A 111,109-nucleotide genomic window follows, 5' to 3' on the forward strand; every position below is an offset into this window, starting at 1 on the left:
GGTGCACCGTGGCTGTTGACGCGGCTAAGGTAGCGAGGAAGCCAGCCGTCGATAGACCCTTGGTACAAGGTACGCGCCGAGCCAGCCATCGACATGCTGACAGTCAGCAGCAATGCCAAAATCAGCATCACGACGAGGATTTTGTTTACAACTGTTCCTCCACCGATCATGCCAGCCATGGCGTCCGCAACGCCCATTCCGCTGTAGATGCCCGGATCGAGCATGCCATTGAGACCAAGCGATCCCTGGAATGCCAGCGGCACAAGCGAGAATACGAAAACGCAAAGCAAGCCGGCGGATATCAGAGCACGCGGCGTGTCGGTGCCAGGATTGCGAAACTCACGCGTGTAGCAGACAGCCGTTTCAAACGCGTAGGTCGACCAACCTGCGATAAACAGGGCGCCGGCAAAGACCGTCCAACCCGCCATATCCCAGGAGCCTGAAACCGGCGCACCGGCGGCATCGTGAGCGAGTGGAACGAACGGCAGATAATTTTCGAGAGAGATATTTCCGGAAAAGATCGGCAGGAGACCGATGAGGATAAGCGGCGCGAGCGCCGTTATGGCTAGTATCCGCTGCAAATTCGCGGCTTTTAGAACACCGCGATGTTGTACGCAGAATACGGCCAGCACCAGAACCCAACCCAGTACGAAAACCGAATTGATACGCAAGCTGAGGCCCTGCTTTAGAAAGTCGAGATTGAGCAGGGTTATTTGCCAAGTTTGAATCCAGTGATCGGCTGTAAAAAACAGATTGAGGATGTATCCGGCGCCGAGTCCCGTTCCGATGGCCAGCACTGGAGACCAGGAAAACCAATTCGACCACACGGAAATCGGGCCGAGCATCTTCCCATAGCGAACCCAGGCGAGTGCGCCATAGACCGATGCTCCGCCAGACTTGTGCGGGTACATTGATGAAATCTCGGCATACGTAAATGCCTGCACAAATCCGAACAGGATCGAAATCGTCCAGACGAGCGGTGAGACATTCCCGGCGGTCGCAGCGATTGCCCCCACCGAAAACAACACGAGTGCCGGTGTACCGGCCGCAAACCAAAATGCGTGCGTCCAATTCAAAGTGCGGACAAGCGAATGGGTGTTTTCAACACCCGCCGATCGGGCGGATGCAGGCGACAGTGTGGTGTCAGTCATCTAACCCCCTTGCGGATGGTACTTTGCGTACTCTCTCCGCTCGTTTGAAGCGTCTAACTTCCCTAGGGGTGGCAAGTTGACACGCGTTTATTGATCAGTCAATCAATTTTGACTGCACGATCAATCTATGCGCTTTTGAGCAGGATTTTTTGGTCTTCAGGGGGCAACGAATGGGCAACGAGGGATCGCATCAAGCGGGCGGTATTGCGCTATCCGCGGTATCCGACAAAGGCCCAGAAGGCTTTGCGAAAGGTATCTACCGCAGCGTCAATATCGAGCTTCGGCTGAATGATGGAGCGCACCATGATGCCGTCAAGATGCGTCGACGCGAACTCTGCGGCAGCTTGCGGAGATGTGTCGTTGAATAGCCCCGCGCGTTGTCCTCGGCGAATTGTCTTGCTCAAGATCTGAATCTCGACGTCGTAAAATTTTTTGACAACATCATCCAAGAGGCGGCTTTGCGACTGCGAACTCGAATAGTCCATAAGAATTTTCACGAGCCGGCGGATATCTTCCGCAAGCTCGACGTGCATCTGAAACCAGTCGTTGATCAAGTCGACCGGCTCGGAGTGCTTGCTCGCAACCTGCTCATAGTTTCGCATCGCAGTCGCGACTGCCTCTTCAAGAGCTGCGCGAAACAGGGCTTCTTTGTCCTCGAAATAATAATAGAGAAGAGACGTCGGAACCTCGGCCAGGCCCGCGATGTCCTTGATCGTAATTGCGGAATAATCCCGCTCCGAAAAAAGGTTCAGCGCCGCCGAGAGGATCTTCTGCCGCTTGGCCAATCCCTCTTTATGACCGGCATCCTTTTGTGTTGCCTTGGTCGCCCGCGTCCTAGTCGTCATCGTGTGCGTACGTCCCTAATTCCCGAATGCGACCGCGCCAATGCAACGAGATGCTCACAGAAACTAACGTTCATGGGATGCCACCGGACAGGCACGCCGATTCATGCCTAACCTACAGCAGCTTATTGAAAATATATACGCTGAGCTTCTGCCACAGCTGGGAGCCGGCAAGGTTGCGGATTACATCCCGGAGCTGGCCAAAGTCAATCCTCGCAAGTTTGGCATTGCCGTTGAGACGATCGACGGCGGTTCATATTTCGTCGGCGATGCAGAAGAATCGTTCTCGATTCAGAGCATTTCAAAGGTTTTCGGCCTGACGCTCGCGCTCGGCAAACACGGAGATGCTCTCTGGCGGCGCGTGGGGCGGGAACCATCGGGGAGCAGTTTCAATTCGATTGTGCAACTCGAGCACGAGAACGGCATTCCGCGAAACCCCTTTATCAATGCCGGCGCTATTGTGGTCTGCGATGCCATCCTGGCTGGCCACCGTCCCAAGGAAGCCATCGGTGAAATCCTCCGATTTGTTCGCCAAATTGCCGATGACGACACGATTGTCATCGATCCGGCAGTCGCGCAGTCGGAGCAGAAAACAGGATATCGCAACTTCGCTCTCGCGAACTATATGCGGTCGTTTGGAAATCTAGGGCACCCGCCTGATCTCGCACTCGGCGTCTATTTCCATCAATGCGCAATCTCGATGACTTGCCGGCAACTCGCTCGGGCAGGTTTTTTCCTCGGCAACGGAGGGCGCATGCAGAACGGTTTTGCTGTGATCCCGCGCGAACGTGCCCGGCGTATTTGTGCGTTGATGCTGACGTGCGGTCATTACGATGCGTCGGGCGATTTTGCGTTCCGCGTCGGACTGCCCGGCAAAAGTGGCGTGGGCGGCGGTATTCTTGCCGTTGCACCGGGCGAGGCCTCGGTTGCCGTTTGGTCTCCCGGCCTAAATCGTTACGGCAATTCCGAGCTCGGAACGCACGCGCTCCAATTGCTCGCGGAACGCACAGGGTGGTCGGTATTCGGCTAACACGGTTCAATACCGACTGGCCGGCTTTATTCGCCTAAAAATCAATTCTTAATTTTCGACCGGCATTCATCACGAAGGCCGGATTGCCGCGCTGCCGCGACGTATTCGTTTGACTATTCGAGGTGCCCGGCGTGACATCCGTCACGGACGACGGGCAGGTCACTACGCGTTACCAGCGACTGGTTATGCGTATTTATCATCTATTTTCGACGCCGAAGGCAAACATCCTCGCAGCCGGACATTGGGCCGGTCGCGCGCTCGGACGCCTCGATCATCGCCCAAGCCCAAGCGTTGTAACGAGAACAATGAGCGCTGTCGAAAGATTGGCTGCGCCTTCAAATACAGTAACCACGTTGAGCGTGCGCGCGGGCACCATCGTGGTGCCTGGCGGCCGATCCGCCGCGCGCCGCGACGAACTGTCAACACGTCAACCTTCAACGCCTGGGCTCGATGAAGCAAGCGAGCGCATTTCGAAGGCTAACGACCGCAGGAGGGAGTTTATGAAAACAGTATTGATGTCTTGGTTGGCGTTGCTTGCCCTTGCAATCAGCGGCCCCACACCTTTGCGAGCGGATGACCAAAAACTTTCCAAGCAGCAACTCGACCAGATGCTGGCGCCAATCGCGCTTTATCCGGACGATCTGCTCTCGAACGTTTTGATGGCGTCTACCTATCCGCTCGACGTCGTCGAGGCGGAAAGGTGGCGGAGCGCTCCAGAAAACGCCAATCTTCAAGGGAACGCGCTGGTCGACGCGCTCAAATCAAAAGATTGGGATCCGAGCATCAAGGCGCTCGCGCAGTTCCCCGATGTCCTGAAGATGATGAGTGATCAGCTCGATTGGACGCAAAAGCTCGGCGACGCATTCCTTGCCCAACAAGACGACATCATGAGCGAGATCCAGCTTCTGCGATCGAAAGCAGAGGCGAGCGGACATCTGAAAAGCAATTCACAGCAAACCGTCTCGCAAGACGACGGTGCGTATGTCATCCGGCCTGCCAATCCCGATACTGTATACGTCCCGGTCTATGAGCCGTCAGTCGTGTATGGTCCGTGGTGGTATCCCGATTATCCGCCCTATTACTGGGGCTATCCTGGTGCGGTGTTCACCGACGGATATTTCTGGGGCGCTGCCGGCATCGCGATCGCCGGCGGCATCTGGGGCTGGAACCACTGGGACTGGCACCACCGTCATATAAACATCGATGGGAATCGCTGGAATGCGATCAACGGCGACCGCCACCGCTTCACGAACAACGTTTGGAAGCACAATCCAAATCGCACCGGGCGCGTCCCGCGTGGGGACAAGAACTTCAATCGCGCCGATATCGAGCGACGTCTGCAGAACAACGGCCGCCCCGCGGTCAATAACAATACGCGCGATCGCGGCGCGCAGTTGAGAAACAACGGACAGCGCGTTTCAAAAGTGAGGGATGGTGGCGGCAAGTCGTTCAAGTCCCGCAGCAGTTCGGGTAGCCGGAACTTTGTCAAACAAAGGCAGCCTCAGTCCTTCCGCGGAGGCCAGCGTGTCCAGCGGCAGGCGTTTCAGGCCAATCGTGGTGGCGCGAGGCGTGGCGGCGGCAGAAGGCGGTGAGGCCGTCAGATACCCCGGGTGATGTGAACCAGTGCGGCGATGAAGGAAGGTCAGAAATTCCGTTGGAGCTATCGTCTTGGAATGATGGTGGAGCCAAGCAGCAGATCATCAACTTCGTCGGCAGGGTGACGAAGAGCGGCGGTGCGGACTTCGTGCCTCAAGCACAACGCATCGCCGTCTTTGACAATGACGGCACTCTCACGTGCGAGCTGCCGATTCATGTTCAGGCGCGGTTTCTCCGCGATCGCATCAAGGCACTCGCTCCCGAACATCCGGGATGGAAGGAAAAAGGATGGGCGGTTTTGCAGCCTGTCGACGAGCTGGTATTTGGGGACCTCCACCCAAACCCATGCGCTTCTGGATGCATTGTTGAGCGCTGAGTGGGATGCGTTGTCGGACGCTATGCAAGACGCATAACCGGGCGCCGACTAGGAATTGTTGCGCAAGCTGCTGCGCCGCTTTGAGCTTCTCTTGAAATTCAACGCGAAAATCGAATTTTTATATGTAAACCAATATGTTGTAGATGGCGCTCCCTAGGGGAATCGAACCCCTCTTTTCAGAATGAAAATCTGACGTCCTAACCGATAGACGAAGGGAGCGGCCGGTCGGCTTGAGGAGGCACCCTATAGTCGGCTTTGCCCGTCTTTGGCAAGCCGACCGCGCACGCATTTTTTGCGACAGGATGGGCATAATCGACGCGGGTCATATTTTACTGGCTGCGCGGGTCGGCGGCGTCCTCAATTTGCAGCTCGATGCGCTCGCGGCCGCCCCAGGTATCGCGCCGCAGGTGGCCGGCGACGTGAAGCGGCATACCGCTCGCCGACATCAAAAGATCGCCCAATGGTTGCCCGGCGGCCCGGAACGCGACGCCATCGAGTCGCGCGCCATCGCCGCCTTCGAGAATGACGCGGATGTGGGCTTCTGCGATGAGCTTGCCGAATTTGACGCGATGTGCCGGCAACGCGAAACGCGCTTCCGAGTTGCCCTGCCCGAACGGGCTGACGCGCTCAATCAGATCCATCAGCTCGCGAGTCGCTCCGGACGCAACGATCGAGGCGTCGATGTCGAGATGCGCGGTATCGCCCACGCCCTTTGCAGCCGAGCCGAGGTGGCCGAGCAGAAACTGCTCGAGCGCCGGGAGGCCGTCTCTACCGACCGTCAGGCCGGCTGCCATCGCGTGGCCGCCGCCCTTCGCCAGCAGGCCAGCAGTCACGGCCGCGCGAATTGCGGCTCCGAGATCGATGCCGGGGACGGATCTGAGCGAGCCCGTACCCATTGCCGAGGCTTCCCAGGCGATGACGCACGCCGGTCTGCGAAACCGTTCGACAAGGCGGCTGGCGACGAGACCGACGACGCCCTTATGCCACGTCTCCGAAGCAACGATGAGGATTGCACGCGAGGGATCATCGGCCACCTGACGATCGGCAATCGCAAGCGCTTCTTCCAGCACGAGCGTCTCGATGTCCTTGCGTTCCTTGTTGAGCCGATGGAGCAGCTCGGCGATGCGTTGTGCTTCGACCGGGTCCGATGTCGAGAGAAGCGTCGCCCCCAGCGCGGCATTGCCGATGCGGCCGCCTGCGTTGATGCGCGGCCCGAGAATGAAACCCAGATGATAGGGCGTCGGCGCGACCGTCAGTCCTGCAGCGTCTGCCAATGCGGTCAGGCCGACGTTCTCCCTCGCGCGCATCACGGCGAGGCCCTTTTTGACGTAGGCGCGATTGAGCCCGATCAACGGAACGACGTCTGCGACCGTTGCGAGCGCCACGAGATCGAGCGACGCCAACAGGTCGGGTTCGCGCGACGCGCCGTAGTAACCGCGCTTGCGCAATTCCCGCGCCGTCGCGACGAGCACGAGGAACACAACGCCGGCGGCACAGAGCATCCCCTGCCCTGAAATGTCATCCTGGCGGTTCGGATTGACGACCGCCTGGACCTCCGGCAGCCGCTCATCCGCCTGGTGATGGTCGATGATGACGACGTCGGCGCCGAGCTTGCGCGCGACCGCCAGCGGCTCGTGACTCGTCGTTCCGCAGTCGACAGTCACGATGAGCTTTGCGCCCTCGTTGACGAGCGTTTCGATGGCGGCCGCGTTCGGTCCGTAGCCTTCGAAAATGCGGTCGGGGATATAGATGCGCGCGGGGGTATCGTGATGCTCGAGAAAGCGCTTCATCAGAGCGGACGAACACGCGCCGTCGACATCGTAGTCGCCGAAGATCGCGACGTTCTGTTTCGCTTGGACAGCGTCGGCGAGGCGCGCTGCTGCCTTCTCCATGTCGCGCAGCGAACTCGGATCGGGCATCAGCGCTTTGAGCGATGGATCGAGAAAGGTCGCGACGTCATCGAGCGCCACGCCGCGCGCTGCGAGAACGCGGCCCATCAGGTCCGGCAGTCCGTGGCGCTGACTTATCGCCGTTCCGAGCGGCCTTAAGTTTTGCGGCAAACGCTCCCGCCAGGCGAACCCGCGTGCGCTTTTGCCGACGCCGAGAAACGCACGCTCTTCGGCGCCGCCGTCCAAATCAATCGCCGCGAGATTCGTGCGCAATCGAGTGCCCCTTTTATTTGCGCACGGCGACTCTCGTTCCGAGAGCCGGCCGCCGTGCGCGGCCTTCCTTGACTCACAGCGACACCGCTGCGCGGAGCGGGCTGCCGTGCGCATTTGATGAGGTTCAGGTTGTAGGTCGATTCGGTCGGGGCGGCGGCAGGCAGCTCGCGTTGTATCCACAAAATATGCGAGCCGCCGATGCCGGCGAAGCGTTACATGAACCGCGATCCGACGTTGCGGACGGTCGACTTGATGCGGCGGACGGTGCCCGTCTTCGAGCGCATCACGACCGTTTCGGTCTCGGCGAAATCGCCGCTGATCCTGACGCCCTTCAGCAGTGAGCCGTCGGTCACGCCGGTCGCCGAGAAGACGACGTCGGCCGATGCCATGTCCTCAAGCTTGAACTTCCGGTTGATGTCGGTGATGCCCATTTTCTCGGCGCGGATGCGTTCCTCGTCCTTCATCGGTACGAGGCGACCCTGGATCTGGCCGCCGATGCAGCGCAGTGCGGCGGCTGCGAGGACGCCTTCCGGAGCGCCGCCCGAACCCATGTAGATGTCGATCCCCGTCTCCTTGGGGTCCGTCGTCCAGATGACGCCTGCGATATCGCCGTCCGGAATGAGCTGCACGCCGGCGCCGGCTTCACGGACGGCGCGGATCAGTTCGGCGTGGCGCGGCCGGTCGAGAATGCAGGCCATAATCTCATGGATCGGCACGCCCTTCGCCTTGGCGAGGTTGGTGAGATTTTCTGCGGGGGATGCGTCGAGATCGACGACGCCTTCGGCATAGCCGGGGCCGATGGCGATCTTGTTCATGTACATGTCGGGCGCGTGGAGCAAGCCGCCCTTCTCGGCGATCGCGAGGACGGCCAGCGCGTTGGGCATCGATTTCGCGCAGATGGTCGTGCCTTCGAGCGGATCGACCGCGATATCGACTTCCGGCCCCTCGCCCGTTCCGACTTTCTCGCCGATGTAGAGCATCGGCGCTTCGTCCATTTCACCTTCGCCGATGACGACAGTGCCCCGGATCTCGACGCGGCCGAGTTCGCGGCGCATGGCATCGACCGCCGCCTTGTCGGCCGCCTTTTCGTTGCCGCGGCCACGCAGGTGCGCCGCCGCGATTGCTGCGGCTTCAGTGACGCGGGCGAGCTCGAGCACCAAAATCCGATCGAGACCCGGCCCGTGAGTGCCGTTCGATTGCTCAGCTCTGCTCATATTCTTGTCCTTCTCGCGGGGGCTAAATGTGAATCCTAAAGCTCTTCAATTCGTATCATCTGCGGACGCTCGGTGACGTTGCCGTCCTTCTCGATCGTTTCGAGAGCCAAGCGCATCGCTTCTTCGGTCGTCTCATGCGTGATGATGATGACCGGCTGATCCGCGCGGTTCTGGACCCGCGAGCTACCGCGCGGCGCATGCAGCGTCTGCGGGCGGTGTTGTACGATACTTTCGAGCGAAATTCCGCGGTCGCCCATGCTTTTCGCGACGTTAGCCATGGCGCCGGGCTTATCGTAAAGCGCCAGCCGGACGTAATAGGACCCGTAATGCTGGTCGAGCTTGGCGCGGCGGTGCGCTTTCAGCTGCGCGACGGGCGTGACGAACGGCGGCACGACGAGACCACGCGCTATATCGAGAATGTCTCCCGCGACGGCCGACGCGGTCGGCTTCGCGCCGGCGCCCGGGCCGACGAGCAGGATATTGCCGGAGAAATTACCGTCGATCGCAACGGCGTTCGTCACACCGGAAACTTCGGCGATGGCGGAATCCTTGTTGATCAAGACAGGCGAAACGCGGGCTTCGATGCCGCTTTCGGTCTCCATCGATACGCCAAGCAGCTTGATGCGATAGCCGAGACTGTCGGCCGCCTCGATGTCCGCCTGGGTGATCGACTGGATGCCCTCGACGTGGATCTGCTCGAAGGCGACCCTTGTTCCGAAGGCGAGGCTCGTCAAGAGTGCGAGCTTGTGAGCGGCGTCGAAGCCGCCGATGTCGAATGTCGGATCAGCCTCGGCATATCCCAGCGCCTGCGCTTCCTTCAGGACATCGTCGAAGGCACGATTTTCACTCTGCATCTGCGTCAGGATATAGTTGCAGGTGCCATTGAGGATGCCGTAGACGCGCTTGACGCGATTGGCGCCGAGAGCTTCGCGCAGCGTCTTGATGACCGGAATGCCGCCTGCGACCGCCGCCTCGAAATTCAATGCGACGCCGTTCGTCTCGGCGAGACGCGCAAGCTCGACGCCATGCTTTGCGAGCAGCGCCTTGTTGGCGGTGACGACATGCTTCTTGGCGCTGAGTGCCGCTTCAACCGCGGCCTTCGCGACACCGTCTTCGCCACCGATCAGCTCGACGAAAACGTCGTTCGAAGGATCGCGCGCGAGGGCGACGGGATCAGCGAACCATTCGACGCCATCGACCGCAATGCCGCGCTCCTTGGATTGGTTGCGCGCGGAGATGCCGGTGACGCGAATCTCACGACCGATAATGTTCGCGACGTGAGTGCCGTTGGCCTGAAGAAGCCCCAGCAGGCCACCGCCAACCGTGCCAAGTCCGGCTATACCAAGTTTGAGAGGTTTCATGGCTGATGATTATCGGCTTGCGGATTTTCTGGGATGAGACACGGGCTGCGTAGGTTCGGCTGATTCCGAAAAGAGCTTTTTGATCGATCGCGCAGCCTGACGAATGCGCTGCTCGTTTTCGACGAGAGCGATGCGAATGAACCCCTCTCCATATTCGCCGAAGCCGATACCGGGCGATACGGCGACATCGGCTTTTTCGATGAGCAGCTTCGAGAACTCGACCGAGCCCAGATCGCGATAGCGCTCAGGCACGGGGGCCCAGGCGAACATCGTGGCGGGCGGAGGCGGAACGGGGAAGCCTGCCTTGCCGAAGCTCTCGACGAGCACATCGCGGCGGCTCTTGTACATCGCGCGAATTTCGTCGACGCACTCCTGCGGACCGTTGAGAGCGGCCGTGGCCGCAACCTGGATGGGCGTGAAAGCGCCGTAGTCGAGATACGACTTCACCCGCGCGAGCGCGCCGATCAGCCGTTCGTTGCCGACTGCGAAGCCCATACGCCAGCCCGGCATGTTGTAGGTTTTCGACAGCGACGTGAATTCGACGGCGATGTCCTTGGCGCCCGGCACCTGCAAAATGGAGGGCGGCGGCACGCCGTCGTAATAGAGCTCGGCGTAGGCGATGTCCGACAGAATGATGATGCCGAGCTTCTTTGCGAGCGCGACGGCTTCTTTGTAGAAGTCGAGGCCCACAACCATCGCCGTCGGATTGGACGGGAACGAAATCACGACCGCCAGTGGCTTCGGAATCGAATGCTTTACCGCGTGCTCGATGGCGCGAAGAAAATCGTCGCCGTTGCTCGCCGGGAGATGGCGGACGGAGGCGCCTGCGATGATGAAGCCGAAGGTGTGGATCGGATAGGTCGGGTTGGGCACCAGAACGACGTCGCCCGGCGCGGCGATGGCCTGCGCGATATTGGCGAAGCCTTCCTTCGATCCGAGCGTCGCCACGATCTCGGTTTCAGGGTCGAGCTTCACGCCGAAACGCCGTTCATAGTAGGCGGCCTGCGCCTTGCGCAGTCCGGGTATGCCTTTCGACGCCGAATAGCGATGCGTGCGCGGCTTATTGATCGTTTCGATGAGCTTGTCGACGATATGCTGCGGCGTCGGCATATCCGGGTTGCCCATGCCGAGATCGACGATGTCAGCGCCGCGCGCGCGTGCCGCCGCCTTCAAACGGTTCACTTCCGCAAAGACGTAAGGGGGCAGGCGCTTGATGCGGTGGAACTCTTCGCTCAAAGATCTTTACCCCTCGGCGCCGCGGCACAGGCGGCAGTTAGTTTTGGCTCTCGCGCGAAGTTCGAAAGTCTCGGCTGGAAACAAATCCGACCGGGCGCTTCTTCGCGATAAGGCCCGGCGATTGCCTCTTTACGCTTGCGCCCTACGTCCCGTCCAGTCCGCAGCGCGCCGCAACATGCAACGGCCTCAAATCCCGACTCCCCCAATTATTTTTCGCATCGCGGGAGCAAACGTGCCGCGGCCACGGTAATGCCATCTCTGCTTACCTAATCGGAAACGCCGGCATGTCCGATTCGCCCTTGATTCGGCGTCTGCCTTGACTGCACTGTCGGTCAGGGTTTCGGCAGAAACGGGCCCTAGCCTGCGTCGACGGGTCAAGAATAGAAAGCCTCTGAAGTCGCCATGCCGCAAGACAGCCACGAGCAGCCGCCCCCCTTCTCTCCGTATCATATCTCGGACCCCGAAACGTTTGCGTCGAACCTGCTCAAGGCGTTCGAACGGGGAAGCGCGGCCTTTGCTCAGCTCGCCGAGCGCCCCGACTCGAAAATCGGGCCCTACACACCGGCGAGCGAGTTTTCCGCGGCCACCGAAACGATTTCGGCGCTGGTCAGGAAATGGCTTGCCGATCCGGTCAAGCTTTCCGAGGCGCAGGGGGAGTTCGTCAGGCAGTTCGCGGCGCTTTGGAACAACGTGCTTCAACGCATGATGGGGTTCGGCGTGCCGCCGCTCATTCAGCCAGCCGCCGGCGATAACCGTTTCAAAGATCCGGAATGGGACAACAACCCGTACTTCGACTTCTGTAAGCAGGCGTATCTCCTTGCCTGCAAGTGGGCAGAGGATCAATTGGCCGCGACTCCGGACCTCGAGCCTTACGAGCGCCACCGCGCCGAGTTCTATTTGCGGCAGCTGACGAGCGCCTACTCTCCGTCGAATTTTCCCGTGACCAATCCTGAAGTCTTACGGGAGACGATTGCGACCAATGCTCAGAACCTGCTCAACGGGGCGAACCTGCTGGCTGAGGATTTGAAGCGTTCGGGCGACCTGATGAAAATCAGCCAGACCGATCCCACCGCATTCGAACTCGGCCGCAACCTTGCGACGACACCTGGGAAGATCGTTTTTCAGAATGCGCTTTTGCAGCTCATTCAATACGCCCCCACTACGGAGCAGGTTCGTTTCCGGCCGTTGATCATGGTGCCGCCGTGGATCAACAAATACTACATCCTCGATCTGACGGCCTCGAAGAGCCTCATCAAGTATGTGGTGGATCAGGGCTTCACGGTTTTCGTCGTGTCGTGGGTCAATCCGGACGAGCACCTCGCCGATAAGACGTTCGAAGACTACGTGCTCGAAGGCATTCTGGAAGCGGTGCGCGCCGTTCAAGAGGAGACGGGCGTCGAGCAGATCAACGCGCTCGGCTATTGTGTCGGTGGCACGGCGCTTTCGACGGGACTCGCTTACCTCGCCCAGCGCGGCGAAGAGCCTTTCAAGTGCTGCTCGCTGTTGACGACCCAGGTCGACTTTTCGCTCGCCGGCGATCTGCTTCTCTTCACCGACGATTCGCAGCTCGAGGGCCTCGACGCGCTGATGAACGAGCGCGGCTTTCTCGACGGCTCGCGCATGGCCAACGTCTTCAACATGATGCGGCCGCGCGACCTCATCTGGCCTTACGTGGTCAACAACTATCTCCTCGGTAAGAAGCCGTTCCCGTTCGACCTCCTTTTCTGGAACCAGGACTCGACGCGGATGGCGGCCGCCAACCACAAATATTATCTGCGGGAGTTCTATAACGAGAACCGGCTCGCGAAAGGCGAGATGATGCTTGGCGGCATCAAGCTCGACCTCAAAAAGATCAAGCTGCCGATCTTCTCGGTCGCAACGCGCGAGGATCATATCGCGCCGGCCGCTTCCGTATTCCGTGGCATTCAAATGTTCGGCGGACCCGTCGAGTTCGTGCTCGCCGGTTCGGGGCATATCGCGGGCGTCGTCAATCCACCCGAAAAAGTGAAGTACCAGTACTGGACCGGCGGCAAGGCGATGACGAACGTCGCCAGTTGGGAAGCATCAGCCACGGAGCATCCCGGATCGTGGTGGCCGTACTGGATCGATTGGCTGTCGCAGCAGTCCGGCGGCTGGGTTCCAGCGCGCGTACCGGGAGCGAAGCTCGGCATCATCGAGGATGCGCCCGGTTCTTACGTCAAGGCTCGCTAGGCTTCGATTTTGGCGGCCTGCGGCGGCCTTTTCGCCGCAGGTTCGCCCAACAGGCGATCAAGCCAGTTCGAATTCGCCTTCGTAGTCGACGGGCCAGAGCACGGTAAACTCTTCGCTGTCGATCGCTCGGAACGCGACGGCGTTGACGTCGAGTTCGTCGGCCGCGTCTTCGACGATCGGCTCGATCTTTTCCCAGACCTTCGCTGCGTTCTTCGCGAGCAGGATGAGATTGATGACGCCGTCTCCCGGCTCGTGACCGTCGACTTCAGCCGAGGTCGAGTTGCCCAAGGCTTCGATCAGGCGATCCTCGAGCGCGATGACCCTCTCGAGAGTGTCGTCGTCGTCGCCCTGAAATTGGAGGACAAGCTGATGGTTCATGGTTCCTTTCCCTACCGGCGTCTAAACGGCATTGAGCGCCTGTTCGAGATCGCCGATAATGTCGTCTATATCCTCGATACCGATCGATAGCCTCACAACGTCCGGCCCCGCCCCGGCGGCTATCTGCTCGTCATCCTGTAGCTGCCGGTGCGTCGTCGATGCCGGATGAATGACAAGGCTTCGCGTATCCCCGATGTTGGCGAGAAGACTGAAGAGCTTCAACCCCGAAACCAGCTTCACGCCCGCTTCATATCCACCTTTGACGCCAAAGGTGAAGACGGCTCCCGCACCTTTTGGACAAATCTTTTTCTGGACTTCGTGGCTCGGGCTCCCCTCAAGCCCAGCGTAGCTGACCCAGGCAATTTTGGGATGGGCAGCGAGCCACTTCGCAACGGCCAGAGCGCTGTCCGACTGGCGTTGCATTCGCAGCGGCAATGTCTCGACGCCGGTCAGCAGGAGGAAGGCGTTGAAAGGTGAGATCGCGGGGCCGAGGTCGCGCAGTCCGAGGACGCGGGCTGCGATCGCAAAGGCCATCGGGCCGAAAGCTTCCGCCAGCTTCACGCCATTGTAGGAGGGGTTTGGGTCGACCAGCGATTTATAGCGATGGCGGCTTCCCAGCCAGTCGAAGGTTCCGCAATCAACGATGGCCCCGCCGATCGAGTTGCCATGGCCGCCGATGAACTTCGTGAGGCTATGGAGAACGATATCGGCGCCGAAATCCTTAGGCTTGCAGAGGTAGGGGGTCGCCAGCGTGTTGTCGACGATGAAGGGAACGCCTGCCTTTTTGGCGATCGCCGCAATGGCTGGAAGATCAACGACAATTCCGCCGGGATTGGCGATGCTCTCGCAGTAGATGGCCCGCGTGCGGGGCGTGATCGCGGCGGCGATGGATGCCGGATCCGTGGCATCGGCCCATGCGACCTGCCAGCCGAACTTCTTGAACGCGTGATTGAACTGATTGACCGAGCCGCCGTAGAGCTGCCGTCCCGCCACGAACTCGTCACCCGGCTCTAGAAGCGTGTGGAACGTCAGGAGCTGCGCTGCATGCCCGGACGCGACCGCGAGTGCCGCTGAACCGCCTTCAAGCGCTGCGAGGCGTGCCTCCAGCACCGATTGTGTGGGGTTCGTTATGCGGGTGTAGATGTTTCCGAACGCCTGCAGCCCGAACAGCGCCGCGGCGTGGTCGACATCGTTAAACACGTAGGATGTAGTCTGGTAGATCGGCGTTGCGCGCGCGCCGGTCGTCGGATCAGGTGTCGCCCCTGCGTGAACTGCAGCAGTCGCAAATTTCTGGGTTGGTGTGGACGACATAACCTTTGGCTCCTGGTCGCGAAGTTGCCGCGAAGGAGGAGCCGAGTCAGGCCTAGCCTGTCAACTGGTTAAGCTCGTCAACACCAAATCAAAGTTTTGCGAATTGCCCGGCAATCCCGCAGTGCCACTTCTGAATGGTCCAGTTGGGGTGTTCCCCGATCCACTTCGCCATCTCGATCTGGCCGGTCGACATGCACTGCTGCGCGCTGACGTTTTCGCCCTCGAAATTCAGGGTGACATCTCTGCAACGGGACGGCTGATCAACCATGCAGACGGCGACGACAAGCTCAATCATAGGACCTCCAGGTGTAGATCTCACGACCGCTCGTTAAAGCGGTCCGTTAAGCCCTGGGCGGTTTCCTCAAGTCTGCTTTTTGTTCATGCGCGGGAAGAATAGGCAAAGTATGAAGGAAATAATGCATTGCACAAGAACGCGGCTGTCGCAGTCCTTGCCTATTTCGACATCACGTTAAATTTGTCGCGGGAATGTTGCTAAAACACCCCGCATCGAGCAGCAAATCGTATCGCATGCGCCACACTTTTGCCTTGTCAGAATGGGCATCGCATTCGATAAGCAGCGCGAAGGCAACAATTGATTCGAATTTTGCCGGAACGACCACGACTGATCTTGTGCGAAGTCGGGGGTCGGGGCGATGTGACCGGGGTAAAGTCGCGGGGCGGACTTGTAAGGCGGCAGATCGGCATATGATTAATCAAGGGGCTGAGGCAGCCCAAAGTGCAGCGTTCGATGGCGTACGCGCATCTCAAACACCAACCGTCGGGTGGTTCGTCCGGCGTTCAGCGCTCTGGATGGGCATCATCATCGTCGCCGTCGTGCTTGCGTGCACGCTTTACGCGCTCGCAAGCCAAGTCGGAGCCGATGACATCCGCGACGCACCAAGGGACACCGCGGGGCCGACCCTGAAGGTTTAGCCTCAAGTTTTATCAGCTACTCCTGACTTGCCGGTCGACTCGCCGGTCGCCGGGCGTGCCGCGTGGTGCGGTCCGCTTGCGATCCCGCATGCCATTTTTCGCGGCGCGCGCTTTTTCATGCCGCGTTCAGCACGGGCTTGGTATGGTACAATCCAGTTCTGCGTCTTCCTGGATGGTACGGGGGCTTTTGCTTGCAATTAGTAGTGGGTTGTTCTCACCGCATTAGACCAACTTTTGAAATAACTAATCTTTTCTCGCGCAACCGGATAAATTTGCCTGCGGGTTCATTATTGTTGCTGCGGGGCTGTCACCGATACCTTGAATTTGGGCTCTCCTTACTCCAAACATCTGCGATCGGTTCGAGCCCGAGGGACGCGTCGGAATGACGGAGCAGCAAAAGAAGTTTCCAGAGTTCTATGTAACCGCTCCGCAGCCTTGTCCTTATTTGCCGGGCAGGCTCGAGCGAAAGCTCTTCACCCATTTGACTCACGACAAGCCGCCGGAGCTGGTCGACCGTCTTCTGACGACGGGTTTTCGGCGCAGCCAGAATATTGCGTACGTGCCCTATTGCGAAGGCTGCCAAGCCTGCATCTCGGTGCGCGTTCTCGTCAATGAATTCCAGCCGGACCGCTCGATGCGCAGGAGCTGGAACAGAAACTCTTCGCTGATCGCGCAGCGTACGGCGCCGACGCCGACGATGGAGCAGTTCAAGCTCTTCCGCGCATACATCGACGCACGGCACAGCGACGGCGGAATGGCGGACATGACGATCCTCGACTACCGGATGATGGTCGAAGATACGGTGATCGAGACTTTCCTTACCGAATACCGGCAGAAGCCGGCGGACGCGACGGATCTCGATTTCGACTCTTGGCCGTTGAAGGCCGTCGCGCTCTGCGACCGGCTCACGGACGGCATCTCGATGGTCTACAGCTTTTACGATCCCGCGGACGCCGACGCCGGCCTCGGCACCTACATGATCCTCGAGCACATCGCGTTCGCCCGCCGCATCGGGCTACCGCACGTGTATCTCGGCTATTGGATCGATGGTTCGCGTAAAATGGCCTACAAAACCCGCTTCAAACCGCAAGAGCGCCTCGGGCCAGACCGGTGGGAACGTGTCGGCGACGGCGAGGAAGACTGAAGCCGAAGTTCCTATTTCGCGATTTCGGCATCGAGTTTTTCGAACATGTAATTCCACTTGGCCGACTGCGTATCGACCAGCATCTTCATGCGTGCGCGAAGCTCGAGCAGCAATGCGCAGTCGGGTGCGGCGGCAGCGGCACCTTCTTGGCCCATCGACGCGATCGCGGATAGCAATTCGTCCGTCGTCTTATCGTAAACAGCGGTTTTTTCGTCTTTCACGAACGGCCTTGCCTGGACGATGAAGTCGTCGTGGGTCCAGTTGCGCTTTTCCTTGAGCTCGCGCAGTTTTTCCTGAAAGACCGGCCGGTTCTGGTTGTTCAAGTCACGCAGGCTGCCGGACGCCGTTTCGACGACAGACTCGAAATCTTCCTTGGCGCAGGTCGCCGACGTTTCGTCTGCCCGAAGACCGGAGCAGCACGAAACAATCGCCAGACCTATTCCAGCGGCGATGGCCGCCCGTCCTCTGAACCCACCCATGCCGGCAGTCGTAGCTTTGCGCAGGCAAAGCGACAAGCGCCGTCAATCAACACTCCGAGTTAAAAGCGCGGCCCGAATGAATTGGAGCGTGGGAAACCCTTCGGCGCCACCTTGCCCGCCTGCGCGCGCTCGCCCGCCCACTCCTTCAATTCACTCCACGACAGAGTAAATTCGCGGCCGGCACTGTCGAGCCAGGTCAAGCCGGCGGATTTCTTGAAGACGCGGGCATCGGACAGCGCACCGTCCTTGAAGCGCTGAAGGATGACGCCTTTACCGCGCGTCATTTCATTGACCTCGTCGAGCTTGAAGATCAGGAGCTTGCGGTTTTCGCCGATGGTCGCGACGTGATCGCCGTCGACCGGAACGCAGACGCGCGCCTCCTCAGGCTCGGTGACGTTGAGGATCTGCTTGCCCTTGCGCGTCGAGGCGATGACTTCTTCCTCGGGGACGATAAATCCATAGCCGCCCGTCGATGCCACGAGCAGCTTCCGCGATGGATCGTGGACGAAGATCTCCGCAACATCGTGATTTTCTTCGAGGTCGATCATGAGGCGCAAAGGCTCGCCGTGTCCGCGGCCGCCCGGAAGGGCGTTGGCTTCCAGAGTGAAGAACCGGCCGTTGGTCGCAAACAGGACGAGCTTATCCGTCGTGAAAGCTTTCAAGGCGCGCTTCAGCTCGTCGCCCTGCTTGAATTCGAGCTTCGACAGGTCGTCCTGATGGCCCTTCAGCGCCCGCACCCAGCCCTTTTCGGAGAGGATGACCGTTACCGGTTCCTTCTCGACGAGCGCTGCGGCGAGATCGACTTCAACCTCGGGTGCGTCATCGAACGTGGAACGGCGCTTACCGAGAGCCGTCTTCTTCGAATATTTCTCGCGCGTTTCCTTGACCTCGCCCGCGACGTGCTCCCACTGCAGCTCTTCAGATTTCAAAAGCTGTTTCAGCTCGCGGCGCTCTTTCGAAAGCTTATCGTGCTCGGCGCGGATCTCGAATTCCTCGAGCTTCGACAGCGAACGCAGCCGCAAGTTCAGGATCGCTTCCGCCTGCACTTCGCTGAGGCTGAACTTCGAGATCAGCTTCGCCTTCGGATCGTCCTCATGGCGGACGATGCGGATCACCTCGTCGATATTGAGGTAGGCGATCAAATAGCCGGCGAGAACTTCGAGACGGTGCTCGATCTTCTGCAAACGATGCGTCGAGCGGCGAACCAGAACCTCTATGCGATGCTCGAGCCACTGCCAGAGCACGTTGCGCAGATCGAGCACATTCGGGATCTGCCCGTTCGACAGCACGTTCATGTTGAGGCTGACGCGGACATCGAGCTCCGTCAGGCGGAAGAGGCTCTCCATCAGCAGAACGGGATCGACCGCGCGGGTCTTCGGCTCGAGGACGAGACGGATCTCTTCTGCGCTTTCGTCACGCACATCGCCGAGGAGCGGCAGCTTCTTCTCGCTCATCAGGTCGGCGATTTTCTCGACGAGCTTCGCCTTCTGCACGCCGTAGGGAATTTCGGTGACGACGACCTGATAGCCGCCACGCGTGGTTTCTTCCTTCGTCCACCGCGCCCTGACGCGGAAGCCGCCGCGGCCCGTCTTGTAGGCTTCGAGTATCTGCTCGCGCGGCTCGACGATGACGCCGCCCGTCGGGAAGTCGGGACCCGGAATCATTTCGACGAGCTTCTCGATCGTCGCGTTCGGGTGCTTGATCAGATGCAGGAGCGCTGCGCACAGCTCGTCGACGTTGTGCGGCGGGATGCTTGTCGCCATGCCGACGGCGATGCCGGTGGCGCCGTTGGCAAGCAGGTTCGGGAACGCCGCCGGCAGCACGACCGGCTCTTCGACGCGGCCATCGTAGTTCGGGCGAAAATCGACCGTGTCCTCGTCGATGCCTTCGAGGATCAGCGCCGCAGTCTCGGTCATGCGCGCTTCGGTGTATCGACCGGCGGCCGGGTTATCGCCATCGATATTGCCGAAGTTTCCCTGCCCGTCGACAAGCGGATAGCGTACGGCGAAATCCTGCGCGAGGCGCGCCAGCGCGTCGTAGATCGCCATATCGCCATGCGGATGGTAGTTACCCATCACGTCGCCGACGATCTTGGCGCACTTGATGTAGCCACCCTCGGGATTGAGGCGCAGTTCGCGCATCGCGTAGAGGATGCGGCGGTGGACAGGCTTCATGCCGTCGCGAACATCCGGCAGCGCGCGGTGCATAATCGTCGACAGAGCATAAGCCAGATAGCGCTCTTCGAGAGCGGTCCGGAGTTCGACAGGCTCGATCGGGCCGTCGCCCGGCAGAATCGGTTTTGTGGTCATGGCGCATCCCTACAGTGCCTCCGAGGCGCCCTCAAGCCTGGGCGACCTTCGGTCGTTACCGCCAACAGCTAAGACTTCAGGCGCCGCGCCATTTGGGCGCAAGCCGGCACTTGCCTCTGCCCGGTGCCTTGCGGCCACTCTTCCACAATGAGGGGATTTGCTTCTGGACGTGACCGATGGCGCCAAGGTATCCCCGCGGCTAGATTTTCGACGTTTGAAGCTCAGCAGGAACGCAATCGGTAATGGCAGCACTGGTGCCCGACCTGCCGCAGATCGAACAGCACATCGTCGAACTCACGAATAAGGCGCGGCAAGAACAGAAGCAGCCGGCTTTAAAAATCAACGCGTTGCTAGCGAAGGCCGCGCGTGCCTACGCCGAGCGGGTGGCGCGCAGCGGCACGTTCTCTCATAACGCCGATGGCCGCACGCCCGCTCAACGCGCGGAAAGCGCCGGCTATAAGCATTGCGATATTGCCGAAAATCTCGCGATGGATCAGGACAGCCGGGGCTTCGACACCGGCACTCTTGCTCTCCAAGCGGTTGCGGGCTGGATGAATTCACCACCGCACCGCGCCAACATCATGAGGGCTTCCGTCACCGAAATCGGCGTTGGCGTCGCGCGCGCTCCTGGGCCGAAGCCGAAGTTCATTGCCGTCGAACTCTTCGGACGGCCTGCGACAGAAATCTACAGCTTCAAACTGTTCAATTTATCGAACACGGGCGTCAGCTATTCGTTCGACGGTAAGACGCGCGACTTGAAGCCCAATACGTCGGTTTCCATCACCGCCTGCTCTCCGGGTGAACTCGTCCTATCGAAACAAGGCGGGTGGCTTTCGGACGCGACGGAAATCGGCCGTACGCGTCCTGAGAACAAGAAGGTTTACACGTTGAAATCGACCGCCGTCGGCGGGATGACGCTGGAAGTTTCCGCCCACGGGCAAACGCCTTAGCGGCCGCGGCATCTCTTCCGGCGAGGAACGTTTTCCGAGCCCAGGCGTTTCAATGAATTCCTCTGAAACAGGAATGAGAGACATCATGGAAGCACGCCACCTCATGATTTACCTGGGTCTCAGCACCCTGGCTGTCATTGCAGTCGTCGGCGGGGTTGCCGCGTATCAGCGCACTCAATCCGACGTCCTGGTCGATGTCCCTGCCGTTCGCGTCGAAACCAACAAAGCGACCGGCGAGACGACAGTCGATGCGCCCTTCGCGCATGTTGAAAAGGACAACCAGGGAACGCGCGTTGAGGCGCCCGGCGTAAAAATCGACGTTCCTAACCGGGGGCCTTCTACTAATCCGGATCCTTCCCATTAGGCATTCGGTCGAGCCACGCTCATGAGCCGCCCGTTCAGCAACGGGCGGCTTTTTCTTTCGACCTAGCCGATCGTTCTCAGAATACCGCCTTCGACACGTAGAGCCGCGCCGTTCGTGGCCGAGGCTTCTTTCGATGCGGCGTAGACGACCATATTCGCGACTTCCTCCACGGTTGCGAAGCGCTGGAGGAGCGATGCGGGCCGATGTGTCTGCACAAATGTTGCAGCCATCTCGTCGGGCGTTTTACCGGTAGCGGCGGCCATCTCGTTCAGAAATTGTTCGACGCCCTCGGATCGCGTCGGACCCGGCAGCACGGCGTTGACGGTGACATTCGTTCCGGCCGTCAGCTGAGCGAGGCCTTGCGTCAGCGAGAGTTGTGCCGTCTTCGTTAGTCCGTACTGGATCATCTCCGGCGGGATATTCACGGCAGACTCCGACGATATGAAAATGATGCGGCCCCAGTTTCGTTCGAGCATGCCGGGCAGGTAGGCACGCGACAGACGCACGCCCGACATCACATTCGTTTCGAAGTAGCGCGACCAGTCGGCGTCTGTGATTTCGAAAAACGGCTTGGGTTCGAAGATGCCGGCATTGTTGATCAGGATGTCGACGGACGGAACTGCCTTCGCAAGCGCGTCACAGCCTGCGGCTGTCGATACGTCGGCGGCTACACCGGTAACCGCTGCTGCGTTGACGCTGGCGTGGATGGCCGCGATGCCTTTATCGACCGTTTCCTGCTTCCGGCCGTTGACCACGACTTTCGCACCTGCTTGCGCCAAGCCCTTCGCGATTGCGAGGCCGATGCCGCCCGTGGAACCCGTAACAACCGCCGACTTATTCGTGAGATCTACCTTCATGGGATCAATCCAATTGTCATTGATGCTGCTTCTCGCCGGAATTTGAATAATTTCAAATGGCTGTCAGGCTTTCATGGCGACGTATACCCCCGTCTAGCACGGGCGAAGTTTCGGTATCATGCCGATTTACCATCACGGCGGATACGCAATCTTTGCATACATCCGCTACGGTGGACTTCGGCGATAGGCGCCCTACTTGTCTGGAGGCGTCAGCCATTTAACGCGCACGGCTGGCCGGAGATCGAATGGCAATCGAAATCGAGCGAAAATTTGTTGTACGCGACGACAGCTGGCGGCAATCGGAGATCGGCTCCGCGCCAATCGAGCAGGCCTATTTTGCGCGCACTCCGCAGGTCAAGTGCCGTATCCGCATTTTTGGCGACAACGCCTACATCACGTTGAAGAGCGCAGTGGGCGGACTGTCGCGCCACGAATTCGAATATAAAATACCGGAGGCCGACGCCGTCGAGATGATACGGGAGTTCAGCATCGAACCGCCCATCACAAAGGTTCGCTACGACGTTCCCTTCAAGGGCAACATCTGGACCGTCGACGTATTCGGGGGCGCGAACGATGGCTTGGTGCTTGCCGAGATCGAATTGGAGAGCGCCGATCAGGCGATCGCCTTTCCTCCGTGGATCGGTGAAGAGGTGACGAACAATCCGCGCTATGAAAATTCGAGCCTCGCCCGCACGCCATTCACGACCTGGACCAAAGGCGACTAGCCGCCGGATGGCGACTTCAGATGCGGAGCGCCGCCTGGCGATAGGCACTCGGCGATAGCCCCGTCCACCGGCGGAACGCGCGGGTGAAATGCGCGGGGTCGGAATAGCCGAGCCTCAGCGCGATATCGGTCACCGCAGTTTCGCTCTCCAGCAGCAACCGCTTCGCGTTGCGGCTCAGCAGATCGTCGACCAGTTCGATGAACGAGGTGCCGTGCGCGCTTAACCGGCGTTGAAGCGACCGGGACGTCGTCCCGAGTTTGGCGGCGACCCAATCGATGCGGGGATAACCCTCGTGCAACGCGAGTTCGGTCACCGCCGCCGTCGTCGCCAGAACGTCGCTTTGGCGGGGAACGGGGGGCTCGCTCCGAACATCGCATTCATCCGATACCGACCCTCCCGAATAGATCGTGTTCCCGAGGAGAGACGCATCGAACTCGATCGCCGGAACGGCGTGCCCGTGCGAGACGTTCGCTCCGAAAATGTCTTCAAGCGGAGCGCGGGGTGAGCCGAGAGGAAGCGCCGTCATCACCACGCTCGGCCGCCATCTCGGTCCCGCATATCCGCGCACGATATCGATGGCGTATCCCAAGGCGAGAAATTCGTTGTGGTGCCGCCCTTCCGTCTCCGGCTCGACGAACTCGATCGACCAGCGGATGCGCGATCCATGGCGCGAGACGGTGAGGACGGTGGACGTCTGCAGCATGACGTTCAGGCCGGCGTGTGCGCGCATCATCGCCTGGCCGAGTGTCTCTGCCTTGCATACCCAAGCTCCGAACGCGCTTAGATCCTGGCTCTTCACGGCCCGGCCGAGACGGGCGCCGAAAAAAGCGTCGCCGGTATCGCGGGCCGCCTTCTCGAGCAGGCGAAACTGTTCGCGGAGCGGCACAATCAATTCCCGCTGCTCGAGAATTGCGAACGGCAAATCGACTTTGCGAAGCACGCGTGCGATCGAGCCGCCCTGGCATTCCATGAACGTCGCGATCGGGCCAAGGGAACTCGCTCTTGTCACTCCTGAAAGACGAGGCGCCATGCACACTGCCCAATGTAAAATTCGGACGAATTTGGCGCAAAATGGCAAGCGGGCGAAGGGCCTTCAAGTCACGTTGGCGTTATGAGCGAGCATCATTGATGCGTGCATTCACGTCTAACAAGAAACCGGGGTGACCCATGACCACAGTCCTACAGGCAACACCCGCGATGACCGTTCCGTTCGAAGATCATATCGTTTGGTACACGCTCGACGGTTTTCCGCACCTCGCCTATCATATTTGCGCAGTCGATGAGCAAAAACGCATCGTCGATATTCTGTTCAAGTTCGACGCCAATGCCCAGATTGTGCTGCACCGGCACAGGGCCGACTACATTACGCTGACGCTCCGCGGAGAGCTGCGCATTTACAACGCCAACGGCCAATTGAAGGAGATCCGCCCGACCGGAGCTTATGTCGCCGGGGCGGCGAACGGCGAGCCGCATCGCGAAGGCGGCGGCGACGAGGACGTGATCGCGTTCTTCAGCAACCGCAACGTCGACGGTGTCGTCTACGAAATCCTGGATGACAACCTCAATACGATTGCGACGCTCGGCATGGAGGAGTTCAAAGCCCTCCACGCCGCGCAACGCGCTTAGTGCCAGCCGTTGTAGGGATCATAGTCGTCGGCAGGCTGCGTCGCGCCGCGAGCATACGTTCGCGGGCGCGACGCGGCTTTTGCTGTCGCGGCCCGAGGCGCCGAGGCTTTTGCATTTGACGCGATCTTGCCGCTGAGCGAGCGGACGACCGTCACTTCGGTTCCAACGCGCACGAGCGACGCGAGATGCAGAACATTCTCGTTCAGCATGCGGAAGCAGCCGGAGGATTCCGCCTTGCCGATCGACTTCGGGTCGTTGGTGCCGTGAATCCGGTAAAGCGTATTGCCGAGATAGATGGCTTTTGCGCCGAGCGGATTGCGAATGCCGCCGAGCATGCGCTCCGGCAGCTCAGGCTTTCGCCGCCGCATGTCGGCGGGCGGATACCAATCCGGCCAATCGGCAACGCGCGAGACCTTTTCCTTGCCGGTCCACGTGAAACCCTGGCGGCCGACGCCGATGGAATAGGCATAGGCCGACGTCGCACTCAGCACGTAGTAGAGCTTGCGCGCGCCGGTATCGATGACGATCGATCCCGGTGAATAGGGTCCGCTGAATGCCACCTGTGCCGGCGCGACGGCGCGGATGTAGGGTTTATCGCCGCCGGTCCTTCCAGGTGACTTGCTGAGACGGGCTTCTTCGTCAGCGGAGGGTGCAGCGTCCCAGGCGCCAAAATCATCGCGTTCGTCGTAGCGCGAAGCGGGATACCGCGGATCGTTGAAGTAATCCCGATCGGTCGGCCTCGGATCGCTGTAACGAGGACCGTCATAACGAGGACCATCTCGATCATCGCCGTAGTCAGGATCGCCGTTGTAACGCGGATCGTAGCGGCGCGGATCGTCGTTGCGACTTCCGGCACGATTGTCGGCACGGTTGTCGACACTGGGTGCGCCGCGACGATCGAAGTAGCGATCGTCGGCATCGCGATCGCTCTCCGCGGGATCGCTGTAGCGATCATCGTCCTCCGGCAAGACTTGCGCGGGCGGGCGGCGTGGACCATCCCATGGATCCCATTGCTGCGCCGATACATGACTTGCGCCGCCCGCTATGGCCGTCGCCGCAACGAACGCAAAAAACAAGGCTTTCATAGAACCCCCGCAACTTTGCTTACCCATTACCCGGGCATACCCGTTACTCAGCCAACATCGACGCCGTCTGTCCGGTTCCACAAGTCGAGACGATGATGCGTGATGTGGTCATTCGCGTGGCGAACCGATGGCAGCGAGCGCGATCGGATTACAAATCGCATTACGAAACCCGGAGTTCGGGAAAGATGTTAGGTCAACCGGTGCGCAAGAATTCACCGAGACAAGCTCGCGTTCTTCGTCGCCTTAATTGGGCTCGTTGCCGGTCAGCGCGACGTTCGCCCTAGAACGTCCATCAGCTCGGCAACCTTCCGGCGCTGATCGGCCGTATCGCCACTCTGAATGGCGTGTTCCACGCAATGGGCTACGTGATCGCGCAGCACCTCTTCCTCGACGCGGCGGAGAGCTGCGCGGACGGCTGAAATCTGCGTCACGACGTCGATGCAGTACCGCCCCTCCTCCACCATTTTGGCGAGGCCGCGAACCTGACCTTCGATGCGGTTCAGGCGTTTCAGACAGGCGGCTTTGGTTTCTTTCTCCATGCCTTGACGCATACCCCATGGGGGTATATCTGTCAATGACGACGATGGTCTCGGCGCCCGTGCACGCGCGCTTTGAGTTCAGCAAGGAATTACATCATGACCGCTGATGAGCCGAGGACAGGACCTGAGCAGAGTATTCCCGCAAAGAGCTGCTGCAGTTCGCACGATCACGCAGCGCCCACCCACGCCGGCATCGTGAAAGATCCGGTGTGCGGCATGACCGTCGATCCGAACACGGCGAAGCATCATGCGGATCATGATGGAAAGACCTATTACTTCTGCTCCGCCGGATGCCGGACCAAGTTCATCGCCGACCCAATCAAATATCTGAAACCTGAGGCGGCAAAAGCAGAGCCCGTTCCGGCTGGGGCCATTTACACCTGCCCGATGCATCCGGAAATCAGACAGGCGGGTCCCGGTTTCTGCCCTATCTGCGGTATGGCGCTCGAGCCAGAACTCGTTACCGCCGAAGCCCAGCCCAACGCCGAGCTTCAGGACATGACGCGGCGGCTGTGGATCGGCGCGGCGCTCGCCCTTCCCGTTTTTGTTCTCGAGATGGGCAGTCACCTTTTCAATTTGCATCACATCATCAGTCCAACCGTATCGAACTGGGTGCAGTTCGCGCTCGCGACACCCGTCGTGCTCTGGGCGGGATTTCCGTTCTTCGAGCGCGGCTGGAAATCGCTCGAGACGCGCAATCTCAACATGTTCACGCTGATCGCACTCGGCACGGGCGTCGCGTGGATCTATAGCGTCGTCGCCACGCTGTTCCCGGGCCTCTTTCCGCCGTCGCTTCGGGGAATGGACGGCGCCGTGCCGGTCTATTTCGAGGCCGCTGCCGTCATCACGGTGCTCGTTCTCGTCGGGCAGGTCTTGGAACTGCGGGCCCGCGAGCAAACGAGCGGGGCTATCCGTGCACTTCTCAATCTTGCTCCGAAAACGGCGCGGCTGCTGAAGCCCGATGGCTCGGACGAAGAGGTGCAGATCGAGGCGATTTCGGTCGGCGACCGGCTGCGCGTTCGTCCTGGTGAGCGCATCGCCGTCGACGGCAGCGTCGTCGATGGCAAGAGCAACGTCGATGAATCGATGGTGACGGGCGAGCCGCTTGCCGTTTCGAAAAGCGTTGGAGCGAAAGTCATCGGCGGCACGATCAACGGATCGGGCGCGCTCATCATTCGAGCCGAAAAGGTCGGCCGCGATACGATGCTCGCGCGCATCGTGCAAATGGTCGCCGAAGCCCAGCGCAGCCGCGCGCCCATTCAACGCCTCGCCGATCAAGTCGCCGGATGGTTCGTGCCGCTCGTCATCGCCGTTGCGGTGCTTGCGTTCGCCGCCTGGATGACGTTCGGCCCCGAACCGCGCTTCTCGTATGCGCTCGTTGCCGCCGTTTCCGTGTTGATCATCGCCTGCCCCTGCGCGCTCGGGCTCGCGACGCCGATGTCGATCATGGTCGGTGTCGGCCGTGGCGCGCAGTCCGGCGTGCTGATCAAGAATGCCGAGGCTCTCGAGCGCATGGAGAAAATCGACACGCTCGTGGTCGACAAGACCGGCACGCTCACGGAAGGCAAGCCCAAGGTGACCGCGATCCGCACAGCGTCGTCGATCAGCGAGGCCGATCTCTTGAGGCTCGCGGCCAGTCTCGAGCAGGCGAGCGAGCATCCGCTCGGCGCGGCCATCGTGCTCGAAGCGCGGGACCGAAATATTGCACTATCGGATGTTCGCGATTTCGCTTCGCCTTCGGGCAAAGGCGTGTCCGGCGTCATCGAAAATCGCACCGTCGTCATCGGCAATCGAACGATCTTCGACGAGAGGGGAATCGATATGTCGGCTCTTGCCGCCGATGCTGACAAACTTCGGGGCGACGGCGCGACGGCCGTTTACGTCGCGATCGACGGCAAAGCGGCGGGCATCATCGCGGTCGCCGATCCGATCAAGGCGACGACGTTGTCGGCTGTTCGCAAGCTCAAGGCCGACGGCGTCCATGTGGTTATGCTTACGGGCGACAACGCGACGACGGCCAAGGCCGTCGCCGCCAAGCTCGGCATCGACGACGTGAAGGCCGACGTTCTACCCGAGGACAAGGCCAATTTCGTTTCTGAGCTCAGGCGCAAGGGTCGCGCGGTGGCTATGGCCGGCGACGGCGTCAACGATGCGCCGGCGCTCGCCGCGGCCGACGTCGGCATCGCGATGGGAACCGGCACGGACGTTGCCATCGAAAGCGCCGGCATTACCCTCGTCAAAGGCGACCTCGAAGGGATCGCACGAGCGCGGGAACTCTCGGAAGCGACGATGTCGAATATCCGGCAGAACCTGTTCTTTGCATTCGTCTATAACGCGGCGGGCGTGCCGATTGCTGCGGGTATTCTGTACCCGGTCTTCGGATTGCTGCTCTCCCCAATCATCGCTGCGGCGGCGATGGCGCTGTCGTCGGTCAGCGTGATTGCGAATGCGCTTCGGCTTCGTCATACCGACATCGGCTAGCGAAGGACGCACGCGTTCAGTGCAGTGCCTCTCTGATCACCTCGAACGAGCGCACTTCATAGTTCGGATGGAGATTGTTCAGTATCTCGAGTGGCGGCTCGTCGATTTCGGGCCGCCTCCAGCGGAGATCGAACGTCAACAAAGTGCGCCCCGGCTCCTTGGTGTGATCTACTCCCTGAAATCGCGCCCTGAAGCCCGAGCCGCGCAGAAGCTCGTCCAAGTCGGGAAACGGAGGACGGTCGGCGGTCGACGCAACGACGAGGTGGGCCCGCTGATCGCGGGGGATGCGGATGTCGATCCAGGGAAGTGCCGCGAGCGTCAGGATTATCAAGACCGTCCCGACTGAGCCGAGTATCAGCTGGCCACCGCCAAAGCAGATGCCGACGACGCTCACCGCCCAGATCGTTGCCGCGGTCGTGACGCCGGAGACCAAATTCTCGCGTTTCAGAATGACGCCGCCGCCGATGAAGCCAACGCCGGTGAGGATTCCGAGCGGGAGACGCATCACGTCCATGGTCGTGAACGTGTCCGGCGTCTTGCCTGCAAGACCGAGCAAGATGTTGGCTTGGCTCGTTGCGATGCAGGCGGCAAGGCCGACCAGGACCGTGGTGCGCAGCCCCGCACTGTGGCTGGCACTCTCCCGGTTCAGACCGATCAAGAAGCTCGCAATCAGTGTTAGGACCAAACGTACCGTGATATCGAGGGCGGTGGGATGTAAGTGCATTTCCATTGCAGAGTTCCTTCCCGTCTTAAGATCGGCACGTCATATTTCGGATGCCTGTTGCGGGCTCAAAATTCATCTGCCGTCGCTCGAAATCATTAACTTCATCAGCGTAAATTCGACGCCATCTTACCGTTTAAGCCGCCGTCGTTTTACCTCTCGCAGATGAGCTTCGGGCCCGCTATTTTCAAAGCGCCAACAGTATCAACATCCGGTGGATTGCCATGACACGCCACCGCCTGCTGTTTATTGCACTTCTCATCTGGGCTCTCGCGATGATCCTGCCGGACTTCGCGCGCGTGGTGCGTCCGCTTGGATCGTTTGGATTTTACGCCGACAGCAACGGCTTGATCTATGACGTCAGGGGGCCCTTCGAGAGCGAAGACAAGTCTCCTGCCTGGCAAGCGGGCGTGCGGCCGGGAGATCGCCTCGACTTCTCGCGTATGCGCTGCATTCCCTTTGATCCGTATGTTTGCACAAGCACGATAACGTCCGTCGGCGGCAACGAATACGTGCTGCCAGGACGGCGGACGACCATCGACCTCTTGCCGACGGCGACGGAGGGCGCGCGCGACGTGACGCTGATCGCCGTGCCGCGTCCGACGAATTGGTTCGCTCGTCTGGTTTTGCTCCTCGATCAGTTCGCAGGCATCGCCGTCATCCTCGGGGCCGGCTGGCTGGTCTGGACGCGACCGAGCCGCATGACGTGGGGCTTTTTCGTCTATGTGATCTGGTACAATCCCGGGCAGGCCTACGAGTTTTATGCGCAATTGCAGCGCTGGCCGCTTTTGCTTCTGGTGCAAAACGCACTCGGGAGCATTTCACAGGCGGTGGGCTATGCGGGACTTCTGGTCTTCGTGATGCGGGCGCCGACCGGCTCGATCCAGCCGCAGTGGGAGCGGTTCGAAAAGGCCATTCTCGCGCTCACGCCGGTCGTCGCGGTTGCGCTTATGGCGGCCTATGGGAACTCTGTCGGCTTTCATACTGAGCTGCTCACTCGCGTAACGATCCTCTTCGGCATTATCGTCAGCATCACGGCAGTCGCTATCTTGCTGGCGAGACGGCGAACCCTTTCGCCCAAGGACAATCAGCGTCTCAGATGGGTCATGTGGGGCTGTCTGATCGGGTTGCCGGCGTTCGTTATTGCCGATCTCAACGAGTACACGACGCTTCTGACCAACTGGAACGGGTTCGTGATGTCCGAGGATATCGCCGGGCTTCTCTATCTGCTCAACGGCGTCCTCTGCCTCTTCGTCGTCGAAGCCGTGCGTCGCGACCGCGTCGTGAGCGTCGCGATACCGCTTCGGCGCGTCACCCTCCTAGCTCTGTTGATGAGCGTTCCGGCGCTCCTTCTCCATCAGCAGGCGGAGCACATGCATGAGCTCGTCGAACTTCCGGGCTGGTCGTGGCTCGGCATCGGCGCCCTCGTTCTGTTCGTCATCGGCCGGCTGCATGAATGGTCGGTCGAACTGGCCGACCGCTTTTTCAACCGCGCGCTCGACAAGTCGGCGAAAGAGATCGGAGAGGCATTGTTGCGGGCGAAGACTCCGGTCGAGATCGACCGGCTTCTGTCGGACGGCGTCCTGCGGGCGTTGAAATTGTCATCTGCGGCGACCTTCCGTGGAACGGACACGGCGTTTCGACGCTTCGAGAACAGTGCCGGCTGGGATGATAAAGCCGTGCGCGATCTCCGCATCAGCGGCGCGATAATGGAAAATCTGCGCCAAGGCGAGGCAAGCCGCCTCGATAAGTCGGCAGCCACCGAAGCCGGTTTTCCGAGTGGGCTCGATATGCCCATCCTGGCGGTTCCGGCTGCGAACCGTGTCCACTGCTTTGCGGTGATGCTTTACGGCCCGCACGTGTCGGGGACCGATATTGATTCCAACGAGCGGGAAATGCTCGTGGCGCTCGGCCAGAACGCGGCGGACTCCTATGCGCGCGCCGAAAATGAGGAACTCCGCAAGACGATCGCGGAACTCAAGACGGCGCCCGGCTTACAGTCTGGGCGGGCGTGACGGTCACCAGACATGCAAAAGCCGCGATTACGCATGCGTACCCGCGGCCTTATATCATCTAACTCGAAAGCGAAACGTGACTGCTGGCCAGACTTTTCGCCCTACCAGCAGCTGTACGTCACTTAAGCGTTCTGAATGACGCTAACGGCGATCTTGCCCGAACGGCGATCGGTTTCCGTTTCGAAAGCGACCTTCTGGCCCTGCGAAAGGCCGCGCATGCCAGCGCGCTCAAGAGCGGTCGCGTGCACGAATACGTCGTTTCCGCCCTGGTCCGGAGCAATGAAGCCGAAGCCCTTCTGGTCGTTATAGAATTTCACGGTACCCGTGATCATAGAATGTTCCTTTTAAGCCTTAGTTTTTGAGGCTGACGCATGCGTCAATATGATCGCGTGCGTCGACCTCAGTTCGATTTTGGAAAGACGTCTGTGCGCTTGGCTGCGCCAGAGGCGGAGTGCCTCGCAATATCCGGCCAAAGTTCGATGGTTCGTCGATAGCACGCATGAGCCCGGTTGGATACCGCTACTTTTTAGCTTCCGATCAACTTTTTACCTCAAGCTCCGCAAAGGGTTCCGTTTGCCGGCTCTGGAACAAACCGTAAGGCCTAATTGTCTATTCGGGAGTTTGATGGTTACGGGCAAGGCCGCGTGCCGCCTTTCCGCGTTGTAGCGGCCGAAAAATGGGCCGCATGCTATCCTTAAGAGACATCATCTCAGCTGTGAGGCTTCATGAACGTCGGTTTTATCGGGCTGGGGCATATGGGCTCCGGCATGGCGGCCAACCTGCTCAAGGCCGGACACGATGTCACCGTCTATAATCGGACCCACGCGAAGTCCGACGCGCTGGCGTCAAAAGGGGCGAAGGTCGCCCTGACGCCGGGGGACGCGTCCAAGGGCGACGCCGTATTCACGATGCTGGCAAATGACAGGGCCCTCGAGGAGGTGGTTTACCAAGACCACGGCTTGCTCGCGTCGTTGAAGCCGGGCGCCGTCCATATTTCGTCCAGCACGATCAGCGTCGCGCTATCGAAGAAACTCGCGGATGACCACGGCAGACAAGACCAACGCTACGTTGCGGCTCCCGTGTTCGGCCGTCCGGATGCGGCTGCCGCCGCAAAGATCTTTGTCGTCGCCGCAGGGAAAAGCGATACGTTGAACAGCGTATCTCCTCTCCTCGACGCTGTTGGGCAAAGGACGTTCACGATTTCCGACCAGCCGGAAGCGGCGAACATCGTCAAACTCAGCGGGAATTTCCTCATCGCAACCGTGATTGAATCGCTTGGAGAGGCGATGGCGCTTGTCGGAAAAGCGGGCGTCGATAAGCATCAGTATCTCGAGGTTCTGACGTCGACGTTGTTCGGCGCTCCAATCTACAAGACTTACGGGACGCTGCTCGCCGATGCCAAGTTCCAGCCGGCAGGCTTTGCGGCTCCGCTTGGATTGAAGGATATCGAACTCGCTCTGGCTGCGGGTCAGGAATTGCGTGTCCCTCTGCCGATAGCCAGCCTGTTACGAGATCGCTTTCTGACATTGCTCGCCAACGGCGGCGATAATCTCGATTGGTCCGCCATCGGCGGGCTTGCCGCAAAGGACGCAGGGGCCGCGTAATTTTCCTTTGCATCGCGGCGCTCAAAACCGGATATTTTGCAACGAGAGAGATAGCTGATGCGCGCCGCGGCTATCGCGATTTTTTTTAAAATTCTATTGGCCTTCGATATTCGGAAGGGGGTCTCGCTCTTCTGATCGTCGGAGCTTCTGCTGGGACGGTGCCGTCATGAGCAGGTCTATTACGATTGCAAAAGCTGGGCTTCCGCCGGGTCCCAAGGGAACCCTGATCGGGGGCAACATCTCCCAGATCGGGCCACGCCGTGTTGATTTCTTTCTCGACCTTGCGCGGACCTACGGCTCCATCGCCAGCTTCCGCGCCGGCCGGTGGCGCCTCTTTCTCGTCAGCGATCCGGAGCTTATCCAGCAGGTTCTGGTCACCGATGCGCGGCACTACATCAAGCATTTCGGTGCGCGCGCGTTCAAGCCGATCCTCGGCAACGGTCTCGTGACGAGTGAAGGCGATTTCTGGCTCAGCCAACGCCGGCTCATGCAGCCCGCATTCCTCAAGGCGCAAGTTCTGTCCTACGCACCAATCATGGCCGAGCTTGCGAACGCGATGGTTTCGAAATGGTCTCCCGGACAGGCCGTCGATCTCGAGTACGAATTCAGCGTACTGACGAGCGCGATCGCCCTCAAGACGCTTTTCGGCCTCGATGACCAGGGCGATCACGAAGGCGTCTATCGAAGTCTGATGGAGGCTTTCGATCTCCTGACCATCCGGCTCGACGCGACTTTCACGCTGCCTATCTCTTTTCCTACTCCGGCCAACATCAAGATACGCCGTGCCGTCGCGCGCGTCATAGATCTCATCGATGACTTCATCGCGCGTGGAAGATCTCGCCCGCTTGGCAACGACCTGCTTTCGACGATGATCATGGCCCAGCGCGAGGACGGCTCGCGGATGACCGACCAACAGCTTCGCGACGAAGCGATGACGCTCTATCTCGCCGGTTACGAAACGACGGCGCTGACGCTGACGTGGAGCTGGTATCTGCTCTCGCAGCATCCGAGCGCCGAACGGAAACTCGCCGACGAGTGGGCTCGCGTACTCGGCGGACGAACTCCGACAGCCAACGACCTCGCGGCCCTTCCCTACACATCAGCCGTCATCAACGAGGCGATGCGGCTCTATCCTCCCGTCTATGCCATCGGCCGCGAAGCGACGACCGACCTCGAACTCGGCGGATACCGCGTCAAGCGCGGCTATACGATCCTGATGAGCCAATGGGTCAGTCACCGCGATCCGAAATATTTTCCGGACCCCGAGCGGTTTTTGCCGGAGCGCTGGCTCGATGGATTGACGACGCGTCTCCCGAAATTCGCCTATTACCCGTTCGGCGGGGGCCAGCGCCTTTGCATCGGAAGCCATTTCGCGACAATGGAGGCGGCGATTGTCCTTGCGGCCGTCGGGCAAAAATACAGGTTTACGATTGCCCCCGATGCGGTGATCGACATCAAGCCGCAAATCACGCTGCCGCCCAAGTACGGCATGCCGGCGACGCTCGAACTTCGTTGACGCATTCACGCAACTAGCTTCATTCACAGCGCGTCAACTCGCATCGCCGCGCCTACAGCCAACCGGGATTTCGCACATGAGCGCAAAGGTCGTTGCAATCACAGGCGGTGCTCAGGGCATCGGCCGTGCCGTCAGCTACGCCTTCGCCGCAGCGGGATATGCCGTCTCGATTGCCGATCCCGCGGAGGATGCCGGCGAGGAAGCGGCGGCGCATATTCGAGAACTTGGTGCACGGTGCCTCTACGAACACGCAGACACGTCGCAGGAGATCGACGTTCAGCGCTGGATCGCCCGGACCGTCGAAGATCTTGGTTGTCCGCATGTGCTCGTCAACAATGCGGGCATCCTCGCCAATCGGCCTTTCCTCGAACTTCCGATTGCGGAATTCGATCGCGTGCAAGCGGTCAACGTCCGCGGCACGGTGCTTTGCTCGCAAGCCGTCGCGCGAGAAATGGTGAAGCACGGGCGCGGCGGCGCCATCATCAATATCTCGTCGACGCGCGCCTTCATGTCGGAGCCCGGCACTGAGGCTTATACTGCGTCGAAGGGTGCAATCTCCGCGCTCACGCATGGCATGGCGATCAGCCTCGGCCCCGTCGGCATTCGCGTGAATTCGGTAAGCCCGGGCTGGATCGAGACGAGCGACTGGCAATTCTCGGGGCGAGCGAAAGAACCTCACCATTCGAAGGCCGACAACGATCAGCATCCAGTCGGTCGTGTGGGCGTGCCCGAGGACATCGCCAAGGCGTGCCTGTTTCTTGCAGACAGCGCCGATTTCATGACCGGCCAGAACATCACCATCGACGGCGGCATGACGGTGAAGATGATTTACGCATGATTTGAGGGTTTGAGCATTTGCGGCGCGGGCTCCTCTCCTTCGTCGAGCCGGCCGGCTTATTTGCTGGCGCGGGCGACTCTCCTTCGTCGAGCCGGCCGCCCGCGCTGGACGTAAAATCGCCGCCGGAATTTGGGAATAAAGAATCACGCCGCATACCGATCAGGACAGACGCCGGTGACGAACACCATTATCGAGAATGTCTCGGATACTGCTTTTTGGGTCGCGCATTACCGCAGCATCGAGACGAACCGGAAGGATGCGCTTTTTCGCGATCCGCTCGCAGGTGTCCTCGCCGGCCACCGGGGAAAGTCCATTGCCGACTCCATGCCCCGGGGCTTCATGACGTCATGGGTCATCGCGATCCGGACGCGCATCATCGACGATTTCATTCGCGATGCCGTCGCTCAAGGCGTCGACACCGTTCTCAACCTCGGCGCAGGGCTGGACACGCGTCCGTATCGCATGGATCTCCCCTCTTCCTTTCAGTGGATCGAAGCCGACTATCCGGACGTGATCGCGTACAAGGAAGAACGGCTCGCGGCGGAAACGCCGCGTTTCAAACTCACGCGCGTGAAATGCGATCTGGCGGACGACGACGCGCGGCGGCGGCTCTTTGCAGCCACGAATGCGCAAGCTGGAAAGCTGCTCGTCCTGACCGAAGGCGTCATTCCCTATTTGAGCGTCGAGCAGGCCGGGGCGCTCGCCGAAGATCTCAGAACTCTCGATCGTGCAGCTGGTTGGATCGTCGATTTCTTTTCGCCGGAGCTGATCAAAACGCGCGAGCGGATGATGGCCGGCCGATTGAAGAATGCGCCCTTCCGATTTCAGCCCGCCGACTGGTTCGGGTTTTTCGAAACGCGGGGCTGGCGCACAGACGAGTTGCGCTATTTGGGTGAGGAAGGCGACCGCCTCGGCAGGCCGATCGAGATGCCGCTGCTCGGGAAGGCAATGGTCATCTTACAAATGCTGTTCATGTCGAAGGCGCGAAGGGAGCGGTTTCGCAAAGCGGCTGGCTACGCGATGCTTAAACCCGCTTCGAATTAGCTCCGGGGTCAGTGCAAAGCAAAGCCCCGGCACTGCTGCGCCGGGGCTTCGAGCGGTTCCATCGAACAACCGCGCCTTCGGCTCGTCACCAAAGATATTTAAACGCCTCGCCTCAGTACGCTTGCGAGGAGGCCGACAACGATGAATACAACGGCTACCACCAACAGCAGGTGAGCACCGGACATTGCGGTGCCAGCGACACCGCCGAAGCCGAGGGCAGCGGCAACGATCGCGACAATCAGAAAGACGATCGCGTAATAAATCAGGTTACCACCCATGTGGTCCTCCATATCAATTTGTTCGAGAATTCAACGTGCGCCGGAGTCATTGAGTTCCGTTGGCGCAGAAAGCAATTTCTGCAATGCAAAACCGGAACTTCTTGATCGCGGGTGGAGATGGTGGCGCTGACGCGCAGCCGGAATTAAGAACCGCCCGTAAATGCCTTCCGGAAATCCTCGGACGATAGTTCTTCGAGGACGGCACGAAGATCGGCTGCGCGCTTATCGCCAAACGTTTTTTCGAAACGCCGTTGCGCATCGGCCCAAAGCTTGCTCGTCTGCTCGAGCTTCTTCCGGCCGGCCTTTGTCAGCGTCACGTGCTTGACCCGGCGATCCTTCTTGTCGGGCACCAAGGCGACGTAGCCATCGCGGATCAGCGGCTTGAGCGTGTGACCCAACGCCGACAGGTCCATCACCATTTCCGCCGCGAGTTCGCGGAGCGCCGGCTCGCGCATAATGTCGATCTGGGCCAGCAGGCCGAACTGCGTCGCGCGGAGACCGCTCGGCGCGAGTGCATCGTCATAGACCTGCCCCAGCATGCGGCTGGCGCGGCGGAGCATCGAATTATTGCACTCGCGTGTCATTTGGGACCTCGGCGAAACAATCTGGCGTACCTTGAAAAAAATTTCAAGGCATATGCCACTGATTTTCTTCGGCTAAATCCTGCGCGGCCGTGGTGAACGTCCGAACGGCGATAAAAATGCGCTTGATTTTGTTCCGTGCCCGCACTTCATTTCTGGCATATGCCAGTATCTGATCGGAGATGTTTCATGCTCGGCAAAGTCACCGCGACGACCGTTGCAACGCAGACAATCGAAGGCGCCAACGGCGTTTGCTACGCCTATCGCCGGTTCGGCAATGCGAGCGACGTTCCGCTCGTTTTATTTCAGCATTTTACCGGCACGCTGGATTTTTGGGATCCGGCACTGCTCGACGCTCTTGCGGCCGAGCGCGAGATCATCATCTTCAACAATACCGGCGTCGCCTCGACCAGCGGCACCACGCCGAGCACGGTCCAGCAGATGGCACGCGATGCGTTGACCTTCATAGACGCGCTAACGCTCAACAAGATCGACGTTCTCGGATTTTCGCTCGGCGGTTTCATCGCGCAGGACATCGCGCTTCTGCGCCCGCACCTCGTCCGCCGTCTCATTCTCGCAGGAACCGCACCGCAGGGCGGTCCCGGGCTTCATGGCTGGCGGCAAGATATCTATGATGCCACGCATGCGGATAATCCTGGCGCAGGCACCCTGCTCTACATCATGTTCAAGCAGACGCCGACCAGCCAGGCGAAGGGCAACGAGTATCTCGGCCGCTTCATGGAGCGGAAGGATCGCGACGCGCCGGGAACACTGGCGACACGCGACGCGCAGTACGATGCGGTGGTGGAATGGGGTATACCCGACCACAACAAGCTGGCGCGTCTTGCGGCCATTACCCAGCCGACGTTCGTCGCGAACGGCGACGCCGATTATATGTGTCCGACGCGCCTCACGCATCTGATGGGCGGCCTCATTCCGAACGCCCAGGTGAAGATCTACCCTGACGCTGGGCACGGCTTCCTCTGGCAGCACCACGGCGAGTTCGCAGCCGACGTAAATGCTTTTCTAGCGAGCTGAGGAGCGCATGAAAATGAAAGCCGAGGCCAAGATGGAGACACAGCCATTCACCGGCAAGCGCATCGTCGTTCGAACGCCGCGCGGCGTTGACGACGTGCTGAACCGGTTTCGCAGCGTCATGGGATCGACCACCGTTCCCGACATCCTGGCCTTGGCGAAGGCATGGCCCAGCGAAGCGGAGTTCAAGCGACAAGTCGAAGAGCGTTTCGTTGGTGAAAGCGGCTTCATGCTGTTTCATGTCATCGATCACAGCGGCTGGCTTCCGATCTACGGCATCAAGCGGCGGGCCGTGCGCTGGATCCTCGGCAATCCGCTGTTGGCGATCACGATGATCCGTCACGACATCACGGCGGGACTTTTCGCGCCCGTCGAGGTGCTGGTGACGGATAATCTCGAAGGCGGAGGCTCGACGATAACGTACGTGCTGCCGTCGTCCCTTATGGTCATCGGCGAGAACAAGCCGCTGCTCGATGCGGCGCTCGATCTCGACAAGAAACTCGCCGCTTTAGTCGCTCACGGCGCTGCGGACTAATTGAGACGCAGATTGCGGCGGGCATAATCGCTCCGAGAAAAATCGATTTTCCAATATTTGCGAGCGCATTCGATCGTCAGCCTAAAAACTGGTTAGCGTGTTGAAACCATCACGCCCTGAGCAGGTTTGCTTTGAGGTTGGACAGACCGCAAAGGAGATGACGAATGAAGCTTGCGACAACGGCTGCACTCTTGGGCGCTAGCATGCTCGCGTTCACGGCGACGACGGCGTCGGCCGATATCGTCTGCAACGGTGACGGCGACTGCTGGCACGTCAAAGAGCGCCATAAATACTCCCCGGATTTGCATCTTCAGGTGCATCCGGACAGCTGGAAGTGGCGCGAATCCGAGGCTGCGCACCACAGGTGGCGTGAGCACGAGGGCCACGGCTATTGGCGGGGTGGCGTGTGGGTCGACTTGTAAGATTTGCGAGATTGCCAAGCGCACAAAATAAAATGTCATCCTCGGGGAAGCCCGAGGATGACATCGATGGTTCGTCTGCTCGCGATTTTAGAGAAGCATCACAACGGAATGTTGTCGTGCTTCTTCCACGGGTTCTCGAGGGTCTTGTTGCGCAGCATGTTGAGCGCGCGGCAGAGACGCTTTCTCGTTGCTGACGGTGTAATGACTTCGTCGATGTAGCCGCGCTCGGCTGCAACGAAGGGGTTTGCAAAGCGCTTTTTATATTCGTCGATGCGCGTCTGGATTTTCACGGGGTCGGAAAGCTCCGAACGATAGAGAATTTCCGCCGCGCCCTTGGCACCCATGACCGCAATTTCAGCGGTCGGCCAGGCGTAGTTCACATCGCCGCGGATGTGCTTCGAACTCATAACGTCGTAGGCACCGCCGTAGGCCTTGCGGGTGATGACGGTCACCTTCGGCACGGTGGCTTCCGCAAACGCAAAGAGCAGTTTTGCGCCGTGCTTGATCAAGCCGCCGTATTCCTGCGCGGTTCCGGGCAGGAAACCCGGCACGTCGACGAAGGTCAGAATCGGGATATCGAAGCAGTCGCAGAAGCGAACGAAGCGTGCGGCCTTCCGCGAGGCGTCGCTGTCGAGAACGCCGGCGAGGACCATCGGCTGGTTCGCGACGATACCGACGGTCGAGCCTTCCATGCGCGCAAAGCCCGTGACGATGTTCTTCGCGAAGGCTTCCTGGATTTCGAAGAAGTCGGCTTCGTCGACGACCTTCAGGATCAGTTCCTTGATGTCGTAGGGCTTGTTCGGATTGTCCGGGATGATCGTATCAAGCGAATGGTCGAGGCGATCCGGGCTGTCGTGGGTCGGAATCACCGGGACGCCCGCCTTGTTGCTCGACGGCAGGAAATCCATCAACCGGCGCATCTGCAGGAGCGCTTCGAGATCGTTCTCGTAGGCTTTGTCGGCGATCGACGACTTCGTCGTGTGAACCTTGGCGCCGCCGAGCTCTTCCGCCGTCACGTTCTCGTTCGTCACGGTTTTGACGACGTCGGGACCGGTGACGAACATATAGCTCGTGTCTTTCACCATGAAGATGAAGTCGGTCATCGCCGGCGAGTAGACGTCGCCGCCTGCGCATGGGCCCATGATCACCGAGATCTGGGGAATGACGCCTGATGCCAAAACGTTGCGCTGGAACACTTCGCCGTAGCCGCCGAGGGCATCGACGCCCTCCTGAATGCGGGCGCCGCCGGCGTCGAAAACACCGACGATCGGCGCGCGGTTCTTGAGCGCCATGTCCTGAATCTTGGTGATCTTCTTGGCGTGCGTCTCGGAGAGCGAGCCGCCCATGACCGTGAAGTCCTTGGCGAAAACGTAAACGACGCGGCCGTTAATCGTGCCCCAGCCGGTAACGACGCCGTCTCCCGGGACCTTCGTTTTTTCCATTCCGAAGTCGGTGCAGCGATGCTCGACGTACATGTCGAACTCTTCGAACGAGCCTTCGTCCATCAGAAGCTCGATGCGTTCCCGCGCCGTCAGCTTGCCCTTGGCGTGCTGGGCGTCGATCCGGGCGCGGCCACCGCCGAGACGGGCGTTGTCGCGACGCTTCTCAAGCTCATCGATAATGTCTTTCATGGAACCCCTGGCTGGCTCGGGAAAAATATGCTGGAACGGCTCTCTAGCATGGCTCCGATACAGCGCAAACGCTGAGTTGTCGCGAACCCCGGCGAGGGGTTCCGGCGGTCGCCTCAGGCTCGAAATCAGCCGCTTTTCAGGGGTGCGAGACCGGGTCAGTGGCGAGACGGGTGGCAAGATCGGTAATCTTTACCTCAACGAAGCCCGCGCCTCGGATCGGCTCAATCACGATCGAATGCCCTCGCCCGGCCGCCCAAGCCAATGTCGAGCCCACGAAGTCGGCGATCGGATCGGCGACGACGCGCTTTCCGGCCAGCTTTTTCATGTGAGCTTCGGCGTCGGAGCGGGTGGAGAAGACGTGCAGCCGTTCGGCTGACCGCGGCTTCTCGGTGCCCGGCGTCAACATGGGGCTGTCCTCGCCCCCGACGTAATAGACCTCGCCTTTCTGGCGGGCGGCGGCAGCGTAGAGGGGCACGGCCTCCAGCTTCAGCCGGATGATGAGGTCTCTGGGATCGATCTCGGCCTCGATCGGGTCCGAGACCCAATCGGTTCCGACGAAGCCTTTCGCCGTCGCTATACCCGGCAGAATGTCGGTTACGAAGACTTCGAGCGTGATGTCCTGAAGCTTGCTGTTGCCGGCCAGCGCCTCGGCCCAGCGCTCGGCTTCGATGGGGCTCGACCAGAAGAGCTGGACCGTGCGCCCCGAAACTTTCTGCGACGGAACGGAAGCGATCTCTTCGTCGGCGAGGGTTAGCACGCGGCCTTCCGCCACCGCCCGGCGGATGAACCGGTCGCGTTGCGCTAGCTCTGGAATGCGCGGCGCATTGAGCATGAGTATCGGTTCCGTCGACCCGAATCAGTGGGGAAATGTTGGCGCGAAATGCGCGTTAAGAGCAAGCCGGTCTCGCGTGCAACTCGCCGATTACCAAACATTCCGATCGGTCAAGGGCGGCCTTCTGGCCTTGATTTGTCACCCAGGGCTCCATAGATTGGCTTCTTCAATAACTTGGAGTGGCTTGGACGCGATCCGTCGGCCGAGAATGTCTTGACCGAACTGCTGATTGTCCTGGGCCTCATTCTCCTTAACGGCCTTTTTGCGCTTTCCGAGCTGGCAGTCGTCTCTGCCCGGCGTCCGCGCCTGCAGGCCATGGCCAACTCAGGCCGGCATGGCGCTCAGAGCGCCCTGGCGCTGTCCGCCGATCCCGGACGCTTCCTATCTGCGGTTCAAATCGGAATCACCCTGATCGGCATCATCAACGGTGCTTACTCGGGCGAGACCTTCGGCGAATATGCATCCGCTTACCTGCAAGACCTCGGATTTGGCCGAGCGGTGGCCGATCCGGTGGGGTTCGGCGTCGTTATCGCGGTCATCACCTATCTTTCGGTCATCGCCGGCGAGTTGGTGCCGAAGACTTTGGCGCTCCGCAATGCCGAGGGCATCGCCTGCGCAGTCGCTCCGATCATGACGTGGTTCGCCACTGCTGCGGGACCGGTGGTTTGGCTGCTCGACAGGTCTACCCAACTGGTCTTTCGCGTTTTGGGACTTTCGCGAGAAAGAGAAAGCCGGGTCACCGACGAAGAGATCAAGACCTTGATCTCCGAGGCCGAAACAGCTGGCGTGCTGGAGAGCGGCGAAGGCGAACTCATCTCGGGCGTCATGCGCTTGGCCGACAGAGCCGTCATCGGCCTCATGACGCCGCGTACCGACGTCGACTGGATCGACATCCACTCGTCCGAAGCCGACATGAAAGAGCGGCTGATTTCCACACCGCACTCGCGTTTGCCTGCCGGCGAGGGCTCGACCGACAAATTGATCGGCGTGGTGCAGACGCGCGAACTGCTCGCCGGGCTTCTCGCGGGCAAACCGTTCGAGGTCGCCGCCTATATCCGCAAAGCGCCGATGATTCCCGAGACGACGTCTGCACTCGACGTTTTGTCCGTATTGCGGGATGCGGAAGTGCCGATGGCGCTGATCCACGACGAGTATGGAGAATTCGAAGGCCTGGTGACGCCGGCCGACATTCTGGAAGCGATCGCGGGCGTATTCAAATCCGACGCCGAAGGTTATGAGCCGCATGCCGTGGAACGCGACGACGGTTCCTGGCTGTTGTCGGGGTCCATGCCGGTCGACGAAATGGCCGATAAGATCGGTACCGAGCTTCCGGAAAACCGTTCGTACGAGACTGTCGCCGGGTTTGTGCTGGCGCAACTGCAGCACATCCCGAAAACCGGCGAGCACGTGGATATCAACGGATGGCGATTTGAGGTCGTCGATCTCGACGGCCGGCGAATAGACAAGGTGCTCGCGAGCCGCTTAACACAACTGCGCCGGCTCGCGCCCTAGGACGCCGAAGCCGTCAGCTCGAGGAAGCGGTTTGCGGAATCGAATTCGGCTTTGCGGCCGCGGCGTCTCGCTGAAGCTTCAGCATCCTCGCCCCAGACCGAGATCTGATAATCTTCATCGACATGCGCGGCTTTCCACGCGGCGTCGGGGCTCAGCCACTGCCGGAACACGGCCAGCGTTATCAGAGCCGATCCGGTCAACGTCGTCAGCACATGAAGCGCCGTCAGCCGGAAGGCGTCGTGCGGTAATGCCTTCGAGAATGCAGCGAGCGAGGCTTCGGGCTGGGCAACATGCACGACGCCCGCCACGACCTCGAAATGCGCCGGAAGCGTCGTGTTCGCCCAGGCGACGATCGGGTCCCAGTGCTCGGATTGGCTTTCGACGAGTTTCGGCGGCATCTTTGCCCGGTAACAGACGAGATCGCTTCCCGCATAGGCGGTGATGTCGGCTGCGACCGCTTCGAGCGTATCGGCGACGGCGTCGATCGCCGTATTGGCGAAGCGCGTCAGCGGCATCTTTGCCGGATCGATAACCTCGGCCTGCGCCCGCCATTCCGCGGCGATGGCTTCGGCCAGCGCTCGCGTCGGAAGGGCAAGCTGCCGCTTCTTCGGCGTCTTGATCGCGCGACCATCCAGAAGAACCTGGAACGGTGCAACGTCTCCGACGCTAACTTCTTTATAGAAGCGCTTCGGGAGCGGCTTCTTGAGACTATCGGTGATGGCACTGCGGGGGCCTCCCGAAGCGCGATCCGCGCTGGCGCCGCCAGCATCACCCTTGCCGTTCCCCGTGCTCATGCTTCGCAGCTTTCTGTGGCGAATACCTGTTCGATTGCGGCGGGCAGATCCTCGAAACGTTCGATGATCACATGCGCGCCTGCTTCGGTCAGCATGGCGACTTCGTGATAGCCCCAGGCGACGCCGATCGCTGCCACTCCTGCAGCGCGCGCCATCTCCATGTCGTAAGTCGTGTCGCCGATCATAACGGTGAGATCGGGCGTCGTGCCGGTTTCAGTCATGGCGCGCAGCAGCATCGAGGGATGCGGCTTCGACGGATGATCGTCCGCGGTCTGAATGGTCGAGAAGCTCTCGTGCCAGCCTTCGCGACTGAACAGCCGGTCGACGCCACGGCGCGACTTGCCCGTCGCTATCCCCAAAAGGTGATCGTCCCGCAACGCGAGATGCGCAATCGTTTCCTTGGCGAGCGGGAACAGGATCTCGGTTTCCGACGGATCGTGCTTCAAATCGCGGAAGGCCGACTTGTAGCGTTCGGCGAGTTCGGCTCGCGTCGCGCGGTCGTGATCGGGCGCAAGGGCTGCGAATGCTTCCGGCAGCGACAAACCGACGACCGAGAGCGTAGCGGCACGCGACGGGGCGACCAATCCCAGCGATGAGAATGCGTGATCCATCGACAGCACGATGCCAGCCTGGCTATCGACGATCGTGCCGTCGCAATCGAAAACAATGAGCTTCATGGGGGGTATTTAGCGACGCATGCGGCCCTGTGCAACGTCAGCGATCTTCGGGTGGTATGGCCCTGATTTTGGCCAAGAATTTCGCATGTGCGGCGGCGTCCACCGGCTTGTGCCTAATAACGGTGCTGGCCGGGTCCTTGCCGAGATAGTTGTCGCCCCGCCAGTTCACCGATGGACGGACCGGTCGCGGGGCAAAGCCGCCTCCGCAATTCGGGCATACGTTTTGGAGGACATTGTCCACGCACTCCGCGCAGAACGTGCATTCGTAAGAGCAAATCCGCGCTTCTGTCGCCTCTGGGGGCAACGCGCGATTGCAATGCTCACAAGTCGGTCTGAGTTCCAGCATGGGACCGCCCTCTACGCGACCAGCTTGTCGATCTTGGCGAACGTGCTGAGGCGCATCCAAGACGCCAAGCTGGCCTCGAGCTGCTTGCTGCCTGTGATGACGAGCTTATTCGCCTCTCGAGCCTTGCCGAATGTCGTATAACCCATCCAGACCTCGGTCATCGTCCTCAGATCGGTCGACAGGTAAAGGTCGACGTCGAAGCCCGGATCGACCCAGCACAAATCGACGGGCTTTCCCGGCTCGACGATCAGCCACCAATTTCGTTGCGCCTCGCGCTGATCTTTGAACATGACCTGGATCGTGCTCCGCCGGCGCGGCATGGGCTTGGGATCGATGCGGCGGCGCATATCCCACATCAGAAGATTAGGATCGACATTGGCCAATGATGCTTCGGTCTCGATCCACCTCTGTCCCCAAGCGCCAACGGCTTCGATGACGGGCCGCAGATCGCTTCCCGCCTTGGTCAAGCGGTACTCGAACGTCTCCGGCTCGCCCGGCACTTGAACGCGCGACACGATACCCGCGGCTTCGAGGTCTTTCAGGCGCTTCGAGAGAAGTGCCGGCGACATCCTCGGCACGCCGCGCCGCAGCTCGTTGAAGCGGGTCGACCCGACGACAAGCTCCCGAACGAGAACAAGAGTCCAGCGGGCGCCAAGGATCTCCGCTGCCATCGCAACAGGGCAGAACTGATTGTAGCTCGTCTCGGCCATGGGTCGCTCCCCTGACGCAGGTTCGGCGCCAAATTACGCGAGGTGTACCCGCCACGCCAGTTCAGGATCTGTACCGGGAGGATTCAGTTCGTGAACTAGCCGCTTCGTCAGTGAACGTGGAATGTGCGGTCACGCGGCGGGACAAATCCCCAAAGCGCCGCCCAACTGAACAGTCGAAAAGGAACCATTATGCCACTCGTCGACATCCAGCTTATCGAAGGCGTCTTCGACAAAAGCCAGAAGCAGGCCATGATCAAGAAAATCACCGATGCGATGGTCGAAATCGAAAGTGAAGCCATGCGCGGTGTAACCTGGGTGCGCGTGCACGAGGTCGCAAGCGGAAACTGGGGCATTGGCGGCAAAGGGCTGACGACAGCCGACGTGAAAGCGCTCCAGACCCAAGTGAGATGACGGCGTCGAGGCTCCCGGCAGGCACCAGCGCCCGGAGCCTCGCGTGCTTTTCGATTTACTCGAACTTATTCTCGTCGAAACCGAGAAGCTCCCACGTCCTCCGCATGTGCTCGGGTAGAGGCGCCGTCACGTCGATCGTTCCGCCCCTCGGATGCGGAATGACGAGACGACGGGCATGCAGGTGAAGTTTCTTGTCCATATTTTCCGCCGGCATATCCACGTCGCCTTCGTACTTGTTGTCGCCGACGATCGGATGGCCGATGAGATGCATATGCGCGCGCAATTGATGCTGGCGGCCAGTCACGGGCTTCAGCGAAACCCAGGATGCTTTCCGCGCGGCGCGATCGATAACCGAATAGTGCGTCGTCGCGTGCATGGCGACGTCCTGTTCGCCCGGGCGAGCCTTGCGCACCTTGTCGCCATCGGGGCCAGAGGCCTTCACCAGCGCGGCTTCGATTTTTCCCTGGGGCGGCTTCGGCACACCCTTCACGAGCGCCCAATACGTTTTCGCTGCGGAGCGCGTCTGGAATGTGCGCCCGAGCTTCGCTGCGATGTCGCGCGATTTCGCAACGAGCAGCACGCCCGTCGTATCACGGTCGAGGCGATGGACGAGGCGCGGGCGTTCGCCGCCGAAACGGTCCGCCATGCCTTCGAGCATCCCGTCGATGTGCTTCTTCGTGCCGGTGCCGCCTTGCACGGCCAAGCCGAACACCTTGTTGAGAACGAGCACGTGCTCGTCCTCGAAGATGATCATTTTCTCGATCAGGTCGCGGTCGCCCTTGGAGACGCCGGGCGGCGCCTGCAATCCGGGTGCCGCTTTCTTGGGCTGGCGGACGATGGCGGGCACGCGGATTTCCGATCCGGAGCGCACGCGGTCGTTGGCTTGGGCACGTTTGGAATCGATGCGAATTTGGCCGGAGCGCAAAAGCTTTTGCAGATACGTGTAGCCGACTTCCGGGAAATGGACACGGAACCAGCGGTCGAGGCGCATATCGTCCTCGCCCTCGGCGACGCGCAATGTTTCGACCTTGGCGGATGCAGTGGTCATGCGAGCACCCAGCGCATAACGATCAGGCCGGCAAAAATCGCGAGCAGGCTCAAAACGACGGACAGCAGAACGTAGCCAAACGCCGTCGTCATGTCGCCGCGCTCATAAAGGGTCGCGAACTCGAGCGAAAATGCCGAGAACGTCGTGAAGCCGCCGAGGATGCCGGTGGCGAAAAAGGTTCGCAGTTCGTTTGAGGCATTGAAACGCAGCGCCAGCGTTTCGATCAGCACGCCCATGAGAAATGAACCCAATATGTTGATCGTGAGCGTCGCCCACGGAAATTCGATCAGGCCCGCGTGGGCGAACACCCGATTAATCAAAAATCGAAAGCCAGTGCCTATCGCACCGCCTGCCGAAGCAAGAAGCAGTAATCTCATCCGGAATCCCAATAAACCGATAAGGGCCCGTATAGCTCCGTTAGCTTCGCGTAGGAAGAGTGGCATCCTGGACGGGGTTAAACCGCATAGCCCGAAAGATGGCCGATAGCGGCCGTCAGAGCCATTGCGAGCGCTCCCCAGAAGGTGACCCGCACGGTTGCACGCCAAACATTTGCCCCGCCGATGCGGGCTCCGACCACGCCCAGTGCCGCAAGGCATATGAGCGAGGCGACGGTCACAATCAACGTTACGCGGCCGCCGGGTGCCGCAATCGCGGCCAGCAGCGGCACTGAAGCGCCAACAGCGAATGACGCCGCCGAGGCAAGGGCAGCGACGATCGGGCGGGCGATCGTCATGTCGGAAATACCAAGCTCCTCGCGCGCATGAGTGCCGAGGGCATCGTGCGCCATAAGTTGCTTGGCGACCTGACGGGCCAGCGCAGGCTCGACGCCGCGTTTGGCATAGATATCAGCAAGCTCTTGCAGTTCGAATTCCGGCTGTTCGACAAGCTCTTTGCGTTCGCGCGCGAGGTCGGCTCCTTCGGCATCGGCTTGCGAGCTGACGGATACGTATTCGCCGGCCGCCATCGAGAGGGCACCCGCGACGAGCCCGGCGATGCCCGCGATCACAATCGACTTTTGCGAGGAATCGGCAGCCGCAACACCGGCGATCAAGCTCGCGGTCGAAAGGATGCCGTCGTTCGCGCCGAGCACGGCGGCACGGAGCCAGTTCAATCGTTCGACGACGTGCTGTTCGGCTGTGGCCACGGCTTGCTTCGCTTCCATTATCTCAAGTCCATGGCTTTGGATTACGTGCGGGTGTGGGCGCCGCACCAGCCCGGCAGATATCCGGCATCCGGACTCTTGGCGAAGTCGAGGGATTTCTGCAATGCCGTTTCGAAATCGCTTTTGGCGGTCTTCGCGTCGACCCGCCGGCGCAGCGCGTCGGCCCAGAGAAATTCGCTAAAGGGCGTCGTGTCCTTGGCGTATCCGCCCGCGAAACGCAGCTCGCCCGCCAAACTGCGATAGGGATCGTCTACGAGATCTGCAACGCTTTTGGGTAGAGCCGTGCGGGGCTGGCGCTGTCCATCCGCGTCGAAGGGATGCATCCAGCCGCGATTGTCCATGAACGTCCAAAACTCATCCTTCTCGAGGGCGCGGAGATCGGCGACCGGCGAGACGAGAATCTGCTCGACGCCTTCTTCGTACAGCGCACGCGCAAGATGGTGATGATCGACGACGTAATAGCGGCCTTTCGGACCGCGCACGACGGGGATCATGTGACGGCCGAGGAATTGGCCCGACTTGGTTGGCGCGAGGCCGCGCCAGTCCTGACGCTTTTGCTCGACCTCCCGCATGCCGACGGTCATTTGCGTGGGGCGGAGTTCCGAGATTGTGACGGGGTGAAGCGACGGCGTCGGCGATTGAGACGCGGTCGTGGAATCAGCTTGAGCCATCTTGACCATCCAGAATACAGCCGGAAGTGAAGCTTCGACCAGTCCTTTGCTTGTAGCGGAATTCGGCCGCCAACGGACTTACCAAAACTTAAAGATCGACCTCAAATCTCTGGGCCGAAAATCTCTGGGCCGATGGAACGCTTCATCGGGTTTTGTAATTATTTGTTCCGTTCGGCTCTGAGCTTCGCCCAGTAGTCCAGACGCTTCCTGATCTCGCGCTCAAAACCGCGTTCCGGCGGATCGTAATACTGCGGGCGCTTCCGAAACTCGTCAGGAAAATAGTTCTGGCCCGAGAACGCGTCTGGCTGATCGTGATCGTAACGGTAGTCGGAGCCGTAGCCCTCCTCCTCCATCAGCTTCGTCGGTGCGTTGAGGATCGTCTTCGGAGGCGACAGCGAGCCGTGCTCCTTCGCCGCCCGCATCGCAGCTTTGAAGGCGACATAGTTAGCGTTCGATTTCGGGGCCGTCGCGAGGTAGATGACCGCTTCGGCCAATGCGAGCTCGCCTTCGGGGCTTCCGAGAAAATCGAAGGCGTCCTTCGCCGCATTGCAGACGACGAGCGCCTGCGGATCTGCGAGGCCGATGTCCTCGACCGCCATGCGCACCAATCGGCGAGCGAGAAAGAGACGGTCTTCGCCGCCATCGAGCATGCGGCAGAAATAGTATAGCGCCGCATCCGGATCTGATCCGCGCACGGCCTTATGCAGAGCCGAGATCAGATTGTAGTGGCCTTCGCGCGACTTGTCGTAAAGCGGCGCGCGGCGCTGCACGAGCTTGACCAAGGCTTCGCGGTCGAGCGCTTTGCCCTTCGTTGGTGCGGCGGCGAATACGTCCTCGACGAGATTGAGAATGGCGCGGCCATCGCCGTCCGCCATCCCCTTCAGTGCACTGCGGGCGTCGTCATTCAGCGGGAGCGGGCGGCCAACCTCGGTCTCGGCGCGAGACAGGATCGTCTCGAGGTTTGCATCATCGAGCCTGTTCAACACCAGGACGTTGGCGCGCGACAGGACGGCGGCGTTGAGTTCGAACGATGGGTTTTCCGTCGTTGCGCCGACGAGCGTGATCGTCCCATCTTCCATGTACGGCAGGAAGCTGTCCTGCTGCGAGCGGTTGAAGCGATGGATCTCGTCGATGAAGAGCAGCGTGCCTTTGCCCTGCTCGCGCATCATCTTGGCGCGCTCGAAGGCTTTGCGAAGATCGGCGACCCCTGAAAAGATCGCGGAAAGCTGCTCGAATGCGAGCTTCGTTTCATTGGCGAGAAGGCGCGCGATCGTCGTTTTGCCGGAGCCCGGCGGCCCCCAGAAAATGAGGCTCGGGACGCGGCCGCTTTTCAGCATGCGCGTCAGCGTGCCGTCGGGCCCGACGATGTGGTCCTGGCCGACGACCTCGGCGAGCGTTTTCGGGCGCAGACGGTCGGCAAGCGGACGCGGCGCGCTTTTTTCAAGTCCGGCAGCTTCGAAGAGATTGGCCATGCGGGGTTTATATATGGCCGCGGGCGCGCCGTCCAAATGGCAAAGCTGTCGCTCCACCAAGTATCAAACCCTCCTAATCGCGCACCGCGACGTTGACGGTCTTTGCGGGGCCGGAGTTCGAGCCGGAGAGGTCCGTCACCTGGACATTGAACCGGGCTTTCTGAGCATCCGAGCCGTCGTGCGCGAAATAGACGATGCCCTTCTCGAGGTCGGCTTGGGAGAAGGAGCTGACCGGGAGCTTCGGGTTGCTCGAAAGCGCCAGATAGCCGCCGGCGGCGTTCGAGATTTGAAAATGCAGATCCTCGGGCTTGTCGTCGGGATCGAGGGCGTTGAGATCGGCCGTCGTGATGCGGACCGCGCCGCCCTTCGGAACGGTGAGATCCAGGTCGCCGCCGATGGTCGGGGGAATGTTGCGCACGTGTGCGGATAGCTCGCCGCCCTCTTCCATCGACAGGCGGCCGTATTTTATTTTTCCGGCGGCGTGGCCTGTGCTCTTGATCTGGATGAGTTGCTGAACCCGCACATCGCCTTGGATGTGCCCGCGGATTTCGGCAGTGTCGGAATTGACGCTTCCGAAGAGCTGGCCGCCTTCCTGGACGACGACTTCGGACGCGGAAACCTTGCCCTCGACGTAGCCCCAGATTTCGACTTTCTGGCCGCCGCTCTTCACCTCACCCTTGAGGACGGCGCCCTCGCCGATGATCAGCACACCACGACTATCGGCCATCGGCGAACCCCCGTTACGCAAACTACCCCTTATGGCGGCATCGCCGCCGAGGCACCGTCTGCCATGAATTTGTCAGCTTATCGACGGACCGGGCCGTCGAACGCCGACACGGTTAACGGCACCTTACCCTGACGCGGGTTCAGTTCGGCCACGAGTTTCAGCCGGGCACTTTGTTTCAGCCCGGCACTTGGAGCTGCAGCACGCGCTCGCCGCGTTTGACCGAGATTTGCCATAGCCGTTTGCGGGTCGAGAGGGCCTTTTCCGCGTCGTCGACGTTGGCGATCTGATCGGTGCCTATTGCGGCGATGATATCGCCCGGCTTGAAGCCGAACGTCTGGGCGGTCGATCCATCGCGCACGGAGGTAACGACGACGCCCTCCGACTGGTCGAGCCCAAGTTCATCGGCGACCGACGGCAGGATGTTCGAAATTCTCGCGCCGTCGAGCGGATGGTTGCCCGACAGGTTTTTCGCATCGTCCTTGCCGGGCTTCGGCGCGCCGACGAGCGGCAGATTGACATCGACCGCCTTGTTGCTGCGGAGGACGGTCAGGCGGGCGCTCTGACCAATGCCTTTCGTGGTCAAGCGATAGTAGACGCCGCGCGCGTCGATGACTTCGACGCCATCAACAGCGGTGATGACGTCGCCCGCTTCGAGGCCGGCGTCGGCTGCAGGGCCCTTATCGTAAAGGCGGGTTACGACGGCGCCGGAAACACGGTTCAGACCGAGGCCCTGGGCGATGTCGTGGGACATGGCCTCGAGCTTGGCGCCGATCCACGGCCTTTCGACTTTCCGGCCTCCGGCTGCGCTGTCCGCGTAGAGGCGTACCAGGTTCGACGGGATCGCGAAGCCGATGCCGACGGAGCCGCCGGATTGCGAATAGATCATCGTATTGATGCCGACGAGGCGGCCCGACATATCAACAAGCGCTCCGCCCGAGTTGCCGGGGTTGATGGCGGCGTCGGTCTGAATGAAGACCTGGCTGTCGGATTGCCCGACCTCGGAGCGCGACAACGCCGAGACGATGCCGCTCGTCACAGTCTGGCCGACGCCGAACGGGTTGCCGATCGCCAGCACGAGATCGCCGACTTCGAGGCTGTCGGAATCGTCGAAGCGAAGATAGGGGAAGCTTCCGTCGCCGCCGTCGATCTTCAGGACGGCAATGTCGGCTTTCTCGTCTTGAGCGATGACCTTTGCATCGAACTCGCGCTTGTCCGTCAGCGCGACGCGGATGGCCGTGTCGCCGCCGCCCTTGATCACGTGGGTATTCGTTACGATCAGGCCCTCGGGACTGACGATGACGCCGGAGCCCAAAGAACTCATCACCCGTTCCGACGGACGGCCGAGCGCCCTGCCGAAGAACTGACGGAAAAAGGGATCGTTGGCGAACGGGGAGTCGAACGTCTGGACGCGGGTTCGAACATAGACGTTGACGACCGCGGGCGCCGCTTTTTTCACGATCGGTGAAAACGAATACTGCGCGGCTTCGCGAGAGGGCGGCGGCACTTTCTCTTGGGCAAACGAGACCTCGGCCGGACTGAAGAGCTTCGGTGCAACGCTCAGGCCCAAGATGGCGGCTGCGCAAACCAGAACGAGGTTTTTCATGGTCATCGATGAGTTCTTCCAGGTGGGAATCGTGGTGGTCAAATATCGCGCGGCCCTGATCTAGTCCAATCAGCCGGGAGAAATATGTCCAGGAGCCGGCTAGATCAACTTGAGCTCTCGTAATGATCGGATCGCGGCCGTTGCGGCCTCGTCCGCAGGGCGCAGGTCGAGGCCAAGGCCCTTCTTGGCGTTTTCGTTGCTGTAAGCCTTTTGCTCGCCAAGCTCGGGGAGAACCGTTCGCATCCGCTTGTCAACGGTCGCGAGCGCCCGCACCGCGAAATCGGGAAGCTCGAACTTCGGGACCTTGGAGGCGAGATCCGGCAACTCGCGCGCCACGATCCGGCCAAGCCCATAGAGGCTCATCTGCCCTTCTCCGATCAGATAGCGGTTGCCCTCCGCCTCCGGCGTCAGTGCGCCTTTGACGTGCGCTGCGGCCACATCCCGCACGTCGGCTACCGGGAAGCTGATCCTCGGGACGGCCGGATAAACGCCCCGCGCCATGACGCGATAAAGCTCGTGCGACGTCGAAAGATCGCCGTCGAGCGCCGGCCCCTGCACGAAGCTCGGATTGATGACGACGAGCGCGGGAGCGCCCGGCTCCGACTCGATGAAATCCCAAGCCGCTTTTTCGGCGATCGTCTTCGACTTTATGTAGGGGGTCAGATCGCGGCGCGTTTCATCCGTGACGTCGGCTTCCGAATAGACGTGGCCCTTGGGAACGTCGCTCGGATAGAAGATCGCGACCGTCGATGAGGTGAGGACCACGCGCCCGACTGCGCCTCGCGTCGCGGCCCTCAACACGCGCAAGGTTCCATCGACTGCCGGACGGATCACCTCTTCCGGATCGTTCGGCTGGGCGATCGGAAACGGCGACGCCGTATGAACGACGATTTCGCTGCCGGCGACGGCTTCATCCCACCCGCCGTCGCCCGAAAGGTCAGCAACGATAAACGACACTTTCTCGGGATCGCAGCCGAGCTTGGCCAGCGCGCGACGGACTTCGTCCGCCTTATCCATGCTTCGGAGCGTTCCCCGAACCGCAAAGCCGCGCCGCAGGAATTCGGCGATCGTATACTTGGCAATGAGGCCGCTTGCGCCGGTGACGACGACCGGAGGATTTGCTGCCATGCCGCAAGACACCTATCGGCCGCCGGTGCGCCCCGCGCGCTCCGATCTATCGGATAATGTTGCAGAATGCACCCGGATGGCAAGGGCAACAAAATGGCCGTGGAATCTCGGTTTCAGGCGCTGTCCTGCCCGGGACGCAACCCCGGCGGGAGCGCGTCACACGCCTGCAATAACAGGGGTCTTAGTGTGCGCCCCAGCTGAAGAGGGCACATCGTTGCGCGCATCGCCTGCAGACTAAATCCCGCGCCTGCGAACCGATCGCGCCAGAGCCCTCAAAGCGAAACCCCGGCGCTTTAGGGCGCCGGGGTTTTTAAAACTGGGTAATCGGTGACGAAGCTCAGTTCGAAGCGGCCTGCTCGGCGAGCATCGCTTCGTGACGGGCCTTGTCCTCGGCGCCCTTCACGTTCTCGTCGCGATCAACGAGTTCGATGACGGCGCGGGGTGAGTTGTCACCGTAGCGGAAACCGGCCTTCAGCACGCGCGTATAGCCGCCGTTGCGGTCCTTGTAACGCGGTCCGAGAATGTCGAAGAGCTTCTTGACCATGTCTTCATCGCGGAGGCGGGCAATTGCCAAACGGCGCGAGTTCAAGTCGCCGCGCTTCGCGAGTGTGATGTACTTGTCGACGACGCGCTTCAGGTCTTTCGCCTTCGGCAGCGTGGTGACGATCTGCTCGTGCTTGATCAGAGCTGCGGCCATGTTCGAGAACATTGCCTGACGGTGGCCGACGTGACGGCCGAAGCGGCGGCCAAGCTTCTTGTGTCGCATAGTGTCTTCATCCTTACATTGTTGGCCCGCGGCGCATGCTGCAGGCTTGAATTGACCGTTGGCTACTTCTGCCATCCGGTTGGCGCGGGAGTTTCTATGGCCTCACCTTCGCCGTCGCATTCCGGTGCTGTTGAGCTATCCGGATCATTTCAGCCGGCCCGCGAAGTGCAAGCCGGCTGGAATTCTTAGTACTGGTCTTCGAAGCGCTTCGCCAGCTCGTCGATGTTGTCCGGCGGCCAGTTCGGCACTTCCATGCCGAGGTGAAGACCCATCGTCGCCAGAACTTCCTTGATCTCGTTCAGCGACTTCCGGCCGAAGTTCGGCGTGCGAAGCATCTCTGCTTCGGTCTTCTGGATGAGATCGCCGATGTAGACGATGTTGTCGTTCTTCAGGCAGTTCGCAGAGCGAACCGAAAGCTCGAGCTCGTCGACCTTCTTGAGGAGCGCTGCGTTGAACGCGAGCTCCGGATGGCGCTGCTCTTCCTGGGCCTTCTTCGGTTCTTCGAAGTTGATGAAGACTGCGAGCTGATCCTGGAGAATGCGGGCTGCGAGAGCGACCGCGTCCTCAGGACGGATCGAGCCATCCGTTTCAACAACCATCGTCAGCTTATCGTAGTCGAGGATCTGACCTTCGCGGGTGTTCTCGACCTTGTAGGAAACCTTCTTGACCGGCGAATAGAGGCTGTCGACCGGGATCAGGCCGATCGGCGCGTCCTCGGGACGGTTACGGTCGGAAGCGACGTAGCCCTTGCCGATATCGGCGGTGAATTCCATGCGGATCGCCGCGCCCTGGTCGAGGTGGCAGATGACGTGCTCGGGATTGAGAACTTCGACTTCGGAGGATGCTTCGATGTCGCCGGCGGTGACGGGGCCTGCGCCTTCCTTCTTCAGCACCATGCGCTTCACGCCTTCCGAATGGATGCGGAGCGCAATTTCCTTGATGTTGAGGATGATGTTCGTCACGTCCTCGCGGACGCCCGGAACAGACGAGAACTCATGCAGCACGCCGTCGATCTGCACGGTCTTGATGGCGGCGCCCTGAAGCGACGACAGCAGCACGCGGCGCAGAGCGTTTCCGAGCGTCATGCCGAAGCCGCGCTCAAGGGGTTCTGCTACGACGGTCGCGATGCGCGAGCGGTCGCGGCCGGACTGAATTTCAAGCTTCGACGGCTTGATCAGATCTTGCCAGTTCTTCTGGAGAACGTTCACGAGAAACCTCGTTAGTTTTGCGCGGACGGGGGAGCGGGCCGCGGAATCTCTTGGCGGTACTTATTCACAAGTGGCAGCGCGCCGAGCGGTCCCGGCGCGCGTAAAATCTCGTTTAGACGCGGCGACGCTTGCGCGGGCGGCAGCCGTTGTGCGGGATCGGCGTCACGTCGCGGATCGAGGTGATCTGAAAGCCGACAGCCTGGAGCGCGCGGAGAGCCGATTCACGACCCGAACCCGGACCGCAAACCTCGACCTCGAGCACCTTCATGCCGTGCTCCTGGGCCTTCTTGCCGGCATCTTCGGCGGCCATCTGCGCGGCATACGGCGTCGACTTGCGCGAGCCCTTGAAGCCCTTGGTGCCCGAAGACGACCACGCGATCGTGTTGCCCTGGGCGTCCGTGATGGTGATCATCGTGTTGTTGAACGACGCGTTGACGTGTGCGACGCCCGACGTGATGTTCTTCTTCTCGCGCTTCTTAACTTTGCCGCGTGCTGCCGCTGCTTCCTTGGCCATTACCGTCGTTGCTCCATGCCTCGTTCAAGCGGAGGCGTAAATCGTTGTGCGCGCCAGATGGCGTGCATGAAATCCCTTAAGTGACGAACTACTTCGTCGCCTTCTTCTTGCCTGCAATCGGAACAGCCTTGCCCTTGCGGGTGCGGGCGTTCGTGTGCGTGCGCTGACCGCGTACGGGCAGGCCCTTGCGGTGACGCAGGCCGCGGTAGCAACCGAGGTCCATCAGACGCTTGATGTTCGTCTGGACTTCGCGGCGAAGGTCGCCCTCAACCGTGTAATCGCGGTCGATCGTTTCACGGATCTGCAGGACTTCGGCGTCGGTCAGCTGGCTGACGCGGCGATCGGCCGGAATGCTGCACTTCTCGCAAATCTCTTTCGAGAATTTCGGGCCAATGCCGTGGATGTAACGAAGCGCGATCTCGACGCGCTTACCCGTTGGAATGTTGACGCCTGCGATGCGGGCCACTTCAGTCTCCTGCCTTTAAATCTCGAGCCGATTAACGATGCTGTTTTTGACGAATTCTCAAGTGCGAATAGGCGCAACGACCGCAGTACCGGGGTTTCGTGCCCTGGTCCGGATCAAGTTGAGCCCTAAAAGAAAGTTGTGTCTTCTACCTCGGGTCATCCCTTCCGTCAATCCGTGCTTCTTTGTGTCACGCATGCTGGAATTGGTTCAAAACTTCGCTGATCTGGCCGCTGACGTCGGCGATCGGCGCCATGCCGTCCACCGTTTTCAGCAACCGATGAGCATAATAGAAGCCGATCAGCGGCGCCGTTTCGCGGTAGTAGGCGATCAGGCGCGTCTTAAGGGCTTCAGCGTTGTCGTCGGCCCGGACGGTGCCGCCGGCGGCGATCGTCTCCCGGGCGCGACATTCTATCCGTTCGACGAGCTTGGTATCGTCCACCCTGAGCTCGATGACGCAATCGATGTGGCGGCCCTTGGACTTCAACAGGTCGTCGAGCGCGTCGGCCTGGGCCAGCGTGCGCGGAAACCCGTCGAGAATGAACCCCTTGGCGCAATCAGGCTCGGAAATCCGGTCGGCGATGATGCCGATGACGATTTCGTCGCTGACGAGGCCGCCTTCGGCCATGATCTTCTTCGCCTTGAGGCCGACCGGCGAACCCGCCTTAACGGCGGCGCGCAGCATGTCGCCAGTTGAAAGCTGCGGCAGCCCGAGGCGCTCGGAGATCAGCTGAGACTGTGTACCCTTGCCCGCCCCCGGCGGCCCAAGCAGCATCAGGATCATCGACGCGCTCCGCGAAGCTTAGCCTTCTTGATCAAGCCCTCATACTGCTGAGCGATGAGGTGGCTTTGGACCTGAGCAACGGTATCCATCGTGACGCTGACGGCGATGAGGAGCGAGGTGCCGCCGAAGTAGAGCGGAATACCGGCATACGACGTCAAGATCTCGGGCAGTACGCAGACCGCGGCCAGGTAGATAGCGCCGACGACGGTAATGCGGGTCAAGACATAGTCGATGTACTCGGCCGTCTTTTCGCCGGGGCGGATACCGGGAAGGAAGCCGCCGTACTTGCGAAGGTTATCCGCGGTTTCCTTGGGGTTGATCACAACCGCCGTGTAGAAGAACGCGAAGAACAGGATCAACAGCGCATAGACGACCATGTGGAGCGGCTGGCCGCTGCCAAGAGCTGCAACCGCTTCGTTGAGCCATTCCGGCCCCTGCCCTGCCGTGAACTGCGCGACCGTGATCGGCAGCAGCAGAAGCGAGGACGCGAAGATCGGCGGGATAACGCCCGAGGAATTGAGCTTCAGCGGCAGATGCGAAGCTTCGCCCTGGAACATCTTGTTCCCGACTTGTCGCTTCGGATACTGGACCAACAGGCGTCTTTGGGCGCGCTCGAAGAACACGATCGCGGCGACGACGGCCAGAGCCAACGCCAGGAAGAACACGAGAATTCCGGGCGAGATCGAGCCGGTGCGCGACAGTTCAAAGAGATGCACCAACGCTCCGGGAAGTCCCGCGACGATGCCGGCGAAGATGATCAGCGATGTGCCGTTACCGACGCCACGCTGCGTGATCTGCTCGCCGAGCCACATCAGGAATACGGTACCGCCGACAAGCGTGATGACCGTCGTCAAGCGGAAGAACATGCCCGGTTCCAGAACCACGGAGCCGGCCGCGTTTCGTGAACCTTCGAGGCCGACGGCGATGCCATAAGCCTGGAGCGCCGCAAGAACGACCGTCAGATACCGCGTATACTGGTTGATCTGCTTGCGGCCGGCCTCGCCTTCCTTCTTCAAAGCTTCGAGCTTCGGCGAGATCGAGCTCATCAACTGCATGATGATCGACGCCGAGATGTACGGCATGATGTTCAGCGCGAAAATCGCCAGACGCTCGAGTGCGCCGCCCGAGAACATGTTGAACATGCCCAGGATGCCACCGGCCTGCGACTTGAACGTTTCGGCGAACGCAGCGGGATTGATGCCCGGCAGCGGAATGAACGTGCCCAGGCGGAAAACGATCAGTGCGCCAAGCGTGAACCACAGGCGCCGCTTCAAATCCTCCGCCTTCGCGAAGGCGCTGAAGTTCAGATTGGAAGCAAGCTGCTCGGCAGCGGAAGCCATTGGTCTCTTCTCCTAACCGTTGCGACGACGCCAAGGGGCGCTATCGCAACTTGGGCCCGGATAGCGCCGTTTCCAGCGCCTTCCGGCCGCGAACGCGAAATCAGGCGGGTTTCCCCGCCTCATTGCACGCTCGTATTATTCTTCCGACTTGGCAGCGCCGGGCTTCTTGCCCTTCGCGGCCTTCTTGTCAGCCGACTTCTTGCGCTTTTCCTCGTCCGCGGCGAGAACCTTGCGCTCAATCAGCGTGACGCTGCCGCCGGCCTTCTCGATCGCTTCCTTAGCCTTTGCAGACGCGTGATTGACGGTGATCGAGATCTTGGACTTGATCTCGCCGTCGCCGAGGAGGCGAAGGCCGTCTTTTGCACGGCGTATGATGCCAGCTTCGATCAGCGAAGCCAGGTCGACAGGCTTCGAGCCATCGAGGCGCTTGTCCTCGATCGCCTGCTGCAGCGAGCCGACGTTGATCTCGTTGAAATGCTCAGGGCGCCACTTGTTAAAGCCACGCTTCGGCAGACGACGATGCAAAGGCATCTGACCGCCTTCGAAGCCGCCGATCGCGACGCCTGTACGAGCCGTCTGGCCCTTGCCGCCGCGGCCACCCATCTTGCCCATACCCGAGCCGATGCCGCGACCGATGCGGACGCGGGTCTTCTTGGCGCCTGGGTTATCTTTAATGCCGTTCAGCCGCATGGTGCTTATTTCCCTTCTTCGACCTGAACGAGATGCTGAACTTTTTTCAGCATGCCGCGTACGGCCGGCGTGTCTTCAACCGTGGAGGTGCGACCGAGCTTGTTCAGCCCGAGGCCGATCAGCGTACCGGTCTGCCGCTCGGGGCGCCTGTTAGCGCTCCGCACCTGCTTCAGCGTGATCGTCTTCTTCGTCGCCATATCGTAACCTCAGGTCCCTTTGTGAAGCGGCAGAAATGCTGCTGCGCTTCCGTTATTTTCTTCAGACGTCCGCACCAGCCTCGGCAGCAGCCGAGCCGTCGCGACGACGCGACACGATGTCGGAAACCTTCTTGTTGCGGCGAGCTGCGACGCCACGCGGATTTTCCTGCGCCTTGAGCGCATCGAACGTCGCGCGGACGACGTTATAGGGGTTGGTCGAGCCCATCGACTTCGCAACGATGTCGTGCACGCCGACCATCTCGAAAACGGCGCGCATTGCACCGCCTGCGATGATGCCGGTACCGGCCGGAGCCGAGCGCAGGATCACCTTGCCGGCGCCGTGACGGCCGACGCTATCGTGATGAAGCGTGCGAGCGTCGCGAAGCGGCACGCGAAGAAGGTTGCGCTTTGCGCCTTCGGTCGCCTTGCGGATCGCCTCCGGAACCTCACGGGCCTTGCCGTGGCCGAAGCCGACGCGGCCTTTCAGGTCGCCGACGACGACGAGCGCAGCAAAGCCGAAGCGCTTACCGCCCTTGACGACCTTGGCGACGCGATTGATGTGAACGAGCTTATCGGAAAACTCGCTATCGCGCTCCTCGCGATCTCTGCCACGGTCTCTCTGGGGTCCACGTGCCACGTTTCGGTTCCTCTCGGGTATCTCTTAAAACTTCAATCCGCCGTCGCGGGCGGCATCGGCGAGCGCCTTAACGCGCCCATGAAACAGGAAGCCGCCGCGGTCGAACACGACCTCGGTGACGCCAGCCTTGACGGCGCGCTCGGCAACGAGCTTGCCGATAGCGGCAGCTGCAGCCTTGTCGGCACCCGTCTTGAGCGAGCCCTTGACGTCTTTTTCAAGTGTCGAAGCCGATGCGAGCGTTACGCCCTTCACGTCGTCGATCACTTGCGCGTAGATATTCTCCGACGAGCGGTGAATGGAAAGCCGGGGACGACCGTTCGAGGCGGCCCTGAGGCTTCTGCGAACACGCGCTTTGCGGTTCGTAAATTTCTGGTTGCTGTTGGCCATCGGTGCCGGTCCTACTTCTTCTTGCCTTCCTTGCGGAGGATGTATTCGCCCTTATAGCGCACGCCCTTGCCCTGGTAGGGCTCCGGCTTGCGGGAGGCACGGATGATGGATGCCACCTGGCCCACCGCCTGCTTATCGATGCCGGAGACCGACACCAGTTCCTGCTTGGCGCCGCCGACCTTTACGTCAACGCCTGCCGGGATCTTCAGCACGACGTCGTGGCTGTAGCCGACGGAAAGCGTCAGCGTGTCCTTGCCCTTCATCGAGGCCTTGAAGCCGACGCCATGGATCTCGAGATCCTGGCTGTAACCGTCGGTCACGCCCTTGATGAGGTTCGCGATCTGAGTCCGCGACATGCCCCACTCGGAGCGTGCAACCTTCGTATCTTCGAGAAGGCTGACGTCGATGCCTTCATCCGAACGCTGGACCTTCAAAGCGTCGGGAACCGTGAAGGCGAGTTCGCCCTTGGGACCCTTCATCTTGACGGTCTGACCGCTGATCGTCGCCGTCACGTTCGACGGGACCGGAACGGGTTTCTTACCGATGCGCGACATGGCTTATTCGAACCTTGTTTCGCCGAGGCCGGAGCCTCAGCCTTAGAATATGTTGCAGATGACTTCGCCGCCGACGTTGGCTTCGCGCGCCTTCGAGTCCGACATGACACCCTTCGGCGTCGACAGAATAGCAACGCCGAGGCCGTTTGCGACGATCGGAATTCCCTTTACTGCCGAGTAGACGCGACGGCCCGGCTTCGAAATGCGCTCGATCTCACGGATGGCCGGCTGGCCATTGTAATACTTGAGCTCGATTTCGAACTGGGGCAGTTCGCCCTTCAATTCGACGCGGCTGTAGCCACGGATGTAACCTTCCTCGGCGAGCACGTCGAGGACGCGGGCGCGGAGGCTAGAAGCGGGGGTGGCGACCTTCGGCCGGCGACGCATCTGAGCGTTCCGGATGCGGGTCAGCATATCGCCCAACGGATCATTCACGGACATTGATGCTTCCTCTTACCAGCTCGCCTTGACCATGCCCGGGATACGGCCCTGGCTCGCCAGCTCGCGGAGCTGGTTGCGGCACATCCTGAGCTTGCGGTAGTTGCCGCGGGGGCGGCCGGTGATCTCGCAACGATTGCGGATGCGAACCTTCGAGCCGTTGCGCGGCATCTCGGCAAGCTTAAGGCGCGCGGCGAAACGCTCTTCCGGCGTCTTCGTCCGGTCCTTCGCGAGCAGCTTCAGGCGCTTGCGCTTGGGAGCCTGCTCGGCCGTCATCTTGCGACGCCGGTTATTCTTTTCAATCGAACTGGTCTTAGCCATTTCATCTCCTCCAAAGGCCTTTCGGCTTTCTGCCGAGGTCCTCTAGCTACGGAACGGGAAGTTAAAGCCCTTGAGCAATTCGCGGGCTTCTTCGTCAGTCTTGGCCGACGTGCAAACGATCACGTCGAGGCCCAATACGTTGTCGACCTTGTCGTAGTCGATCTCGGGGAACACGAGGTGCTCCTTGAGGCCGGTCGCATAGTTGCCACGGCCGTCGAAGCTCTTCGGGTTCAGGCCCCGGAAGTCCTTCACGCGCGGCAGAGCGATCGTTACGAACCGATCAAGAAATTCGTACATGCGGTCGCCGCGCAGCGTCACCTTGGCGCCGATCGCCATGCCTTCGCGAAGCTTGTACGTGGCGATGGCCTTACGGGCTCGCGTGATAACCGGCTTCTGGCCGGCAATCAAAGCGAGATCGGATGCCGCGACGTCAACTTTCTTGCGGTCGTTGACGGCTTCACCAACGCCCATGTTGATCACGATCTTCTCGAGACGCGGGATCTGCATCACGTTCGAGTAGCCGAACTTCTCTTTCAGAGCGTCGCGAACGACCTTCTCGTAATGAGACTTGAGGCGCGGCTTGTAATCGGCCGGACGCGGAGCTGCCGGCTCGCGCGGTGCGGCGGCGGCTGCAGCCTTCTTGTCGGCCCGTGCCTTCTTTGCTTCGCCAGCGCCTTGCGGCGAGCCGCCCTGAGGCTTGGCGCCTTTTGATGTATCTTTTGCCATGGCCTAGTTCTTCTCCGGGATCTGCTCGCCCGAGCGCTTTGCGATGCGGACCTTCTTGCCGTCTTCAAGAACCTTGAATCCGACGCGCGACGGCTTGCCGTCCTTGGGGTCCTCGATCGCGAGGTTCGAGAGGTCGATCGGACCTTCCTTGGAAATGATGCCGCCTTCCTGCGACGCCGACTGGCGCTGGTGACGGCGCACCATGTTGACGCCGCGAACGAGTGCGCGGTGTTCCTTGGGGCGGATCTCGATCACTTCGCCCCGCTTGCCCTTGTCACGGCCGGCGAGAACGACGACTTTGTCGCCCTTCTTGATTTTAAATGCCGACATCAGAGGACCTCCGGCGCAAGCGATACGATCTTCATATGGTTCTTCGCGCGAAGTTCACGCGTTACGGGTCCGAAAATACGCGTTCCGACAGGCTCGCCGTTGGCGTTGATCAGAACGGCGGCGTTGCGGTCGAAGCGGATCAGCGAGCCATCGGCCCGGCGGATACCCTTCGCGACGCGAACGATCACGGCCTTCATCACCTGACCCTTCTTGACGCGGCCCTTCGGGATCGCCTCCTTGACGGAGACAACGATGGTGTCACCCACCGTCGCGTATTTGCGCTTCGAGCCGCCCAGCACCTTGATGCACTGAACGCGGCGCGCGCCCGAGTTGTCGGCGACGTCGAGATTGCTCTCCATCTGGATCATCGCGTCGTTCCTTCTTTCACGGCCTTAAGAGCCTTGCTCTCGAAGCCCATCTCTACATTTGCCGTTCTGGCTCGCGGGGTCTTGGGAAAAACTCCCAACTCTCCGACGGCTGGAAAGGCGGCTCCCGGCGTTCGATCGCTCGGCGAATCGAGGCTTATAACCTCAACTGGCTATCGCAATCCAACGTTTGTTCTTGGAAATCGGCCGGGTCTCTTCGATTGAGACCTGGTCGCCAACCTTGAACGAATTCTGTTCATCGTGTGCGTGATACTTCTTCGTACGGCGCACGGTCTTTTTCAGCAGCGGATGGGTGTAGCGACGCTCGACCTGAACGACGATGGTCTTGTCGTTCTTGTCGGATACCACGACTCCCTGCAGCACGCGCTTCGGCATAATCTCGTTCTCCCTTACGCGCCTTTTTTGACGCTGCCACCGCGCCGGGCAACGGCTGCGGTCTTGATGCGCGCGATATCTCGACGGACGAGCCGGATGCGCGCCGTGTTCTCAAGTTGGCCAGAAGCCCGCTGAAAGCGCAGGTTGAACTGCTCCTTCTTGAGCTTCGCCAGCTGTTCATCGAGCTGATCGAGCGACATGCCCTTTAAATTGTCGGCCATGACTATCACCTCGCCTATTCGATCCGCGTAACGACGCGGCATTTGATGGGCAGCTTGGCGGCTCCGAGAATGAGAGCTTCCTTCGCCACTTGCTGATTGACACCGCCGAGCTCGAAAATGATGCGGCCCGGCTTGACGCGCGCCACCCAAAGCTCGGGCGAACCCTTACCGGAGCCCATGCGGACTTCGGCAGGCTTCTTCGACACCGGCACGTCCGGGAAGATGCGGAGCCACATGCGGCCGGCACGCTTCGTGTGACGAGCGATGGCGCGACGCGCGGCTTCGATCTGGCGCGCCGACAGGCGCTCCGGCTCCATGGCCTTCAGACCCACTTCGCCGTAAGCGAGCGTAGTGCCCGACTTGGCGGCGCCGTGGATGCGGCCCTTAAACTGTTTGCGGAACTTCGTCCGTTTCGGTTGCAGCATGATGAGTTGCCTCTAGGATCCTTACGCTTCTGGCGTCGATGAGCCGGCATCCGAGGCCGCGGGCGCGTTGCCGCCGCCTGCACCACCGCCACCGCCTGGGCCACGTCCGCCACCACCACGTCCGCCACGTCCCGGACGACGGTCACGGCGATCGCCGCGGTCATCGTCACGACGGGGGCGCGGTGCGCCGCTTTCTTGCATTTCCGTGAGCTTCCGGTCGGATGCCATCGGATCGTGCTCGATGATCTCGCCCTTGAAGACCCAAACCTTGATGCCGATGATGCCGTAGGCCGTACGCGCAACGCCGTATCCGAAGTCGATATCGGCGCGGAGCGTGTGCAGCGGCACGCGGCCTTCGCGATACCATTCCGTACGGGCGATTTCAGCACCACCCAAACGGCCGGCGACGTTGATACGAATGCCGATTGCGCCGAGACGCAGCGCCGACTGAACGGCACGCTTCATTGCACGGCGGAACGCGACGCGGCGCTCGAGCTGCTGGGCGATGCCTTCGGCGATCAGCGTGGCGTCGATCTCGGGCTTGCGGATCTCGAGGATGTTCAGGTGAACTTCCGAGCTCGTCAGCTTTGCGAGATCAGCGCGGAGACGCTCGATCTTTTCGCCCTTCTTGCCGATCAGAATGCCGGGACGGGCAGTCATGACCGTGACGCGGCACTTCTTGTGCGGGCGTTCGATGACGACCTTCGAGATACCGGCTTCGCGCTGCTCTTTCATGATGTGAGCGCGGATCGCACGGTCCTCGTGCAACAGCTTACCGTATTCGCCGCGAGCGGCGAACCAGCGGCTGTCCCATGTCCGGTTGATACCGAGACGGAGGCCGACGGGATTGACTTTTTGACCCATATTACTTGGCCTCCTTGGCCGCCGCGGCGGGCTTCGACGCGGACTTCTTTCCGGCTTTCTTCTTCTCGGCCTTTTCCTCTTCGACCTGGCGGACGATGACGGTGAGCTGAGAGAAAGGCTTCATGATCGAAGCGCCGCGGCCACGGCCACGGGCGTGGAAGCGCTTCATGACCAGGTTCTTGCCGACGAACGCTTCAGCAACGATCAGATCGTTGACGTCGAGCGAATGGTTATTCTCGGCGTTCGCGACAGCGCTCATCACGCATTTGCGGACGTCGCCGGCGATGCGCTTCTCGCTGAATTCGAGAACGGCCAACGCCTGATCAACCTTCTTACCACGGATCAAACCCGCGACGAGGTTGAGCTTCTGCGGTGAAATGCGCAGCGACTTGAGAACTGCTTGGGCCTCGGTGTCGGGGAGGCGCCGCTCATGGCTTGGCTTGCCCATTATCTCTTCACCGCTTTCTTGTCGCCGCCGTGCCCGTGGAAAATACGAGTCGGTGCGAATTCACCGAACTTGTGGCCGATCATGTCTTCCGTCACGTTGACGGGGATGTGCTTCTGGCCGTTGTGCACGCCGAAGGTCAGGCCGACGAACTGGGGCAGGATCGTGGAGCGGCGGCTCCAGATCTTGATAACTTCGTTGCGCCCCGATGCGCGCGACTTGTCCGCCTTCTTAAGGAGGTAGCCGTCAACAAACGGACCTTTCCAGACTGAACGTGTCAAAGTCGATCTCCTTCAGTTCGCCGCTACTTCTTCGCCTTTTGGCGCGAGCGTACGATGTATTTCGTGGTCGTCTTGTTCTTGCGAGTCTTGAAGCCCTTCGTCGGCTTGCCCCAAGGCGTCGCCCAGTGCTTGCCGCCCTTCGTACGACCACCGTTCGGGTGATCGACCGGGTTCATCGCGATCGAGCGAACCGTCGGACGGCGGCCCTGCCAGCGTGTGCGGCCAGCCTTGCCGGTGACGGTGTTCATGTGGTCGGGGTTCGAAACGGCGCCGACAGTCGCCATGCACTCGGCGCTGACCTTGCGTGTCTCGCCCGAGTTCAAGCGCAACACCGCATAACCAGAGTCGCGGCCGACGAGTTGAACAAACGAACCAGCGGAACGTGCGACCTGACCGCCCTTACCGGGCTTCATCTCGACGTTGTGCACGATCGTGCCGATCGGCATCGCCGAAAGCGGCATCGCGTTGCCGGGCTTCACGTCGACTTTCGGTCCCGCGACGACGCTGTCGCCGACTGCCAGGCGCTGCGGCGCCAGGATGTAGGCCTGGGTGCCGTCCTCGTACTTGATCAGAGCGATGAACGCGGTCCGGTTCGGATCGTACTCAAGGCGCTCGACACTTGCGGGCGAATCGAACTTCCGGCGACGGAAATCGATCCGGCGATAGGACTGCTTCGCGCCGCCGCCGATGTGGCGTGACGTGATGCGGCCATCGCTGTTGCGACCGCCGGTCTTGGTCTTGCCCTCGACGAGCGTCTTGAGTGGACCGCCCTTCCAGAGCATCGAACGGTCGACCTGGATCAGGTGGCGACGTCCGGGCGATGTCGGGTTGTATGTCTTAAGCGCCATGGTGCGTTATCCTCAGAGCCCAGTCGTCACGTCGATGGAATGACCTTCCTCGAGCGTCACGATGGCCCTTTTCGTATCACTCAACAGCGCCTTGACGCCCTTGAACGTTCTCTGCTTGCCCTTGCGGACGATCGTATTGACGCCCTTCACCTTGACCTTGAACAAGCCTTCGACAGCCGACTTGATCTCGGGTTTCGTCGCGTCGCGCTTGACCTTGAAGATCACCTGGTTCGCCTCGGAGGCGAGCGTCGCCTTCTCGGTGATGACCGGCGCGACGATGACGTCGTAAGCGGATCGTTTGCTCGTCATTTGAAGCGCGCCTCCAGCGCTGCGACGGCGGCCCGGGTCAGCACCAGCTTCTTACGACGAAGGATGTCGTAGACGTTGATGCCCTGAATCGGGAGCACGTCGATGTTCGGGATGTTGCGAGCGGCGCGTGCGAAGGTCGGCTCGAGGTCCGCACCATCGATGATGAGCGCGTTTACGAGCGAGAGCTTCGCGAACTGAGCCTTCAGCGCAGCCGTCTTGCCTTCGGACGATGTCGCCTTGTCGATGACGATGATCTCGCCGGCCTTGGCCTTCGAGGACAGCGCATGACGAAGAGCGAGTGCGCGCACCTTCTTCGGCATGTCGATCGCATGCGAGCGCGGCTTCGGGCCGAACGCCTTGCCGCCGCCGCGGAACTGCGGAGCCGACTTGTCGCCGTGACGGGCGCCGCCGGTGCCCTTCTGCTTGTACATCTTCTTGCCCGTGACCGCGACTTCCGAGCGGTCCTGAGCATGATGCGTGCCGGCCATGCGCTTCAGGGTCTGATAGCGCACCATGCGGTGAATGAGATCGCTGCGGACCTCAAGCCCGAAGATTTCGTCGGCAAGCTCAATGTCGCCGGCTTTGCCGGAGTCGAGGCTGGTGACTTCAGCTTTCATCACGCGCCTTCCTTCTTAGCTTCGCCACGCGCTTTGAATGCGCCGGGCTTCGGAGCATCCGCGTGCGCGGCCTTCTTGACGGCGTCGCGAACGACGACCCAGCCGCCCTTGGAACCGGGGACCGCGCCTCGTACCATCACGAGACCACGTTCCTTATCGATCTTGGCAACGACGAGATTCTGCGTGGTGACGCGCTCGTCGCCCATGTGTCCGGCCATCTTCTTGCCTTTGAACACCTTGCCCGGATCCTGGCGCTGACCGGTCGAACCGTGGGCGCGGTGCGTGACCGAAACGCCGTGGGTTGCCCGCAGACCGCCGAAGTTCCAGCGCTTCATGGCGCCCTGGAAACCCTTACCCTGGGTGGTGCCCGTCACGTCGACGAACTGGCCAGGCACGAAGTGGTCTGCGGTTATTTCCGCGCCAACATCGATGAGGTTCTCAGGACTGACACGAAACTCTGCCAACTTACGCTTCGGCTCGACCTCAGCCTTCGCGAAAGTGCCGCGTTCGGACTTCGTCAGACGCGAGGGTTTCCTCGTGCCGCCGCCGACCTGGATCGCGGTATAGCCGTTCTTCTCCTCGGTGCGGTGCGCGAGAACCTGCAGGTTCTCCAGGCGCAGCACCGTGACGGGTACGTGTTCGCCCGCGTCGGTGAAGATCCGGGTCATACCGATCTTCTGTGCTATCACTCCGGAACGCATTTGCATTCCTTCCTATCGTTGGGGCCATTCGCGTTACCGCCAGAGGGCCCGTAAGTTCTGGTTCTGGTTTTTAGAGCTTGATCTCGACGTCAACACCGGCCGCGAGATCGAGCTTCATGAGGGCATCGACCGTCTGCGGCGTGGGATCGACGATGTCGAGCAAACGCTTGTGGGTCCGCATTTCGAACTGCTCGCGGCTCTTCTTGTCGATGTGCGGCGAACGGTTCACCGTGAAGCGCTCAATGCGCGTCGGCAGCGGAATTGGTCCGCGAACCTCAGCACCAGTGCGCTTCGCCGTATTCACGATCTCGCGGGTCGACGCATCGAGTATTCGATGATCGAAGGCTTTGAGCCGGATGCGGATGTTTTGGCCGTGCATGGCTTTTTGCTTTCACTTCTCGCGAAAAAAGATTGGGGGAAGCGAACCTAAGGGACGCTTCCCCTGAAATGCCTGCTACTCGAGGATCTTCGTAACAACGCCGGCGCCGACGGTGCGGCCGCCTTCGCGAATGGCGAAGCGGACCTTCTCTTCCATGGCGATCGGCTGCACGAGTTCGACGGTAACCGAGACGTTGTCGCCCGGCATAACCATTTCCGTACCTTCGGCGAGCTTAACGGTGCCCGTGACGTCGGTCGTGCGGAAATAGAACTGCGGACGGTAGTTCGTGAAGAACGGCGTGTGGCGGCCACCCTCTTCCTTGTTCAGGATGTAGGCTTCGGCAGCGAACTTCTTGTGCGGCTTAACGGAGCCGGGCTTGCAGAGAACCTGGCCGCGCTCGACAGCTTCCTTGTCGATGCCGCGAAGGAGGCAGCCGACGTTGTCGCCAGCTTCGCCAGAGTCGAGGAGCTTGCGGAACATTTCGACGCCGGTGACGACCGACTTCTGCGTGTCGCGAAGACCAACGATCTCGACTTCTTCGCCGACCTTGATCACGCCGCGCTCGATACGGCCGGTGACGACGGTGCCGCGGCCCGAGATCGAGAACACGTCTTCGATCGGCATCAGGAAGGGCTGATCCTTCGGACGCTCAGGGATCGGGATGAACGTGTCCATCGCCTCGTAGAGCTTGATGATGGCTTCGTCGGCGAGCGGGCCCTTCTCACCGTTGAGGGCCTTGACGGCTGCGCCGCGGATGACCGGGGTGTCGTCGCCCGGGAAGTTGTACTTCGAGAGAAGCTCACGGACTTCCATCTCGACGAGATCAAGGAGCTCTTCGTCTTCGACGATATCGCACTTGTTCAAGAAGACGACGATCTTCGGCACGCCGACCTGGCGAGCGAGAAGGATGTGCTCACGCGTCTGGGGCATCGGGCCGTCAACGGCGGACACGACGAGGATCGCGCCGTCCATCTGGGCAGCACCGGTGATCATGTTCTTGACGTAGTCGGCGTGGCCGGGGCAGTCGACGTGTGCATAGTGACGGTTCGGCGTCGCGTATTCGACGTGCGACGTGGCGATCGTCAAGATCTTCGTCGGGTCGCGACGGCCCTGGCTTTCCGAAGCCTTGGCGACTTCGTCGTAAGCGATCGAGGTCGACGTCCAGCCGCGGTCGGCCGAAACTTTCGTCAAGGCTGCGGTCAGCGTTGTCTTGCCGTGGTCGACGTGTCCGATCGTACCGACGTTGCAATGCGGCTTGGTCCGCTCGAATTTTGCCTTCGCCATCGTTGGCTCTCCTTAGTCCTACTATCAGGTCCCGTGATCATCCGATCCGGGCATTCAGGCTTCGTTTCTTCGAGCTCGATGGCGGGTGATCTCGCCGGCGGGCCCAACTTCTTATCAGGCGTACTTGGCCTTGACCTCTTCCGCCACGTTCCGCGGAACTTCCGCATAGTGCGCGAACTGCATCGTGTACTGCGCGCGACCTGTCGACATCGAGCGAAGCGTGTTGATGTAGCCGAACATGTTTGCGAGCGGCACGTAGGCACGAATGACGACCGCGTTACCGCGCATTTCCTGGTTACGGATCTGGCCGCGCCGGGAGTTGATGTCGCCGATGACGCCACCGACGAAATCCTGAGGCGAGACGACTTCGACATCCATGATCGGCTCGAGCAGCTTTACGCCAGCCTTCTCGCAGCCTTCCTTCATGGCGGAACGCGTGGCGATTTCGAAGGCGATTGCCGACGAGTCGACTTCGTGGAACGCGCCGTCATAAAGCGTGACCTTCATGTCGACCATCGGGAAGCCGATGAGCATGCCGCTGTCCCAAACCGAATTGACGCCCTTTTCGACGCCCGGAATGTATTCCTTCGGGATGGAACCGCCGACGATCGTCGTCGCGAACTCGTTGCCCTTGCCGGTTTCGTTCGGCTCGAGCTTCAGCTTGACGCGCGCGAACTGACCCGTGCCGCCCGTCTGCTTCTTATGCGTGTAGTCGATGTCGGTCGAACGTGCGAGCGTCTCACGATAGGCGACCTGCGGAGCGCCCGTGTTGGCTTCGACGCCGTACGTGCGCTTCAGGATGTCGACCTTAATGTCGAGATGAAGCTCGCCCATGCCCTTCAGAATGGTCTCACCCGATTCCGGATCGACCGAAACGCGGAAGGACGGATCTTCGAGAGCGAGCGTGTGAAGCGCGATCGCCATCTTTTCCTGATCGGCCTTCGTCTTCGGCTCCACCTTCATTTCGATGACGGGGTTCGGGAACTCCATCTTTTCGAGAATGACGGGCTTCGACGGATCGCAGAGGGTTTCGCCCGTGCGGGTGTCCTTGAGGCCCTGCAGAGCGACGATGTCGCCAGCAAAAGCTTCCTTGATTTCTTCGCGGTCAGCAGCGTGCATGAGGTACATGCGGCCAGCGCGTTCTTTCTTGTCGCGCGTGGTGTTCGCGAGCGCCATGCCCTGCTCGAGCTTGCCCGAGTAGATGCGGCAGAACGTGATCGAGCCGACGTGCTCGAAGCTCATGATCTTGAAGGCGATCATCGACAGCGGCTCGCTGTCCGACGGCTTGCGCAGGATCTCGGCGTCCGTCTTCGGATCGATGCCGGTATAGGCTTCGCGATCGAGCGGCGACGGCAGGAAGTCGACAACGGCGTCGAGCAACGGCTGCACGCCCTTGTTCTTGAAGGCCGAGCCGCACATCATCGGATAAAAGGCGCGCGTAACCGTGGCCTTGCGGATGAGCTTCCGCAAAGTCGCCTCGTCGGGCTCATTGCCTTCGAGGAAGGCTTCGAGAGCGGTATCGTCCATCTCGACGGCAGCTTCGATCATCGCGGCGCGGTATTCGGCAGCCTTGTCGGCGAGGTCGGCCGGGATCGGCCCCTCGGTCATCACGGCTTCCTTACCATCGCCATCCCAGGTGATCGCGACCATGCGAATGAGGTCGACGACGCCGAGGAACTCGGATTCGGCACCGATCGGAATCTGCAGCGGCACGGCGCGGGCGCCAAGCTTGTCCTTGATGTCGGCGAGGCACATGTAGAAGTCGGCGCCGGTCTTATCCATCTTGTTGGAGAAGATGATGCGCGGAACATTGTACTTGTCGCCCTGACGCCAGACGGTTTCCGTCTGCGGCTCGACGCCCTGGTTGGAGTCGAGAACGCACACGGCGCCGTCGAGCACGCGGAGCGAACGCTCGACTTCGATCGTGAAGTCGACGTGGCCTGGCGTGTCGATGATGTTCAGGCGGCGCTTTTTGCCGTCGCGGCCGGGCCAGAAGCAGGTCGTCGCGGCAGACGTGATCGTGATGCCGCGCTCAGCTTCCTGATCCATAAAGTCCATCGTCGCAGCGCCGTCATGGACTTCGCCGATCTTGTAGGACTTGCCGGTGAAATAGAGGACGCGCTCCGTCGTCGTGGTCTTTCCAGCATCAATGTGAGCCATGATGCCGAAATTGCGGTAGTCCTCGATTGGGTACTGTCGGGCCATCTGTGCCTCGAGATCCTTGTAACTTCGTCCTGCTGCGCTTTGCCTACCAGCGGTAGTGCGAGAAGGCGCGGTTGGCTTCGGCCATCTTATGCGTGTCTTCGCGCTTCTTGACTGCCGTACCGCGGTTGTTTGCGGCGTCGAGCAATTCGCCCGAAAGCTTGTCGATCAGCGTCGATTCATTCCGCGAACGGGCGGCGGCGATGAGCCAGCGAATAGCAAGAGCCTGACGGCGCTCGTTGCGAACTTCGACCGGCACCTGATACGTCGCACCGCCAACGCGGCGCGAGCGAACTTCAACCGACGGCATAACGTTGTCGAGCGCCTGACGGAAGAGGTCAATCGGGTTCGCCTTGCCCCGCTGCTCCATCTTGTCGAACGCACCATAAACCATGCGCTCGGCGACCGATTTTTTACCGTGTTCCATCACCGCGTTCATGAACTTGGTGACGACAATGTCGTTGAACTTCGGATCGGGGATCACTTCCCGCTTTTGCGCCGCGTGACGACGAGACATCCTGTCTGACCCTTCGCTTCGAATTCTTCTTAAATCTTACGGGCCAGATAAACCGGCCCAAACGAGACCGCTTACTTCGGCCGCTTTGCACCGTACTTCGAACGCCGCTGACGGCGGGCGGAGACGCCCTGCGTATCAAGGACGCCACGAATGATGTGATAGCGAACGCCCGGCAAGTCCTTGACGCGGCCGCCACGGATCAGGACCACGGAGTGTTCCTGAAGGTTGTGACCTTCGCCTGGAATGTAGCCGATAACCTCGTAGCCATTGGTCAGCCGGATCTTGGCGACCTTACGCAAAGCGGAGTTCGGCTTCTTCGGCGTCGTCGTATAGACGCGCGTGCAGACGCCCCGCTTCTGCGGGCAAGCTTCCATATGGCGCGATTTCTCGCGGTAGACTGGCTTTACCCGGGGCTTCCGGATCAACTGTTGTATCGTCGGCATTCGCCCAATCCTGACTTCGCGACACATCTCCGAAGCGGAAATGCGCCAAGCAAACCTGCCAGGTGCGCGAAGTCCGCCCCTAGCAAGGAAAAAACCAGAGGATCGTGCTGCCCGGAGGGAAGCAGATCATGGCCCGTCGATGTGCTCTGCTTTATTGACGGGAGCGTTTAGGGCCAAAATTGGCGCTAAAAGCGCCGAGGGACCTACCACCAACCCGTGAGAGTGGGCGGAGCTATATACACACGCGCCATATTGGTCAACAGGCGCTCGAAGAGGTTGCGAAATTATTTTCGCTGAATCCATGACCACGGGGCAAAGTCGACCTGCGACCCGTTGTCGGGTCGCATGCTTAGCGCCTTTTAATGGCCGAGAAATAGCGTTCGGCGGCATTTCCCCAAGAATCAAAATCCCCTGGGATCAAACTCGGAAACAAAAATCGGAAGGCGCACTTCGAGTTTAAAGACCCGGGCCTAAAGACCAAAGCGGCCGCCCCCAGGTGGAGACGGCCGCTTGTCATTTCAATGCCGGAAACCGGGTGGACGCGAAGTCTTACTCCGCAGCCTCCTCAGCAGGCCGCCGGCGGCGGCGAGCGGCAGGGCCGGCTCCCGCGTCGGGAGACGGAAGGTTTGCCGTCTTGGCCTTCTCCTTGGCGATCAGATCGTCACGCTGCATTGCAACCTTGCGGAGCTGACGCAGCATGCCGCCGGTGCCGGCCGGGATGAGACGGCCGACAATGACGTTCTCCTTGAGACCATCGAGCGTATCCGACTTGCCGTTGACGGCCGCGTCGGTGAGCACGCGCGTGGTTTCCTGGAAGGACGCAGCCGAGATGAACGACCGGGTCTGCAGCGAAGCCTTGGTGATGCCGAGCAGAACCGGTGTCGCCGATGCTGCGCGCTTCCCGGCCTTTTGAGCCGCCGCGTTGACCTCGTCGTACTCGATACGGTCGAGCTGCTCGCCCTTGATGAGCTCCGTCTCGCCGGCATCGGTGACTTCGACCTTCTGCAGCATCTGACGAACGATCACTTCGATGTGCTTGTCGTTGATCGTCACGCCCTGCAGACGGTAGACGTCCTGGATCTCGTTGATCAGGTAGTTCGCGAGTTCCTCGACGCCCTTGATGGCCAAGATGTCGTGCGGCGCCGGATTGCCGTCGTACACGAAGTCGCCACGCTCGACGCGATCGCCGTGCTGAACCGCCAGGCTCTTGCCGCGCGGGATCAGATATTCGACCGCTTCCTGCGCCTCGTCATCAGGCTTGATCGTGATCCGCTGCTTGTTCTTGTAGTCCTTGCCGAACTCGACGGTGCCGGAGATTTCCGCGAGGATCGCGTGATCCTTCGGACGCCGGGCTTCGAACAGTTCCGCAACGCGCGGCAGACCGCCCGTGATGTCGCCCGACTTCGCGGACGCCGTCGGAATACGAGCAAGAACGTCGCCCGCCTTCACTTCCGTGCCGCGATCGACGGACAGAACGGCTTCGACCGAGAGCAAGTAGCGGGCATCGCCGCCACGCGCGACCTTGATCGGCTTGCCTTTCGAGTCCTTGATCACGATTGCGGGCTTCAACTCGTTGCCGCGCGGTGACGTACGCCAGTCGACGATAACGCGGTTCGACGTGCCCTTCATCTCGTCCGTTTGCTCGCGGACGGATGCGCCTTCGATCAAGTCTTCGAAATCGACCGTACCGTTGGCTTCCGACAGGATCGGACGGGTGTAGGGATCCCACTGCGCGATCTTGGTGCCGCGCTTCACGGTATCGCCCTCGTCGACGAACATGCGCGAACCGTAGCTGATCTTGTGGGTCGCGAGTTCCTTGCCCGACTGATCGACGATGACGACGGACATGATCCGGGTCATCGCGACGTTCTGGCCCTTCGAATCCTTCGCGATGGCGCGGTTCTTGAGCTTCACCGTGCCGTTGAAGTTCGATTCAATGAACGAAGAGTCGACAAGGTTCGCCGTGCCGCCGATGTGGAACGTACGCATGGTCAGCTGCGTGCCGGGCTCACCGATCGACTGTGCGGCGATGACGCCGACAGCTTCACCGATGTTGACCGGCGTACCGCGAGCAAGGTCGCGGCCGTAGCACTTGGCGCACACGCCGTTGATCGTTTCGCACGTCAGCACCGAGCGGATGCGAATTTCCTGAATCTCGGACTTGCCGATGGCTTCGGCTTGTTTTTCCTCGATCAGTTCACCGTTGGCGACGATGACTTCGCCCGTTACCGGATGCTTGATGTCTTCCTGAGCAGTACGGCCGAGGACGCGCGCCGCAAGCGACACGATCACCTGACCGGCGTCGACGACCGCCTGCACGTTGATGCCGGCGTCGGTTCCGCAATCGACTTCGGAAATGATGGCGTCCTGCGCGACGTCGACGAGACGACGCGTCAGGTAACCCGAGTTCGCCGTCTTCAAGGCGGTGTCGGCCAGACCCTTACGGGCGCCGTGCGTCGAGTTGAAGTACTCGAGAACGGAGAGGCCTTCCTTGAAGTTCGAGATGATCGGCGTCTCGATGATTTCGCCCGAAGGCTTGGTCATCAGGCCGCGCATACCGGCGAGCTGCTTCATCTGCGCCGGCGAGCCGCGCGCACCAGAGTGGCTCATCATGTAGACCGAGTTGATCGGCTTGTCGCGACCCGTGACCGGGTCCTTTTGGACAGCCGAAATACGGTCCATCATCTCCTTGGCGATCAAGTCCGTGCAGCGCGACCAGGCGTCGACGACCTTGTTGTACTTCTCGAGCTGCGTGATCAGACCGTCCTGATACTGCTGCTCGAAATCGCGCACTTCGACGTTGGTCTTCTCGACGATCTTTTCCTTCGTCTCGGGGATCAACATGTCGTCCTTGCCGAACGAGATGCCCGCCTTGAACGCGTGATGGAAGCCGAGCGCCATGATGCGGTCGCAGAAGATCACCGTCTCCTTCTGACCGCAGTTACGGTACACGGCGTCGATCATGCCGGAGATGTTCTTCTTCGTCAGGAGCTGGTTGATCAGCGAGAACGTGACGTTGCCAGACTTCGGCAGATGCTCAGCGAGCAGCATGCGGCCCGGCGTCGTCTCGTGGACTTCAACGAGCTTCTCGCCTGCCGGCGTGGTCGATGTGAAGCGGCCTTTGACCTTGGCGTGCAAGCTGACCGACTTCGATTCGAGGGCGTGAAGCACCTCGTTGATCGAGCCGAGCATCATGCCTTCGCCGGGTTCGCCGTCGCGCATCATCGACAGGTAATAGAGACCCAACACGATGTCCTGCGACGGCACGATGATCGGCTGGCCGTTCGCCGGATGCAGGATGTTGTTCGTCGACATCATCAGGACGCGCGCTTCGAGCTGCGCTTCGAGCGACAGCGGAACGTGCACGGCCATCTGGTCGCCGTCGAAGTCGGCGTTGAAGGCAGCACAGACCAGCGGGTGAAGCTGGATCGCCTTACCCTCGATCAGTTGTGGTTCGAACGCCTGAATGCCGAGGCGATGCAGCGTCGGTGCGCGGTTCAGCATCACCGGATGCTCGCGAATGACCTCGTCGAGAACGTCCCAGACTTCGGGCTTCTCTTTTTCGACGAGCTTCTTCGCCTGCTTGACGGTTGCTGCCTGGCCGAGCGTCTGCAGACGCGCGTAGATGAACGGCTTGAACAGTTCGAGCGCCATCTTCTTCGGCAAGCCGCACTGGTGAAGCTTGAGCTCCGGACCGACGACGATGACCGAACGGCCCGAGTAGTCGACGCGCTTGCCGAGCAGGTTCTGACGGAAGCGCCCCTGCTTGCCCTTCAGCATGTCGGCGAGCGACTTCAGCGGACGCTTGTTGGCGCCCGTGATGACGCGGCCGCGGCGGCCGTTGTCGAACAGAGCGTCGACGGCTTCCTGCAGCATCCGCTTTTCGTTGCGGATGATGATGTCGGGCGCGCGAAGCTCCATCAGCCGCTTCAGGCGGTTGTTACGGTTGATGACGCGGCGATAGAGATCGTTCAGGTCGGACGTCGCGAAACGGCCGCCGTCGAGCGGCACGAGCGGACGCAGTTCCGGCGGGATGACCGGAACCTGCGTCAGGATCATCCACTCCGGACGGTTGCCGCTTTCCATGAAGGCTTCGATGACCTTCAGGCGCTTGCCGAGCTTCTTCGGCTTCAGCTCAGTCGTTGCTTCGGCGATTTCCTGGCGGAGATGGATCGCGATCTTCTGCAGATCCATTGCGGACAGGAGTTCGCGGATCGCCTCCGCGCCGATGCCGGCAGTGAAGGTGTCTGCGCCGTACTCATCGATCGCCTGGTTGTACTGCTCTTCCGTGAGGAGCTGTCTCTCAGCGAACGGCGTCGTGCCCGGCTCGATGACGATGTAGTTCTCGAAATAGAGAACGCGCTCGAGATCCTTGAGCGCCATGTCCATCAAGAGGCCGATGCGCGAGGGCAGCGACTTCAGGAACCAGATGTGGGCAACGGGAGCTGCGAGCTCGATGTGGCCCATGCGCTCGCGCCGGACCTTTGCGAGCGTCACCTCGACGCCGCACTTTTCGCAGATCAGTCCCTTGTACTTCATGCGCTTGTACTTGCCGCACAAGCATTCGTAATCCTTGATTGGTCCGAAAATGCGCGCGCAGAACAAACCGTCCCGCTCCGGCTTGAACGTGCGGTAGTTGATCGTCTCGGGCTTCTTGATCTCACCATATGACCAGGACAGGATGTCCTCGGGGGAAGCGATCGAGATCCGGATCTGGTCGAACACCGGAGCCGGAGCCTGCGATTTAAAGATGTTGGTGATTTCGTTCATCGGCTGTCTCCTCGGGGGCTCGGCGGGGGTGGCCGCGCCCGTGGAATCTAGTGGTCGAGTCGTGAAGACCTCCGCTCTCATCCGAGCGGAGGCCGTCTTGAATGTTCCTTATTCGGCCGCCGGCGGCAGTTGGGCCTGAGGTGGCTCCTCGGGCACGACTTCGGCTTCGATCATCGGAGGCGCTTCGCTATTGACGAGCTCGACGTTGAGGCCGAGAGCGCGCATTTCCTTGACGAGCACGTTGAAGCTTTCCGGAACGCCGGCCTCGAATGCGTCGTCACCCCTGACGATCGCCTCGTAAACCTTGGTTCGGCCCGCAACGTCGTCCGATTTGACGGTGAGCATTTCCTGAAGCGTGTAGGCAGCACCGTAAGCTTCGAGTGCCCAGACCTCCATTTCGCCGAAACGCTGTCCGCCGAACTGCGCCTTACCGCCCAGCGGCTGCTGGGTGACGAGCGAGTACGGACCGATGGAGCGAGCATGGATCTTGTCGTCGACAAGATGGTGCAGCTTCAGGACGTACTTGTAGCCGACCGTGACTTTGCGATCGAAGGGTTCGCCCGTGCGCCCGTCGAACAGCGTCGACTGGCCTGAGGTATCGAAGCCCGCGAGCTGCAACATCTCGACGATGTCCTTCTCGCGTGCGCCGTCGAACACAGGCGTTGCGATCGGAACGCCGGTCTTGAGGTTTTCCGAGATGCTGACGAGTTCGTCGTCCTTCATGGACGGCTTGATCACTTCAGCGCCGTAAACCTTCGTCATCTGATCGCGGAGCGCCTTCGCCTGTCCACTCTCGTGGAACTGGTGAATTGCGTCGTCGATCAGGCGGCCAAGACCGCGGCACGCCCAGCCAAGATGCGTTTCGAGAATCTGTCCGACGTTCATGCGCGACGGCACGCCGAGCGGGTTCAGAACGACGTCGACAGGCGTACCGTCCTCGAGGAACGGCATGTCTTCCGACGGGACGATCATCGAGACGACGCCCTTGTTGCCGTGACGGCCGGCCATCTTATCGCCCGGCTGGATCTTGCGCTTCACGGCGACGAAGACCTTGACCATCTTCATCACGCCTGGCGGCAGCTCGTCGCCACGCTGAAGCTTGTCGACCTTGTCGGCAAAACGCAGACCCAAGCCCTTCTTGGCGTCTTCGTACTGCTTCTGGATCGCTTCGACTTCGGCCTGCGCCTTCTCGTTCGCGAGCCCGATTTCCCACCACTGGCTGCGGGGGATATCGTCGAGGATCGCGGTGTCGATCACGGTGCCCTTGCGAGCATTCTTCGGACCCTTGGCGACTTCCTTGCCCATCAGCGCGTCTTTGAGGCGCGCGTAGACGTTACGGTCGAGGATCTGCAATTCGTCGTCGCGGTCCTTCGCGAGACGCTCGATCTCCTCGCGCTCGATCGCCATCGCACGTTCGTCTTTCTCGACGCCGTGACGGTTGAAGACGCGGACTTCGACGATCGTTCCGGAAACGCCCGGCGGCAGACGGAGCGAGGTATCGCGCACGTCGGACGCCTTCTCACCGAAGATGGCGCGGAGGAGCTTCTCTTCCGGCGTCATCGGGCTTTCGCCCTTCGGCGTGATCTTGCCGACGAGGATGTCGCCCGGATGGACTTCGGCGCCGATGTAGACGATGCCGGCTTCGTCGAGGTTTTTCAGCGCTTCTTCCGAGACGTTCGGAATATCGCGCGTGATTTCCTCGGGCCCGAGTTTCGTGTCTCGCGCCATGACCTCGAATTCCTCGATGTGGATCGAGGTGAACACGTCTTCAGAGACGACGCGCTCGTTCATCAAAATCGAGTCTTCGAAGTTGTAGCCCATCCACGGCATGAACGCGACGAGCACGTTCTTGCCGAGCGCGAGCTCGCCGAGCTCGGTCGACGGACCGTCCGCGATGATATCGCCGGCCTTCACGATGTCGCCGACGTTGATCAGCGGCCGCTGGTTGATACAGGTGTTCTGGTTCGAACGCTGGAACTTGCGAAGACGATAGATGTCGACGCCCGGCTTCGAGGGGTCCTGCTCTTCCGTTGCGCGAACGACGATACGGGTTGCATCGACCTGATCGACGATGCCGGTCCGGCGCGCTGCGATCGCAGCACCTGAGTCCTGCGCGACACGCTCTTCCATGCCGGTTCCGACCAGAGGCGCTTCCGCCTTGATCAGAGGAACGGCCTGACGCTGCATGTTCGAGCCCATCAGAGCGCGGTTGGCGTCATCGTTCTCGAGGAACGGAATGAGCGCGGCCGCGACCGACACGAGCTGCTTCGGCGAAACGTCGATGTAGTCGACCTTATCGGTCGGCACGAGCATCACGTCGCCGTTGTGGCGAACCGTGACGAGATCTTCCGTCAGCTTGCCCTTGGCATCGATGACCGCATTCGCCTGCGCCACGTGATGGCGCATCTCTTCCATGGCCGAGAGGTAGGCGACCTCGTCCGTTACGCGGCCGTTGACGACCTTGCGATACGGGCTCTCGATGAAGCCGTACTTGTTGACGCGCGCGAAGGTCGCGAGCGAGTTGATCAGACCGATGTTCGGGCCTTCCGGCGTCTCAATCGGGCAGATACGGCCATAGTGCGTCGGATGCACGTCGCGGACTTCGAAGCCCGCGCGCTCGCGCGTCAAGCCGCCCGGTCCAAGTGCCGAAAGACGGCGCTTGTGGGTGATCTCCGAGAGCGGGTTCGTCTGGTCCATGAACTGCGAGAGCTGCGAGGATCCGAAGAACTCACGCACTGCAGCGGCTGCCGGCTTGGCGTTGATCAAGTCCTGCGGCATGACGGTGTCGATATCGACCGACGACATGCGCTCCTTGATGGCCCGCTCCATGCGAAGCAGACCAACGCGGTACTGGTTCTCCATCAGCTCGCCGACGGACCGAACGCGGCGGTTGCCGAGATGGTCGATGTCGTCGATCTCGCCCTTGCCGTCGCGCAAATCGACAAGCGTCTTCACGACCGCGAGGATGTCTTCCTTGCGGAGCACGCGCATCGTGTCGGGCGCGTCGAGTTCAAGACGCATGTTCATCTTCACGCGGCCGACGGCCGAGAGATCGAACCGCTCGGGATCGAAGAACAGGCCTTGGAACAGCGCGGTCGCCGCTTCGATGGTCGGCGGCTCGCCCGGGCGCATCACCCGGTAGATGTCCATCAGCGCTTCCTGCTGATTGGCGTTCTTGTCGATGTTCAGCGTGTTGCGGATGAACGCGCCGGTGTTGACGTAGTCGATGTCGAGGATGTGGAATTCCTTGACCTTCTGCTCCTTGAGCTCGGCCAGGAGCTCGGCGTCGAGCTCGTCGCCGGCTTCGGCGAAGATCTTGCCGGTCTCGAGGTCGACGATGTCTTCGGCGATGAAGCGGCCGGAGAGATCTTCGGCGGAGATCAGGATTTCCTTGACGCCGCTCTCGGCGATTTCACGCGAGCGACGTGCGGTGATCTTCTCGGTCGCGCGGGCGATGACTTCGCCCGTCTTGGCGTCCGCGATATCCGACTGCGGGGTCACGCCGCGGAACTTCTCAGCAAGGTACGGCATTTTCCAGCCGCGCTTCGATTCCTTGATCGGGATGTGCTTGTAGAAGTGCGCGAGGATTTCCTCGTCGTCGAGGCCGAGCGCATACAGCATCGTCGTCACCGGCAGCTTGCGCCGGCGATCGATACGCACATAGACGTTGTCCTTCGCGTCGAACTCGAAATCGAGCCACGAGCCGCGGTAGGGGATGATGCGAGCCGCGAACAACAGCTTGCCGGACGAGTGAGTCTTGCCGCGATCGTGGTCGAAGAAGACGCCCGGCGAGCGGTGCATCTGCGAGACGATAACGCGTTCGGTGCCGTTGATGATGAAGGTGCCGTTCAACGTCATCAGGGGCATGTCGCCCATGTAGACGTCCTGCTCCTTGACGTCCTTGATCGACTTCGAGCCCGTCTCTTCGTTCACGTCGAACACGATCAGGCGCAGCTTGACCTTGAGCGGCGCTGCGAATGTCATATCGCGCTGCATGCACTCGTCGACGTCGAATTTCGGCGGTTCGAACTCGTAGCTCACGAACTCCAGCGTCGACTTGCCGGCGAAGTCGGAGATCGGAAACACGCTACGAAAAACAGATTGCAGGCCGAAGTCGTCCAGCCGGCCGCCCGGAGGTTCCTTGACCATCAAGAAGTCGTCGTAGGATGCTTTCTGAACCTCGATGAGGTTCGGCATTCTCGCGATTTCTCCGAGGTGTCCAAATTGCTTCCGGAGGCGTTTACGGCTGGTGAGGGTTTGAGCCATGTCGGTCCCTTCGTGCTCTCGTTTGCGGGGCTGCGCCCCGCGATTCAAATTCGACGCGCTCAGGGTCCCTGGAAAACCGGGACCTCTTGAAACGGTTCACCGGAAGGTCCTTTTGAGGTTCTGGCGAACCCCGGGACCCTCCGGAAAACCGTCTTGCTTGCACATTGCTGCTCACCTGTCGGGAGCCGGCCGCAATGTGCGGTATGTCAGTCACGCCCGGCCGCCGGGCGGGAAGCACGCATCGGCACCGGCCAGGAGGTCCCAGCCGGTGCCGATCGTCGATTACTTCACCTCGACGACTGCGCCCTGATCCTCAAGCTGCTTCTTGAGCTTCTGGGCTTCGTCCTTCGAGACGCCTTCCTTCACGGTCTTGCCGCCGGCCTCGACGAGGTCTTTGGCTTCCTTCAGGCCGAGGCCCGTGATGGCGCGAACTTCCTTGATGACGTTGATCTTCTTGTCGCCGCCAGACTTCAGGATGACGGTGAACTCGGTCTGCTCTTCAGCGGGCGCTGCGGCAGCTGCTGCGGGTGCGGCAACTGCGACTGCTGCTGCAGCCGACACGCCCCACTTCTCTTCCAGAGCCTTGGCAAGCTCTGCAGCTTCGAGCACGGTCAGGCCCGACAAGTCTTCAACGATTTTCTCGATCTTAGACATATATAGTGTCCTTACGGTTTGAACCTAGAGGTTGAATTGCAGCACCCCCGTTGGGCCGTGCTGCGTGTGGGTTTCGAGGGCTCAAAGGCCCCACAACTCGGCTTCGGCTAAGCAGCAGCCTCTTCCTTCGACGCCTTCGCCTGGATGACGCGTGCGAGCTTGGCACCGGGCTCCTTGACGGTCCGGGCGATTTTCGTCGCCGGAGCATTCAAGAGACCGATGATCTTCGCGCGCAGTTCATCAAGCGACGGCAGATCGGCAAGGGCTTGCACGCCTTTCGCATCAAGGATCGTTTTGCCCATCGCGCCGCCGAGGATCACGAGCTTGTCGTTACCCTTGGCATAAGCGACGGCCGCCTTCGCCGCGGCGATCGGGTCCTTCGAGAAGGCCAGAACGGTCGGCCCCTTCAAAAGATCTGAAAGCTTTTCGGCGTCGGTATCCTTGAGCGCGAGCTGTGCCAGCTTGTTCTTGGCCACCTTCACAGAGCCGCCTGCGTCTTTGACGCGCCTGCGGAACTCTGCGGATTGAGCAGCCACCATGCCGGTGTTGTGGGCGACCACAACCACGCCAGTGCTCTTCAGCTCTGTGTGGAGATGATCAATGAGCTCACGTTTCGCGGCTCTATCCACGTCTCGTCTCCTTGCTGCGAAGCTTCATTTACGAAGCTCCGCGGGTTGCACCTTTGCCGCCGTCTCCAGTTAGGATCGGGCGACTCTAGTCTGTCCTCGTTCCCGTGGACCGCGTATGAGAGCGGCACGGTGCTGACCCAGAAGGTTCAAACCGAACTTCAGGCTCTCGCCTCAAATCCGATCCACTTCTGTCTCATGCAGGCTCTCTGGAAAGAGAGACTTAGGCTTTCCGGCGAACCGGTACGGCACCCGCAATCTCGGACAGTGCTGAACCGAAGCGCGAAGCCCCGGTTCAGGGTTTTCCGGGTTGCCCCGGAATTCTTCAAACTTAGACGACTGGTCCCGATGCGACGGTCGCCGTATCGAGCTTCAATCCCGGCCCCATCGTCGAGGACAGCGAAACCTTCTTGAGGTACGTGCCCTTCGAGCCCGTCGGCTTGGCCTTCACGACCGCATCGACAAACGCCTTGATGTTCTGGACCAGAGCTTCCTCGGTGAAGCTTGCCTTGCCGACGCCGGCGTGAACGATGCCAGCCTTCTCGACGCGGAACTCTACCGAGCCGCCCTTCGCACCCTTGACGGCAGTCACGACGTCCATCGTCACCGTGCCGACGCGCGGGTTCGGCATCAGGCCGCGGGGGCCCAACACTTTACCGAGGCGGCCGACGAGGCCCATCATGTCCGGCGTCGCGATGCAGCGATCGAAATTGATCGTGCCCTTCGAGACGATCTCGACGAGGTCCTCGGCTCCGACGATGTCGGCTCCGGCGGCCTTGGCTTCTTCGGCCTTGGCGCCGCGCGCGAAGACGGCAACGCGAGCCGTACGGCCTGAACCGTTCGGCAGGTTGCAGACGCCGCGCACCATCTGATCGGCGTGCTTCGGATCGACGCCGAGGTTGACTGCAACCTCGATCGTTTCATCGAACTTCGCCTTGGCGCGTTCCTTGATGATCTTCACGGCTTCGTCGACGCCATAAGACTTGCCCGCCGGGAGACCCTGCTTGATCGCTTCCATGCGCTTGCCACCGGCATCGCGCGTCTGCTTGATTTTCTCAGCGCTGATTTGAGCTTTTGCCATCGGACTACTCCACCACCTTGAGACCCATCGAACGCGCACTACCCGCAAGCGTGCGGGCGGCGGCGTCGAGATCGTCGGTGTTCATGTCCTTGAGCTTGCCCTTGGCAATCTCTTTCAGCTGATCGATCGTCACCTGACCGGCAACGATACGGCCCGGCTCTTTCGAGCCCTGACCGCCCTTGCCCGTGGGGCGAAGACCGGCTGCCTTCTTGATCAGATACGTCGCCGGCGGCTGGCGCATCTCGAATGTGAATGAACGGTCGGAGTAGACCGTGATCTTCACGGGAATCGGTGTACCCTGCTCGAGGTCCTTCGTTTTCGCATTGAAGGACTTGCAGAATTCCATGATGTTGACGCCGCGCTGGCCAAGCGCGGGACCGATCGGTGGCGACGGATTGGCCGCCCCTGCCGGTACTTGAAGATTGATAAAGCCGTCTATTTTCTTCGCCATAGTTCCCCTTCAGCGTTAGAGCCCGCACCGGATGGCCGGGCTCAGGGTTAGCGGTCAAACGGACCGGCCTCCGCAAACGGATGACCCGTCCTCCCGCACGTCACCGCTCCGGAATTCAAATCCCGATGCGGTTTCCGGCGGCACTGCGCCGGAACTCTCTTGCCTGCAACACCGAAACGGCGACGTCAGGCAGCCACTTTCTCAACCTGCGTAAATTCGAGTTCGACCGGCGTCGGACGCCCGAAGATCGAAACCGCGACCTTGACGCGCGAACGCTCCTCGTCGACCTCTTCGACGATGCCGGTGAACGAGGCAAACGGGCCGTCGGCCACCTTGACGTTCTCGCCGATCTCGAAGGTGATCGTCGGCTTTGGCCGCTCGACGCCCTCCTTGACCTGATTCAAGATGCGCATCGCCTCAGCTTCGGGGATCGGCATCGGCTTGTTGTCCGCGCCGAGGAAGCCCGTCACCTTGGGCGTGTTCTTGATCATGACGAACGCGGCGTCGGTCATCTTCATTTTGACGAGCACGTAGCCCGGCAGAAACTTCCGCTCGGTCGGGATCTTCCGGCCGCGCTTGATCTCGACGACTTCCTCCGTCGGCACGACGATCTCTTCGAAGAGATTATCGAGACCGCCCGCCTTGGCCCGCTCGCGTATAGCGTCGGCGACCTTGCGTTCGAAATTCGTGTAAGCATGGACGATGTACCAGCGCGTACCGGCAACCGTACCTTTATCTTCGCGTTCTTGCGCGACAACCATTCTTAAAGGCCCTCTGGCGCGTCACTCAAATCGATATGCGAGCCGGTTTTCAGCTGGCCACCCCTAGGACGAAACGCACGATGTGGCTCAACGCTTGATCAACGAGCAAAAAGAAAACAGAGGCGAGCGCGACCATGATGAGCACCATCAAAGTCGTGATCCACACCTCTTTCCAAGTCGGCCAGGTAACCTTTGCGACTTCCTGCCGAACTTCCTGCATAAAGGTTATGGGATTGAACTTCGCCATCAAAACCGCTTTCCGTGCGCATAAGCGACAACATGCCGCACCCGACCGCGGTCTTTTACCGGGTCGGTCGGCAGATCAAACCGTCACGAGGCTGGCAGGGGCGGAGGGTCTCGAACCCCCGACCTTCGGTTTTGGAGACCGACGCTCTACCAATTGAGCTACACCCCTAACGCGACACGAGCAAAAACCCGATCGCCGAGCAGCCTCTTTCGGGGCGTGCACCCTTAACTGATGTTTTCGACCTTGTCAGCCCCGGCGACGCCTTTTTTCTACCGAACCGTCCGAGGGGCTGTCCAGGGCCCTCCGGCGTCGCTCGAAGTCGCGCCTGAACCGGCGATAGGCTCGATGACGACGGCCGAGCCGTAGGCCAGAACTTCCGTCACAGCCGCGGCGATCTCGTTCGCGTCATATCGCATCGCAATAACAGCATTGGCGCCCATGCTTTGGGCGTGCTCGACGAGCAGGTCGAACGCCTCTTGCCGGGTATGCTCGGCAAGCCGGGTATAAACCGAGATATTGCCGCCAAAGAAGATCTGGATCGCCGCGCCAATGTTGCCGACGACGCTCCGCGAGCGGACCGTCAGCCCGCGTACAAGCCCCAAATGACGGACAATGCGATAACCTGGAATGTCGTTCGTTGTCACGACCAGCATGGCGCTCCCTTTCATCCCTGTCCGGCATGGCGCCGAACCTCCCCGTTGAATCGCACGCTAACGCGAGATCCGCTTCCTTACGACTGTCGAAGCGATAATCCGGCGAATCTTCCGGCAAGCTACCATCAAGCGCTATTTTCGAGCGTCCGGGAGAAAATTTGCCGAACCCGGGAGACCGTCGCGGCGATTTCGCCGACGGGAACCGGCTTGCTGAAATAGAAGCCCTGCACTTCTTCGCAGCCCGCATTCGCGACCATGGCGAGCTGGTCCGCGGTCTCCACGCCCTCGGCAACCGTCGTCATGTGCAGGCGCTTGGCGAGTTCGGCGATGGATTGGACGATCGCTGCGCAATCGCGCTCATTGGGTGTACCGAAATCCCGCACGAAAGAGCGGTCGATCTTAAGCTTGTCGAATGGAAAGCTCCGCAGATAGCTGAGCGCCCCGTAAGCGGTCCCGAAATCGTCGAGCAGGATTTTGATACCGAGCGCGCGAAGCCGATGCAGAAGATCGTGCGTTTTCGGATGATCCCTCAGCAAGACGGATTCCGTTATCTCAAGCTCGAGCCGGCCGGCCGGCAGCCCCGACGCGGAAAGGGCCCCGGTAACGGCGCCGTAGAGATCGCCCTTCTCGAACTGAACCGAAGACAGATTGACGGCGACCTTTATCTCGGCCGGCCATGCTGCCGCATCTTTGCACGCGCGCGTCAGAGCCCAGTTGCCGATTTCGACGATCCACCCGCTCGCCTCCGCGAAGGGAATGAAATCACCGGGCGAAATCATGCCACGCTCGGGATGGCGCCAGCGTATCAGCGCCTCGAAGCCGTTCACGCGGTTGGCGCGGATGTCGACGATCGGCTGGTAGTGAAGCTCGAACTGCTTCTTCTTCAATGCGAGCTTCAAGTCGGCATCGAGCCGCTTCACGCGGCCGCTCTCGTAATCGCGCTCCGGATCGTAAAATGCGTAGCTGCCGCGTCCCGACGTCTTGGCGGAATGCAGCGCAAGATCGGCATTTTTCATGATCGTATCGCACGTGCGGCCATGCTCCGGGGCATGCACTACGCTCAAGCTTCCAGTGATATACACCTTGCGACCCAACAGCCTATGTTCGGTGCTGATCGTTGCCAACAGCCGCTGCGCCAAGCGTTCCAATTGTTCGTGCGTCGCGGCGCCGAACCTGATCAGCGCGAATTCGTCGCCGCCGAGCCGTGCCAAAACGTCGGTTTTGCGAACGACCCTGATCAAGCGCCTTGCGACGCTTTTCAGCAGCGCATCGCCGACAGGTTGACCGAACGTGTCATTGACGCTTTTGAAGCCGTCGAGATCGATCCAGAGAACAGCAAGCTCGCTGCCGCTCGCCAGGGCGCCTTGAAGCTGTTCGTGGAAGTAGGAGCGATTATAGAGTTCAGTCAGCGTGTCGTGTTGGGCGAGCCATTCGATCTTTTTTTCAGCTTGGCGCTCCTCGGTGATGTCCTCGTGTATGTCGATCCAGCCGCCGTCCAACAGAGGCTGACTGGTGACAACAATTATCCGGCCGCTTTTCAGATGTCTCATTGCTGAAAAAGATTTGCCTTCCGACAGCGCGGCCAGATGATCGTTGATCCAGCGATGCTGAATGTCGCGAACTTCTTTCGCGGTCTGGCCGTCTTCTTTCGACACGATGTAGGCGACAATATCCGCAAAGGGTGTCCCCTGCTCCGTCACCGCGTCCGGCAAATCGTAAAGTTCGCGATAGAGATTGTTGCAGACAACGAGCCGCTGTTGATTGTCGAACATCGACAAGCCGCGGACCATGGTGTTCAGCGCACGAGCGAAGAGCCCGCTTGGTTTTTCGACTTGCTTTTTCCCGGGCCTTGAAGACCCACGCGCTGCTTTGGAATCTTTCTGACCGGAAGGGATGTCAGCATTGCGTGGCTTAATAGGCTTGGAGGACGGACGGCCGCCGGGCTTCATCAAATTAATCCGAGAAATCGCGTCTTTGAAAATTCGTCAGCATGCAAATGAAACAATAATTTTGCATATGTTGTGTGCACGCGAGTTATGCAGCTACTGGCGCATTAGCCAGTCTTATCGCGGCATAAACGTTATGCTCAATGTCGCGGGGCTTGCCCGCTTCACGAGGTGGCTGCTTTCGAGCCTCAGGATGAGCTACAGGGCAATCGGTTCATTTGGCTCATCTGAATGAACTTGATTGCAAACTCGATGGCCTTTAACTCACCGGCTATCCCTTCTGCTCCAGTCCAATCAATCAAAACCGCGTGTCTAGTTCACGTCACGCCAGCACATGTATGAGACAAAGCTTGTCAGCATCTTCGCCCCGCCTCGAGGCCAACGTTCCGTCGATCTTGGCGCACGCCGGCCCGATCTTGACGCGTTATGACGTGATTTTCTGCGATGTCTGGGGCGTTGTCCATAACGGCCAGACGGCATTCGAGGGGGCCTGCCGGGCGCTCGAGAAATTTCGTGACGGCGGCGGCACGGTCATCTTCGTGACGAACGCGCCGGTTCCCAAGCGGCGCGTCGCCGATATGCTCGCGGCACGAAAGGTTCCAGCGAAAGCTTGGGACGATATCGTTTCATCGGGCGATCTTGCACTCGACCATGTGACGGCGCGCGGGTTTCAAGCGCTGCACTGCATCGGCCCTCAGGATCGCGATCAGGCTCTGTTCTCGGCGCTTCGCGCCCGCTCCGTTCCGCTTGCGGAGGCGGAGGCGATCATCTGCACCGGGCTCAATGACGACCGGAACGAAACGCCCGACGATTACCGGCCCCTTCTCGAGGATGCGCTCGAGAAGCGCTTGCCGTTCGTTTGCGCAAATCCGGATCTCGTCGTCGATGTCGGCGGAACGCTTTACTATTGCGCCGGCGCGATCGCGGACCTCTATGTCCACATGGGCGGCGAAGTCTTCTGGGCCGGAAAGCCGTATCTCAACACGTACGAGACGGCGCATCAAAAGGCGGAAGCGCTTCGCAACGCCAATGTCGAGCGGAACAAGGTTCTGGTCATCGGCGATGCGCTTCGAACGGACCTGAAGGGCGCGCAGAACTACGGTTGCGACGCGCTCTTCATTGCCTCCGGCATTCATCGCCACGAGACCGTCGACGGGCTCGATCTCTCGGCAACGAAGCTCAGCGATTTGTTCGGACCAGGCGCGCCGCCGGCTCTCGGCGCCATGCTGGAGCTCGCCTGGTAACTGTTTCGCTCACTCGGCCTTCGTTACCGGGAGTGGCGGCGGCGGTTCGCTTTTCGGGCGCTTCGGCGTCGGCCCATCCGAGAAGCTGTTGAACACGACATCGGGCGACGTCGTGTTGTGCTGGGACGGCACCAGCCGGCCGATCCAGATGTCGGTTGCCCGGGCGTGATCGAACTTCATGATGTTGTCCTCGCGCCAGCCCTTGGCTCCCTGCTCGCGGACAGCGATGCGCGCCGTATCGTTGTTGAATTCGGTGATGTACATCGATCTTAACATCGCGAACGGGCCGCCGCCGATTCCATGATCAAAGACGACGTCGATGGCTTGGCGGTTGTCGTCGATGGAGACCATACGTACGGACGCCGAGCCACCTTTCTCGAATTCGAGATTGAATGTGCGCGTTGCGGGATCGAACACAACTTCCTTTATTTTGACCAGGGGCCGGCCGTCATGCTCGATGGGGCCGACGATGAAGGACGAGCCGTAGGCGGTATTGCGCATGCTTGAAGGCGTCAGCGGGCGGGCGCGCCAGTAGCCGTCCTGAGGGTAGAGAACGAGCACTTCTTCGGCGCCATCGTCGCGCTTCAACCAGACCTGCAACAGGTGCAGGCCGCTTTCAACGTGATCGCCAATGCGCACGTTCGTCACTGCGGGGCGCCAGAAAGAGGGATAGGTGAAACCGACGACCCAAAGCTTGGTGTCCTCATAAAGCGTCACCATTTTGGGCGGGTTTGGCGCCGCATAGCTCGGGTCCGACGCCATATCGCACGCAGTCCAGTCGGCTTCGACGTTCGCGCGCATGTTGGGGGTCAGATAAACCGGGTGGGCCGCTTCGATACGGAATGCTCGTACGTTCTGGTTGGCAAACGAGACTGCGACGTTGTCCTTCTCGGCACAAAGCACCGGCTCGCTTTCGTTCACGACGTCGACGGCAAGACCGTCGAGCGACGCGGCGCGCGCGGGCGTTAGTGGCGCCGCCAGGAGCAGCAGCGCGGTGGCGATCAGACGGACGTACAAGGGCATTCCCCACTCCAATTTAATTCATCCAATTTTCGTGAAATGTGTTTAGCGCGACCCGCTCGGCGCTTGCCGAGTCGATCACGGCTGAAGCACAGCATAGATGTCGCCCGAGTTCGCGTCGTGCGGCAGATTGCTGAGATAGCCGGCCATCTCTGCATCAGAAAGCCAGCGATCGAATGACAAGTTCTGATTTTCGCCCAGCGCGACGTTGTAGCCATAGGCACCGAGGGCCGACATCCTGTCGAAGCAGGCCATCGCGACATCGCGTGCAATCGTCGTGAATTCGAAGGACAGAGCCTTTATCGGCCGCGACAGGCCGCGCAGCACCGCGTCTTCGAAGCCTTCGACGTCGATCTTGACGAACGACGGCGATCCGTAGCGTGCGATGAGGCCGTCGAGCGTCACGACTTCGATCGGGATCTGGCCGTCCCATATCTGGCCTTCCCAGCCCTTTGCGCCCTCAGCCTGGTGCACGAACTCTTCGGACAACGTGGAGACGGTCGGGTTTGCGGTGTTGATGAAAAGCTCGCGAGTGCCTGCTTCTGCTCCGACCGCACGGTCGATGATCTCGACCAGGGGATCTCGCCCGTGGATGTGGGTTAGCGCGGAGAAGAGCAGCGGTTGCGGCTCAATCGCGATGACGCGGGCGCCGAGCCGGCGAAATGAGGATACGCGATCGCCGACGTGGGCGCCGACATCGAACACGAGATCGCCCGGTTCGACGAAACGGCGATAGAGCGCGTCCATGGCGCTGCGCGGGGCCTCGGGTCCGAGATAGATCCGCAGCGACCGGAATACGCCTTCGAGAGCCGGTGACGCCATGAGGTCAGCTCCCGGCCTGAACGGATCGGATTTCGGCGGGCGGCGCGAAGTCCTCAGGGATCCCCGCTATGCCATGACGGCGGAAAAAGGGGCCGACGGCGGGGCTCGCGGTGAAAACGACAAAGGGAACCGCAAGCCCGTAACCCGCCGTCAGCGGCAAACTCCATAGGAGTGCGGCGGGGGATACGAGCGCGATGGCCACGTAGAGCAGCACGCCGAAGAGGAGTTGCGGCCAAAGCCACCGGATGGCGTCGCCCCATGTCACGCCGCCGCCGTCGCGGCGCTGGCCGTTCCAGACGATCGTTCTTCCGAACAATAGCCCGACCATGAAAATCGACGTTCGTATCGTCGTCACCGCGCCGAGAACGAGCGAGAACAAAATCTCGATGATTGCGCTCGATGCAAATCTCAGGCGGCCGCCGAAGCGGCTGATCTCGCCCGGCGTCAGAATGGCGTCCGCTATCCCCGCAAGCTTCGGCGCGAGATGCATCAACAAAAGGAGGCCGTATATCGTTTCGACGGCCAACCAGGGGAAATCGCTCTGGCGTTCCGCGCTCAGCATGGCGAGCGGCAGGACGGCGGCGAGCAGCGTCCACGCCGGAACGCCGAGAAACATCAGGACCGCCCAGAAAAGTTGAAAGCGGCTAACCGGCTCGATCCCGGGCATTCCGATCAGACGCAGATACTGCATGTTGCCCTGACACCAGCGCGCGTCGCGGCGCATGAATTCGAGCGCGTCGGGGGGATTGTCCTCGTAGGAGCCCATTTCGACAGGCAGCACGCGCACCTCGTAGCCCGCCTTGCGCATGAGAACGGCTTCGACCTGATCGTGCGATAGGATCGTCTCGCTCTTCATCAGCCCCTTCAGGGCGCAATGCTCGACGTAGGGCGCGATACGAACGAGAGCGTTGTGGCCCCAGAACGGTCCACAGTCTCCCACCCACCAGGCCTGCCCCATCGTGTAAGTCCGCATACCGAGGCGCATGCCGAACTGGAAAATGCGCGCGAACGCCGACGACGACGGCGTGCCGACGACAAGGCTTTGCAGAATGCCGATGCGAGGATGCTTCTCCATGATGCGCACGAGCGTAACGATGGCATCGCCCGTCATCAGACTATCCGCATCGAGCGGCAGCATGAACTCGTAATCGGAGCCCCAGCGCAGGGCGAACTCGCGGACGTTGCCGGCTTTGAAACCCGCGTTGCCAATTCGCCGGCGATAGACGATGCGGCCGGGATCCGGGTCGGGTTGCTTCCACGCGGCGACTTCCGCTTCTTCGCGCTGGATGATCTCATCGCGATCACTGTCGCTCAGCACGAAATAGGAGAAGCGATCCCCCTCCGCCATCAGATCCAGACTTGCCTTCACGGTTTTCAGCCGCAGCAGGGCCCGTGCCGGATCCTCGTTACGCAACGTCATCAAGATTGCAGTATTAACCGTAAGGGGCGACTGATCGCCCTTCGTTTCGTAATACGGCTCGGCGTGCGTACTTTTCGTCCCATGAAGCTGCCACAGCCCGATGACAGCATTCCAGAAACCAAGAACCGGCCAAGGGGCGCCGAGTGCCAAGCAAATGACCATCGTGAGGCCGACCACAGTCCAGCCGCCGCTCATGAAAATCGCGCCGGCGACGAGCACGATGAGAAGCCACGTCGCAAGATTGAGAAAAAGGACAACGCGCCGCCGCTTGTTCAGCGTGGCTATTGCGTCCAGGCCTGCGGGAGTCGTAAGGCTTGGGGCCTCGACGACAATCGTTCTGTTAATGTCCGACACCCCGTCGTGCTCGGCACCGATCGTCATTACGGACCCATCCTTCGCAATGAGTGACCCGCAGAGCAGATTCGACTCCAATGCCCAGCGCTTAAGGCGCAGCCAAGGCCAGATCGTGGTTGCCCGAGCCCTCTGGTACGTCAAACCCGGCATTGCGGAAGTTCGACCCGAACGCCTCTCTCCGCCTTCACCGGGTGAAGCACGCATCGCGACGGAGTATTCCGCAATCAGCCGCGGCACCGAACGTATGGTCGCGCTTGACGAAATCCCTCAAAGCGAATGGGCACGAATGCGTGCCCCGTTGCAAGCTGGAGACTTCTCCTTCCCCGTCAAATACGGCTATTCCGCGACAGGGGTCGTGACCGCGGGTTCCGAGAGATTGGTGGGTAAACGCGTCTTCGTGTTGCACCCGCACCAGGATCATTTTCATGCTCCGGAAGCGCTGCTCGCGATCCTTCCGGACAACGTGCCATCGCGCCGCGCCGTGCTCGCGGCGAATATGGAGACTGCGCTCAACGCCCATTGGGACGCGGGCACGACGCTCGGCGACCGGGTTCTCGTGGTGGGCGCCGGCATCGTCGGATTGCTGACAGCGCATCTCGCGAATCGAATTGCGGGAACGGACGTCACGATCACCGACATCAATCCAGCGCGGGCGAAATACGCCGAGAAGCTCGGGATCAAGTTCGTGTCCAACACGGACGTCCCCGCCGGCAACCGCATCGTGTTTCACGCAAGCGCCACGTCGGCTGGTCTCGAGACCGCGATCAACGCTTGCGCCTTCGAGGGCAGCGTGATCGAGATGAGCTGGTATGGGACGAACCCCGTGACGGTGAACCTCGGCGGCGCCTTCCACAGCCGCCGCCTCAAGATCATCTCATCGCAGGTGGGGCACGTGGCGCCTCTCCACCGCAACCAACTGAAACACAAAGACCGCCTCGAACGGGCGATTGCCATGCTCGACGACGACCGTCTAGATGCGCTCGTCGCCGATGCCGTCAATTTCGAGGATCTACCCTCGGCGCTTCCGAAAATCTGGTCATCGTCCGACCTTCCGCCCATCGTCCGCTATTAATTCGCACAGGTTGAAGCCATCCATGTACTCCGTCGAAGTTCGCGACCGCATCATGATCGCCCATTCGCTGCCCAATCCCTTTTTCGGACCGGCGCAGAACCTTCACGGTGCGACCTACGTCGTCGACGTTGCGTTCTTTCGTGAAAAACTGACCGAGCAGAACGTCGTCGTCGATATCGGCGCGGCCTTGAGCGTGCTCGGCGCGACGCTGCAGCCGCTCGCCTATCAGAACCTCGACGTGCTTCCGCAATTCAAGGGCGCCCTCACCACGACGGAATTTCTCTGCAAATATATTTTCGACCGCATCGCCAAGGCCGCCGCTTCGGGTGCGCTTGGCGAGGAAGGAAAAACGCTTGCACGAATTCGCGTGACGCTGTCGGAAACCGACCTGGCGCGCGCCAGCTACGAGGGACCGATCGGTGGCTGAAGCCGTTTTCGCCATCCCCGGAGATCTGAAAGCGACGACCGGAGGCTATGCCTACGATCGCCGCGTGATCGAGCTGTTGCCTGCGTTCGGCGTTCCCGTATCGGTTCTCTCGCTGCCCGGCTCGTTTCCAAATCCGGATGCGAACGATCTGGACGAAACGCGCCGCATTCTCGAGACGCGGCATGCGGATTCGGTGCTGCTCGTAGACGGCCTCGCCTACGGCGCTTTTCCCGACACGATTCTCGGTAAGATTCCGGGACGCGTCATCGGCCTCGTCCATCATCCGCTGTTTCTTGAAACCGGGTTGCCGCACGCGCGGAAGGTCGAGCTCAAAGCCAGCGAAGAGCGGGCGCTGGAGCGCGCCAACCACATCATCGTGACGAGCCGCGCGACGAAGCGCATCCTCACCGAGCACATGGCGATTTCGCCCGATAAGATCACGATCGCGGAGCCTGGAACGGACCCCGCGCAGCGGGCGACCGGCACCGGCGCGCCGTTGCAGATTCTGGCCGTCGGCGCCGTCATGCCGCGCAAAGGTTACGACCTTCTCGTCGAAGCTCTCGCGCCGCTCGACACAATCGATTGGCGGTTGACGATCGCGGGCGCGCTCGACCGTCATCAGCAGGCTGTCGAGGCTGTTCAAAATGCAATAGCCAAGCACGGCCTTGAAAATCGCGTCACCCTCGCGGGCAAAGTCGTGCCGGCGACGCTCGACCGGTTCTACGATTGTGCAGATCTCTTCGTCTCGGCATCGCTGTTCGAAGGATACGGCATGGTTCTGGCCGAAGCGATGGCTCGCGGCCTGCCGATCGTGCTGGCTGCCGGGGGCGCTGCGGCCGATACGGCGGGCGAAGCGGCGGCGCTTCACGTCGAGGCGGGCAACGTCGGCCAGCTCACGTCGGCGCTGCAGCGCGCGCTGACCGATAAGAAGCTTCGCGACCGGCTTGCCGATGCGGCCTGGGAAGCGGGCCGCACCTTGCCGACCTGGCACGAAACAGCGCGGCGCATTGCAGCCGTCATTCTTGGATTACGCCCGTGAGCGATTTCTCGCCCGAATGGCTTGACCTGCGCGAAGCCGCCGACGCGCGCGCGCGTAACGCGAGCGTTGCCAATGCGGTGGCAGCACGCTTTGCGCTCAGAGGCGATCTCCGCATTCTCGATTTGGGAGCCGGCACCGGCGCCAATCTCAGGGCGACGTCGGCTTTGCTGCCGGAGCGGCAGACATGGACGCTCGTCGATCACGACCCGGCCTTATTAGACGTGGCGAAATCCAAGCTCATTCAATGGGCAGACCGCCACGAGGAAACCGGCGAGACGTTGCTGCTCGAAAAGGGCCGCCTCAGGATCACTGTCACCTTCAAGACCGCCGATCTCGCCCGCGACACGCAAATGCTTCTCGACGAGAAGCCTCAGCTCGTCACAGCGTCAGCCTTCTTCGATCTGACGTCGGAAGACTACATACGGACGCTGGCGAAAGCCGTCACTGCTGCGGGCGCGGCGTTCTACGCGACGCTGACCTACAACGGCCTGCAAAAGTGGACGCCTCACCGGCCCGCCGACAATCAAATGACGGCAGCCTTTCAGCGTCACCAGATGCGGGACAAAGGTTTCGGTCCGGCCGCAGGACCGCTCGCGCCTTCGCACCTGGTCGATCAATTCCGCATCAACGGGCACGTCGTCGTCGAGGGCGACAGCCCATGGCGGCTCGAGCGCAACGACCGGATGCTGATAGACGAATTGATCCGCGGATATGCGGTCGCCGTGACCGAAAGCGGCGGCGTCGACGCGAAGGCCGTTGTCGGTTGGGTGAACGTTACGCGGACCGCAGCGTTTGTCGGACACACCGACGTGTTCGCTGCGCCACCCTGAAACCGGCCGCCGGTTAGACTACCCGCTTCGGTATCATTCGCTCGACGACCCGGTCCCTGCGAATGAACCGATGATAGACGGCGGCTGCGATGTGTATCGATGCGAATACGATGATCAGGATCGCTCCGGTCTCGTGCCACTCGAAGACTTCCTTAGCGAGGTTCTCGTTCTTTTCGCTGATTGCCGGGAGGTGGACTCCGAAGACGTCGAGATAGTTGCCGTAGGAAATCGCCTTGTAGCCGATAACCGGAACGGCGATCAGCAGCGCATAGAGCGCCCAATGGACGAAATGGCTAATGCCGGTCAACGCGGGTGGAACGGTCGGATCGGAACGCGGTGCTCCACGAGTCAAACGGTAGAGCAGGCGCAGAATGACAAAGAGCAATATCGTCAGCCCGATGACTTTATGCGAACTATAGAGAGTGTCCGTCAGCGCATCCCAGACGCCCTTGACCGGCTCACCCTTTTCATTGACGCCGGGCATTTCGTTGCCCCGGTACGCCATGTAAAAGCCGAGCGGTAGCTGGATGAAGACGAGCAACGCGATCCACCAATGCAAACCGCGCGCTACTGGCGTGTACGTCGGGAGATCGTACTTGGGATCCTGGGCCATGCTTTAGCCTCGCCGCTGATGCCTCAGATCACAATCGAACAGCACATCGCCGCCGTCAAGAACGTGCACTGTGGTTTCCGGCCGTATCGCCTCGTTGACGCTGTCGATCGGCATCAGTGACAGTCCGGGAATTCCGGAACCCAAGATCAGCGGCGCGGCCAGGATATGAATCCGGTCCACTATCCCGGCATTGATGAAATGCGAGATCGTCGTTCCCCCGCCCTCCACCAGGATCTTCTTAAGCCCTCGCTTGAAAAGCGCTTCGACGATGTCGGCAGGCTCGATCCGCTGCGCGGCGGCTTTTATTACGAGCCCTTCGGCGCCTTTCGGCACGAGCCCTCCACTGCTCGTCACGACGAGGCAGGCGCTTTCACCCGTCGCGAGGCAGCGTGCGGATGCCTGAAGGCGTCCTCTCGGATCGATGATGACGCGGACCGGCTGCGGACCGTCGACGCGTCTGACGGTGAGTTGCGGATCGTCGGCTATGATCGTTCCAATCCCAACTACGACGGCATCGACCTTGGACCGCAGCCGATGCAGGTGATCCAGGGCGGCGGCACCGTTAATTCCGCGCGAGTCGCCGCTCCCCGTCGCAATTCGTCCGTCGAGGGATTGGCCCAGCTGCGCGATGATGAACGGCCGGTCCGCCGGCGCATTGACGATGGGATCGAAGATCGACTGCGGCAGCTCGCCCGCACGAGCGGATTTGCCGCCACGGCGCGGCGCAGAACCTTCCTTACTAATTTTGCCGGATGTCATGAGATCTCGGAGTGATATAACGCAGTCGAATGATCGTAGCGCCATCGGGCCGCCATCGAGATTTCGCACTCCTCGCTAAGGGCATTCGTTTCCTCTCATCTTACATAGCATCCCATCATGAATTCGAAGCCGCTTGGCCTCATTGCAATCTATACGCGCGCGCTCGCTCTTTTAGCTCCCGAAAAATACCTCGCCATGGGGCTCGCGGCAGCAGGCGTGGTGATCGCGGTTACCCAGCTTGCCGAACCCATCCTGTTCGGGCGGGTTGTGGATGCCCTGAGCAAAGGCGAAAGCGCATTTTTCTATATCGGACTTTGGGCGCTTCTCGGTCTTTTCGGGATCTTCGCCGGCGTCATCGTCGGGATAAACGCGGATCGCCTTGCGCATCGCCAGAAGCTGGCTCACCTCGCAAGCATTTTCGAGAAAACGATCGCCCTGCCGCAAAGTTCACATGCCACGCGCGGGTCGGGGGCGACTATACGGACGATCCTTTCCGGAATGAGTGCGCTGTTTTGGCTCTGGCTCGGCGTCATGCGCGAGCAGCTGGCGACGGTTTTCGGCATCATCCTGCTAGTGCCGACGGCGTTCGCGATGGACGTCCGGATGTCGGTCATTCTGGTGACGCTCGCTGCCGTTTACACGCTGATGCACGTGGTCGTCGTCAAGCGTACGGCCGTTGGCCAAGCGGCCGTCGAGGAGCACGAAACCGCGCTTTCCAGCCGCGTCGTCGATGTCATCGGAAACGTGACCGTCGTGCAGAGTTATGGGCGTCTCAAGGCTGAAGCCGATGCGCTCAGAGGATTGGCGAACGATCTTCTCGCCGCTCAATATCCAGTGCTGACGTGGTGGGGCGTGCTGACCGTCCTGCAGCGCTCAGCCGCGACCCTGACGATGGTCATTATCTTCTCCGCGGGCGCCGTCCTCGCCGGGCGCGGCGAGCTGACCGTCGGCGAGATCGTCAGCTTCGTCGCCTTCGCGGCGCTCTTGATATCGAAGCTCGACGCGTTATCAGGATTTGCGGTGCGGATCGACCAGCAGGCTCCGACGCTCACGGCGTTGTTCCGGCTCATCGATGAAGGAGGCGCGCCTGTCGATGCACCGAGCGCCAAACCGCTTCGCACCGTCGAAGGCGCGGTCACCTTCGATGATGTGAGCTTTCGCTACGAGGGCGCACCGCAGGGCATCAGCGATCTTTCGTTCTCAGTCAAAGCCGGAGAAACGATTGCGTTCGTCGGCCCGACGGGATCGGGCAAGTCGACCACGATCGGCTTGCTGCAACGTTTCCTGAAGCCAAAATCCGGGCGCATCTTGGTCGACAATCAGGATATCGCCGGGGTTACGCTGCAATCTTTGAGAGGCGCGATCGCCGTCGTTTTTCAGGACGCCGGGCTCTTCAATCGTTCCATCGGCGAAAACATTCGCATCGGCCGACCCGGTGCGACGGATGCGGAAGTCGAGCATGCGAGCCGTCTCGCCGAAGCGCACGACTTCATCATGCGGAAGCCCGGTGGATACGACTTCGTGATCGGGGAACGGGGTCTGGCGCTGTCGGGCGGCGAGCGTCAGCGCATTGCAATTGCGCGCGCCATTTTGAAGGATGCGCCGATCCTCATTCTCGATGAGGCGACGAGCGCGCTCGATTCAGAGACAGAAGCCAAGATCAAGCGGGCGCTCGATACGCTGCGCGCGGGCCGCACGACCTTCGTCATCGCGCATCGGCTCTCGACCGTCGCCGATGCCGATCAGATCCTGGTGCTCGATCAGGGTAAAATCGTGGAGCGCGGGCAGTTCGTCGAACTTGCGGAACGTGGCGGCCTCTTCTCGCGTCTCGTCGCAGAGGGCGGGTTCACCGTTCCGAAGACGACCGAGAAACCACGCGAGCCGATCGCTTAGCGTCCGTTGCCTAGAGCTTGTGGGCCATGCGGGCGCGCTTCGTTTCGAGATAGCGCTTGTTGAACTTGTTCGGCATGGCGACGATGGGCAGCCGCTCGACGACGCGGATGCCGTGCGATTTAAGCGCCTGCTCCTTTGCCGGGTTGTTCGACAAAAGTTTGATCTCCGGCATCTGGAGGTCAGCCAGCACGCGCGCGGTCAGGCCATAATCGCGGCTATCGATCGGCGCGCCGACCTCGATGTTGGCTTCGACGGTATCGAGCCCCTGGTCCTGCAGCGCATAAGCCTGGATCTTCTTGAACAGGCCGATGCCGCGCCCTTCGTGGTACGGCACGTAGATAATCGCGCCATAGGGCACATCGGAGATGATCTTCAAAGCGGCCTGGAGTTGCTGGTAGCAGTCGCAGCGCAGCGAGTGGAAGATATCGCCCGTCACGCAGCCGGAATGAACGCGAACCACCGGGATCGGCGCTGAACCGTTGAATTTGGCCGCATCGCGATGCACGAGCGCCAAAATCTGCTCTTCATCGGTCTCTCCGCGATAGGCATGGGCTTCGAGCATCAGCTCTTGTCCCTGGAATTCGATCGGGAGAATGGTTTCCACCGACCAATCCGCTGGCAGTTTTACAGACGTCAAGGTACCCGACTTCATTGTTACCGTGGCTCCGGGGTCTTCAAAGGCATATGCCTCATTTGCCGAGGGAACGCAAAGTCTCGTACCTCTGCTTGGCCCAGCGATGTTCCTAAGGGAACAGCCGAGCCGTATTGTGTCTGGCAACGCGTTTACTTAGGCATGCTCGCCCTGAAGATTTAGAATGTCAGGATGCCGCGGCTGAGAACGGCGCCCCGTCCGCTTTCCAAGAGGTTTCCCAGTGTCGGGCGCGTCAGTCTGTTCGACATTTGCCTTTCAGCATCAATCTGGCGATTTCTATTTTCGGGCAACGGTCCATCACGACGGTGAAGCCGGCAGCACGAGCCATCGCCGCGGCTTCTTCGTTAATGACGCCGAGCTGCATCCAAACCACGCTTGCGCCCGTGCTTCCCTTGACCGCGATCGCGTCGCGCACGACGTCCGTCACTGCCTCCGGCGCGCGAAACACATCGACAACATCGACGGGTGCCGGCACGTCGGCGAGCCTCGCGTAAACCGTCTGGCCGTGAATGGTTTTGCCTGCGATGCCGGGATTGACGGGCTTAACGACATAGCCCTCGCCGATCAGAAAGCGCATGACGCCGTTGCTCGGGCGTGCGGACTTTTGCGACGCACCAACGACGGCGAACGTTTTCACGCGCTTCAGGAGGCTCCGGATTTCGTCGTCGCTCAACCCGTCGATGGTCATCATGCGGGTGCCGGAATAGACACTCGGCCCTCTGCGTCGAGCGACATGAACGGGTTGTAGGCAACCTCCCAAAGGTGGCCGTCAGGATCGGCGAAGTAGCCGGAATATCCGCCCCAAAAAACCTTCTGACCGGGCTTCAACAGCTTTGCCCCCGCGGAGACAGCTTCCTTCAGAACCAGATCGACTTCGGCTTCGGAGTTGACGTTGTGGGCGAGAGATACGCCGGAAAATCCAGGCTTGCTGGCGGACACGCCTGCATCGTTCGCCAAGTCTTCGCGGCCGAACAGCGAAAGAACAATTCCACCGAGGTCGAAGAACGCGACTTCCGCCTTGCTTGCGGCGGACGCGCGAAAGCCTACCGCCTCATAGAACTTGCGAGACTTTCCGACGTCGGCGACACCGAGCGTGACAAATGAAATTCGCGGCTCCAATTCAGCTGTCCTTCCATTCGGGCTTGCGCTTTTCGAGGAACGCACAGATGCCCTCGCCCGCGTCGGCTTCCATCATATTCTTGACCATCACTTCGCTGGCGTACGCGTACGCTTCATCGAGCGGCAGCTCGGCTTGCCTGTAGAAAGCGGCCTTGCCGATCGCGACAGTCGCTTTCGATTTCGCTGCAATCGCGCGCGCCATACTCAGGGCTTCTCGCATCACATCGCCATCCGGCACGACGCGGTTCAGGAGGCCATAGGCAACCGCGTCGGTCGCCGAGATCGCCTCACCGAGGAGCAGCATTTCCATCGCGCGCTTCCGGGAAACATTTCGGGAGAGCGCGACCATGGGCGTCGAACAGAACAGTCCGATATTGACGCCGGGCGTCGCGAAGTCCGCCGACGCGGCGGCAACGGCCAGATCGCAGGTGGCGACGAGTTGGCAGCCCGCCGCCGTTGCGCGTCCCTCGACGGCGGCGATGACCGGTTTCGGGCAGGCGACGATGCCGCGCATCATTGCCGAGCACGCGGTCATGGTGTCCCGGAAAAAGGCTTCGCCACAGTCGGCGTCGGTGCGGTGCGCGGTCATTTCCTTCAGGTCGTGACCGGACGAGAAGACCTTACCCGCGGCAGCAAGGATGATGACGGCGACCGACTTGTCCCGACCGAGCTCAACGATCGCCGCATGCACGTTATCGAGCAGAGCGCGCGAAAGAGCGTTTCGCGCCTCGGGTCGGTTCAATGTCAGGCGGACAACTCCGGGCTCGACGACGTCGGTCAGGAGCAATGGCGCGCCGGCTGGCGAAAGATCTTGCATGAGAGGACTCACAAATTCCAAGGCCAATGCTCTGGCCAATTTTTGGGCCACCTCACCGCCGCAAGGCGCGCGCTTGTCCTACTACTGCAACGCCTTCTCGATTTCGGCGCGGTGTGCCTTCACCAACTCGACGTTCTCCTTGAACTTGAGGTTCGGCGTCGTGCTGATCGCTTCGTTCAGTTCATCGAGAAGCTGCTTCTTGTCGGCCTCCGGAATACTCTTGTCTTTCTGAACGTCGTCGCGCTCCTTCTTCAGCGCGTCAACGGGATCGACGAAATTTCCGGTCGTGCTGTCGAGCCCTGCCATGACGATCGATATGTTGGCCGCCACGTCATCGAGCTCGGCGAAGTTGGCGAAGCCGTGCTTCGTCGCAATGCTTTCGAGTTCGGCCTGGAGCGCCGGGTCGGGCTTGTCGCCGGCCGACTGAATTTTCGACGCGATGGATGCGAGATCGCTTTGAGCGGCGATGAAATGCGTCACCTGCTCGTCCGTCAGCTTGATCTGCTTCACGTCATCCTGCGAGGGCGGATTGCCGCCAGCCGCAGCGGGGGCGCCTTGCTCGGCCGGCGCGCCTTGCGGCGCGGCCGCGTCCTGAGCTGACGCCATCGCGATCGCCGCGCATAGGCCAAATGCTCCGATGATAACGCCAGCCGCCGTACGGGTCAGAGAGACCGCCATCGTGTTGCTCCACATTGCGCTCGCAGCCCGCGAGCGTGATTTACCGTTCGAACTGATACGCCGACTAAGACAAGAATAAGAAACGTTGCACACCTCTTAGTTCCGATTTCCGGGAGGGTGTCGCCTCGAATTCGTCCGGAGGTCTATCGCATGCTGGATTTATCGCAAATGAACAAGGAGGAAGCGCTGCGGGCGCAGCGCCTTTGACGGTAGAATAATACCACATAGCGGTATTATATTACCTCATTGACTAATCGATTGATTTAAAACGATATTCCGTTGTCTTCCAGATTTCTCTTGCGCCGCGATCGCGTTTTCGCGTATGCACGCCCCTTCTCGGAATGCAGCGCGCAGTAGACGTTTGAAGCGTGCGCAGCCATCCGCCAAGGAGCTTCAATAATGTCTACCTATGTCGCCAAGCCGGCCACGGTGGAGAAGAAGTGGGTTCTCATCGACGCCGAAGGGCTCGTTGTCGGCCGACTTGCTGCTCTCATCGCGACGCGCCTCAAGGGCAAGCACAAACCGATTTACACGCCTCACGTTGACTGCGGCGACAACATCGTCGTCATCAACGCCGAGAAGGTCGTCTTCACCGGCGCCAAGCGTGAAGACAAAGTCTACTACCGGCACACCGGCTACCCGGGCGGCATCAAAGAGCGCACGCCGCGCCAGATCCTCGACAGCAAGCATCCCGAGCGGATCATCGAGAAGGCCGTCGAGCGCATGCTCGCACGCGGTCCTCTGCATCGTGAGATCATGCGCAACCTCCGAGTTTATAAGGGCGGCGCGCATCCCCATGAGGCGCAAAACCCGGAAAAGCTCGATGTCGCGAAGCTCAACCGTAAGAATGTGAGGGTCTGAGATCCATGGCTACTGAAACAAAGACCCTGGCCGATCTTGCCACCGTCAAGGGCGCCGAGCCGCAGGCAGCGCCTGTCCGGACGCAGAAGCTCGACAAGCTTGGCCGCGCTTACGCAACCGGCAAGCGGAAGAACGCCGTTGCCCGCGTCTGGCTGAAGCCCGGCAAGGGCCTCATCACGGTCAACAACAAGGACTTCAAGGCTTATTTCGCCCGTCCCGTGCTGCAGATGCTTTTGCAGCAGCCGCTTAACCTCGCCAACCGCTCGACGCAATACGACATTCGTATTTCTGTCGCAGGCGGCGGACTTTCGGGTCAGGCCGGTGCGGTTCGTCACGGCATCTCGAAGGCGCTCACCTATTATGAGCCGGACCTTCGTGGCGTCCTGAAGAAGCAGGGCTTCCTGACCCGCGATAGCCGCGTCGTCGAACGTAAGAAGTACGGCAAGGTCAAGGCCCGCAAGTCGTTCCAGTTCTCGAAGCGCTAATCCGCTCCGGATACCTGAGACAAAAAACAGCCCGCCCAACCGGCGGGCTGTTTCATTTCATGTTGCAGACGGGTTGCGGACCTGCCGCCCCAGTGCCACATACGGCTCCATGTGCCAGCGCGGCTCGGCCGTGGCTATGAGGGATTTGGGATACGATGGATTGGCTGCTGAACGGCTTACATGAGCTGTTTTCGACTCTCGTTACGGACGTCGGCTATCTCGTATCACCCCAGTGGTGGCGCACCCATGCCGTCGCGCTCTTCAACATCCTGATGATCGACCTGACGCTCGCGGGCGACAACGCCATCGTCGTCGGCATGGCGGCATCGCGCGTTGAAAAGTCGATGCGCGCCAAGGTGATCTTCTGGGGCATTCTCGGAGCGGTCGTCCTCAGGATCATCTTCTCGAGCATCGCGCAGCAGATGTTGCAGGTGATCGGCTTGACGCTTGCCGGTGGCCTCCTTCTGCTCTTCGTCTGCTGGAAGATGTACAAGCAGATTGTCGAGGCCGACACGCACTCGATCCATGAGGTGGAAAAGAACCTCGCCTCCAATGCCCCTATCCCCAACCAGACGACGTTCTGGAGTGCGCTCTGGACCATCATCCTCGCCGACCTGTCGATGTCGCTCGACAACGTTCTGGCGGTCGCGGGCGCAGCGGGCGAATCCACGCTGGTGCTGGTGATCGGGCTCGGTTTCGCCATCATCCTGATGGCCGTCGCCTCAACGTTTATCGCCAAGCTTCTTGCCCAGTATCCTTGGATTGCCTGGTTCGGCCTCCTTATCATTCTCTACGTGGCAGCCGATATGATCTATCGTGACAGCCATCGCATCTTCTGCGAGGCCTACGGCGTCGGCTGTTCGGAAACCCTTTGGCAGGGCATCAAGCACCGGCTTGGCTTCGGCGGTTAAAATGACGGCCATGGCAACGACGAAAACCAAACTTGCGCGCGTCTTCATCGACGGCGAGGCGGGCACGACGGGCCTCGAAATCCGCGAGCGGCTCGCGGGCGTCGCGCAGATCGAGGTCAAGAGCATCGATCCGGCGAAGCGGAAGGACCGTGCCGCGCGCGCCGAAATGCTGAGCAATGTCGATCTCGTCGTGCTTTGTCTGCCGGACGACGCGGCGCGGGAAACGGTGGCGCTCGCGGACGAGCTTGGCCCGAACGCTCCGAAGATCGTCGACGCCTCGACAGCCCATCGGATTGCCGACGGATGGGTCTATGGCTTCGCCGAGATGACACCTGGACAGGCCGGCGCCATTAGAACTGCCGCTCGCGTTGCCAACCCCGGATGTTATCCGACGGGCGGGATTGCGCTCATTCGGCCCCTTGTCGAAGCGGGTATCGTCGAGCCGGATTACCCCATCACCGTCAACGCCGTGTCGGGATATTCCGGCGGCGGGCGGAGCATGATCGAAGCCTACGAGGCGGGAACCGCGCCCGCGTTCGAGCTTTATGGCCTCGGCCTCGAGCATAAGCACGTTCCGGAGCTGCAGAAGTATTCGGGCCTGACGCGGCGGCCCATCTTCGTGCCGAGCGTCGGCAACTTCAGGCAGGGCATGCTCGTCTCGGTGCCGCTTCACCTCGATGCCCTGAGCGGCCGCCCGAGCCTCGCCGACATCGAAGCCGTGTTCGGCGATTACTATAAATCGGCGGACTTCGTGAGCGTCGTTACAGGGCCCGCGGCAAAAGCCGGCCGGCTCGAAGCGGAGGCCTTGAACGGCACCGACCGGCTCGAAATCTTCGTGTTCGGGAAGCCCGAACTCAATCAGGCCGTGCTCGTCGCCCGGCTCGATAACCTCGGCAAGGGCGCCGCCGGCGCCGCGGTTCAGAACATCAAGCTGATGCTCGGCCTAAATTAGAGCCCGTCGTTTTCCGCCGAGACAACGCCGGTTCTTTCACCCCACCCGGTTCTCTCGCCCCACCCGGTTCTTTCACCCCACCCCTAACCCCTCCCCGTCAAGGGGAGGGGAATTGAAGTTCTTCCGTCTCCGCGTGGATGATTGCCGGCTAAGCTGATGCTCGGCCTCGACTAGAGAAATCGCGCGGCTCTATTCCCGCTCGCCGCGTCGCATAAAGGTGCACGACGGCTATCGCGAGCACGACCGCTCCGCCAGCCTGATGCAATAGGCCGAGATGAAGCGGCACGTGCGCGAGAAGCGTCGCGATGCCGAGCACAGCCTGGAGGATGACCGCTCCGCCAAGCCAAAGCGCGCTGAGGCGAATGCGATCGTCGACCGGCGTCCGGTAGGTCAACCAGACTTGTACCAGCACGAGCGCGGTGACGATGTACGCCACCACACGGTGGTTGAACTGCGCGGCGGCGTGGCCTTCAAAAAAGCTCAAGTATGCGGGGTTGACCCAATAGTCGCTCGGGAACCACTGGCCGTCCATCGTCGGCCACGTATTGTAGATGAGCCCGGCTCTGAGGCCCGCGACGAACGCTCCGAGAACCACCTGTACGAGAACAGCGGCGACGATGATCGAAGCCATCCGCTTTATGAGCGGCGTCGCAATTTCACCGGTAACGTAGGGCTCTGCCGGCCACTCATCGAGCGCGAGCCAGACAAGCAGGCCCAGGATCATGAAAGCCGTCGTGAGATGCAGGGCGAGACGATACTGACTGACTTCGATGCGGTCACTCAGACCCGACTTCACCATGTACCAGCCGATGGCACCTTGAAGCGCGCCAAGCGCGAGGATGCCTAGGAATTTCATTCCGGTCCCGCGATCGAGCCGGCCGGTCCACCAGAAGAATACGAGCGGCAATGCGAAAACGACGCCGATGAGGCGGCCAAGCAGCCTGTGGCCCCACTCCCACCAGTAAATGAATTGGAAGTCCTCCAGCGACATGCCGTGGTTCAGGGCCGTATACTGAGGGATCTGCTTGTATTTCTCGAAGGCCGTCATCCAATCGGCGTGAGTGAGCGGCGGAAACGCGCCGAGAAGCGGTTGCCATTCCGTGATCGACAATCCGCTCTCCGTCAGCCGCGTCGCGCCACCGACGACGACCATCGCGAAAACGAGCAATGCGACGAACCACAGCCAAAGCGACACAGCGCGATTGCCGGAGTTTCGTCCAAGCGTTGCAGCGGCTTCTCGTTTTACAGAAAGTTGCGCAGTCGTCATTGCTCAGACATATCCTCGGGCCGTCTTGAAGGGCGTGTGATACTCCTTCATGCGCACAGGGCAAATGCGCCCATGAGGCGCGGCAGAACGGAAATCCAGGGTTCAGGGGCTATTTCAAAACAGATGACGCAACGCAAAAGGAAACTCGTGGGCACGGTCCTTCTACTATTGCTGATCACCGCCTATGCGGTCTTGGCAGTCGCAGTCGCGGTCGTCTTACAAGTCCGCAATGTCAGCACGACCGTGGAACTCATTTACTACGTCGTCGCCGGGCTTCTCTGGGTTCTACCCGCCGGCTGGCTCATCGCCTGGATGCAACGCCCCGACGCGTGACGGCGCGAGGCCGCCGCGCCGCAGTGGAGAGAGCGCACGCTTAACACCGTTCCGGAGCGCGAAGGGTAGACCTGAGAGCAACACCTTGACTGAGCGCTGATCCTGAAAATCCCCGTTGAGGGAAAGACGCGGCAGCGCCGTCATCGTCGAAACATTGGATTTGTCAACGAGACCCTTGCGTGTCGTGACGGCGGTTTCGATCCCAAGATTCCGGGCGATTTCGAATTCTCGCTCGCCCGCGCTTCCCTCGTCGCCGTAGGGATAGCTGAAGTGCCGGCAAGGCTGGCCGAGCTCTTCGCCTACGCGCGCCACGCTGTCGGCAATTTCGCGCGTCGCCTCGGACAATGGCAATTTGGCGAGCGCGAAGTGATTGCACGTGTGGGCGGCGATCGTGGCCAGCGGATCGCGCGCGAGCGCGCGGATCTCGTCCCAGTTCATGACCAGTTTTCGGCAGAGCGCCAGCGGATCGAAGCCCGCTTGCGAAGCGAGGTTGCGGGTAATGGCGCGAGCACGCGCCTCCGGCATCCGGCGAAGCCACCAGTAGATGTCTTCGAACGCGGCCGTCTTTTCAGCATCGGTCCCGAGCGCGTAAATATGTGGCACGCCATCGCGATCGATTTTGACGTTCGGAAGCCGCCTCAGCGCTTCTTCCAGTACCAGCCACCAGAGATCGCCCTCGCCGTCCGCATAGGCTGTCGGCACATAGATGGTGAAGGGCGCGTTGTGGCGCTTGAAGACGGGATAGGCGAAATCCAGATTGTCTTTGTAGCCGTCGTCGAGCGTGAAAACGGCAAACGGCTTTCGAGCCGAGCGACCGTTCTCGAGCCGCGCTTTGACATCATCGAGCCCGGTAATCTCGAAGCCCTCGCCGCGTACGGTATCGATCACGGCATCGAGAAATTCCGGCGTGACCTTCAGGATGCCGTTGGGCTCGAAGCCTCGCGGCTTCTCCGGCGTCACGTGATGAAGCATCAGAATGACGCCGGCTTTGGGAATATTGCGGGACGCGATACCGGCCGCCCCGGAATAGTGAAGAGCAGCAAGGGTCGCTTTCAAAAACTCGTTCGTTCTGCGCCCCATACGCCCCTACTCAAACTCGATTGACTAACGCTACGCCTGACGCGCCGCGGCTGCCTGGTTCTGCGTGACGCGCGCCAAGCGTTGCATGAGCGCCGGCGCTACGGCCTCACGCCGCTCGTAACGAATGACGTCGATTTCGGCGACTTCGAAGCCGAGGAACGTGCCGTCGCGATCTTCAGGTTCCGCCGCTTTCCGCAAGGAGGACGCGACGGTAATTCCGGCATCGAAGCGGCCTTCTATGCCTTCGAAAAGTCTGCGCGCCTCATCGTGACGTCCGACCACGACGATGTGATCGTAGGCCTCGTCAAGCGCGTCGAGCACGAGATTCAAGCGATCGATGTCGAGTTCGCGTTCGTCTTCGCTCACGGCTCGGCCGCTCGCGACAACGTGCGCGGTCGTTCCCGGAAGACGTTGAATGATGTCCTCAAAACCAGCGTGGCCAGTCAGCAAATCATTAAAGCCGGCGTTCATGTCGAGGCCTGCGTCACGAGCAAAGCCTTCGCCGCTCGGGCTCCAGTCGACGAGGATCGGCTGAACGCCGCTCTTCGCCAGCGCCTTCACAAGCTCGGTCGCTTCGGCATAGGGAACGATGTCGTCCGACTCGCCAGTGATCAGCGTGCGGAAGCCGCCTCCGACGCTCCGTCGCCCCTTGAGACGCCCGGCCAATTCTTCCATCTCGCCGTCGTTGAAAGCCGCGAACGACGCTTCCTTCGCGGCGGGCTCGGATGTCGTACCGGCAATTGCCGCATGAGCCGGCGCGGTCGCGAGAGCGGGCTCCGGCTCGGTCTCCGGCTCGGTCTCGGGCATTTCGCTGATAAGCGGCTCTTCCCGTAACAGCGGGGGCTCGGAACGGCGGCGATCCGATGCGTTCAGCTTCCGGTATCCTTGCGGCGGCACGCCGTGGAACAGCGCGCCCATAACGATCCAGGCCGTTCCGAACATCAGCGACGCGAACGCCACCAATGCGGAAAGCTGGAACTTCTTCGGGAAGATCGGGACGCTCTCGGCCTGCGCCTTGGAGATAATCTGCGCTTCGACCGGCTGAGCCCGCGCATCGAGTTTCTTGCGATTGGCCTCGAGCTGGGCCTGGAGATTCTCAAGCTCGGTTCTCTTGGCTTTCGCGTTGGCTTCGAGTTGCCTTAGCTGGGCCTCTTCCGGCGCATTCGTCACAACGCGGTTTTTGATATCCGCGAGACTCTGCGCAATGCTGCTTTCGCGGCCCTGCGCGACCTTCGCTTCCTTTTCCAGGCTCGAGACGATCTTGGAAATTTCGGAATCGATCTGAAGCTTCAGCCCTGCGAGATCGGCATTGAGCTGGCGCATCCGCGGATGGGCCGGAAGCAACGTCGCGGAAAGTTCAGAGATCTGCCGCTCGATGCGGACACGCTGCTGCACGAGATTCTGGATCAGCGGCGACTTCTGCACATCGGCCAGTGCGTCGGCCGTACCTGCCTTCATCATCTCGCGTGCGGATGCGGCGCGGGCATCAGCCTCGCCACGTGCCGCCTTGGCGCGCGACAGTTCGGCGGTGAGGTCCGACATCTGCTGTTCGTTAAGACCGGTGTTCTGCGCGCCACCGCGGAAGCCATCGATCTTGCCGCGATACCGATCGATCTCGGTCTCGGCTGTCGCCACTTCGGCTCCGAGCTTATCGATCTTGGCTTTCAGGACAGTCTGAAGA

General features: G+C 60.8%; 119 protein-coding genes and 2 tRNA genes (2 of these 121 running past the window's edge). 32 read left to right on the plus strand and 89 right to left on the minus strand.

All coding sequences use genetic code 11. From position 1 onward, the window contains the following. Together BM399_RS07595 and BM399_RS07600 are read right to left on the minus strand one after the other, a co-directional pair. Positions 1-1,151, minus strand: partial view of a trimethylamine N-oxide permease gene (locus BM399_RS07595; protein WP_092866766.1) — the 5' portion only. The gene continues 481 nt to the left of window position 1, outside the view; 1,151 of the gene's 1,632 nt are visible here — the first part of the coding sequence; its start codon is at positions 1,149-1,151; its stop codon lies off the left edge, out of view. A gap of 209 nt (positions 1,152-1,360) precedes the next feature. Further along, entirely contained in the window at positions 1,361-1,996 is a 636-nt protein-coding gene (locus BM399_RS07600) for a TetR/AcrR family transcriptional regulator (protein WP_092866768.1), read from the minus strand. Positions 1,997-2,099: 103 nt separating this feature from the next. Between BM399_RS07600 and BM399_RS07605 the strand changes: the two genes are divergently transcribed. From BM399_RS07605 to BM399_RS21120, 3 genes are all read left to right on the plus strand, one after another. Continuing rightward, a complete protein-coding gene (locus tag BM399_RS07605) occupies positions 2,100-3,023 on the plus strand; it encodes a glutaminase (protein ID WP_092866770.1) in 924 nt (307 codons plus the stop codon). A 500-nt stretch (positions 3,024-3,523) separates the two neighbouring features. After that, on the plus strand, positions 3,524-4,615 hold the full coding sequence (locus BM399_RS07610) for a DUF3300 domain-containing protein (RefSeq protein ID WP_092868111.1): 1,092 nt from the start codon (positions 3,524-3,526) through the stop codon (positions 4,613-4,615). Between the two features lie 23 nt (positions 4,616-4,638). Beyond that, on the plus strand, positions 4,639-4,995 hold the full coding sequence (locus BM399_RS21120) for an HAD family hydrolase (RefSeq protein WP_177228080.1): 357 nt from the start codon (positions 4,639-4,641) through the stop codon (positions 4,993-4,995). A 144-nt stretch (positions 4,996-5,139) separates the two neighbouring features. Here the strand turns inward: BM399_RS21120 and BM399_RS07620 are convergent. The 5 genes from BM399_RS07620 to BM399_RS07640 form a co-directional block, all read right to left on the minus strand. Next, positions 5,140-5,214 (minus strand) — tRNA-Glu (locus tag BM399_RS07620). 110 nt (positions 5,215-5,324) lie between these two features. Then, positions 5,325-7,157 carry a single-stranded-DNA-specific exonuclease RecJ gene (gene recJ, locus BM399_RS07625; protein ID WP_244531146.1) on the minus strand — a complete coding sequence of 611 codons (1,833 nt, stop codon included), beginning with the start codon at positions 7,155-7,157 and terminating at the stop codon, positions 5,325-5,327. A 212-nt stretch (positions 7,158-7,369) separates the two neighbouring features. Then, positions 7,370-8,371 (minus strand): class II fructose-bisphosphatase, encoded by a 1,002-nt coding sequence (gene glpX / locus BM399_RS07630; RefSeq protein WP_092866776.1) that lies wholly within the window; start codon positions 8,369-8,371, stop codon positions 7,370-7,372. A gap of 35 nt (positions 8,372-8,406) precedes the next feature. Beyond that, positions 8,407-9,732, minus strand: a complete 1,326-nt coding sequence (locus BM399_RS07635) for a homoserine dehydrogenase (RefSeq protein ID WP_092866778.1) — start codon at positions 9,730-9,732, stop codon at positions 8,407-8,409. 9 nt (positions 9,733-9,741) lie between these two features. After that, positions 9,742-10,968 carry an LL-diaminopimelate aminotransferase gene (locus tag BM399_RS07640; RefSeq protein ID WP_092866780.1) on the minus strand — a complete coding sequence of 409 codons (1,227 nt, stop codon included), beginning with the start codon at positions 10,966-10,968 and terminating at the stop codon, positions 9,742-9,744. Between the two features lie 402 nt (positions 10,969-11,370). On the opposite strand from BM399_RS07640, the gene BM399_RS07645 reads away from it, so the two are divergent. Continuing rightward, the gene (locus BM399_RS07645; protein WP_092866782.1) at positions 11,371-13,179 is read left to right on the plus strand and encodes a PHA/PHB synthase family protein; all 1,809 of its coding nucleotides are present in this window, start codon (positions 11,371-11,373) and stop codon (positions 13,177-13,179) included. A 57-nt stretch (positions 13,180-13,236) separates the two neighbouring features. On the opposite strand, the gene BM399_RS07650 is transcribed toward BM399_RS07645, so the two are convergent. The 3 genes from BM399_RS07650 to BM399_RS07660 form a co-directional block, all read right to left on the minus strand. Then, a complete protein-coding gene (locus BM399_RS07650; protein WP_092866784.1) occupies positions 13,237-13,557 on the minus strand; it encodes a hypothetical protein in 321 nt (106 codons plus the stop codon). 21 nt (positions 13,558-13,578) lie between these two features. Continuing rightward, positions 13,579-14,868, minus strand: a complete 1,290-nt coding sequence (locus BM399_RS07655) for an O-acetylhomoserine aminocarboxypropyltransferase (RefSeq protein WP_092866786.1) — start codon at positions 14,866-14,868, stop codon at positions 13,579-13,581. Between the two features lie 88 nt (positions 14,869-14,956). Next, the gene (locus BM399_RS07660) at positions 14,957-15,163 is read right to left on the minus strand and encodes a hypothetical protein (RefSeq protein WP_092866788.1); all 207 of its coding nucleotides are present in this window, start codon (positions 15,161-15,163) and stop codon (positions 14,957-14,959) included. Between the two features lie 410 nt (positions 15,164-15,573). Here BM399_RS07660 and BM399_RS07665 point away from each other — a divergent pair, with 410 nt between their 5' ends. Both BM399_RS07665 and BM399_RS07670 read left to right on the plus strand, forming a co-directional pair. Beyond that, complete coding sequence (locus BM399_RS07665; RefSeq protein WP_092866790.1) at positions 15,574-15,801, plus strand: hypothetical protein; 228 nt, start codon at positions 15,574-15,576, stop codon at positions 15,799-15,801. 382 nt (positions 15,802-16,183) lie between these two features. Then, positions 16,184-16,945 carry an arginyltransferase gene (locus BM399_RS07670; RefSeq protein WP_092866792.1) on the plus strand — a complete coding sequence of 254 codons (762 nt, stop codon included), beginning with the start codon at positions 16,184-16,186 and terminating at the stop codon, positions 16,943-16,945. Positions 16,946-16,956: 11 nt separating this feature from the next. On the opposite strand, the gene BM399_RS07675 is transcribed toward BM399_RS07670, so the two are convergent. Together BM399_RS07675 and parC are read right to left on the minus strand one after the other, a co-directional pair. Further along, positions 16,957-17,424, minus strand: coding sequence for a glypican family protein (locus BM399_RS07675; RefSeq protein WP_244531147.1), 468 nt, complete (start codon positions 17,422-17,424; stop codon positions 16,957-16,959). A 59-nt stretch (positions 17,425-17,483) separates the two neighbouring features. Then, entirely contained in the window at positions 17,484-19,733 is a 2,250-nt protein-coding gene (gene parC, locus BM399_RS07680; protein WP_092866794.1) for a DNA topoisomerase IV subunit A, read from the minus strand. A gap of 242 nt (positions 19,734-19,975) precedes the next feature. On the opposite strand from parC, the gene BM399_RS07685 reads away from it, so the two are divergent. Together BM399_RS07685 and BM399_RS07690 are read left to right on the plus strand one after the other, a co-directional pair. Then, complete coding sequence (locus BM399_RS07685) at positions 19,976-20,683, plus strand: CAP domain-containing protein (RefSeq protein WP_092866796.1); 708 nt, start codon at positions 19,976-19,978, stop codon at positions 20,681-20,683. Positions 20,684-20,768: 85 nt separating this feature from the next. Continuing rightward, entirely contained in the window at positions 20,769-21,047 is a 279-nt protein-coding gene (locus BM399_RS07690; protein ID WP_092866798.1) for a hypothetical protein, read from the plus strand. A gap of 62 nt (positions 21,048-21,109) precedes the next feature. On the opposite strand, the gene BM399_RS07695 is transcribed toward BM399_RS07690, so the two are convergent. Then, on the minus strand, positions 21,110-21,904 hold the full coding sequence (locus BM399_RS07695) for an SDR family NAD(P)-dependent oxidoreductase (protein WP_092866800.1): 795 nt from the start codon (positions 21,902-21,904) through the stop codon (positions 21,110-21,112). A gap of 245 nt (positions 21,905-22,149) precedes the next feature. On the opposite strand from BM399_RS07695, the gene BM399_RS07700 reads away from it, so the two are divergent. Then, the gene (locus BM399_RS07700; protein WP_092866802.1) at positions 22,150-22,629 is read left to right on the plus strand and encodes a CYTH domain-containing protein; all 480 of its coding nucleotides are present in this window, start codon (positions 22,150-22,152) and stop codon (positions 22,627-22,629) included. A 16-nt stretch (positions 22,630-22,645) separates the two neighbouring features. On the opposite strand, the gene BM399_RS07705 is transcribed toward BM399_RS07700, so the two are convergent. Beyond that, the gene (locus BM399_RS07705; RefSeq protein WP_177228081.1) at positions 22,646-23,638 is read right to left on the minus strand and encodes an AraC family transcriptional regulator; all 993 of its coding nucleotides are present in this window, start codon (positions 23,636-23,638) and stop codon (positions 22,646-22,648) included. A 158-nt stretch (positions 23,639-23,796) separates the two neighbouring features. Between BM399_RS07705 and BM399_RS07710 the strand changes: the two genes are divergently transcribed. Next, positions 23,797-24,255: a cupin domain-containing protein gene (locus BM399_RS07710; RefSeq protein ID WP_244531148.1), complete on the plus strand. Its 459-nt coding sequence runs from the start codon at positions 23,797-23,799 to the stop codon at positions 24,253-24,255. Here BM399_RS07710 and BM399_RS07715 read toward each other — a convergent pair. Both BM399_RS07715 and BM399_RS07720 read right to left on the minus strand, forming a co-directional pair. Further along, positions 24,252-25,340, minus strand: coding sequence for a L,D-transpeptidase (locus BM399_RS07715; protein ID WP_092866808.1), 1,089 nt, complete (start codon positions 25,338-25,340; stop codon positions 24,252-24,254). The genes BM399_RS07710 and BM399_RS07715 overlap by 4 nt on opposite strands. Before the next feature lie 263 nt (positions 25,341-25,603). Further along, positions 25,604-25,879 carry a metal-sensitive transcriptional regulator gene (locus BM399_RS07720; protein ID WP_092866811.1) on the minus strand — a complete coding sequence of 92 codons (276 nt, stop codon included), beginning with the start codon at positions 25,877-25,879 and terminating at the stop codon, positions 25,604-25,606. A 96-nt stretch (positions 25,880-25,975) separates the two neighbouring features. Between BM399_RS07720 and BM399_RS07725 the strand changes: the two genes are divergently transcribed. Continuing rightward, positions 25,976-28,360 (plus strand): heavy metal translocating P-type ATPase, encoded by a 2,385-nt coding sequence (locus BM399_RS07725; protein ID WP_092866813.1) that lies wholly within the window; start codon positions 25,976-25,978, stop codon positions 28,358-28,360. A 16-nt stretch (positions 28,361-28,376) separates the two neighbouring features. On the opposite strand, the gene BM399_RS07730 is transcribed toward BM399_RS07725, so the two are convergent. After that, positions 28,377-29,090, minus strand: a complete 714-nt coding sequence (locus BM399_RS07730) for an MgtC/SapB family protein (RefSeq protein ID WP_092866815.1) — start codon at positions 29,088-29,090, stop codon at positions 28,377-28,379. Positions 29,091-29,305: 215 nt separating this feature from the next. Between BM399_RS07730 and BM399_RS07735 the strand changes: the two genes are divergently transcribed. Beyond that, positions 29,306-31,096 (plus strand): PDZ domain-containing protein, encoded by a 1,791-nt coding sequence (locus BM399_RS07735; RefSeq protein WP_092866817.1) that lies wholly within the window; start codon positions 29,306-29,308, stop codon positions 31,094-31,096. Positions 31,097-31,218: 122 nt separating this feature from the next. Here the strand turns inward: BM399_RS07735 and BM399_RS07740 are convergent, their stop codons facing one another. Then, complete coding sequence (locus BM399_RS07740) at positions 31,219-31,428, minus strand: cold-shock protein (RefSeq protein WP_045835921.1); 210 nt, start codon at positions 31,426-31,428, stop codon at positions 31,219-31,221. Positions 31,429-31,821: 393 nt separating this feature from the next. Between BM399_RS07740 and BM399_RS07745 the strand changes: the two genes are divergently transcribed. The 4 genes from BM399_RS07745 (at position 31,822) to BM399_RS07760 (ending at position 36,098) form a co-directional block, all read left to right on the plus strand. Beyond that, positions 31,822-32,700 carry an NAD(P)-dependent oxidoreductase gene (locus BM399_RS07745; protein WP_092866819.1) on the plus strand — a complete coding sequence of 293 codons (879 nt, stop codon included), beginning with the start codon at positions 31,822-31,824 and terminating at the stop codon, positions 32,698-32,700. Positions 32,701-32,866: 166 nt separating this feature from the next. Then, positions 32,867-34,216 (plus strand): cytochrome P450, encoded by a 1,350-nt coding sequence (locus BM399_RS07750; RefSeq protein WP_092866821.1) that lies wholly within the window; start codon positions 32,867-32,869, stop codon positions 34,214-34,216. Positions 34,217-34,292: 76 nt separating this feature from the next. After that, positions 34,293-35,054: an SDR family NAD(P)-dependent oxidoreductase gene (locus BM399_RS07755; RefSeq protein WP_092866823.1), complete on the plus strand. Its 762-nt coding sequence runs from the start codon at positions 34,293-34,295 to the stop codon at positions 35,052-35,054. Between the two features lie 174 nt (positions 35,055-35,228). Next, on the plus strand, positions 35,229-36,098 hold the full coding sequence (locus BM399_RS07760; RefSeq protein WP_092868113.1) for a class I SAM-dependent methyltransferase: 870 nt from the start codon (positions 35,229-35,231) through the stop codon (positions 36,096-36,098). A gap of 98 nt (positions 36,099-36,196) precedes the next feature. Here the strand turns inward: BM399_RS07760 and BM399_RS07765 are convergent, their stop codons facing one another. Beyond that, positions 36,197-36,376, minus strand: a complete 180-nt coding sequence (locus BM399_RS07765) for a DUF1328 domain-containing protein (RefSeq protein WP_092868114.1) — start codon at positions 36,374-36,376, stop codon at positions 36,197-36,199. A 143-nt stretch (positions 36,377-36,519) separates the two neighbouring features. Continuing rightward, complete coding sequence (locus BM399_RS07770; protein WP_092866825.1) at positions 36,520-36,960, minus strand: MarR family winged helix-turn-helix transcriptional regulator; 441 nt, start codon at positions 36,958-36,960, stop codon at positions 36,520-36,522. Positions 36,961-37,146: 186 nt separating this feature from the next. Here BM399_RS07770 and BM399_RS07775 point away from each other — a divergent pair, with 186 nt between their 5' ends. The 3 genes from BM399_RS07775 to BM399_RS07785 all read left to right on the plus strand — a co-directional run bounded on the left by BM399_RS07775 (position 37,147) and on the right by BM399_RS07785 (position 38,949). Beyond that, entirely contained in the window at positions 37,147-37,995 is an 849-nt protein-coding gene (locus BM399_RS07775) for an alpha/beta fold hydrolase (protein WP_092866827.1), read from the plus strand. A gap of 7 nt (positions 37,996-38,002) precedes the next feature. After that, positions 38,003-38,527, plus strand: coding sequence for a DUF302 domain-containing protein (locus BM399_RS07780; protein WP_210186961.1), 525 nt, complete (start codon positions 38,003-38,005; stop codon positions 38,525-38,527). 164 nt (positions 38,528-38,691) lie between these two features. Then, positions 38,692-38,949 carry a hypothetical protein gene (locus BM399_RS07785; protein ID WP_092866829.1) on the plus strand — a complete coding sequence of 86 codons (258 nt, stop codon included), beginning with the start codon at positions 38,692-38,694 and terminating at the stop codon, positions 38,947-38,949. Positions 38,950-39,047: 98 nt separating this feature from the next. On the opposite strand, the gene BM399_RS07790 is transcribed toward BM399_RS07785, so the two are convergent. Both BM399_RS07790 and BM399_RS07795 read right to left on the minus strand, forming a co-directional pair. Beyond that, positions 39,048-40,580: an acyl-CoA carboxylase subunit beta gene (locus tag BM399_RS07790; RefSeq protein WP_092866831.1), complete on the minus strand. Its 1,533-nt coding sequence runs from the start codon at positions 40,578-40,580 to the stop codon at positions 39,048-39,050. Positions 40,581-40,716: 136 nt separating this feature from the next. Continuing rightward, on the minus strand, positions 40,717-41,412 hold the full coding sequence (locus BM399_RS07795; RefSeq protein ID WP_092866833.1) for a DUF2750 domain-containing protein: 696 nt from the start codon (positions 41,410-41,412) through the stop codon (positions 40,717-40,719). A gap of 213 nt (positions 41,413-41,625) precedes the next feature. Between BM399_RS07795 and BM399_RS07800 the strand changes: the two genes are divergently transcribed. Continuing rightward, positions 41,626-42,924 carry a hemolysin family protein gene (locus tag BM399_RS07800; RefSeq protein ID WP_092868116.1) on the plus strand — a complete coding sequence of 433 codons (1,299 nt, stop codon included), beginning with the start codon at positions 41,626-41,628 and terminating at the stop codon, positions 42,922-42,924. Here BM399_RS07800 and BM399_RS07805 read toward each other — a convergent pair. Genes BM399_RS07805 through BM399_RS07820 form a run of 4 tightly spaced genes read right to left on the minus strand, consistent with a single transcriptional unit; the run spans position 42,921 to position 45,451 of the window. Further along, the gene (locus BM399_RS07805) at positions 42,921-43,718 is read right to left on the minus strand and encodes an ATP12 family chaperone protein (RefSeq protein ID WP_092866835.1); all 798 of its coding nucleotides are present in this window, start codon (positions 43,716-43,718) and stop codon (positions 42,921-42,923) included. The genes BM399_RS07800 and BM399_RS07805 overlap by 4 nt on opposite strands. Continuing rightward, positions 43,715-44,395: an HAD-IA family hydrolase gene (locus BM399_RS07810; protein WP_092866837.1), complete on the minus strand. Its 681-nt coding sequence runs from the start codon at positions 44,393-44,395 to the stop codon at positions 43,715-43,717. The genes BM399_RS07805 and BM399_RS07810 overlap by 4 nt, the downstream gene beginning before the upstream one ends. Positions 44,396-44,432: 37 nt before the next feature. Next, positions 44,433-44,741: a DUF1272 domain-containing protein gene (locus BM399_RS07815; RefSeq protein WP_092866839.1), complete on the minus strand. Its 309-nt coding sequence runs from the start codon at positions 44,739-44,741 to the stop codon at positions 44,433-44,435. A gap of 11 nt (positions 44,742-44,752) precedes the next feature. Then, positions 44,753-45,451: a winged helix-turn-helix transcriptional regulator gene (locus BM399_RS07820; protein WP_092866841.1), complete on the minus strand. Its 699-nt coding sequence runs from the start codon at positions 45,449-45,451 to the stop codon at positions 44,753-44,755. A gap of 189 nt (positions 45,452-45,640) precedes the next feature. Between BM399_RS07820 and BM399_RS07825 the strand changes: the two genes are divergently transcribed. Next, positions 45,641-45,862 (plus strand): tautomerase family protein, encoded by a 222-nt coding sequence (locus BM399_RS07825; RefSeq protein WP_092866843.1) that lies wholly within the window; start codon positions 45,641-45,643, stop codon positions 45,860-45,862. A gap of 55 nt (positions 45,863-45,917) precedes the next feature. Here the strand turns inward: BM399_RS07825 and BM399_RS07830 are convergent, their stop codons facing one another. The 50 genes from BM399_RS07830 to BM399_RS08075 all read right to left on the minus strand — a co-directional run bounded on the left by BM399_RS07830 (position 45,918) and on the right by BM399_RS08075 (position 88,783). Further along, positions 45,918-46,910 carry an RluA family pseudouridine synthase gene (locus BM399_RS07830; RefSeq protein ID WP_092866845.1) on the minus strand — a complete coding sequence of 331 codons (993 nt, stop codon included), beginning with the start codon at positions 46,908-46,910 and terminating at the stop codon, positions 45,918-45,920. After that, on the minus strand, positions 46,907-47,287 hold the full coding sequence (gene crcB / locus BM399_RS07835) for a fluoride efflux transporter CrcB (RefSeq protein WP_092866847.1): 381 nt from the start codon (positions 47,285-47,287) through the stop codon (positions 46,907-46,909). Before crcB ends, BM399_RS07830 begins: the two co-directional genes overlap by 4 nt. Positions 47,288-47,364: 77 nt before the next feature. Beyond that, entirely contained in the window at positions 47,365-48,072 is a 708-nt protein-coding gene (locus tag BM399_RS07840) for a VIT1/CCC1 transporter family protein (protein WP_092866849.1), read from the minus strand. Between the two features lie 23 nt (positions 48,073-48,095). Further along, complete coding sequence (locus BM399_RS07845; protein WP_092868117.1) at positions 48,096-48,743, minus strand: ParB-like protein; 648 nt, start codon at positions 48,741-48,743, stop codon at positions 48,096-48,098. Positions 48,744-48,901: 158 nt separating this feature from the next. After that, positions 48,902-50,215, minus strand: coding sequence for a replication-associated recombination protein A (locus BM399_RS07850; protein ID WP_092866851.1), 1,314 nt, complete (start codon positions 50,213-50,215; stop codon positions 48,902-48,904). 73 nt (positions 50,216-50,288) lie between these two features. Next, positions 50,289-50,942, minus strand: coding sequence for a cadherin-like domain-containing protein (locus BM399_RS07855; RefSeq protein ID WP_092866853.1), 654 nt, complete (start codon positions 50,940-50,942; stop codon positions 50,289-50,291). 175 nt (positions 50,943-51,117) lie between these two features. Continuing rightward, entirely contained in the window at positions 51,118-52,551 is a 1,434-nt protein-coding gene (locus BM399_RS07860) for a Do family serine endopeptidase (protein ID WP_092866855.1), read from the minus strand. 93 nt (positions 52,552-52,644) lie between these two features. After that, a complete protein-coding gene (locus BM399_RS07865; RefSeq protein ID WP_092866857.1) occupies positions 52,645-53,673 on the minus strand; it encodes an NAD-dependent epimerase/dehydratase family protein in 1,029 nt (342 codons plus the stop codon). A 337-nt stretch (positions 53,674-54,010) separates the two neighbouring features. Continuing rightward, on the minus strand, positions 54,011-54,439 hold the full coding sequence (gene rplQ / locus BM399_RS07870; RefSeq protein WP_092866859.1) for a 50S ribosomal protein L17: 429 nt from the start codon (positions 54,437-54,439) through the stop codon (positions 54,011-54,013). Between the two features lie 185 nt (positions 54,440-54,624). Then, positions 54,625-55,647 carry a DNA-directed RNA polymerase subunit alpha gene (locus BM399_RS07875; RefSeq protein WP_092866861.1) on the minus strand — a complete coding sequence of 341 codons (1,023 nt, stop codon included), beginning with the start codon at positions 55,645-55,647 and terminating at the stop codon, positions 54,625-54,627. Between the two features lie 112 nt (positions 55,648-55,759). Then, positions 55,760-56,161, minus strand: coding sequence for a 30S ribosomal protein S11 (gene rpsK, locus BM399_RS07880; protein ID WP_045835898.1), 402 nt, complete (start codon positions 56,159-56,161; stop codon positions 55,760-55,762). Between the two features lie 88 nt (positions 56,162-56,249). Beyond that, entirely contained in the window at positions 56,250-56,627 is a 378-nt protein-coding gene (gene rpsM / locus BM399_RS07885) for a 30S ribosomal protein S13 (protein WP_092866863.1), read from the minus strand. Between the two features lie 187 nt (positions 56,628-56,814). Next, entirely contained in the window at positions 56,815-57,408 is a 594-nt protein-coding gene (locus BM399_RS07890; protein ID WP_092866865.1) for an adenylate kinase, read from the minus strand. Continuing rightward, positions 57,405-58,748, minus strand: a complete 1,344-nt coding sequence (gene secY, locus BM399_RS07895) for a preprotein translocase subunit SecY (protein ID WP_092866867.1) — start codon at positions 58,746-58,748, stop codon at positions 57,405-57,407. Before secY ends, BM399_RS07890 begins: the two co-directional genes overlap by 4 nt. Positions 58,749-58,883: 135 nt before the next feature. Then, the gene (gene rplO / locus BM399_RS07900; RefSeq protein ID WP_092866869.1) at positions 58,884-59,438 is read right to left on the minus strand and encodes a 50S ribosomal protein L15; all 555 of its coding nucleotides are present in this window, start codon (positions 59,436-59,438) and stop codon (positions 58,884-58,886) included. Between the two features lie 5 nt (positions 59,439-59,443). Continuing rightward, positions 59,444-59,635, minus strand: coding sequence for a 50S ribosomal protein L30 (gene rpmD, locus BM399_RS07905; protein ID WP_092866871.1), 192 nt, complete (start codon positions 59,633-59,635; stop codon positions 59,444-59,446). 61 nt (positions 59,636-59,696) lie between these two features. After that, positions 59,697-60,272 carry a 30S ribosomal protein S5 gene (gene rpsE, locus BM399_RS07910; protein WP_045835892.1) on the minus strand — a complete coding sequence of 192 codons (576 nt, stop codon included), beginning with the start codon at positions 60,270-60,272 and terminating at the stop codon, positions 59,697-59,699. A gap of 24 nt (positions 60,273-60,296) precedes the next feature. After that, positions 60,297-60,659, minus strand: coding sequence for a 50S ribosomal protein L18 (gene rplR / locus BM399_RS07915; RefSeq protein ID WP_092866873.1), 363 nt, complete (start codon positions 60,657-60,659; stop codon positions 60,297-60,299). A gap of 11 nt (positions 60,660-60,670) precedes the next feature. Then, positions 60,671-61,213 carry a 50S ribosomal protein L6 gene (gene rplF, locus BM399_RS07920; RefSeq protein WP_092866875.1) on the minus strand — a complete coding sequence of 181 codons (543 nt, stop codon included), beginning with the start codon at positions 61,211-61,213 and terminating at the stop codon, positions 60,671-60,673. A 42-nt stretch (positions 61,214-61,255) separates the two neighbouring features. Then, complete coding sequence (gene rpsH / locus BM399_RS07925; protein WP_092866877.1) at positions 61,256-61,654, minus strand: 30S ribosomal protein S8; 399 nt, start codon at positions 61,652-61,654, stop codon at positions 61,256-61,258. A 12-nt stretch (positions 61,655-61,666) separates the two neighbouring features. Continuing rightward, positions 61,667-61,972 carry a 30S ribosomal protein S14 gene (rpsN, locus tag BM399_RS07930; RefSeq protein ID WP_045835888.1) on the minus strand — a complete coding sequence of 102 codons (306 nt, stop codon included), beginning with the start codon at positions 61,970-61,972 and terminating at the stop codon, positions 61,667-61,669. A gap of 42 nt (positions 61,973-62,014) precedes the next feature. Continuing rightward, positions 62,015-62,698 carry a 50S ribosomal protein L5 gene (rplE, locus tag BM399_RS07935; protein WP_092866879.1) on the minus strand — a complete coding sequence of 228 codons (684 nt, stop codon included), beginning with the start codon at positions 62,696-62,698 and terminating at the stop codon, positions 62,015-62,017. 3 nt (positions 62,699-62,701) lie between these two features. Continuing rightward, positions 62,702-63,028 carry a 50S ribosomal protein L24 gene (rplX, locus tag BM399_RS07940; protein ID WP_045835886.1) on the minus strand — a complete coding sequence of 109 codons (327 nt, stop codon included), beginning with the start codon at positions 63,026-63,028 and terminating at the stop codon, positions 62,702-62,704. After that, the gene (rplN, locus tag BM399_RS07945; RefSeq protein ID WP_013215056.1) at positions 63,028-63,396 is read right to left on the minus strand and encodes a 50S ribosomal protein L14; all 369 of its coding nucleotides are present in this window, start codon (positions 63,394-63,396) and stop codon (positions 63,028-63,030) included. Before rplN ends, rplX begins: the two co-directional genes overlap by 1 nt. 162 nt (positions 63,397-63,558) lie before the next feature. Beyond that, positions 63,559-63,789, minus strand: coding sequence for a 30S ribosomal protein S17 (rpsQ, locus tag BM399_RS07950; RefSeq protein ID WP_092866881.1), 231 nt, complete (start codon positions 63,787-63,789; stop codon positions 63,559-63,561). Positions 63,790-63,803: 14 nt separating this feature from the next. Then, a complete protein-coding gene (gene rpmC / locus BM399_RS07955; protein WP_092866883.1) occupies positions 63,804-64,010 on the minus strand; it encodes a 50S ribosomal protein L29 in 207 nt (68 codons plus the stop codon). Between the two features lie 14 nt (positions 64,011-64,024). Further along, complete coding sequence (gene rplP / locus BM399_RS07960; protein WP_045835883.1) at positions 64,025-64,435, minus strand: 50S ribosomal protein L16; 411 nt, start codon at positions 64,433-64,435, stop codon at positions 64,025-64,027. A 21-nt stretch (positions 64,436-64,456) separates the two neighbouring features. Next, positions 64,457-65,299 carry a 30S ribosomal protein S3 gene (rpsC, locus tag BM399_RS07965; RefSeq protein WP_092866885.1) on the minus strand — a complete coding sequence of 281 codons (843 nt, stop codon included), beginning with the start codon at positions 65,297-65,299 and terminating at the stop codon, positions 64,457-64,459. 1 nt (position 65,300) lies between these two features. After that, entirely contained in the window at positions 65,301-65,747 is a 447-nt protein-coding gene (gene rplV, locus BM399_RS07970; RefSeq protein WP_092866887.1) for a 50S ribosomal protein L22, read from the minus strand. After that, positions 65,747-66,025, minus strand: coding sequence for a 30S ribosomal protein S19 (gene rpsS, locus BM399_RS07975; RefSeq protein WP_045835880.1), 279 nt, complete (start codon positions 66,023-66,025; stop codon positions 65,747-65,749). The genes rplV and rpsS overlap by 1 nt, the downstream gene beginning before the upstream one ends. Before the next feature lie 23 nt (positions 66,026-66,048). After that, positions 66,049-66,873: a 50S ribosomal protein L2 gene (gene rplB, locus BM399_RS07980; protein WP_092866889.1), complete on the minus strand. Its 825-nt coding sequence runs from the start codon at positions 66,871-66,873 to the stop codon at positions 66,049-66,051. A 12-nt stretch (positions 66,874-66,885) separates the two neighbouring features. After that, positions 66,886-67,182 (minus strand): 50S ribosomal protein L23, encoded by a 297-nt coding sequence (locus BM399_RS07985; RefSeq protein WP_092866891.1) that lies wholly within the window; start codon positions 67,180-67,182, stop codon positions 66,886-66,888. After that, positions 67,179-67,799 (minus strand): 50S ribosomal protein L4, encoded by a 621-nt coding sequence (rplD, locus tag BM399_RS07990; protein WP_092866893.1) that lies wholly within the window; start codon positions 67,797-67,799, stop codon positions 67,179-67,181. The genes BM399_RS07985 and rplD overlap by 4 nt, the downstream gene beginning before the upstream one ends. Beyond that, positions 67,799-68,500 carry a 50S ribosomal protein L3 gene (gene rplC / locus BM399_RS07995; protein ID WP_045837841.1) on the minus strand — a complete coding sequence of 234 codons (702 nt, stop codon included), beginning with the start codon at positions 68,498-68,500 and terminating at the stop codon, positions 67,799-67,801. Before rplC ends, rplD begins: the two co-directional genes overlap by 1 nt. Positions 68,501-68,570: 70 nt before the next feature. Further along, a complete protein-coding gene (rpsJ, locus tag BM399_RS08000; RefSeq protein WP_013215045.1) occupies positions 68,571-68,879 on the minus strand; it encodes a 30S ribosomal protein S10 in 309 nt (102 codons plus the stop codon). Between the two features lie 75 nt (positions 68,880-68,954). Then, entirely contained in the window at positions 68,955-70,163 is a 1,209-nt protein-coding gene (gene tuf / locus BM399_RS08005) for an elongation factor Tu (RefSeq protein ID WP_092866895.1), read from the minus strand. A 114-nt stretch (positions 70,164-70,277) separates the two neighbouring features. Further along, positions 70,278-72,368: an elongation factor G gene (fusA, locus tag BM399_RS08010; protein ID WP_092866897.1), complete on the minus strand. Its 2,091-nt coding sequence runs from the start codon at positions 72,366-72,368 to the stop codon at positions 70,278-70,280. A gap of 43 nt (positions 72,369-72,411) precedes the next feature. Beyond that, entirely contained in the window at positions 72,412-72,882 is a 471-nt protein-coding gene (rpsG, locus tag BM399_RS08015; protein ID WP_092866899.1) for a 30S ribosomal protein S7, read from the minus strand. A gap of 71 nt (positions 72,883-72,953) precedes the next feature. Then, entirely contained in the window at positions 72,954-73,325 is a 372-nt protein-coding gene (gene rpsL, locus BM399_RS08020) for a 30S ribosomal protein S12 (protein ID WP_013948196.1), read from the minus strand. A 549-nt stretch (positions 73,326-73,874) separates the two neighbouring features. After that, complete coding sequence (rpoC, locus tag BM399_RS08025; protein WP_092866901.1) at positions 73,875-78,095, minus strand: DNA-directed RNA polymerase subunit beta'; 4,221 nt, start codon at positions 78,093-78,095, stop codon at positions 73,875-73,877. Between the two features lie 108 nt (positions 78,096-78,203). Continuing rightward, on the minus strand, positions 78,204-82,361 hold the full coding sequence (gene rpoB, locus BM399_RS08030; protein ID WP_092868118.1) for a DNA-directed RNA polymerase subunit beta: 4,158 nt from the start codon (positions 82,359-82,361) through the stop codon (positions 78,204-78,206). Between the two features lie 282 nt (positions 82,362-82,643). Then, positions 82,644-83,015, minus strand: a complete 372-nt coding sequence (gene rplL / locus BM399_RS08035; RefSeq protein WP_092866903.1) for a 50S ribosomal protein L7/L12 — start codon at positions 83,013-83,015, stop codon at positions 82,644-82,646. A gap of 107 nt (positions 83,016-83,122) precedes the next feature. Then, positions 83,123-83,644, minus strand: coding sequence for a 50S ribosomal protein L10 (rplJ, locus tag BM399_RS08040; protein WP_092866905.1), 522 nt, complete (start codon positions 83,642-83,644; stop codon positions 83,123-83,125). Between the two features lie 328 nt (positions 83,645-83,972). Next, positions 83,973-84,722, minus strand: a complete 750-nt coding sequence (gene rplA / locus BM399_RS08045; RefSeq protein ID WP_092866907.1) for a 50S ribosomal protein L1 — start codon at positions 84,720-84,722, stop codon at positions 83,973-83,975. Positions 84,723-84,726: 4 nt separating this feature from the next. After that, positions 84,727-85,173 carry a 50S ribosomal protein L11 gene (gene rplK / locus BM399_RS08050; RefSeq protein WP_045835867.1) on the minus strand — a complete coding sequence of 149 codons (447 nt, stop codon included), beginning with the start codon at positions 85,171-85,173 and terminating at the stop codon, positions 84,727-84,729. Between the two features lie 185 nt (positions 85,174-85,358). Further along, positions 85,359-85,934: a transcription termination/antitermination protein NusG gene (gene nusG / locus BM399_RS08055; RefSeq protein ID WP_092866909.1), complete on the minus strand. Its 576-nt coding sequence runs from the start codon at positions 85,932-85,934 to the stop codon at positions 85,359-85,361. Positions 85,935-85,983: 49 nt separating this feature from the next. Continuing rightward, on the minus strand, positions 85,984-86,181 hold the full coding sequence (secE, locus tag BM399_RS08060) for a preprotein translocase subunit SecE (protein WP_092866911.1): 198 nt from the start codon (positions 86,179-86,181) through the stop codon (positions 85,984-85,986). Positions 86,182-86,273: 92 nt separating this feature from the next. Then, positions 86,274-86,349: transfer RNA gene (locus BM399_RS08065), tRNA-Trp, on the minus strand. 101 nt (positions 86,350-86,450) lie between these two features. After that, positions 86,451-86,834 (minus strand): YbjQ family protein, encoded by a 384-nt coding sequence (locus BM399_RS08070; protein WP_092868119.1) that lies wholly within the window; start codon positions 86,832-86,834, stop codon positions 86,451-86,453. A gap of 125 nt (positions 86,835-86,959) precedes the next feature. Continuing rightward, a complete protein-coding gene (locus tag BM399_RS08075) occupies positions 86,960-88,783 on the minus strand; it encodes an EAL domain-containing protein (RefSeq protein ID WP_092866913.1) in 1,824 nt (607 codons plus the stop codon). A 347-nt stretch (positions 88,784-89,130) separates the two neighbouring features. On the opposite strand from BM399_RS08075, the gene BM399_RS08080 reads away from it, so the two are divergent. Next, complete coding sequence (locus BM399_RS08080; RefSeq protein ID WP_244531150.1) at positions 89,131-90,024, plus strand: TIGR01459 family HAD-type hydrolase; 894 nt, start codon at positions 89,131-89,133, stop codon at positions 90,022-90,024. Between the two features lie 9 nt (positions 90,025-90,033). Here the strand turns inward: BM399_RS08080 and BM399_RS08085 are convergent, their stop codons facing one another. From BM399_RS08085 to mdoH, 3 genes are all read right to left on the minus strand, one after another. Continuing rightward, the gene (locus BM399_RS08085) at positions 90,034-91,047 is read right to left on the minus strand and encodes a hypothetical protein (protein WP_092866917.1); all 1,014 of its coding nucleotides are present in this window, start codon (positions 91,045-91,047) and stop codon (positions 90,034-90,036) included. 75 nt (positions 91,048-91,122) lie between these two features. Beyond that, positions 91,123-91,866 carry an FkbM family methyltransferase gene (locus BM399_RS08090; RefSeq protein WP_092866919.1) on the minus strand — a complete coding sequence of 248 codons (744 nt, stop codon included), beginning with the start codon at positions 91,864-91,866 and terminating at the stop codon, positions 91,123-91,125. A gap of 4 nt (positions 91,867-91,870) precedes the next feature. Beyond that, positions 91,871-93,667, minus strand: coding sequence for a glucans biosynthesis glucosyltransferase MdoH (gene mdoH, locus BM399_RS08095; RefSeq protein ID WP_092866921.1), 1,797 nt, complete (start codon positions 93,665-93,667; stop codon positions 91,871-91,873). A gap of 85 nt (positions 93,668-93,752) precedes the next feature. On the opposite strand from mdoH, the gene BM399_RS08100 reads away from it, so the two are divergent. The 4 genes from BM399_RS08100 to BM399_RS08115 are packed head-to-tail and all read left to right on the plus strand — an operon-like array spanning position 93,753 to position 97,008. Continuing rightward, positions 93,753-94,712: a zinc-dependent alcohol dehydrogenase gene (locus BM399_RS08100; protein WP_342028743.1), complete on the plus strand. Its 960-nt coding sequence runs from the start codon at positions 93,753-93,755 to the stop codon at positions 94,710-94,712. A gap of 22 nt (positions 94,713-94,734) precedes the next feature. Then, positions 94,735-95,139 (plus strand): 6-pyruvoyl trahydropterin synthase family protein, encoded by a 405-nt coding sequence (locus tag BM399_RS08105; protein WP_092866925.1) that lies wholly within the window; start codon positions 94,735-94,737, stop codon positions 95,137-95,139. Then, positions 95,132-96,178 carry a glycosyltransferase family 4 protein gene (locus BM399_RS08110; protein ID WP_092866927.1) on the plus strand — a complete coding sequence of 349 codons (1,047 nt, stop codon included), beginning with the start codon at positions 95,132-95,134 and terminating at the stop codon, positions 96,176-96,178. The genes BM399_RS08105 and BM399_RS08110 overlap by 8 nt, the downstream gene beginning before the upstream one ends. Then, a complete protein-coding gene (locus tag BM399_RS08115; protein WP_092866929.1) occupies positions 96,175-97,008 on the plus strand; it encodes a small ribosomal subunit Rsm22 family protein in 834 nt (277 codons plus the stop codon). The genes BM399_RS08110 and BM399_RS08115 overlap by 4 nt, the downstream gene beginning before the upstream one ends. Before the next feature lie 13 nt (positions 97,009-97,021). Here the strand turns inward: BM399_RS08115 and BM399_RS08120 are convergent, their stop codons facing one another. Then, the gene (locus BM399_RS08120; protein WP_092866931.1) at positions 97,022-97,621 is read right to left on the minus strand and encodes a cytochrome b; all 600 of its coding nucleotides are present in this window, start codon (positions 97,619-97,621) and stop codon (positions 97,022-97,024) included. Between the two features lie 3 nt (positions 97,622-97,624). Beyond that, on the minus strand, positions 97,625-98,380 hold the full coding sequence (locus BM399_RS08125) for a RibD family protein (protein ID WP_244531151.1): 756 nt from the start codon (positions 98,378-98,380) through the stop codon (positions 97,625-97,627). Between the two features lie 117 nt (positions 98,381-98,497). Between BM399_RS08125 and BM399_RS08130 the strand changes: the two genes are divergently transcribed. Next, on the plus strand, positions 98,498-100,273 hold the full coding sequence (locus BM399_RS08130) for a glucan ABC transporter ATP-binding protein/ permease (protein ID WP_092866933.1): 1,776 nt from the start codon (positions 98,498-98,500) through the stop codon (positions 100,271-100,273). A gap of 10 nt (positions 100,274-100,283) precedes the next feature. Here BM399_RS08130 and BM399_RS08135 read toward each other — a convergent pair whose 3' ends face one another. From BM399_RS08135 to BM399_RS08155, 5 genes are all read right to left on the minus strand, one after another. Next, complete coding sequence (locus BM399_RS08135; RefSeq protein ID WP_092866935.1) at positions 100,284-100,925, minus strand: GTP cyclohydrolase II; 642 nt, start codon at positions 100,923-100,925, stop codon at positions 100,284-100,286. A gap of 232 nt (positions 100,926-101,157) precedes the next feature. Next, positions 101,158-101,613 carry a CoA-binding protein gene (locus tag BM399_RS08140; protein ID WP_210186967.1) on the minus strand — a complete coding sequence of 152 codons (456 nt, stop codon included), beginning with the start codon at positions 101,611-101,613 and terminating at the stop codon, positions 101,158-101,160. Then, positions 101,613-102,044, minus strand: a complete 432-nt coding sequence (locus BM399_RS08145) for a VOC family protein (protein WP_092866937.1) — start codon at positions 102,042-102,044, stop codon at positions 101,613-101,615. Before BM399_RS08145 ends, BM399_RS08140 begins: the two co-directional genes overlap by 1 nt. Position 102,045: 1 nt before the next feature. Then, entirely contained in the window at positions 102,046-102,861 is an 816-nt protein-coding gene (locus BM399_RS08150; RefSeq protein WP_092866939.1) for an enoyl-CoA hydratase, read from the minus strand. A gap of 81 nt (positions 102,862-102,942) precedes the next feature. Next, positions 102,943-103,539, minus strand: a complete 597-nt coding sequence (locus tag BM399_RS08155) for a hypothetical protein (protein WP_092868122.1) — start codon at positions 103,537-103,539, stop codon at positions 102,943-102,945. A 399-nt stretch (positions 103,540-103,938) separates the two neighbouring features. On the opposite strand from BM399_RS08155, the gene rplM reads away from it, so the two are divergent. From rplM to argC, 4 genes are all read left to right on the plus strand, one after another. Then, the gene (gene rplM / locus BM399_RS08160; RefSeq protein WP_092866941.1) at positions 103,939-104,400 is read left to right on the plus strand and encodes a 50S ribosomal protein L13; all 462 of its coding nucleotides are present in this window, start codon (positions 103,939-103,941) and stop codon (positions 104,398-104,400) included. A 5-nt stretch (positions 104,401-104,405) separates the two neighbouring features. After that, complete coding sequence (gene rpsI, locus BM399_RS08165; RefSeq protein WP_092866943.1) at positions 104,406-104,885, plus strand: 30S ribosomal protein S9; 480 nt, start codon at positions 104,406-104,408, stop codon at positions 104,883-104,885. A 155-nt stretch (positions 104,886-105,040) separates the two neighbouring features. Continuing rightward, positions 105,041-105,796: a TerC family protein gene (locus BM399_RS08170; protein WP_092866945.1), complete on the plus strand. Its 756-nt coding sequence runs from the start codon at positions 105,041-105,043 to the stop codon at positions 105,794-105,796. Between the two features lie 10 nt (positions 105,797-105,806). Then, positions 105,807-106,748 (plus strand): N-acetyl-gamma-glutamyl-phosphate reductase, encoded by a 942-nt coding sequence (argC, locus tag BM399_RS08175; protein ID WP_092868123.1) that lies wholly within the window; start codon positions 105,807-105,809, stop codon positions 106,746-106,748. Positions 106,749-106,896: 148 nt separating this feature from the next. Here the strand turns inward: argC and BM399_RS08180 are convergent, their stop codons facing one another. Further along, complete coding sequence (locus BM399_RS08180; RefSeq protein ID WP_092866947.1) at positions 106,897-108,015, minus strand: COX15/CtaA family protein; 1,119 nt, start codon at positions 108,013-108,015, stop codon at positions 106,897-106,899. Positions 108,016-108,138: 123 nt separating this feature from the next. On the opposite strand from BM399_RS08180, the gene BM399_RS08185 reads away from it, so the two are divergent. After that, positions 108,139-108,348: a DUF2842 domain-containing protein gene (locus tag BM399_RS08185; protein WP_092866949.1), complete on the plus strand. Its 210-nt coding sequence runs from the start codon at positions 108,139-108,141 to the stop codon at positions 108,346-108,348. On the opposite strand, the gene BM399_RS08190 is transcribed toward BM399_RS08185, so the two are convergent. After that, positions 108,301-109,428, minus strand: a complete 1,128-nt coding sequence (locus BM399_RS08190) for a polysaccharide deacetylase family protein (protein ID WP_092866951.1) — start codon at positions 109,426-109,428, stop codon at positions 108,301-108,303. The two genes, BM399_RS08185 and BM399_RS08190, sit on opposite strands and share 48 nt — an antisense overlap. A 30-nt stretch (positions 109,429-109,458) precedes the next feature. Then, positions 109,459-111,109, minus strand: partial view of a GumC family protein gene (locus BM399_RS08195; protein ID WP_244531152.1) — the 3' portion only. It continues 575 nt past the right edge of the window; 1,651 of the gene's 2,226 nt are visible here — the last part of the coding sequence; the start codon falls outside the window, past its right edge; it ends in the stop codon at positions 109,459-109,461.

The organism is Hyphomicrobium facile (assembly GCF_900116175.1).
Lineage (GTDB): Bacteria > Pseudomonadota > Alphaproteobacteria > Rhizobiales > Hyphomicrobiaceae > Hyphomicrobium_B > Hyphomicrobium_B facile.

What these genes read in the sequence shown, in the direction of transcription:
- BM399_RS07600 (WP_092866768.1), bottom strand. Translation starts at nt 1,996, where the DNA reads ATGACGACTAGGACGCGGGCGACCAAGGCAACACAAAAGGATGCCGGT.
- BM399_RS07605 (WP_092866770.1), top strand. Translation starts at nt 2,100, where the DNA reads ATGCCTAACCTACAGCAGCTTATTGAAAATATATACGCTGAGCTTCTG.
- BM399_RS07610 (WP_092868111.1), top strand. Translation starts at nt 3,524, where the DNA reads ATGAAAACAGTATTGATGTCTTGGTTGGCGTTGCTTGCCCTTGCAATC.
- glpX (WP_092866776.1), bottom strand. Translation starts at nt 8,371, where the DNA reads ATGAGCAGAGCTGAGCAATCGAACGGCACTCACGGGCCGGGTCTCGAT.
- BM399_RS07635 (WP_092866778.1), bottom strand. Translation starts at nt 9,732, where the DNA reads ATGAAACCTCTCAAACTTGGTATAGCCGGACTTGGCACGGTTGGCGGT.
- BM399_RS07645 (WP_092866782.1), top strand. Translation starts at nt 11,371, where the DNA reads ATGCCGCAAGACAGCCACGAGCAGCCGCCCCCCTTCTCTCCGTATCAT.
- BM399_RS07650 (WP_092866784.1), bottom strand. Translation starts at nt 13,557, where the DNA reads ATGAACCATCAGCTTGTCCTCCAATTTCAGGGCGACGACGACGACACT.
- BM399_RS07655 (WP_092866786.1), bottom strand. Translation starts at nt 14,868, where the DNA reads ATGTCGTCCACACCAACCCAGAAATTTGCGACTGCTGCAGTTCACGCA.
- BM399_RS07660 (WP_092866788.1), bottom strand. Translation starts at nt 15,163, where the DNA reads ATGATTGAGCTTGTCGTCGCCGTCTGCATGGTTGATCAGCCGTCCCGT.
- BM399_RS07665 (WP_092866790.1), top strand. Translation starts at nt 15,574, where the DNA reads ATGATTAATCAAGGGGCTGAGGCAGCCCAAAGTGCAGCGTTCGATGGC.
- BM399_RS07670 (WP_092866792.1), top strand. Translation starts at nt 16,184, where the DNA reads ATGACGGAGCAGCAAAAGAAGTTTCCAGAGTTCTATGTAACCGCTCCG.
- BM399_RS07675 (WP_244531147.1), bottom strand. Translation starts at nt 17,424, where the DNA reads ATGGGTGGGTTCAGAGGACGGGCGGCCATCGCCGCTGGAATAGGTCTG.
- parC (WP_092866794.1), bottom strand. Translation starts at nt 19,733, where the DNA reads ATGACCACAAAACCGATTCTGCCGGGCGACGGCCCGATCGAGCCTGTC.
- BM399_RS07685 (WP_092866796.1), top strand. Translation starts at nt 19,976, where the DNA reads ATGGCAGCACTGGTGCCCGACCTGCCGCAGATCGAACAGCACATCGTC.
- BM399_RS07690 (WP_092866798.1), top strand. Translation starts at nt 20,769, where the DNA reads ATGGAAGCACGCCACCTCATGATTTACCTGGGTCTCAGCACCCTGGCT.
- BM399_RS07695 (WP_092866800.1), bottom strand. Translation starts at nt 21,904, where the DNA reads ATGAAGGTAGATCTCACGAATAAGTCGGCGGTTGTTACGGGTTCCACG.
- BM399_RS07700 (WP_092866802.1), top strand. Translation starts at nt 22,150, where the DNA reads ATGGCAATCGAAATCGAGCGAAAATTTGTTGTACGCGACGACAGCTGG.
- BM399_RS07710 (WP_244531148.1), top strand. Translation starts at nt 23,797, where the DNA reads ATGACCACAGTCCTACAGGCAACACCCGCGATGACCGTTCCGTTCGAA.
- BM399_RS07715 (WP_092866808.1), bottom strand. Translation starts at nt 25,340, where the DNA reads ATGAAAGCCTTGTTTTTTGCGTTCGTTGCGGCGACGGCCATAGCGGGC.
- BM399_RS07720 (WP_092866811.1), bottom strand. Translation starts at nt 25,879, where the DNA reads ATGGAGAAAGAAACCAAAGCCGCCTGTCTGAAACGCCTGAACCGCATC.
- BM399_RS07725 (WP_092866813.1), top strand. Translation starts at nt 25,976, where the DNA reads ATGACCGCTGATGAGCCGAGGACAGGACCTGAGCAGAGTATTCCCGCA.
- BM399_RS07730 (WP_092866815.1), bottom strand. Translation starts at nt 29,090, where the DNA reads ATGGAAATGCACTTACATCCCACCGCCCTCGATATCACGGTACGTTTG.
- BM399_RS07735 (WP_092866817.1), top strand. Translation starts at nt 29,306, where the DNA reads ATGACACGCCACCGCCTGCTGTTTATTGCACTTCTCATCTGGGCTCTC.
- BM399_RS07740 (WP_045835921.1), bottom strand. Translation starts at nt 31,428, where the DNA reads ATGATCACGGGTACCGTGAAATTCTATAACGACCAGAAGGGCTTCGGC.
- BM399_RS07745 (WP_092866819.1), top strand. Translation starts at nt 31,822, where the DNA reads ATGAACGTCGGTTTTATCGGGCTGGGGCATATGGGCTCCGGCATGGCG.
- BM399_RS07750 (WP_092866821.1), top strand. Translation starts at nt 32,867, where the DNA reads ATGAGCAGGTCTATTACGATTGCAAAAGCTGGGCTTCCGCCGGGTCCC.
- BM399_RS07755 (WP_092866823.1), top strand. Translation starts at nt 34,293, where the DNA reads ATGAGCGCAAAGGTCGTTGCAATCACAGGCGGTGCTCAGGGCATCGGC.
- BM399_RS07765 (WP_092868114.1), bottom strand. Translation starts at nt 36,376, where the DNA reads ATGGGTGGTAACCTGATTTATTACGCGATCGTCTTTCTGATTGTCGCG.
- BM399_RS07770 (WP_092866825.1), bottom strand. Translation starts at nt 36,960, where the DNA reads ATGACACGCGAGTGCAATAATTCGATGCTCCGCCGCGCCAGCCGCATG.
- BM399_RS07775 (WP_092866827.1), top strand. Translation starts at nt 37,147, where the DNA reads ATGCTCGGCAAAGTCACCGCGACGACCGTTGCAACGCAGACAATCGAA.
- BM399_RS07780 (WP_210186961.1), top strand. Translation starts at nt 38,003, where the DNA reads ATGAAAATGAAAGCCGAGGCCAAGATGGAGACACAGCCATTCACCGGC.
- BM399_RS07785 (WP_092866829.1), top strand. Translation starts at nt 38,692, where the DNA reads ATGAAGCTTGCGACAACGGCTGCACTCTTGGGCGCTAGCATGCTCGCG.
- BM399_RS07790 (WP_092866831.1), bottom strand. Translation starts at nt 40,580, where the DNA reads ATGAAAGACATTATCGATGAGCTTGAGAAGCGTCGCGACAACGCCCGT.
- BM399_RS07795 (WP_092866833.1), bottom strand. Translation starts at nt 41,412, where the DNA reads ATGCTCAATGCGCCGCGCATTCCAGAGCTAGCGCAACGCGACCGGTTC.
- BM399_RS07805 (WP_092866835.1), bottom strand. Translation starts at nt 43,718, where the DNA reads ATGAGCACGGGGAACGGCAAGGGTGATGCTGGCGGCGCCAGCGCGGAT.
- BM399_RS07810 (WP_092866837.1), bottom strand. Translation starts at nt 44,395, where the DNA reads ATGAAGCTCATTGTTTTCGATTGCGACGGCACGATCGTCGATAGCCAG.
- BM399_RS07815 (WP_092866839.1), bottom strand. Translation starts at nt 44,741, where the DNA reads ATGCTGGAACTCAGACCGACTTGTGAGCATTGCAATCGCGCGTTGCCC.
- BM399_RS07820 (WP_092866841.1), bottom strand. Translation starts at nt 45,451, where the DNA reads ATGGCCGAGACGAGCTACAATCAGTTCTGCCCTGTTGCGATGGCAGCG.
- BM399_RS07825 (WP_092866843.1), top strand. Translation starts at nt 45,641, where the DNA reads ATGCCACTCGTCGACATCCAGCTTATCGAAGGCGTCTTCGACAAAAGC.
- BM399_RS07830 (WP_092866845.1), bottom strand. Translation starts at nt 46,910, where the DNA reads ATGACCACTGCATCCGCCAAGGTCGAAACATTGCGCGTCGCCGAGGGC.
- crcB (WP_092866847.1), bottom strand. Translation starts at nt 47,287, where the DNA reads ATGAGATTACTGCTTCTTGCTTCGGCAGGCGGTGCGATAGGCACTGGC.
- BM399_RS07840 (WP_092866849.1), bottom strand. Translation starts at nt 48,072, where the DNA reads ATGGAAGCGAAGCAAGCCGTGGCCACAGCCGAACAGCACGTCGTCGAA.
- BM399_RS07845 (WP_092868117.1), bottom strand. Translation starts at nt 48,743, where the DNA reads ATGGCTCAAGCTGATTCCACGACCGCGTCTCAATCGCCGACGCCGTCG.
- BM399_RS07850 (WP_092866851.1), bottom strand. Translation starts at nt 50,215, where the DNA reads ATGGCCAATCTCTTCGAAGCTGCCGGACTTGAAAAAAGCGCGCCGCGT.
- BM399_RS07855 (WP_092866853.1), bottom strand. Translation starts at nt 50,942, where the DNA reads ATGGCCGATAGTCGTGGTGTGCTGATCATCGGCGAGGGCGCCGTCCTC.
- BM399_RS07860 (WP_092866855.1), bottom strand. Translation starts at nt 52,551, where the DNA reads ATGACCATGAAAAACCTCGTTCTGGTTTGCGCAGCCGCCATCTTGGGC.
- BM399_RS07865 (WP_092866857.1), bottom strand. Translation starts at nt 53,673, where the DNA reads ATGGCAGCAAATCCTCCGGTCGTCGTCACCGGCGCAAGCGGCCTCATT.
- rplQ (WP_092866859.1), bottom strand. Translation starts at nt 54,439, where the DNA reads ATGCGACACAAGAAGCTTGGCCGCCGCTTCGGCCGTCACGTCGGCCAC.
- rpsK (WP_045835898.1), bottom strand. Translation starts at nt 56,161, where the DNA reads ATGGCCAAGGAAGCAGCGGCAGCACGCGGCAAAGTTAAGAAGCGCGAG.
- BM399_RS07890 (WP_092866865.1), bottom strand. Translation starts at nt 57,408, where the DNA reads ATGATCCTGATGCTGCTTGGGCCGCCGGGGGCGGGCAAGGGTACACAG.
- secY (WP_092866867.1), bottom strand. Translation starts at nt 58,748, where the DNA reads ATGGCTTCCGCTGCCGAGCAGCTTGCTTCCAATCTGAACTTCAGCGCC.
- rplO (WP_092866869.1), bottom strand. Translation starts at nt 59,438, where the DNA reads ATGCGGCTGAACGGCATTAAAGATAACCCAGGCGCCAAGAAGACCCGC.
- rpmD (WP_092866871.1), bottom strand. Translation starts at nt 59,635, where the DNA reads ATGGCGACGAAGAAGACGATCACGCTGAAGCAGGTGCGGAGCGCTAAC.
- rplR (WP_092866873.1), bottom strand. Translation starts at nt 60,659, where the DNA reads ATGGCCAACAGCAACCAGAAATTTACGAACCGCAAAGCGCGTGTTCGC.
- rplF (WP_092866875.1), bottom strand. Translation starts at nt 61,213, where the DNA reads ATGTCGCGCATCGGTAAGAAACCCGTTCCGGTCCCGTCGAACGTGACG.
- rpsH (WP_092866877.1), bottom strand. Translation starts at nt 61,654, where the DNA reads ATGTCCGTGAATGATCCGTTGGGCGATATGCTGACCCGCATCCGGAAC.
- rpsN (WP_045835888.1), bottom strand. Translation starts at nt 61,972, where the DNA reads ATGGCTAAGACCAGTTCGATTGAAAAGAATAACCGGCGTCGCAAGATG.
- rplE (WP_092866879.1), bottom strand. Translation starts at nt 62,698, where the DNA reads ATGGCAAAAGATACATCAAAAGGCGCCAAGCCTCAGGGCGGCTCGCCG.
- rplX (WP_045835886.1), bottom strand. Translation starts at nt 63,028, where the DNA reads ATGTCGGCATTTAAAATCAAGAAGGGCGACAAAGTCGTCGTTCTCGCC.
- rplN (WP_013215056.1), bottom strand. Translation starts at nt 63,396, where the DNA reads ATGATCCAGATGGAGAGCAATCTCGACGTCGCCGACAACTCGGGCGCG.
- rpsQ (WP_092866881.1), bottom strand. Translation starts at nt 63,789, where the DNA reads ATGCCGAAGCGCGTGCTGCAGGGAGTCGTGGTATCCGACAAGAACGAC.
- rpmC (WP_092866883.1), bottom strand. Translation starts at nt 64,010, where the DNA reads ATGGCCGACAATTTAAAGGGCATGTCGCTCGATCAGCTCGATGAACAG.
- rplP (WP_045835883.1), bottom strand. Translation starts at nt 64,435, where the DNA reads ATGCTGCAACCGAAACGGACGAAGTTCCGCAAACAGTTTAAGGGCCGC.
- rpsC (WP_092866885.1), bottom strand. Translation starts at nt 65,299, where the DNA reads ATGGGTCAAAAAGTCAATCCCGTCGGCCTCCGTCTCGGTATCAACCGG.
- rplV (WP_092866887.1), bottom strand. Translation starts at nt 65,747, where the DNA reads ATGGGCAAGCCAAGCCATGAGCGGCGCCTCCCCGACACCGAGGCCCAA.
- rplB (WP_092866889.1), bottom strand. Translation starts at nt 66,873, where the DNA reads ATGGCGCTTAAGACATACAACCCGACATCGCCCGGACGTCGCCACCTG.
- BM399_RS07985 (WP_092866891.1), bottom strand. Translation starts at nt 67,182, where the DNA reads ATGACGAGCAAACGATCCGCTTACGACGTCATCGTCGCGCCGGTCATC.
- rplD (WP_092866893.1), bottom strand. Translation starts at nt 67,799, where the DNA reads ATGAAAGCTGAAGTCACCAGCCTCGACTCCGGCAAAGCCGGCGACATT.
- rplC (WP_045837841.1), bottom strand. Translation starts at nt 68,500, where the DNA reads ATGCGTTCCGGAGTGATAGCACAGAAGATCGGTATGACCCGGATCTTC.
- rpsJ (WP_013215045.1), bottom strand. Translation starts at nt 68,879, where the DNA reads ATGCACGGCCAAAACATCCGCATCCGGCTCAAAGCCTTCGATCATCGA.
- tuf (WP_092866895.1), bottom strand. Translation starts at nt 70,163, where the DNA reads ATGGCGAAGGCAAAATTCGAGCGGACCAAGCCGCATTGCAACGTCGGT.
- fusA (WP_092866897.1), bottom strand. Translation starts at nt 72,368, where the DNA reads ATGGCCCGACAGTACCCAATCGAGGACTACCGCAATTTCGGCATCATG.
- rpsG (WP_092866899.1), bottom strand. Translation starts at nt 72,882, where the DNA reads ATGTCTCGTCGTCACGCGGCGCAAAAGCGGGAAGTGATCCCCGATCCG.
- rpsL (WP_013948196.1), bottom strand. Translation starts at nt 73,325, where the DNA reads ATGCCGACGATACAACAGTTGATCCGGAAGCCCCGGGTAAAGCCAGTC.
- rpoC (WP_092866901.1), bottom strand. Translation starts at nt 78,095, where the DNA reads ATGAACGAAATCACCAACATCTTTAAATCGCAGGCTCCGGCTCCGGTG.
- rpoB (WP_092868118.1), bottom strand. Translation starts at nt 82,361, where the DNA reads ATGGCTCAAACCCTCACCAGCCGTAAACGCCTCCGGAAGCAATTTGGA.
- rplL (WP_092866903.1), bottom strand. Translation starts at nt 83,015, where the DNA reads ATGTCTAAGATCGAGAAAATCGTTGAAGACTTGTCGGGCCTGACCGTG.
- rplA (WP_092866907.1), bottom strand. Translation starts at nt 84,722, where the DNA reads ATGGCAAAAGCTCAAATCAGCGCTGAGAAAATCAAGCAGACGCGCGAT.
- rplK (WP_045835867.1), bottom strand. Translation starts at nt 85,173, where the DNA reads ATGGCGAAGAAAATAGACGGCTTTATCAATCTTCAAGTACCGGCAGGG.
- nusG (WP_092866909.1), bottom strand. Translation starts at nt 85,934, where the DNA reads ATGGTTGTCGCGCAAGAACGCGAAGATAAAGGTACGGTTGCCGGTACG.
- secE (WP_092866911.1), bottom strand. Translation starts at nt 86,181, where the DNA reads ATGGCGAAGTTCAATCCCATAACCTTTATGCAGGAAGTTCGGCAGGAA.
- BM399_RS08070 (WP_092868119.1), bottom strand. Translation starts at nt 86,834, where the DNA reads ATGCTGGTCGTGACAACGAACGACATTCCAGGTTATCGCATTGTCCGT.
- BM399_RS08075 (WP_092866913.1), bottom strand. Translation starts at nt 88,783, where the DNA reads ATGAAGCCCGGCGGCCGTCCGTCCTCCAAGCCTATTAAGCCACGCAAT.
- BM399_RS08085 (WP_092866917.1), bottom strand. Translation starts at nt 91,047, where the DNA reads ATGCCCTTGTACGTCCGTCTGATCGCCACCGCGCTGCTGCTCCTGGCG.
- BM399_RS08090 (WP_092866919.1), bottom strand. Translation starts at nt 91,866, where the DNA reads ATGGCGTCACCGGCTCTCGAAGGCGTATTCCGGTCGCTGCGGATCTAT.
- mdoH (WP_092866921.1), bottom strand. Translation starts at nt 93,667, where the DNA reads ATGACGATCGGTGCCGAGCACGACGGGGTGTCGGACATTAACAGAACG.
- BM399_RS08105 (WP_092866925.1), top strand. Translation starts at nt 94,735, where the DNA reads ATGTACTCCGTCGAAGTTCGCGACCGCATCATGATCGCCCATTCGCTG.
- BM399_RS08120 (WP_092866931.1), bottom strand. Translation starts at nt 97,621, where the DNA reads ATGGCCCAGGATCCCAAGTACGATCTCCCGACGTACACGCCAGTAGCG.
- BM399_RS08125 (WP_244531151.1), bottom strand. Translation starts at nt 98,380, where the DNA reads ATGACATCCGGCAAAATTAGTAAGGAAGGTTCTGCGCCGCGCCGTGGC.
- BM399_RS08130 (WP_092866933.1), top strand. Translation starts at nt 98,498, where the DNA reads ATGAATTCGAAGCCGCTTGGCCTCATTGCAATCTATACGCGCGCGCTC.
- BM399_RS08135 (WP_092866935.1), bottom strand. Translation starts at nt 100,925, where the DNA reads ATGAAGTCGGGTACCTTGACGTCTGTAAAACTGCCAGCGGATTGGTCG.
- BM399_RS08140 (WP_210186967.1), bottom strand. Translation starts at nt 101,613, where the DNA reads ATGACCATCGACGGGTTGAGCGACGACGAAATCCGGAGCCTCCTGAAG.
- BM399_RS08150 (WP_092866939.1), bottom strand. Translation starts at nt 102,861, where the DNA reads ATGCAAGATCTTTCGCCAGCCGGCGCGCCATTGCTCCTGACCGACGTC.
- BM399_RS08155 (WP_092868122.1), bottom strand. Translation starts at nt 103,539, where the DNA reads ATGGCGGTCTCTCTGACCCGTACGGCGGCTGGCGTTATCATCGGAGCA.
- rplM (WP_092866941.1), top strand. Translation starts at nt 103,939, where the DNA reads ATGTCTACCTATGTCGCCAAGCCGGCCACGGTGGAGAAGAAGTGGGTT.
- rpsI (WP_092866943.1), top strand. Translation starts at nt 104,406, where the DNA reads ATGGCTACTGAAACAAAGACCCTGGCCGATCTTGCCACCGTCAAGGGC.
- BM399_RS08170 (WP_092866945.1), top strand. Translation starts at nt 105,041, where the DNA reads ATGGATTGGCTGCTGAACGGCTTACATGAGCTGTTTTCGACTCTCGTT.
- argC (WP_092868123.1), top strand. Translation starts at nt 105,807, where the DNA reads ATGGCAACGACGAAAACCAAACTTGCGCGCGTCTTCATCGACGGCGAG.
- BM399_RS08180 (WP_092866947.1), bottom strand. Translation starts at nt 108,015, where the DNA reads ATGACGACTGCGCAACTTTCTGTAAAACGAGAAGCCGCTGCAACGCTT.
- BM399_RS08185 (WP_092866949.1), top strand. Translation starts at nt 108,139, where the DNA reads ATGACGCAACGCAAAAGGAAACTCGTGGGCACGGTCCTTCTACTATTG.
- BM399_RS08190 (WP_092866951.1), bottom strand. Translation starts at nt 109,428, where the DNA reads ATGGGGCGCAGAACGAACGAGTTTTTGAAAGCGACCCTTGCTGCTCTT.